Below are 85295 nucleotides of genomic sequence, written 5' to 3'. Positions count from 1 at the left end.
CCGTCGACCAGGAGTCGTGCAGCTGGACGAAGTCGAACTCGCGCGTCGACCAGAGGATGACCTCCTCGGCGAAGCGGCTGACGTCCACGCCGATCATGGCCGTGACGAAGGCGAACTCCGCCACGAAGTCGCGGGCGGCGGTGCCGTCGATCGAGTTCGCACTCGAGCCCGTGAACCCGAGCTCCGCGGCGACGGCCTCGGGATCAAGGCCCAGGCTCTGGCCGGCCAACGCACCCGAGCCGTAGGGCGACTCGGCGGCCACCCGGGTGTCCCAGTCACGGAGCCGGTCGACATCGCGGAGCAGCGGCCACGCATGGGCGAGCAGGTGGTGCGCGAGCAGCACGGGCTGGGCGTGCTGCAGGTGCGTGCGCCCCGGCATGATCACGTCGAGGTGGTCCCGCGCCTGCACGGCGAGCGCCTCGACCAGGTCGAGCACCTGGCCGGCGACCACCCGCGCGTGGTCACGCAGGAAGGCCTTGAACAGCGTCGCGACCTGGTCGTTGCGGCTGCGTCCCGCCCGGAGCCGGCCGCCCACCTCGGCGCCGACCTCCTCGAGCAGCAGCCGCTCGAGGGCGCCATGGACGTCCTCGTCGGAGGGGGCCGGCACGAGCGTGCCGGCGGCGTACCGCTCCCCCAGCGCCGTCAGGCCCCGGTGCAGCTCGGCCACGTCCGCGTCCGTGAGCAGCCCCGCGGCGTGCAGCACGTTGGCGTGGGCGTGGGAGCCCGCCAGGTCGTACGGCGTGAGCCGCCAGTCGAAGTGGGTCGACCGCGACAGCGCGTCCAGCTCCGGTGAGGGGCCGCCCTCGAAGCGGCCGCCCCACAGCTTGCCGGTGTTGGTGGATCCGGGCTGCGTCATGTCAGTCGGTCCCGAACTCCATGGCGGCGTGGTCCAGGGCCTCGGCGTCGTCGGCACCCGGGTTGTCGGTGATGCGGTCGAAGCCACCGGCGGGCAGCTCCCCGAAGAGGGTGCCGTGCTCGACGAGGACCTGGCCCTGGTCGAGCGGCTGGGCGGCGTAGGCCTCGAGCTTGGAGCGCGAGTCGGCGATGTCGAGGTTGCGCATCGTGAGCTGGCCGATGCGGTCGGTGGGACCGAACGCGGCGTTGTCGGTGCGCTCCATCGACAACTTGTCGGGGTGGTAGGAGAACGCCGGGCCGTCGGTGCGCAGGATCGAGTAGTCCTCGCCCCGGCGCAGCCGGAGCGTGACCTCCCCGGTCACCAGCGACGCGATCCAGCGCTGGATGGCCTCCCGCATCATCAGCGCCTGCGGGTCGAGCCAGCGGCCCTCGTACATGAGGCGCCCGAGCTGGCGGCCCTGCGCGTGGTAGTTGGCGATCGTGTCCTCGTTGTGGACGGCGTTGAGGATCCGCTCGTAGCCGATCCAGAGCAGCGCCATGGCCGGCGCCTCGTAGATGCCACGGGACTTGGCCTCGATGATGCGGTTCTCGATCTGGTCGGACATGCCGAGCCCGTGGCGGCCGCCGATGACGTTGGCCTCGTGGACCAGGGCCACCGGGTCGTCGTACCGGACCCCGTTGATGGCGACCGGACGGCCGGCCTCGTAGCGGATGGTGACGTCCTCGGTCGCGATGTCGACCGACGGGTCCCAGAACTTCACGCCCATGATCGGCTCGACGGTCTCCAGCGAGACGTCGAGGTGCTCGAGGGTCTTGGCCTCGTGGGTGGCGCCCCAGATGTTGGCGTCGGTCGAGTAGGCCTTCTCCTTGCTGTCGCGGTAGGGCAGGTTGCGCTCGGTGAGCCACTGGCTCATCTCGGTGCGACCGCCCAGCTCGGCGACGAACTCGGCGTCCAGCCAGGGCTTGTAGATGCGCAGCTCGGGGTTGGCGAGCAGGCCGTAGCGGTAGAACCGCTCGATGTCGTTGCCCTTGAACGTCGAGCCGTCGCCCCAGATGTCGACGCCGTCCTCGTGCATCGCGCGGACCAGCATCGTGCCGGTCACCGCGCGGCCCAGGGGCGTGGTGTTGAAGTAGGTGCGCCCACCGGAGCGGATGTGGAAGGCGCCGCACGCGAGCGCGGCCAGGCCCTCCTCGACCAGCTGGGGGCGGCAGTCGACGGCGCGGGCGATCTCGGCGCCGTACTGGAGGGCACGGTCGGGCACGCCGGAGATGTCGGGCTCGTCGTACTGCCCGATGTCCGCGGTGTAGGTGCAGGGCACCGCACCCTTGGCCCGCATCCAGGCGACGGCGACGGAGGTGTCGAGGCCGCCGGAGAAGGCGATGCCGACGCGCTCGCCGACCGGGAGGGAGGTCAGGACCTTGCTCACTGGAATGGGTTCCTTACGTGGTGGGGGGAAGAAGTCAGGGGGCCGAGGGGGTGTGGGCGTCGGCGAGCGCCAGGAATCGTCGGGCCAGCGCCTCGCCGCCGAGCGGGTCACGGCCGATCACCAGGACGGTGTCGTCGCCGGCGATGGTGCCGAGGAGGTCGGGGAGGTCGGCCTTGTCGAACGCCGAGGCGAGGTACTGCGCGGCACCCGGCGGCGTGCGCAGCACGACGAGGTTGGCGCTGGCCTCCGCGCTGACCAGCAGCTCGCCGCAGAGCTTGGCGAGCCGGTGGGACCCGGCGGCCGTCTCGCGGGGGGCCGTGGGGCGCCGGTCGCCGCCCTCGGCGGGGACGGCGTAGATCAGGCCGCCGGACTGCGCGCGGATCTTGACCGCGTCGAGCTCGACGAGGTCGCGCGACAGGGTGGCCTGGGTGACGTGGACGCCCTGGTGGGCGAGCAGGTCGGCCAGCTCGGTCTGCGAGCGCACCTCGTGCTGGGTGACCAGCTCGATGATCTGCTGGTGGCGCGCGCTCTTGGTGGCCGGGCGGAGGGCTGCGTCGTTCATGCGAGGTCCTCCCGGGCGTGGCCGAGGAGCCAGGCGAGCACCGCCTTCTGGACGTGACGGCGGTTCTCCGCCTCGTCCCACACGACGCTCTGCGGGCCGTCGAGGACCTCGGCGGCGATCTCCTTGCCGCGGTAGGCCGGCAGGCAGTGCATGGCGATCGCGTCGGGTCGGGCCTCGGCGAAGAGGTCCTCGGTGAGCGAGTAGGGGCCGAAGACCTCGGCGCGCGCTGCTGCCTCGTCCTCCTTGCCCATGGAGATCCACGTGTCGGTCACCACGACGTCGGCGCCCTTCACCGCGGCCTGCGGATCGGGCTCGAGGAGCACGGAGCCGCCGGTCGTGGCCGCGATCTCGGCCGCGCGGGCGGTCACCCCGGAGTCTGGCGCGTAGCCGTCGGGCGAGCTGACCCGGACGTGCATGCCGGCCGTGGCGCCGGCCAGGAGCCAGGAGTTGCCCATGTTGGAGGCGCCGTCGCCGAGGAACGCGACCGTGAGCCCGGCGAGCTCAGTCTTGTGCTCGCGGACGGTGAGCAGGTCGGCCAGCAGCTGGCAGGGGTGGAAGTCGTCGGTGAGGGCGTTGACGACGGGGACACCCGCCTGGGCGGCCATCGTCTCGAGGCGCGCCTGCTGGAAGGTCCGCCACACGATCAGGCTGGCCTGGCGGCCGAGCACCCGGGCGACGTCCTCGACCGACTCGCGCACGCCGATCCCGGCCAGCGTGCCGTCGACGAGCATGGGATGGCCGCCGAGCTCGGCGATGCCGGCCGCGAACGAGGCCTGCGTGCGCAGGGTCTGCTTGTCGAAGATCATCGCGACGGTCCGGGGGCCGGCGAGCGGCTTGGCGTCGTAGGGGTGTTGCTTCATCTCGAAGGCGAGGTCGAGCACCGCGGCCTGCTCGGCCGGGGTGAGGTCGTCGTCGCGGAGCAAGTGGCGCATCAGGACTGCTCCCCCATCGCCTCGTCCAGGATCGTGGGCCACGCGGCCAGGAACGCGGCCACGTCGTCGTCCGTGAGGACGAGCGGCGGCGCGAGCCGGATCCGCGACGGGGTCGGGTTGTTGATGATGAAGCCGTGCGCCAGCGCCGAGGCGAAGACGTCGGCCGACTTCTCGGCCACGAGGTCGAGGCCGATGAGCAGGCCCTCGCCGCGGACCTCGGTCACGCGCGGGTCGGCGGCCAGGCCATCGCGCAGCTTCTGGCCGAGCACCGTGACGTGCTCGAGCAGCGAGTCGTTCTCGATGGTCGAGAGCACTGCGAGTGCGGCGGCGCACGCGACCGGGTTGCCGCCGAAGGTGGTGCCGTGGTTGCCGGGCTCGAACAGGTCGCCCGCCTCCCCCACGCCGATCATGGCGCCGATCGGGTAGCCGCCGGCCAGGCCCTTGGCCAGGGTGACGATGTCGGGGGTGACGCCCTGGTGGGCGAACCAGCGGCCGGTGCGGCCGATGCCCGTCTGCACCTCGTCGAACCAGAGCAGGGCGCCGTGCTGCGTCGCGATCTCGCGCGCGGCGGCCAGGTAGCCGTCGGGCGGGAGGACCACGCCGGCCTCACCCTGGATCGGCTCGAGGAGGACGGCGGCCGTCTCGTCGGTGACGGCGGCGGCGAGCGCCTCGGCGTCGCCGTAGGGCACGAACGTGACGTCACCCGGGAGCGGCTCGAAGGGGGTCCGGTAGGCCTCCTTGGAGGTGAGCGCCAGCGCGCCCATGGTCCGGCCGTGGAAGCCACCCTCGGCCGCGACGACGTGGGTCCGGCCGGTGCGGCGGGTGAGCTTGAACGCGGCCTCGTTGGCCTCGGCGCCGGAGTTGGTGAAGAACACCTTGCCGTCGGCCCCGAGCAGGCCGAGCAGCTTCTCGGCGAGCTCGACCTGGGGGCCGCTGGCGAAGAAGTTGGAGATGTGGCCCAGCGTCGAGAGCTGACCGGTGACGGCCTCGACGAGCGCGGGGTGGTTGTGGCCGAGCGCGTTGACGGCGATGCCGCCGAGGAGGTCGACGTACTCCTTGCCGTCGGCGTCCCAGACGTGGGCGCCCTGGCCACGGACCAGGGTGGCCTTCGGCGGGCCGAAGGTGTTCATCAGCGAGCCGGCGTAGCGGTCCTGCCAGTCGCTGCTGGTGGGGTGCGTCATGGCCGGGCCTTCCTGATCTTGGTGGTGACACCCGGGAGGACCTGGGTGCCGACTCCTTCGTCGGTGAACAGCTCGAGCAGGACCGCGTGCTTCTCGCGGCCGTCGACGACCGTGGCGCGCGGGACGCCCTCCTGGACGGCCTGGAGGCAGGCGGCCATCTTGGGCACCATGCCCGAGGCCAGGGAGGGCATCAGCTCGGAGAGGGACTCGGGGCTGATCTCGTAGATCACGTCGTCGCTGTCGGGCCAGTCGCGGTAGAGGCCCTCGACGTCGGTGAGGACGAGCAGCTTCTCGGCGCCGAGCGCGACGGCCAGGGCCGAGGCGGCGGTGTCGGCGTTGACGTTGTGTACGCGGCCGTGGACGTCGGGGGCGACGCTGGAGACGACGGGGATGCGGCCGGCCTCGATCAGGTCGAGCACCGCCTCGGGGCGGACCTCGGCGACCTCGCCCACGAGGCCGAGATCGACCTCCTCGCCGTCGACGATGGTGTTGGTCTGGGTGGCGGTGAACAGGCCGGCGTCCTCGCCGGACAGGCCGACGGCGAGCGGGCCGTGCTGGTTGATCAGGCCGACCAGCTCGCGCTGGACCTTGCCGACCAGGACCATCCGGACCACGTCCATCGCCTCGGGGGTGGTGACCCGGAGGCCGCCCCGGAACTCCGACTCGATGCCGAGCTTGTCGAGCATCTGGGAGATCTGCGGGCCGCCGCCGTGGACCACGACAGGGCGGAAGCCGGCGAACCGCAGGAACGCGATGTCCTCGGCGAAGGCCTTCTTGAGCACGTCGTCGGTCATGGCGTTGCCGCCGTACTTCACCACGACGATCTTGCCGTGGTAGCGCTTCAGCCAGGGCAGGGCGCCGGCCAGTACGGCCGCCTTGCCGTGGTCGGCGGCGGTCGGCTGGTGGGACGTGTCGTCGCTCATCTGGTCGCTCGTCTCGTCACTCATGAGGAGTAGGCGCTGTTCTCGTGCACGTAGGCGTGGGTCAGGTCGTTGGTCCAGACCGTCGCCCGCTCGGACCCGGCCTTGAGGTCGATGGTCACGCTGACCTCGCGCTGCTTGAGGTCGACCGTGGCGGGGTCGGCGTGCGGGGTGGACTGCTTGCACACCCACACGCCGTTCATGGCCACGTCGAGGTCGGCGGGGTCGAAGGCCGCGTCGGTCGTGCCGATGCTGGCCAGCACCCGGCCCCAGTTGGGGTCGTTGCCGAAGACGGCCGCCTTGAACAGGTTGCTGCGGGCCACGCTGCGGCCGACCTCGACCGCGTCGTCCTCGGTCGCGGCGTTGAGGACGGTGATCGCGATCTCGTGGTCGGCGCCCTCGGCGTCGCGCAGCAGCTGCATGGCCAGGTCGGTGCAGGCCTGGGTCAGGGCCTCGATGAAGTCGGGCAGCGAGGGGGTGATCCCGCTGGCACCGCTGGCCATCACGGTCACCGTGTCGTTGGTGGACATGCAGCCGTCGGAGTCCAGGCGGTCGAAGCTGACCCGGGTCGCGGCGCGCAGGGCCGCGTCCAGGTCTGCCGCCGGCACGACCGCGTCGGTGGTCAGCACCACGAGCATGGTGGCGAGCTGGGGCGCGAGCATGCCGGCCCCCTTGGCCATGCCCCCGACCGACCAGCCGGCGCCCTCGACGAGCACCTGCTTGCTGACCGAGTCGGTGGTCATGATCGCCTCGGCCGCCTCGGCACCGTGGTCGCCGAGGCCGGCGTACGCCTCGTCGACGCCGTCGAGGAGGTTCTGGCGCGGGTTGGCCAGGCCGATCAGCCCCGTGGAGCACACGACGACGTCGATCGCGCCGATCCCGAGGTTGCCGGCGACCTGCTCGGCGACGGCGTGGGTGGTCTGGAAGCCCTCGGCGCCGGTGTAGCAGTTGGCACCACCGGAGTTGAGGACCACGGCCCGGACGACACCGTCCTTGACGACTTCCTGGCTCCACAGGATCGGGTTGGCCTTGCAGCGGTTGCTGGTGAAGACGCTGGCGGAGTCGTGGCGCGGACCGTCGTTGACGACCAGCGCGAGGTCCTTGCCGCCGTTGGCCTTGAGGCCGGCGCTGACGCCGGCCGCGCGGAAGCCCTGGGGGGTGGTGATGCTCATCGCTTGTCCTTCTTGGACTGCCCGGACTGCTTCGACTGCCGGGACTGCCTGGTGGGGGTGACGGGGGTGGCGACCTCGACGGTCTCCCCTCGTCGTCGCCAGGCCTCGGCCGCGGCGTCGGCCTGCTCGAGCGGCACCAGGATCCAGTTGGTGGAGAAGGTCGAGATCGTGAAGACGCTGATCCCCTCCTCCGCGAGCGGGGCGAGGAGCTGCACCAGGACGCCCGCCTGCTGGTTGTCCTCGGCGCCCTCGACCGCGAAGCCGGTCAGGCCCTTGCGGGCCACCACCTTGGTCGGGACGTCACGTCCGGCGCAGACCAGCGAGGTCTCCAGGGCGGTCGCCGTGATGGAGAAGAGCGAGGCCGACTCGGCCCAGGCCGGGATCTCGGCGCCGGGCGGGAGCTTGACGACCGCGAGCTTCTCGGGGAACTGCTGGAGGGTGTAGGTCACGGTGCGACTCCGACCGAGGTGAGGCCCAGGCCCTCATCGAGGCCCAGGGCGAGGTTCATGCACTGGATGGCGGCACCGGCGGTGCCCTTGGCGAGGTTGTCGACGGCGCCGACGGCGACCAGCCGGCCGGCGGCCTCGTCGACGGTCACCTGGACGTGGACCGCGTTGGAGCCGGTGACCGACTTGGTCTGGGGCCACTGGCCCTGCGGGAGCACGTGGACGAACTGCTCGTCGGCGTAGAACTTCGCGTAGGCGTCGTACGCCTCCTGCGCGGTGAGCGGCGCCTTCAGCGGCGCCGAGCAGGTGGCCAGGATGCCGCGGGGCATCGGGACCAGCAGCGGCGTGAAGCTCACCGCGACCGTCCCGCCGTCCTCGCCGAGCAGGCCGGAGAGGTTCTGGGTGATCTCGGGGGTGTGGCGGTGGGTGCCGCCGACGCCGTAGGCGCTGGCGTTGCCCATGATCTCCGAGCCCAGGAGGTGCGGCTTGGCGGCCTTGCCGGCACCACTCGTGCCGGAGGCGGCGACCACGACCACGTCGGGCTCGACGAGCCCGTTGGCGATGGCCGGGGCCAGGGTGAGCGTGGAGACGGTCGGGTAGCAGCCGGGCACGGCGATCCGGGTCGCGCCGGCGAGCTGGGCGCGCTGGCCCGGCAGCTCGGGCAGGCCGTAGGGCCAGGTGCCGGCGTGTTCGCCGCCGTAGAACTTCTCCCAGGCCGAGGGGTCCTGGAGCCGGAAGTCCGCACCGCAGTCGATGACGACCACCGAGGGGTCCTCCGCCTGCAGCTGGCGCGCGATCTCGCCGCTCTGCCCGTGGGGAAGCGCCAGGAAGACGACGTCGTGGCCCGAGAGCGTCTCGAGGTCGGTCGGGTCGAGGACCCGGTCGGCGAGCGGCACGAGGTGCGGCTGGAGCGTGCCGAGCAGCTCCCCCGCGTTGGAAGCGCCGGTGAGGGCGCCGATCTCGACCTCCGGGTGCGCGAGCAGGTGACGGAGCACCTCACCCCCGGCGTACCCACTGGCTCCGGCGACCGCGACCCGTTTCCTCGTCATGTGCATGACTATACAAGCCAGCGCATGGTCATGTGCAAGGGGATGGGTGGGCCCGAGATGGCCCGGCCGAGGGAGTGCGCACCGTCGGCGAGCGGGACTAGGTTGCCCAGCATGGCGAACATCGAGTTCCGTGACTACCTCCGTGCCATCCGGGATGAGTCACATCGCTTCCGCGAGGTGCTCACCGACTGCGACCCGGCGGCGCGGGTCCCGGGATGTCCGGCGTGGGACGCCGACGACCTGCTCTGGCACCTCGCCGAGACGCAGTGGTTCTGGGCGCGGACGGTCCGCGAGCGCCCTGACTCCCCCGACGACTCCGACGACGGACCCGAGCGGCCGGAGGGCCACGACGCGCTGCTCGAGGCGTTCGACGACTACTCGGCGCAGCTCGTCACCGAGCTGGGGAAGGCCGATCCCGCGGACACCGCCTGGACGTGGTCGGCGGAGCAGACCGTCGGCTTCATCCATCGTCGCCAGGCGCACGAGGCGCTCGTGCACCGCCTCGACGCCGAGCAGGCCGCCGGCGCGGTGACCCCGCTCGACCCGAGGCTGGCGGCCGACGGGGTGGAGGAGTGCCTCGACGTGATGTTCGGCGCCGCGCCGTCGTGGGGCACCTGGCACCCGCTGCAGCACTTCCTGCGGGTCGACTGCACCGACACCGGAGACAGCGTCTGGGTGCAGGTCGGCCGCTTCACCGGCACCAACCCCGCCGACGGTACCGACGTCGACGAGGACGACATCCGCGTCGTCGACGCCCCGAGGGCCGAGCCCGACGCAGTGATCGAGGGCCCGGCCGGGGCGCTCGACGCCTGGCTATGGCGGCGCAGCGACGACGCGGAGATCAAGGTGCACGGCGACCGCGGGATCTACGGCCACTTCCGCAAGGCCGTGAACCACCCCATCGACTGAACGTGCCTCCAGGCTGAGCCCCTACGCCCGCTGCACCGCCCCGGTGCGCTCGGCGGCGAGCGCGACCGCGGCGTCGCGGGCGGCGCTGGTCTCGTGCTCGGTCAGGGTGCGGTCCGGCGCCCGGAAGCGCAGGTTGAACGCCAGCGACTTGTGGCCGGCGCCGACCTGGTCACCGGTGTAGACGTCGAAGAGGCGGATCGACTCCAGCAGGTCGCCCGCGCCCTCGCGGAGCGCATCCTCGACCGCGGACGCCGTGACGGAGTCGGCCACCACGAGGGCGACGTCCTCCTTGGCGACCGGGAAGGTCGAGAAGCGCGGACCCGGCTGGATGTCACGGGCGTGCTTCATCAGCAGGTCGAGGTCGATCTCGACCGCGGAGGTCCGCGGCGGGAGGCCGAAGGCCTGGCACACGCGCGGGTGCAGCTCGCCGGCGTGGCCGATGACCTGCTCTCCCACCGAGACCTCGGCACAGCGACCGGGGTGCCACGGCGTGCGCGCGACGGCGGCCACCGAGGTCTCGACGCCGAGCTCGGCAGCGAGGCGGCGCACGATGCCGATCGCGTCGGACCAGCCGGCCTCGCGACCAGCACCCCACCAGCCAGAGCGCTCGCGCTCACCGGCCAGGACCACCGCGAGGTGCAGCGGCTGGTCGGGGATCGCCTGGAAGAGCTTCTCCAGCTCGTCGGGGCTCGGGCGCCACTCGACGCCGTAGATCGGGGCCGGGCCGCGGTCGGCCGGGAAGGCGACCGTGCCGGTCTCGAACAGAGCGACGCCCGGGGCGCCGCGGCCGAGGTTGCGCGCGGCCGCCTTGAAGAGGCCGGGCAGCAGTGTGGTGGTGTACGCCGGCTCCTCGCTGGACATCGGGTTGGCCAACCGGACCGTGTGGCGCCGGCTGTCGTCCTCAGCCAGGCCGAGCGCGTCGAAGGTCGCCTCGCCGACGAACGGGAAGCTCAGCACCTCGACGCAGCCCGCGCCGGCCAGGGTGCGGCCGATCCGGCGGCGGAGCCGCTGCTCCCGGGTCAGTCCACGACCCGAGCCGGCGTTGGGCAGGACCGAGGGCACGTTGGCGTAGCCCTCGATGCGCGCGACCTCCTCGACCAGGTCGAAGGGGTCGTTCAGGTCGGGGCGCCACGTCGGGACGAGGGCCTCGACACCGGAGTCGTCGCGGGTGACCTCGCAGCCGACCGCCTCGAGGTTGGTCACCGTCGTCTCGGCGTCGATGGACATGCCGGTGATGCGGGCGGGGAGGTCGTAGGCGATCCGGATCGAGGTGCGGTCGGGCACGGTCCCGACGACGGTCACGCCCGGCTCGGCGGTGCCGCCGCCGTAGGCCACGAGCAGCTCGACCACCCGGTCGGCCGCGGCCTCGGTGATGGCGGGGTCGACGCCGCGCTCGTTGCGCTTGCCGGCCTCCGAGGAGATCTTGTGCCGCTTGCCCGTGCGGAACATCGAGGTCGCGTCCCAGTGGGCCGCCTCGACCAGCACCCGGGTGGTCGTCTCGGACATCTCGGTGGTCTGGCCGCCCATCACGCCGCCGAGGCCGATGATGCCCGAGTCGTCGGTGACGACGAGGTCCTGCTCGGACAGCACGCGCGCGGTCCCGTCGAGGGTCGTGAGGCGCTCACCGGCCGTGGCGCGGCGGACCCGGATCGGGCCGGCCAGCTTGTCGGCGTCGTAGCCGTGGATCGGCCGGCCGAGCTCGAGCATGACGTAGTTGGTCACGTCGACGGCCAGCGAGATCGGACGCATGCCGGCCTGGGTGAGCCGGCGGGCCATCCAGTCGGGGGTCGTGGCGGTGGGGTCGAACCCGCTCACCTGGCGCGCCACGAAGACCGGGCAGCCGGCGGGGTCGTCGATGACGACCGGGTGGCCCTCTCCGTTGGCCGCGGGGACGGGTCGCTGTGCGGGGTCGGTGAACGGCGCCCCGTAGGCCAGGGCGGCCTCGCGGGCCACGCCGCGCAGTGACAGCGCGTAGGCACGGTCGGGGTTGATCTCGAACTCGATGACCTCGTCGCGCAGCCCCAGGACCGCGAAGGCGTCGTCGCCGGGCTCGCCGGCACCCGCGGGCAGCACGATGATGCCGCCCTGGCCGTCGTCGCCCAGGCCGAGCTCGGAGGTGGAGCAGATCATGCCGGCCGAGAGGTGGCCGTAGGTCTTGCGCTCGGAGATCGCGAAGTCCCCGGGCAGGACGGCACCGGGCAGCACCACGACGACCAGGTCCCCGGGCTCGAAGTTGTGCGCACCGCAGACGATGCCCTGCGGCTCGCCGGTGCCGTTGGCGTCGCCGACGTCGACGGTGCACCAGTTGATCGTCTTGCCGTTCTTCTGCGGCTCGGGGTCCTTGGTGAGCACCCGACCGACCACCAGCGGGCCGGTGATCTGGTCGCCGGGCTTCTCGATCGCCTCGAGCTTGAGCCCGAGGGCCGTCAGCTCGGCGGCGAGCGCCTCGGTGGACACCTCGGCGGGGAGGTCGACGTACTCCTTGATCCAGGAGACAGGGGCCTTCATGAGATCTCAGATTTCCGTTCCGAAAGCAGTGGTGAAGCGGACGTCGCCCTCGAAGAACCCGCGGAGGTCCTCGATGCCGTGGCGGAACATCAGCGTGCGGTCGATGCCCATGCCGAACGCGAAGCCGGTGTAGCGCTCGCTGTCGACGCCGCAGGCGGCCAGGACGCGCGGGTTGACGATGCCGCAGCCGCCCCACTCGATCCAGCCCTCGCCGCGGCAGGTGCGGCAGGACTCCACGACGCCCTCGGCGCCGCGGCACACGAAGCAGACCAGGTCGACCTCGGCGCTGGGCTCGGTGAAGGGGAAGTACGACGGGCGGAACCGCGTGCTGATCCCCTCGCCGAACATCGACGCGGCGAAGTGGTCGAGGGTGCCCTTGAGGTTGGCCATGGTGATGCCCTCGTCGATGGCGAGGCCCTCGACCTGGTGGAACATCGGGCTGTGCGTGGCGTCGTACTCGTCGGTGCGGAAGACGCGACCGGGGCACACGACGTAGATGGGGGGCTCGCGCGTCAGCATGGTGCGCGCCTGGACGGGCGAGGTGTGCGTGCGGAGCACGATCCCGTTGTCCTGGGGGTCGGTCCAGAACGTGTCCTGCATGGTGCGTGCGGGGTGGTCCGGGCCGAGGTTGAGGGCGTCGAAGTTGAGCCACTCGGCCTCGATGACCGGCCCCTCCGCGACCTCCCAGCCCATGGCGAGGAAGACATCGGCGATCCGCTCGGCGCCGGTGGTGAGCGGGTGACGGGCGCCGCGGGCGACACGCTCGGTCGGCAGGGTGACGTCGACGGTCTCCTCGACCAGCATCCGCTCCTCGTGCTCGACCTCGAGCACGGCCTGTCGCTCGGCGAGGGCCTTGTTGACCGCGCCGCGGGCCTGGCCGATCCGCTGGCCGGCCTCCTTGCGGGCCTGCGGGGGCAGCGCGCCGATCTCACGGTTGGCCAGGGCGAGCGCCGACCGGTCCCCCGCGTGCTCGATGCGGACCTGCTTGAGCTCCTCGAGGTCGGCGGCCGCGGCGATGGCGGCCAGGGCGGCGTCGCGCGCGCTCTCGACTTCCTCGGGCTTCAAGGGGGTGACCTCCACGGGGTCGTAATCGGTGTTCGGTCCCGACATGACTGCCTCTCCAGCTGTGCGCGCCGGTCCCGGCGTGCGCCGCAAGTCTAGGAAGTACGTCGATCGTCGCGCGAACCGGTTGGCCGCCGGTCCCACCCCTCAGTCGTGCCGGCGGTCCTCGCACGGCCAGCCCAGCACGACCCGGGCGCCCCCACCGGGGGCGTCGTCGATGGTGACGGTGCCGCCGTGGGCGCGCACGAGACCGTGGACGATGTACATCCCCAGGCCCGAGCCGCCGCGCTCGCCACCTCGCCAGAACTTCGTGAATACCCGGCGGCGCAGCTCGACCGGGATGCCGCGACCCTGGTCGTCCACCGTGACCTGCACACCGTCCCCGAAGTCGGGAGTGCCGTGGACCGGCTCGAGCCGCACGGTCACCGTGCCGTCGCCGTGCCGCAGGCCGTTCTCGACCAGGTTGGTGATCACCTGGGTGAACTTGTCGGGGTCGACCTGGATGTCGTCGAGGTCGTCGGCCGTGACCAGCTCGATGGTCCGGCTGGTGGTCGCGCGGGCCGAGTCCACGACGCGACCCACCAGCACCCGGGCGTCACTGGGCCGCGGGTAGAGCTGGAGCCGGCCGGTGTCGATGCGCGCGACGTCGAGCAGCTCGGCGATGAGGCGGCTGAGCCGGTCGGAGTCGACGCTCACCGTGGTGAGCATCAGCTTCTTCTGGTCGTCGCTGAGGCGGTCCCAGCGGTTGAGCAGCGCCTGGACGAAGCCCTTCACGCCGGTCAGCGGCGAGCGCAGCTCGTGGGCCACGGTCGCGACCAGGTCGGAGCGCTCCCGGTCGAGGCGCGCGCGACCACGGCCCGAGCGGATGCTGACCACGACACTGCTGACGGGGTGGTGCAGGGCGGGGCGGTGGATCCGGGCCACGACGAGGACCTCGGTGCCGTCGGGCACCAGCCAGGACTGCTCGGGCACTGCGGTCCGGGTCGGCAGGCCCTCGTAGGGGCGGTTGGTGGAGAACCAGTGGTTGCCCTCCTGGTCCTGCAGGGCGAGCACGTCCTCGAGCGGCTTGCCGACACACTCCTCGGCCTCGATGGAGAGCATCTGGGCCGCGACGCTGGACACGAGGGTCACGCGGCCGTCGGCGTCGGCCGCGACGACACCGTCGGCGAGGGAGTCCGCCAGGGACTGGGCGTCGGTCACGGGAGCCACCCTAGTGACTCCGTCAGCGACGAGCCCGCGATCAGGCGCGCTGGGCCCGGGCGGAGGCGTAGAGGCACAGGGCGGCGGCCGTGGAGAGGTTGAGGCTCTCCGCGCGACCGTGGATGGGGATGCGGACCCGGTGGTCGGCCAGGGCCGCGAGCTCGGCGGGGAGGCCCCAGGCCTCGTTGCCGAAGAGCCAGGCGGTGGGCCGGGCCAGCAGGTCGCCGGCCTCGTCGAGGTCGACCTCGCCCGCACCGTCGGCGGCGAGCACGACGAGCCCGGCCGCCTGCGCAGCGCGTACGGCGCTCGCCGGTTCGGGATCGACGCCCACCGGCAGGTGGAACAGCGAACCGACGCTGGCGCGCACCGTCTTGGGGTTGTAGGCGTCGACCGAGTGCCCGGCGAAGACCACGCCGTCGGCGCCGGCCGCGTCGGCGCAGCGGATGACCGTGCCGGCGTTGCCGGGGTCACGGATGTCGGCGCAGATCGCGACGAGGCGCGGGTCGCCGTCGAGGACGTGCTCGAGGGGACGGTCCAGGAACCGGCACAGGGCGACCACGCCGGCGGGGTTGACGCTGTCGCTGAGCGAGGCGAGGGCCCGGTCGTCGACCAGGGTCCAGCGCTCGGCTGCGGCCGCGAGGTCGGCGTACTGCTCGGTGGCGGCGGGGGTCGCGAAGACCTGGACCACACAGCCGGGGACTCCGAGGGCGCCTTCGACGGCCTTCGGACCGTCGGCAAGGAAGAGCCGCCGCTCGGAGCGTTCCGAGCGGCGGCTGAGCTTGCGTGCTTCCTTGACCTGGGTGTTGCCCACGGTCAGGGGCGCGACGTTCAGGCCGAGACCTTGGGCGCGTTGACGTCCTCGGGCAGCGCGGCCTTGGCGGTCTCGACGAGCGCGTTGAACGCGGCGACGTCGTTGACGGCCAGGTCGGCGAGGATCTTGCGGTCGACCTCGACACCGGCGAGCGCCAGGCCCTGGATGAAGCGGTTGTAGGTCATCCCCTGCGCGCGGGCCGCAGCGTTGATGCGCTGGATCCAGAGCTTGCGGAAGTTGCCCTTGTTCTTGCGCCGGTCGTTGTAGCTGTAGACCAGCGAGTGGGTGACCTGCTCCTTCGCCTTGCGGTAGAGGCGCGAACGCTGACCCCGGTAACCGCTGGCGCGCTCGAGGACTACCCGGCGCTTCTTCTGGGCGTTTACTGCCCGCTTGACGCGTGCCACTGTCTTACTCCTTCAAATCTTCTGGTGCGGTCGAGCGAGGGCCACGACCACCGAACTGGGTGCGAACGGGGTCAGAGACCCAGCATCTTCTTCGCGCGGCTGACGTCGCTCTTGGCGAGCTCGACCGTGCCGGTCATGCGACGGGTCACCTTGGAGGGCTTCTTCTCCAGGTTGTGGCGCTTGCCCGCCTTCTCGCGAAGGATCTTGCCCGAGCCGGTCACGCGGAAGCGCTTGCTGGCGCCCGAGTGCGTCTTGTTCTTCGGCATCTCTCGTTCTCTCTACTCGTCGTACAGGTGACGGCCGCGGCGGTGCGCGGCCAGACATTCGTGGGGGTCAGGCGTCGATCTCGGGGTCGAGGTTCTCCGAGCGGCCACGTTCCTTCTTCTGCGCAACCGGCCCAGCGGCGTGGGCTGCGTCGCGCTCGGCGCGCTCGTCCGCCTCGAGGGCAGCACGCTCGGCGGCCTTCGACTCCTTGGCGGCCTGCATGTCGACCTTGGCGTCGGCCTTCTTCTTGTGCGGGCCGAGCACCATGATCATGTTGCGGCCGTCCTGCTTGGGCGACGACTCGACGAAGCCCAGCTCCGTGACGTCCTCGGCCAGGCGCTGCAGCAGCCGGAACCCGAGCTCGGGACGGTGCTGCTCGCGACCGCGGAACATGATCGTGATCTTGACCTTGTCGCCGGCCTTGAGGAACCGGACCACGTGACCCTTCTTGGTCTCGTAGTCGTGAGCGTCGATCTTCGGACGAAGCTTCATCTCCTTGATGATCACGTTCGTCTGGTTCCGACGCGCCTCACGGGCCTTCTGCGCGTTCTCGTACTTGAACTTGCCGTAGTCCATGAGCTTGCAGACCGGCGGGCGGGCCATGGGGGCGATCTCGACGAGGTCGAGGTCAGCCTCCTGGGCAAGGCGCAGGGCGTCGGCGGTGGGAACGATGCCGACGGTCTCGCCACTGGGGCCAACGAGGCGGACCTCGGAAACCCGGATCCGGTCGTTGATTCGAAGCTCGGTGCTGATGTGTCCTCCTGGTGGATAACGGGCCGGAGGCCGCCATCGACCGGGGACAGGCCCCAGAAATCAACAATGGCTTCCGCTTGCTCAAGCGGAAGCCAGTCGCGACACGTCACCCACGAGGGATTCGTACCTGCGAAGAGCCACGGAGCGGCACGGACGAACCATGCCGAGGCCGAAGCCCTTCGGACCGGACCCGACGACCTGTGGTGCAGGGCGGTCGATGCGGGTGGGAGACGATGCTGCTGGCTCCGCTTGGTGTGATCGGCACGTCATGCATGCATGACGCACTGATCGGTCAACGCAGGATGCTAGCGGATCATTCCGGGGTGGTGCGAATCCACGCCGACCGCTCCCCCACGCGCGCGAGGCGCCACCCCCGGGCGAGCCCCTCGAGGTCCTCGCCCTCGATGACGAACGTGGCGGGCCCGGCGACGTCCACGACCAGGGCAGCGGCACCGTCCTGGAGCGCCGCCTGCGCGGCCGTCTGCGTCGTGACGGGGACCGGGCGGGCCTGCGGGTTCCACGCGAGGAGGGACTCCTGGCCGGTGAACGCGAGCAGCGCGAGCCGTCCGTCGGCACCCTTGAGCAGCACCGCCGCCATGTCGCTGCTCTTGTCGTGCGCAAGCCCGGCCTCGTCGATCTCGACCTCGCCGAGGACGGCCACGACGGGCACCAGCAACCGGGCCTGCTGGAGGGCGGCCAGCGCCTCGGCGTACGTCGTGGGGTCGGCGTCCCACGCGGCCAGCGCGGCCGCGACCTCGGGCGCAGCCTCGCCCGTGTCGCCGGCGAAGGTCGCGTCGGGGATCTGGCGGAGCGGCTCGGTCACGCAGCCATGCTCCCCGATGCCGCACGGGGAGCGTTACACCAGGTCGACGTGACACGGCGCACGTGTCCAAAGTCGAGTGTTTCACTTGATTTAAGTTGATTAAGTCCGTAGACATTGGCCCATGTCCACGACAACCCTGGCGGCTCCGCCCGCCCCACCTCGAGCCAGGAGCCGCGGCGTCCGCCGGCGTTCACCCCTGGCGTTCCTCCGCAGATGGGTCTCGCCGATCGTCCTCGTTGCCCTGTGGCAGGTGCTCAGCAGCGCGGGGGTCATCCCCGAACGGACCATCGCCTCGCCCCAGCAGATCGCGGTCACCGCGGTCGGCCTCGTCCAGGACGGCACCCTCGGCACCGCCACGCTCGTGTCGATCCAGCGGGTGGCCATCGGCTTCGCGATCGGCGCGGCCGTGGGCCTCGTGCTCGCGGTGCTGGCCGGGCTCAGCGGCCTCGGCGAGAACACCATCGACCCACCGATGCAGATGCTGCGCACGCTCCCGCACTTCGGCCTCATCCCGCTCTTCATCATCTGGATGGGGATCGGGGAGGCCCCGAAGCTCGCGCTGATCGCGCTCGGCGTCTCGTTCCCGCTCTACCTCAACACCCTGGCGGGCATCCACAGCATCGACCGCAAGACCTCCGAGGCGGCGCAGGCCATGGGGCTGAGCTGGCCCCAGCGCATCCGCCACGTGGTGGTCCCGGGGGCGCTCCCCCAGACGCTGGTCGGCCTGCGGCAGAGCCTGGGCATCGCCTGGCTCTCGCTGATCGTGGCCGAGACCATCAGCGCCCACTCCGGACTGGGCTACATGATCAACCACGCCCGGGACTTCCTGCAGACCGACGTCATCGTCGTCGGCCTGGCCGTCTACAGCCTGCTCGGTCTCGCGACCGACGCGGTCGTCCGATTCATCGAAGGAAGGGCCCTCGCATGGCGCGCCTGAAGACCACCCGTCCCCCGCTGTCCGCCTCCGGCGAGTACGTCGCCGAGGTGCGCGGGCACAGCCGCTCGTTCGGCAAGACCCAGGTGCTGCGGTCGATCGACCTCGCGGTCCGGCCCGGCGAGTTCGTCGCACTGCTCGGTCGCAGCGGGTGCGGCAAGTCCACGCTGCTGCGCAGCCTGGCCCGGCTCGACCAGGCGCCCGCCGACGAGGTCGCGATCAACGGCCGTACGTCGGTCGCCTTCCAGGAGCCCCGGCTGCTGCCCTGGCGCCGGGTCCACGAGAACGTCGCGCTCGCGCTGCTCAACACGCCCGAGCGGCGCGAGCGCGACCAGCTCGCCGAGCAGACGCTGGCCGAGGTCGGTCTGTCGGAGAAGCTCGGCAGCTGGCCCCGCGAGCTGTCCGGCGGCCAGGCCCAGCGCGTCTCGCTGGCCCGGGCACTGGTCAGCAACCCGTCGCTGCTGCTGCTCGACGAGCCGTTCAGCGCGCTGGACGCGCTGACCCGGATCGAGATGCACCAGCTCGTGATCGAGCTGTGGCGGCGGCACTCCATGGCCGTCCTGCTGGTCACGCACGACGTCGACGAGGCGTTGGCACTGGCCGACCGGCTCGTCGTCATGGACGAGGGGCGCCTCGCACAGAGCTGGCAGATCACCCAGCCCCGCTCGGACCGGCCGCCGTCGCACCCCGAGATCGCGGGCGCCCGGGCCGAGATCCTCCGTGCCCTCGGCGTGAAGCCGACCCCGCCCAACCCGAACCGCAACCCGCTCAACAACGCACTGAACAACCGCAACCAAGGAGCAGCATGAGCACCCCCATCCCCCGCACCCGCCGCACCCTCCTCGCCGCCGCCGGAGCCCTCCTCGGGCTCTCGATGCTGTCGGCCTGCGGCGGCGCCGCGACCGGCAACGAGGGCGCGGTCAAGTCCGACGGCTCGGTCGACCTGTCCAAGGTGACCCTGATCGTCGGTGACCAGAAGGGCGGCTCCAAGGCCCTCCTCCAGGCCGCCGGAGAGCTCGACGACCTCCCCTACGAGGTCCAGTGGCAGGAGTTCACCTCCGGACCGCCGCTCCTCGAGGCGCTCAACGCCGGCTCGATCCACATCGGCGGCGTCGGCAACACGCCCCCGCTCTTCGCGGCGGCCGCCAAGGGCACCTTCCAGGCCGTGCAGGCCGCGACGTACGGCGGCACCGGCGACGCGATCGTGGTGCCGAAGGACTCCCCCATCAAGTCCGTGTCCGACCTCAAGGGCAAGACCGTCGGCGTCGCCGAGGGAAGCTCGGCCAACTACAACCTGCTCGCGCAGCTGGACAAGGCCGGGCTGAAGTACAGCGACGTGTCCGTGCAGAACCTCCAGCCCGCGGACGCCCTCGCGGCGTTCTCGTCCGGTCACCTCGACGCCTGGGCGATCTGGGAGCCCTTCACCTCCCAGGCCGAGAAGGAGGCCGGCGCCCGCGTCATCACCACCGGCAAGGGCCTGGTCAACGGCTACGTCTTCCAGATCGCCTCGCAGGCCGCCCTCGACGACCCGGCCACGACCGCCGCGCTCAAGGACTACGTCGGCCGCATCGCCAAGGCCCAGGTCTGGTCCTCCACGCACAAGGAGGAGTGGGCCAAGGTCTGGTCGGAGGAGACCGGGCTGAGCGAGGACATCACCCTGGCCGCCACGAAGAAGCGCGACGTCTCCCTGGTCCCGATCACCCAGGAGGTCATCGACTCCGAGCAGGGCATGGCCGACGCGTTCTCCGAGAACGGCCTGCTGCCCGGGAAGATCGACGTCTCGCCGTTCTTCTCCGACGCCTTCAACGACGACACGACGGGCAAGTGAGATGGCCCCGACCGACGGCGTGAAGCTGCACTGGTTCCTCCCGACGTCGGGAGACAGCCGGTCGCTGGTCGGCGCGGGCCAGGGCGTGCCCGGCGAGGTGCGCAACCTGCGCGAGACCTTCGCGGGCGCGGACGGTTTCCGCGAGCCGAGCATCGACTACCTCGCGGACGTGGCCCGGACGGCCGAGAAGCTCGGCTTCGAGGGCGTGCTGACCCCGACCGGGACGTTCTGCGAGGACGCCTGGCTCACGACGGCCGCGCTGCTGAGCGAGACGTCGCGGCTGAAGTTCCTCGTGGCCTTCCGGCCGGGGGTGATCAACCCCGTCCTCGCCGCGCAGATGGCCGCGAGCTACCAGCGGATCAGCAACGGCCGCCTGATGCTCAACGTCGTGACCGGCGGCGAGCCCCGGGAGCAGGCCCGCTTCGGCGACACCGACCCCAAGGACGTGCGGTACGCCCGCACCGAGGAGTTCCTGTCGGTCGTCCGGGGCACCTGGGCCGACGCGCCGTTCGACTTCGACGGCGAGTTCTTCCGGGCCGAGGGGGCGATGGTCAGCGGCGGCATCACGGCACCGGACATCTACTTCGGTGGGTCGTCCGGGCCGGCCGGGCCGGTCGCGGCCAGGCACGCCGACGTCTACCTGACGTGGGGCGAGCCGCCGGAGCTGGTCCGCGAGAAGATCGCGTGGATGCGCGACCTCGCCGCCGCCCAGGGGCGCACCCTGCGCTTCGGGCTGCGGATCCACACGCTCTCCCGCGACACCAGCGAGGCGGCCTGGCAGCACGCCCAGTGGCTGCTCGACGGGCTCGACCCGGCGACCATCGCCAAGGCCCAGGCCGCGCTGCGCGCCAGCGAGTCGACCGGCCAGCAGCGGATGCTGGCGCTGCGCAGCGGCGAGGCGTCGTACGCCGATGCGCGGGAGCTCGAGGTCTCGCCCGGGCTCTGGTCGGGCGTCGGCCTGGTCCGCGGCGGCGCGGGCACCGCCCTGGTCGGCAGCCACGAGGAGGTCGCCGACCGGCTCGAGGAGTACCACCGGCTCGGCATCGACGAGTTCATCCTCTCGGGCTACCCGCACGTGGAGGAGGCCTACTGGTTCGCCGAGGGTGTGATGCCGCACCTGCGCCGTCGCGGGCTCTTGGGCACCGCCCCGGCCGAGCAACGGCTCGCCGCACTGGCCTGACACGTGTGTCCGCGCCCCCAGCGTGCAACGCTGGGGGCGTGGACGATGTCACCTGGGGAGCCCTCACGCTGACGCTCACGCTGCTCGGGGGGATCTGGACCTGGATCGCCTTCCGACGGCGGGGCATCGCCTCCGGCCTGCGCGCTGCCGGTTTCACCCTGCTGCCCGCCGCGGCCTGGCTCACCAACACCCTCGAGATGTTCACGAAGATCGGCTCGGCGGTCTCCTTCTGGGCGCTGCACCTGGCCTTCGACCCCTCCGTGTGGATCGGCGTGGTGCTGGCCGGCATCTCCGCCACGCTGATCGTGGTGTCGGGCGCGATCCGCACCCGGCAGCTCGGCGGCAAGCCCGCAGCCGACAAGCACGGCGGCAAGAGGCTCCGCCGGAAGTCCGGTGAGCTCCCGCCGTCCTCGCAGCGCGGGGCCCCGGCGCTCGGTGACGACGGGATGGACGAGATCGAGGCCATCCTGCGCAAGCGCGGGATCTCGTGAGGCAGCACGACTTCGTGGACCGCAACCGTTTGTGGTCCCGGCTGAACGACGCCGTCGCTGCCCACCCCGAGGCGCTGCCCACACCACTGATGGTGGTCGACCTCGACGCGTTCGACGCCAACGCCGCCGACCTGGTCCGCCGCGCGGCAGGCACCCCCGTCCGCGTCGCGTCCAAGTCGCTGCGGGTCCCGGCGCTCATCGAGCGCGCACTGGCCCACGACGGCTTCCGCGGCGTGCTGGCCTACACGCTGCGCGAGGCCCTGTGGCTCCACGAGCACGGCATCACCGACGACGTCGTCGTGGCCTACCCCTCCACCGACCGCGGTGCGCTGGCCCGGCTCGTGGAGTCGCCGTCGGCCGCCTCGCACATCACCCTGATGGTCGACGACGCGGCCCACCTCGAGCTCGTCGACTCGGTGCGCGCCTCCTTGGCGGTGCCCGTCCGGGTGGCGATCGACGTCGACGCCGGGCTCCGCATGGGCGGCCAGCACGTCGGCCCCAAGCGCTCCCCCCTGTACGACGCCTCCGCGGTGCTCGACCTCGCCCGGACGATCTGCTCCCGCGGGGGGTTCCGGCTCGTCGGGGCCATGACCTACGAGGGCCAGGTGGCCGGGCTGCCCGACGACGTACCCGGCCGACGGGCCCGGTCGCTGGTCGTGCGCCGGATGAAGTCCCTGTCGTCCAGCCAGCTCGAGGTCCGCCGCCGGGAGATCGCCGAGGCGCTGGCCGAGATCGTGGCGCTGGAGTTCTGGAACGCCGGCGGCTCCGGCTCGATCGAGGTCTCGGCCGCCGACCCGGTCGTCACCGAGGTCACCGCCGGCTCGGGGCTGCTGGTGCCCACGCTCTTCGACCACTACCAGTCCTTCGAGCCGCGCCCCGCGTCGTACTTCGCGTTGCCGGTCGTGCGCCGCCCATCGGACCAGATCGCCACCGTGCACGGGGGCGGACTCGTCGCGTCCGGACCGGCCGGCGACGACCGGTTGCCGGTGCCGTGGGCTCCGGCCGGTCTGCACCTGACCGGGCTGGAAGGTGCCGGCGAGGTGCAGACCCCCCTGACCGGGCACGCGGCCGGGCTGCTCTCGATCGGCGATCTCGTGTGGTTCCGGCACGCCAAGTCGGGCGAGCCCTTCGAGCACACGACGACGGCGCACCTCCTGGCGGGCGACGCGATCGTGGACTCGGTGCCGACCTATCGGGGACATGGCCTCGCCTTCTGAGGCGGCTGCAGCCGTGCTCGCGCTCGCGCTGGCCCGGGACGCGACGCTGGGCAACGGCCGCCTGGTCTGCCTGGACGGCCCCGCGGGGTCAGGCAAGACCACCCTGGCCGCCGCGGTGGCAGCCGCGCACCCCGGCACCCACGTGGTCCACATGGACGACCTGTACGACGGCTGGGACGGGCTCCCGCGGATCACCGACCAGCTCGAGCGGCTCCTGCGGCCGCTGGCGGCGGGACGGCCGGGGAGCTACCGCCGCTACGACTGGGTGGCCGGCTCCTACGCCGAGACCGTGACCGTCGAGCCCGTGCCGCTGCTCGTGCTGGAGGGGGTCGCGTCCGGGGCGCGGTCGCACACCGACCTGACGACGGTGCTGGCGTGGGTGTCGGCGCCCGCCGACCTCCGGCTCGCCCGCGGCCTCGAGCGCGACGGCGTGGAGCTCACCGACCGGTGGCGGCAGTGGATGCTCGACGAGGCGGCGCTCTTCGCCGTGGAGGAGACCGAGCGCCGGGCCGACCTGCGGGTCGACGGCACGGGGGTCACTCCCCCGCAGGCTCCCTGAGGGCGTACTCGACGAACGTGTGGTGCTGGCGGAACCCGGCCCGCTCATAGACCCCCAGCGCGCCGGCGGGGTTCTCCGCGTCGACGTCGAGGCTGGCCGAGGTGCAGCCCTCGGCCGCGGCCGCGTGCAGGACGCGACCGACCAGGTCCGACGCGAGGCCTCGTCCGCGGTGGACCGCGGCGGTGCCGATGTAGGGCAGGTAGACCTCGCGGTGGCCGTCGCGGCCCGAGACGGGGACGGCGTACTCGTGCGCGAAGGCGTAGGACGCCACCGCGCCGTCGGCGTCGGTCAGCACGAAGGACAGGTGGTGGCGCACGTGGCTCGCGGCGAGCATGAAGCCCTCCCAGTTGTCCCGGTCCGCCGAGGCCCCGTTCGGGTAGTCGCGGAAGACCTCGTTGTGGCATGCGCGGAGCAGCTCGCTGTCCTCCGGGTCGAACTCGGTGAGGGTGAGCCCGTCGGCCACCGGACCGGGCGTCGGCACGTCGTCGAGGTCGGCGACCATGAGGAAGCGGTAGCGCTCGGGTTCGAAGCCGAGGGCGCCCACGAGCTCCTCGTGCTCGGCCCGCCCGGACGCGGCCCGGTTGACGAAGAGCACCGGCAGCCCCGGCTCGGTGTCGGCGTGCCAGGCGCGGGCCGCGTCGAGCACCCTCCCCAGCAGCACGCCGAGGACGGCGAAGGGGTGGGCTGGGTCGACGTCCCCGTCGACGAGGAAGCGCTGCGACTCCGGCTGCACGCTGGCCAGGAAGCCGGCCCACCCGACCAGGGTGCCGTCGTCGAAGGCGCCGAGGAAGCGGGTGCCGGGCAACTCGAGGACCTCGCGGAACTCCGTCGCCGACAGCCGCAGCGGCGTCGGGTGGTCCGCGTCGATCACGGCCGAGAGCCGCCCGAACTCCTCCGCGTCGGCGTCGCCGAGCTCCCGCACCGAGATGGCCATGCGGGAACGGTAACCATGAATAGGGTGGCCCACATGCTTTCTCCCAGTGGTGACCAGTTCGAGATCCGTGGCGGGGGCTACCGCGCCGTCGTGACCGAGAGCGGTGCGGCCCTGCGCGTGCTGGAGCACGCGGGCCGAGCGGTGGTCGACGGGTTCGGCGAGGACGAGATGTCGCCCGGCGGCCGGGGGCAGCTGCTGATGCCGTGGTGCAACCGGATCCGGGACGGCGCCTACACGTTCGGCGGGCGCGACCTGCAGCTGCCGCTGACCGAGCCGAGGCTCCACAACGCCTCCCACGGGCTGGCGCGCTGGGTCGCCTGGACCCTCGAGGAGCACTCCCCCAACTCGGTCTCGCTGGTCTACCGGCTGATGGCGCAGACCGGCTACCCGTGGACGTTGGACCTGCACGTGCTCTACGACCTGTCCGCCGACGGGCTGACCGTCACCCAGACGGCGACCAACATGTCCGCGACGGCAGCGCCCTTCGGCTCCGGTGCGCATCCCTACCTGACCCTCGGCGTCCAGGTCGACGACCTGGAGCTGACGCTCCCGGCCGCGACCCGGTCCGTGGTCGACGACCGGCTGCTGCCCGTCGGGAGCGAGCCGGTCGAGGGATCGACGTACGACTTCCGGGTGGCGCGGCCGATCCGGGACACCGTGCTGAACCACGCCTTCACCGACCTCGACCGGGACGAGCAGGGCATCGCGACGACGGTGCTGCGCGACCCGGCCACCGGCCACGGCGTGGCGCTCTGGGTGGACGCGAAGCACCCGTGGATGCAGGTCTTCAGCGCCGACGACGTGCCCGGCACCGCCCGCCGCTCGCTCGCCGTCGAGCCGATGACCGCCCAGGCCGACGCGTTCCGCAGCGGCGAGGACCTCGTGACGCTCGCAGCCGCGGGCGAGCCGGGCGACGAGCACTCCGCCTCGTGGGGGATCCGGGCCCTGGACTAGCGCCGGACTAGCGCTGGACCAGGACGTCGAGGTCCCGCTCGGCGTACTGGCGGTGGCACCACTCCTCGTTGAGCACGATGAGCAGGCATTCGTGGACCGGGAAGCTGCGCGGCGGCGGCCAGCCCGGCGCGTCGACCGGCTCGGTCATCGCGGCGAGGGACTCCTCGGTGGCGGTGTCCACCAGCCGGCGCACGGTGCCCATCCGGTCGTGTCGCAGCGCGAGCACCTCGTCGAGCGAGGGGCGTACGTCGCGGTCGCGCGGGACGCCCGGCGTGTCGGGCATCTGGTCCCACGGGAGGTCGAGCGGGTCCCACGGACCCGGGTCGCCGAGGACGCCGCGACGGATCCACGCGTCGGTGGCGAAGACCAGGTGGCGCAGCGTCTCGATGAACGACCACTCCCCGTCGACGGACTCGTGCAGGAGGGCGGGGTCGAGGCTGCGAGCGCGCTCGACGGTGCCCGCCCAGAGCCGCTCGACGAGGTCCCACGCCTCCCGGAAGCCCTCCGGGTCGATGGGGCGCATCCGGACCCGCCCGGGATCGCGACGGTCCAGCTCCGCCTCGACCAGCGGCGCCACGTCGACGCCGTTGATCACCACGTTGCGCACGTCCCCGTCGATCCGGACGTCGACCAGGTCGACGTCACGCATGACGACGCCGCTCAGGTCGACGTTGCGGAACGTCGCACGGGAGAGGTCCACGTGGCGGAACTCGGCACCGGTCAGGTCCATGTCCGTGAAGTCGGCCATGCCCGGACCCTAGACCGACGTCAGCGGCGCCGGTAGCCGGTCAGGAAGTGGCCCGTGAGGTTGAGCAGGAACGGCACGTAGAGCAGCACCACCACGACGAGGCCCAGGGCGAGCCGCAACACGTCGGGGACCGGCACGACCAGCAACGCGATGATCGTCGGGAACAGCACCCACCGTCGCCAGCGCCACTGGTGGATCCGGCGGGAGACGTCGAGTGGGGCGTTCGACTCGGGCACGCTCACCCCGAGTGGGCCGCGACGAGCCGCCGCAGGTCGCGGACGGCGGCCTTCGCCCGGCCGCCGTCGCTGCCCTGGATGGCCAGGGCCGAGGCGGTGGTGCCGTCGGAGAGGTCGAGGGTCACCCACGGGGCGCCCGGCGCCAGGTTGACCGCGACGACCTCGGCCCAGTCGTACTCGTAGCGGCGGTAGCCGTTGACCACGACCAGCTTCTCCTCGGTCGCGACCACCCGGGAGCGCACCAGGGCGTACCAGGCCGAGAAGGCGAGCAGACCGAGGAAGACCAGGGTGCCGCGCTGGAACCAGGTGAACTTCGCGCGCGTGGCCTCGTCGAAGCCGAACCACGCGAACGCGCAGACCACCAGCAGCATCCCGCCGAACAGGATGCCGGCAAGCCGGGCGCCGAACGGCCGCCAGGTGCGGGGCAGTGCCGGGAGCGGCACGTCAGAGCCGGCAGGCATGGATGTCGGTGAGCAGGATCGCCCGGGCACCGAGGTCGTAGAGCTCGTCCATCAGCCGCTGCGCGCCGGCGCGCGGCACCATGGCCCGCACCGCGACCCAGCCCTCGCGGCCGAGCGGCGAGATGGTCGGCCCCTCCAGGCCTGGCGTGACGGCGACGGCGCGGTCGAGCTGGTCGCTCGCGATGTCGTAGTCCATCATCACGTAGCTGCGGGCGACCAGGACGCCCTCGAGGCGCCGCTGGAAGATCTCGAAGCCCGACGGGACGTCGCCGGTGCGGGTGATCAACACGGCCTGGGACTCGAGGATCACCTCGCCGAAGGTCGCAAGGCCGGCGTGCCGGAGGGTGCTGCCGGTCTCGACGACGTCCGCGATCACGTCGGCCACGCCGAGCTGGATGCTGGTCTCGACGGCGCCGTCGAGGCGGGTGACGGTGGCCTCGATGCCGCGCTCCTGCAGGAAGGCCTCGACCACACCGACGTACGACGTGGCGATGCGCAGGCCGGCGAGCTGGGCCAGGTCGGTGTAGCGACCGGCCGGGCCGGCGAAGTGGAAGCGGCTGCGGCCGAACCCCAGGTCGAGGACCTCCTCGGCCTTGGCGCCGGAGTCGCGCAGCAGGTCGCGCCCGGTGATGCCGACGTCGAGGGTGCCCTCGCCGACGTACAGGGCGATGTCGCGCGGACGCAGGTAGAAGAACTCGACGCCGTTCTCGGCGTCGATGAGCGTGAGCTCCTTGGAGTCGTTGCGCTGGCGGTAGCCGGACTCGCGCAGGATCTCGGACGCGGACTGCGACAGCGACCCCTTGTTGGGGACCGCGACGCGGAGCAGGCGTTCGGTGGAGGTCATGGCTGGTTCCTCAGAGGTGGAGGTAGACGTCGTCGAGGGAGATGCCGCTGGCGATCATGAGGCACTGGGCGTGGTAGAGCAGCTGGCTGATCTCCTCGGCCGCCCGCTCCTTGCCCTCGTGCTCGGCGGCCATCCAGGACTCGGCGGCCTCCTCGACCAGCTTCTTGCCGATCGCATGGACGCCGGCGTCGAGCTGTCGCACGGTGCCGGATCCCTCGGGTCGGGTCAGGGCCTTCTCGTTGAGCTCGGCCCAGAGTCCCTCGAACGTCTTCACGGGCCACCAGCCTAGGCGGTCCGACACCCGCCGGCGGTCCGGGGACCGCCGGGCGGGACCGCTGGTGTGAGTCAGGCCTCGTAGCCGCGCTTGATCGTCTTGATGGTCTGCGCAGTGGCCAGGGCGGCCGAGGTGGCCTCGTAGCCCTTGTCCTCGCGGGAGCCCTCGAGGCCGGCGCGGTCCAGGGCCTGCTCGTCGTTGTCGCACGTGAGCACGCCGAAGCCGACGGCCGTCGTGTGGTCGAGCGCGACCCGGGTGAGCCCGTCGGTGGCGGCGTTGCACACGTAGTCGAAGTGGGGCGTGCCGCCCCGGATGACGACGCCCAGGGCGACGACGGCGTCGTACCCCTGGCCGGCCAGGGCCGAGGCGACCACGGGCAGCTCGAAGGTGCCGGGCACCCGGACGATCGTCGGCGCGTCGACGCGGTAGTCCTTGCAGGCGCGCAGCGCGCCGTCGATCAGGCCGTCCATGACCTGGGTGTGCCAGCTCGCGGCGACGACCGCGACCCGCAGGTCGTGGCAGTCGAGGGGCTTGGTGTCGGGGGCTCCGGCGCCGCTCATGCGTCCGCTCCGTTCTCGTGGGCGACCAGGTCGGGCAGGTGGTGCCCCATCCGGTCGCGCTTGGTCAGCAGGTAGGCGAGGTTGTGGTCGTTGGGGTGCGGGGTGAGGGGCACCCGCTCGGCCACCTTGATCCCGAAGTCCTCGAGGTTGTGGACCTTGTCGGGGTTGTTGGTCAGCAGCCGCACGCTCTCGATGCCCAGGTCGCGCAGGACCTGGGTGGCGGTGCCGTAGTGGCGGGCGTCGGCGGGCAGGCCGAGGTCGAGGTTGGCGTCCACGGTGTCGCGGCCGCCGTCCTGGAGTGCGTACGCCTGGAGCTTGGCGATGAGCCCGATCCCGCGGCCCTCGTGACCGCGCAGGTAGACGACCACGCCGCGGCCCGCCTCGACGACCCTCTCGAGAGCCTCGTCGAGCTGGGGGCCGCAGTCGCACCGGTGGCTGCCGAAGACGTCACCGGTCAGGCACTCCGAGTGGACCCGGGTCAGGACCGGCTCCGGCCCCGAGACGTCGCCGTAGACCAGCGCGATGTGCTCGGAGGCGTCGACGGTGATCCGGTAGCCGAAGGCGGTGAACTCGCCGTGGCGGGTCGGCAGGCGGGTCTCGGCGACGCGCTCGACCAACACCTCGTGACGACGGCGGTAGCGGACCAGGTCCTCGATCGAGATCATGGCGAGCCCGTGCTCGTCGGCGAACGCACGGAGCTCGGGGCCCCGCTTCATCGTGCCGTCGTCGTTGACGACCTCGACCAGCACGCCTGCCGGGGTCAGGCCCGCCAGCATGGCCAGGTCGACGGCCGCCTCGGTGTGGCCGCGGCGGACGAGCACCCCGCCCTCGCGGTAGCGCAGCGGGAAGACGTGGCCGGGTCGGGTGATCTCCCACGGCTCGGTGGCCGAGTCGGCCAGGACGCGCGCCGTGTGGGCCCGGTCGGCGGCGCTGATGCCGGTGGACACGCCGTCCCGGGCGTCCACCGAGATGGTGTACGCCGTGCGCAGCTTGTCCTTGTTGTGCGGGGTCATCAGCGGGATCTCGAGACGGTCCAGCATGGCCGCGGGCATCGGCACGCAGATCACGCCGCTGGAGTGGCGGATCGTGAACGCCATCAGCTCCGGCGTCGCCTTGCTGGCCGCGAAGATGATGTCGCCCTCGTTCTCGCGGTCCTCGTCGTCGACGACCACGACGGCCTTGCCGGCGGCGATGTCCGCGATCGCCCGCTCGACGCTGTCCAGACGGACCTTGGTGTGCTCGCCGGTGGTGGGGTCGTGCTGCTCGCTCATGCGTGCGCTCCTTCGAGGGTGGCGGCCGTGGGGGCCGTCGTGCGGGTCGCTCGCCACCAGGTGGCGAAGCCGGCGAGGCAGAACACGCCGTAGAAGAGGTACATGCCGGCCGTCGGGTAGTAGCCGGCCCGGACCAGCGTGGTCACGCCGACGACGTCGACGGCGATCCACACCAGCCAGAACTCCACCCAGCCGCGGGCCATGCCGTAGGTCGCCAGCAGCGACCCGGCGAGGATCCACGCCTCGGTGGTGGGGCCCCAGGAGCCGATCCGGACGAGCAGCTCGTAGGCCAGGACGTAGCCGGCTCCGGCGAGCGCCACGAGGGCGAGGCGCTCGCGGGCCGAGGCCCAGCGCGGCGTGACTGCGCCGCCGTCGGCGGACTCGTCGCGGTTGCGGCTCCAGCGCCACCAGCCGTAGAGGCTGGCGACCGCGAACATGATCTGGCGGCCGGCCTGGCCCCAGAGCGGCTCGCCGCCGGTCTGGCCGCTCAGCTCGCCGCCCACGAACACCGTGAACAGCAAGGCGTTGCCGACCAGGCCGACCGGCCAGGCCCAGACGCGCCGTCGCATGCCGAGCAGCGCGCTGGCGAGGCCGAAGAGGTTGCCGACGACCTCGCGCACGTAGAGCGCGCCGTCGCCGACCGGGATGGTGCCGTGCAGCAGCCAGTCGAGCATCAGGCGTCCCCGCCCTTCTGGTGCTGCGTCTCGCGCCAGGCCAGCAGCTTCTCGACGTGCTTGGCGAGGATGTCGGCCTCGAGGTTGACCCGCTCCCCCGGGCCCCGGGTGCCGAGCGTGGTGCGGGCCAGGGTCTCGGGGATCAGGCTGACGGTGAAGCTGTCGTCCCGGGCCTCCACGACGGTCAGGCTGACCCCGTCGACGGTGATGGAGCCCTTGTCCACGAGGTAGCGGCCGAGTCCGTCGGGCAGGGCGATCTCGACGACCTCCCAGTGCTCGCTGGGGGTCCGGCCCACGACGGTGCCGACGCCGTCGACGTGGCCCTGGACGATGTGGCCGCCGAGGCGCTTGTCCGCGGTCACGGCCCGCTCGAGGTTGACCCGGTCGCCCGCGGCCACGCCGTAGAGGCTGGTCTTGTCGAGGGTCTCCTGCATCACGTCGGCGGTCCAGGTGTCGTCGGTGCGCTCGGCCACGGTCAGGCAGCAGCCGTTGACCGCGATCGAGTCGCCGAGCCCGGCGTCCTCCAGGACTGTGGTGGCGCGGATGGTGAGGCGGATCGCGTCGCCCTGGTCCTCGATCGACTCGACGGTGCCGAGCTCCTCGACGATTCCGGTGAACATCAGGCTCCCTTGCTGGTGGTGGGCGTCATGGTGAGACGCACGTTGGGTGGCTCGCCGGGCGCGTCCAGGACGGTCACGTCGGTGACCGTGGGACGCAACGCGTCGGCGATGGTGGTGATTCCGAGGTCGGCGACGGCGGCCTGCCCGGCGCCGAGCAGCATCGGCGAGACGTAGGCGACGACCTCGTCGACCAGGCCGGCTGTCAGGAACGCCGCGGCCAACGTCGGGCCGCCCTCGAGGAAGACGTGCTGGCGGCCGCGGGCGAACAGCTCCGCCAGCGCCGCGCGCGGGTCGCGGGTGCGCAGGTGCACCGACTCGGCACCCAGGGAGAGCGCCGGGTCGAAGATCCGTCGGCCCGGGTCGAGGTCGCGCTCCCCCATGACCGCGCGCAGGGGCTGGTGCGGGAACGGCTCGTCGTCGATGTCGCGGACCGTCAGGGCCGGGTCGTCGACCTCGACGGTGTTGGTGCCGACCAGCATCACGTCGCACTCGGCGCGGAGTCTGTGCGTGTCGCGCCGGGCGGCCGCGCCGGAGACCCAGCGGCTGGTGCCGTCGGCGGCGGCGCTGCGGCCGTCGAGCGTCGTGGCGAACTTCCAGGTGACGAACGGCCGGCCGTGCTCGACGGCGAAGGTCCAGGCCCGGTTGACGGCCCGCGCCTCGTCGTGGAGCAGCCCGCCGACCACCTCGACCCCCGCGGCGCGCAGGGTCTCGGTGCCGCCGGTCGCGAGGGGGTTGGGGTCGGGCTGGGCGAAGACCACGCGGCGTACGCCGGCGTCCACCAGCGCCTGGGCGCACGGGCCCGTGCGGCCGGTGTGGTTGCAGGGCTCGAGGGTGACGACCGCCGTCGTGCCACGGGCCTGGTCGCCGGCCCGGGCGAGCGCGTCGGCCTCGGCGTGGGCGGTGCCTGCGCCGCGGTGGTGGCCCTCGGCCACGATGGCACCGTCGTCGTCGAGCAGGACGCAGCCGACGCGCGGGTTGGGGCCGAGCGGGACGCCGGGCATGGTCGCGAGGGCGAGTGCGGTCGACATCGCACGCCGCTCGGCGTCGGTGAACGTGGTGTCTGCCATGGCCGCCCTTCCTGTCCGCTCGCGGACTCCGGGGCGACGGCGGGGAGGCTGACCGCGTGCTCGTGGACGAACAGGCGGCGGTCCCCACCTGCGTGCGCTTCCCATCCGGACTTTCACCGTCGGTCCAGGATTCCCACCTGGTCAACCGGTCACTGGCTGTGACCGGGTCGCGGACTTCTGCCCGAAATTCCTCGGACAGTCACCGCCGGCTCGGAATTACACCGACCCCAGAGCACGCGAGTATGTGAACTCGTCGGGTCCAGTTTGCCACAGCGGTGGCGGCGGGCCGCCGTGAGCCCGGCCACCGGACGCGACAGGTTTCGCCGACAGGTGGATCAGAGCGCAACCAATCCTCCCGCGGTGGCGTCGCAGGTTCATGAGACACGTCGCGGTGCTGGTCCTGCTCCTCGTGGCCGGCTGCTCCCCCGAGGGCGACGGGCCTGCTCCCGTCGGCCCGTCGTCGACCCGGAACGCCACGGTCGCCCCGCCCGGCCCGTCCGACGTCGTCCACGACCCAGGCGCCCAGCTCCTCGACGTCCGTGTCTCGGGTCGCCCGGGAAGGCGGACCGTCACGTCGGCGTGGCTGCTCGGGCGGCGACGGGCGATCGCGTCGTCGGACGACGGATTCGCGACGACGACGTACGTGCGCTGGTCCACCCGGACGGCGCGTCGCTACCTGGCCCGCCCCCAGGACGCCCGGAGTGCCGTGGGTGGCCGCTTCGGGATGGCCGGCCTGCTGGCCTGGGCGGTGCCGTACGTCGCCAGCCCTGGCCGGCCCCGGGTCGCGGAGCTCGGGGGTGGTGACGGCGCCACGCTGTTCCCCTTCGAGGCGGTGTCCCGGTCGGACGGCTACGGCTGGCGGAGCGTGGAGGTCCCCCTGGTCGACGGGGAGCGCGGCTACGTGTCCGGCGGCGTGGTGCTGCCCGACGGCCGGCTCCTGGTCCTCCTCGACCACTGGAGCGGTGACCGGGGCGGGCACCCGTCGCCGGTGTGGCACGGGCTCTGGGCGAGCCGCGACGAGGACTGGTCGTCCTACGCTCCCCTGCGGCCCCACGTACCCGGCCAGGAGCCGGCCCCCGAGGGCTCCACCTGGACCGGGCTCTCGGGAGCCTCCGGGCGCGACGGCGTCGCCTGGCTGACGTCGTGGGACGACCGCGTCTACGTCAGCCGAGACGGGGTGCGCTGGCGCGAGATGAGGGTGCGGTGACTCAGCGCCTGCGGCCGAACGGGAGCAGCGCGATCCCCTGGCGGTCCAGGCCCGACGGGTTGGCGTCCTCGCCCTCGAGCCGGGCGAAGCCCTCGTCGACGTAGAGCCGGTCCCCCGCCTCGATGGCGACCGCCTCGAGGAAGGCGAGCTGGTCCTCGCCGAAGCGCAGCTCGACGCCGCAGGCCAGGGCGATGTCCCAGGCGTGCAGGGTCAGGTCGAGGGTGTCGAACGTGGCGCCGCGGGCGAGGTCCGGCTCGTCCGGGATCGCGAGGGCGTACGCCGCCATCACGTCGTCCGCGTCCGCCCGCTCGGGGCCGAGCGCCTGCACGTGGTTGTCGTACACGTGGGTGACGACGTCCGAGACGGTCCAGCCCGGGCACGACGGGACCGGGCGCTCGAGGTCGTCGGGGCGCAGCTCCGACAGGACCTGGCGGAACAGGTCTGCGGCGCGCACGTAGGTGGCCTGCATGCCGGGCACGCGATCAGCCCCGGACGGCGGACTCGGCCGCCTGGCGCAGGCTGGCGACCATGGCGTCCGGATCGGCCGCCGAGTAGACGGCGGACCCGGCGACGAACACGTCGGCCCCGGCCTCGGCGCAGCGCTCGATGGTCTCCAGCGAGACGCCGCCGTCGACCTGCAGCCAGGTCTCGACGCCGTGCTTGTCCATGAGCTGGCGCGCGCGGCGGATCTTGGGCAGGCACAGGTCGAGGAACTTCTGGCCGCCGAAGCCGGGCTCGACGGTCATCAGGAGCAGCATGTCGAGCTCGGGGAGGAGGTCCTCGTAGGGCTCGATCGGCGTCGCCGGCTTGAGCGCCATGCTGGCCCGGGCACCGGCCTTGCGGATCTCGCGGGCCAGCCGCACCGGCGCCTTGGCCGCCTCGACGTGGAAGGTCACCGACGAGCAGCCCGCCTCGACGTACGTCACCGCGTTGCGGTCGGGGTCCTCGATCATCAGGTGCGCGTCGAGAGGCGTGTCGGTGCTGCGCGCCAGCGCCTCCACCATGGTCGGGCCGAAGGTGAGGTTGGGCACGAAGTGGTTGTCCATCACGTCCACGTGCACCCAGTCGGCGCTCCCGATCCGGGCAACCTCCGCCCCGAGGTCGGCGAAGTCGGCGTTCAGGATGGACGGCGTGATCTGGATTCCCACGTCAAGGAATCCTAGTGAGCCACCTCGGTGTGCCAGAATTCGCCCGGTCATGAGCCTGCGCCCCGCCCGCGGGACGCCATGGTGGATCGCCCTCACGTGGGCGCCCGCCCTGATCGTCCCCCGCCTCCCGTTCCGCCTCGTCCTGACGGCCGCGGCCGCTGCGACGACCTCGTTCTTCCGCGACCCGGAGCGCCGTCCGGCCGGTCCCGGCCTGGTGGCCGCCGCCGACGGCAAGATCCGCGAGGTGGTGCAGCGCGAGGACGGCCGCTGGTTCGTCTCGACCTACCTCGCCCTCTACAACGTGCACGTCTCGCGGATGCCCTGCGACGCCACCGTGCTCGAGCAGGACCACATCGAGGGCGACCACCGCCTCGCCTTCGCCGACGACGCCCACACCAACGAGCGCATGGAGTGGCTGCTCGACACGGCGTACGGCAAGCTGGAGATGACGCAGTTCTCCGGTGCCGCCGCGCGCCGGATCATCCCGTACGTCGGCCCCGGCGCCGTGCTGCGCCGCGGCGACCGGATCGGCCTGATCCGCTTCGGCTCCCGCGTCGACCTGCTGCTGCCGGTCGGCCTCGTCCCGACGGTCCGCGAGGGCCAGCGCGTGCGCGGCGCCCAGGACGTCGTCGCCGTCGCCGAGACCGCGGAGCCCACCCGATGAGGTTCTGGGGCACCACCCGGCCCGGACCGGCCGACGTGATGACGCTGGGCAACGCCACGTGCGGCGCCTCGGCGATCCTCGTGGTGATGGCCTACGCCAGCCGCCCGGTGCACGAGCTCACCCACACCGGCGTCCGCGTCGTGGTGCTCCTGCTGCTCGTCGGCACCATCTTCGACTCCCTCGACGGGCGCTTCGCCCGCGGCGGACGGGGCACCCGGCTCGGCCCGATGCTCGACTCCCTGGCCGATGCGATCTCCTTCGGCCTCGCCCCGGCTGCCCTGCTCGCCCAGGTGGCCATGCGTGGCGCCTCGCCGGTCGAGCAGCTGGTGACCTTCGCGGGGTTCATCGTCTACGTCAGCGGCGCGCTGCTGCGGCTGGCGGACTTCTCCTCGATCCGCGCCGGCGACCCGCAGTTCACGGGGCTGCCGTCCCCCATGGGCGCGGTGATGCTGCTCTCGCTGGCGCTGCTGACGGCCAACACCCTCGTGATCGCGGTAGGGATGGCCGTGGTCGGCGCGATGATGGTCAGCCGGCTCGTCTACCCGCTCCAGCGGGGCCCGGTCGTCGCCCTGGCCGGCATGGGCTGGGTGCTCGGCATCGCCGGGACGCTCGGGGTCTACGACGTGCGCATCTTCGCAGCCTTCGTGCTGCTGGTCGTCGGCGTCGTGCTGCCCGTGCTGCCCAAGCTGGCGCCGCGCTTCCGCCCCGCCATCTGAAGAGGTTGAATCGGGACTTCTGACCGCTTCAATCGGGACTTCACGCAGGGCAGCGACCATGAGGTGGTCACACCTCCCGATTCATGTGGTGACAAGTCCCGACTCGAGTGGCAGAAAGTCCCGATTCAAGCATCGGGCTCCTCCGGGGTCACCTTGCCGTCGCGCTCGTCGCGGTCCGCCCACGCGAGCAGCGGCGCGATGTCGAAGACGTGGTCGTCGATGTCGGCGTGCAGGTCGCCCAGGCGCTCGAAGCGCTCCGGCACGGTGAAGATCGTGAAGTCGCGCGGGTCGACGTCGTCGACCTCGTCCCAGCGGATCGGGGTGCTCACACGGGCGTCCGGCAGGCCACGGACGGAGTACGCCGCGGCGATGGTGTGGTCCCGGGCGTTCTGGTTGTAGTCGACGAAGAGGTGGTGCGGGTCGCGGTCCTTGCGCCACCAGGTCGTGGTGACGTCCTCGGGGGCCCGGCGCTCGACCTCGCGGGCGAAGGCGAGCGCCGCGCGGCGTACGTCCTTGAAGCCGTGGTCGGGCGCGATCCGGACGTAGACGTGCAGCCCGGATCCCCCGCTGGTCTTGGGGAAGCCGGTGGCGCCGATCTCGTCGAGGACCTCGTGGGCCACGTGGGTGACCCGCTGGACGGTGGCGAAGTCGCACAGGGGTCCGGGGTCGAGGTCGATGCGCCACTCGTCGGGCTTCTCGGTGTCCTCGCGGCGGCTGTTCCACGGGTGGAACTCCACCGTCGACATCTGGACAGCCCAGATCACGCTGCCGAGCTCGGTCACGCAGAGCTCGTCGGCGGTGCGGTTCCACCGCGGGAAGTGCAGCTGCACGGTCTCGACCCAGTCGGGCGCACCGGCCGGAAGTCGCTTCTGGTGGACCTTGTCGCCCGCGAGGCCCTTCGGGAAGCGGTGCAGCATGCAGGGGCGTTCGAAGAGCGCGTTGACGATGCCCGGACCGACGGCGAGGTAGTACTGGACCAGGTCGAGCTTGGTGGCGCCGCTCTCGGGAAAGTAGACCCGGTCGGGGTTGCTCACACGGACCACGCGGTTGTCGACCTCGATCTCGACAGCGGGCGGCTTCGAGGCGGGCATGCGCCCACCGTAGTGGGCCGGTCAGGCCTCCGCGCGGCGCAGCGCAGCCACGAACATCGCGTCGGTGCCGTGCCGGTGCGGCCAGAGCTGGACGGTCCCCGGGATCGGGCCGGCACAGTTGGGCACGCCGGGCAGGAGCAGGCTCGCATCCTCGAGCCGGACCTCGGGGTGGGCACTGAGCACCGACGTCACGACTCCCTCGGTCTCGGCGAGCACCGGCGAGCAGGTCGCGTAGACCACGACGCCGCCGGGCCGGACGAGGTCGAGCGCCGAGGTGAGCAGCTGGCGCTGGAGCAGCACCAGCTGGAGCATGTCGTCGGGCTTGCGTCGCCAGCGGGCCTCGGGACGGCGACGCAGCGCGCCGAGGCCGGTGCACGGCGCGTCCACGAGGACCCGGTCGAAGGTGCCGGGGCGCCACGGCGGCCGGGTGCCGTCGGCGGCCACGATGCCGATCACGCCGTCGGCGCCCTCGAGGTTGCGCTGCACGAGGCGGGCGCGGTGCGGCTGCCGCTCCCCCGCCACCAGCCCGGCGCCGCGACGTCCGGCCAGGGCTGCCAGCAGGGCGGACTTGCCGCCGGGGCCGGCGCAGAGGTCCAGCCAGCGCTCGTCGCGACCGGTCAGGGGGGCGGCCGCCAGGGCCATGGCCACGAGCTGCGAGCCCTCGTCCTGCACGCCCGCCCGCCCCTCGGCGACGGCCGGGATCGAGCCCGGGTCGCCGGCGGCCAGCACGACGCCGTACGGCGAGAGCGTGGTCGGCGTGCCGGGCAGCTCGTCGCGCGTGGCGCGGCCGGGGCGCGCGACGAGGGTGACCTTGGGCGCCTCGTTGTCGGCGGCGAGCAGGTCGTGCAGCTCGTGCCAGCCGACGGCGTTGCGCAGCTCCTCCACGACCCACTGGGGATGGCTGTAGGCGATGCTGGCGAACCGCACGGGCGCGACCCGCGGGTCGGGGGCGACGCGACCGATCCACTCGGCGAGCTCCTGCTCCGAGACCCGGCGCAGGACCGCGTTGGTGAAGCCGCCCGCGCCGGAGCTGACCTTGGCGCGGACCAGGTCGACGGTGGTGCTGATCGCGGCGTGGCTCGGGACCCGCATGGCCAGGAGCTGGTGGGTGCCCAGGCGCAGGGCGTCGAGGACCTTGGCCTCGATCTTGCTCAGCGGCCGGTCCGCGCAGGCGGCGAGGATGGCGTCGTAGGTGCCGCGGCGGCGGATCGTGCCCGAGGCCAGCTCGGTGACGAAGGCCGCGTCGCGTCCGGTCAGGCCGTGGTGGCGGAGGACGGCCGGCAGGACGAGGTTGGTGTAGGCCTGGTCCACGCGCACGGTCTTGAGCACGTCGAAGGCGGCCAGGCGTGCGGGGTCGACCCGGGAGCGGGTCGCCTGGCCCCCGTTGGACCGCTGACCCCGTGCGCGGGGATCAGACATCCCCGAAGAACTTCCTGGCCAGCGGCTTGGGCGCCATGGTGGCCCAGGCCTCGGTGATGACCTCCGCCAGCTCGTCGCGGTCGATCTCGCCGAGACGGGACTGCTGCACGAGCACGGCGTTGAAGCTCCTGAAGTGGTCGATGGTGAAGAAGGGCAGCCGCTCGTCCTCGACGAGGGCGCGCTTGTCGGCCTCCGTGGGCACCCGGATGACGACGAGGTCGTCGTACATCTCACCGGTCTCGGGGTCGACGGCCGTGTGGTGGGGGGCACGGAAGAGCAGGAAGCCCTTGCCGCGGACCTTGTAGGTCGGCCGGTCGCCCCAGGAGGTGCCGAGCTCGACCTCGGGCAGGCCCGTGCAGATCGTGTCGATGTCCTCGGCCCTGGCCCGGCGGGTCATGACCACGACGGTATCGGCCGGGTGATCAGCCGTCACCGAAACGGGCACCCGTCTCAAGACGGGCTCCGCGAGCCCAGTCGGCAGCGGCCATCTGCTTCTTCCCGAAGGCCTTGACGTCACCGAGCTTCACCGCGGTCGTGCCGGTCCCGACGAGGACGTGGTTCTTGCCGACCTCGAGCACCCCGGGCTCCAGGGCCGTCTCGGTGTGGGTCACCGGGCCGAGCTTGATCCGCTCGCCCTCGTGGGTGGACCAGGCTCCAGGTGCCGGGGTGCAGGCGCGGATGCGGCGGTCGACCGCCACGGCGTGCTCGGTCCAGTCGACGCGGGCGTCCTCGACGAGGATCTTGGGGGCGTAGCTGAGCCCCTCGGGCGGTTGCTCGCGTGCCTCGAGGCTGCCGTCGGCGATCCCGTCGATGGTGGCGACCAGGAGACCCGCGCCGCCCTCGGCGAGCCGCTCCAGCAGGTCACCGGCCGTGTCGCCGGGCCGGATCCGTTCGGTCATCACCCCGAACGTCGGGCCGGCGTCGAGCTCCTTGACGATGCGGAACGTCGTCGCGCCGCTGACCTCGTCGCCCGCCCAGATCGCGTGCTGCACCGGGGCGGCACCGCGCCAGCCCGGGAGCACCGAGAAGTGCAGGTTGACCCAGCCGTGGACCGGGATGTCGAGGGCGCTCTGGGGCAGCAGCGCGCCGTAGGCCACGACCGGGCAGACGTCGGGCTGCAGGGCCCGCAGGGCCTCCTGGAACTCCGGGTCGCGCGGGTGCTCGGGCTTCAGGACGGGGATGCCGAGCTCCTCGGCACGCTGGCCGACCGGGCTGGCGACGAGCTTGCGGCCGCGGCCGGCGGGCGCGTCGGGTCGCGTGACCACGCCGACCACCTCGTGGCCGGAGGCGGCGAGGGCGTCGAGGGAGGGGACGGCGACCTCGGGGGTGCCGGCGAAGACGAGTCTCATGTCGGGATCAGAATCCGAATCCGTTGGTGGCGTGCGGGCTGACCTTGACCGTCGGCTTCTCGAGCCCGAACCAGTCGCTCTCGCGGATCGCCTTCATGGCGGCCTTGCGGGCGTCGCCGTCGAGGCGGTCGACGAAGAGGATGCCGTCGAGGTGGTCGGTCTCGTGCTGGATCGCCCGTGCGAGCAGCTCGGAGCCCTCGATGGTCACGGGGTCGCCGTACATGTTGAAGCCGCGGGCGACGACGTGCAGCGCGCGCTTGGTGTCGAAGGCCAGGTCGGGGATGGACAGGCAGCCCTCCGGGCCGTCCTGGCACTCCTCGCTGAGGTCGAGGACGGGGTTGACGAGGTGGCCCAGCTCGCCGTCGACGTACCAGGTGAAGGCGCGCAGGCCCACCCCGATCTGGGGCGCGGCGAGGCCGGCGCCGGGGGCGTCGAGCATGGTGTCGGTGAGGTCCTCGACGAGCTTGCGCAGCTCCTTGTCGAAGTCGACGACCTCGGTCGCGGGCTTGCGCAGGACGGGGTCGCCGAAGAGGCGGATCGGCTGGATGGCCACGGGACTCCTTGCGCTGGGCCACAGGTGGGGATGCGGAAGACAGTCTAGGGAGGGCCTGTCAGGCGACGGTCAGAGGCTGGTCGGGTCCACCTGGATGCGGACCGGATCGAGCTTGCGGGCCGACCGCAGCCGTTGCAGGTCGCCGAGCGCCCGGGACAGGGCGGCGCCCTGGCTGCGCGGCACGCGGACCACCACGCGGCTCTCGGTGCCGCCTCTCGTCTCGCGCTCGACCGGCCCGAGCACCTCGGCGTGCTCGGGGGCGGCGAGGAGGGTGAGGGCGTCGTCCACGGCCCCGGGCTCCCCCGCGATCGTCGCCAGCCGGCTCGCCGGCGGCAGGTGGGCCTCCAGGCGCTGCTGGGTCTCGCGGGCCGCGAACCCGCTCATGTCCCAGCGGACCAGCGCCTGGAGGGCGGGGTGGCTGGCGTCGCCGACCACGATCACCTGGCCGCCCGGCCGGACCAGCCCCGCGGCGTTGGCCCAGCGCCGCAGCGCCTCCTCGTCGGAGCGCAGGTCGGTGCCGCCCAGGGTCAGCCAGGCGTCCATGAGCACGACGGCGGCGTAGCCCTCGTGGGCGGTCGGCTCGGCGCCGGGGGTGGCGACCACGATCGCGCTGCGGTCCGCGACGGTGGCCAGGACCCGGTCGCCGCTGGAGGTGCGCACGAGGGTCTTGGGGAACGTCCGGCCGAGCTCCTCGGCCGTGCGGGCGTCGCCGATGACGGGGGCGCGGAGCCCGCGGTGGCCGCACTCCCCGCACGCCCAGGCGTCGGCCACCGTGCCGCACCAGCGGCAGGAGGATGGGGTGGCGGGGCCGGTGAGCTCCAGCGGGCCCGTGCAGGCGGCACAGCGGGCGGGCGTGCGGCAGCGCTCGCAGGCGAGTGAGGCGACGTAGCCGTGACGGGGGGTCTGGACGAGCACCGGCCCCTGCTCGAGGGCCTGGCGGATCGTCTCGTGGGCGTCCCGCGGGACCCGGCTGGCACGGGCGTGGGCGTCGCGGTCCTGCGCACGGTCGGCCGCGCCGGCGACGTGGACCCGCGCCCGGCGGCGTACGACGTCGCGGGTGGGCGAGAGCTCGGCCGCCCAGCCGGTGCGGAGGAGGTACTCGGCCTCGACGGTGCGGGCGAAGCCGCCGAGGAGCGCTCCGGCGTCCTCGTTGCCGGCGCGCAGCAGGAGCGTCTCGCGGGTGTGGGGGTAGGGCGCGCGGGGCTCGGCGTGGAGGTCGTCGCCGTCGTCCCAGATCACGACGAGGCCGAGGTCGTGGACGGGCGCGAAGGCGGCGGCGCGGGTGCCGACGACGACCTTGCGGGCGCCGCGACTGATCGCGAGGAAGTCGCGGTAACGGGCGGCCGGCCCGGAGTCGGCGGTGAGGGTGACGTGGTGACCGGGCCCGAGGACCCGGGTGAGGGCGTCGTCGACGCGGGCGACGTCCTTGCCGTCGGGGACGCAGATCAGGGTGCCCCGCCCGGAAGCGGCGGTCGCAGCCGCGGCATGGGCGATGAGCAGCGGCCAGTCCTCCCCCGGGGCGGCGGCCCAGACGGCGCGGGGGTCCTTGCCCTCGGTGAGCCTGGCGAGGAAGGCGGCGGCGTGGGCGTGGTCGGCCCACGCGTCGTGGGCGGCCGTGGCGTCGTAGGGCGGGGGGCCGTCGGGTGCCGGCGAGGGCTGCTTCTCGGTCGTCGCGTGGCGCGCGGGCACCGCCAGCCTGAGCACGTCGGAGCGGGTGCCGGCGTAGCGCTCGGCGAGCTCGGCGCTCAGCCGCTCGATGGCCGGGCTGAGCACGGGCTCGGGGCTGACCACGCGCCTGAGGTGGGACAGCCGGCCCTGGTGGTCGGTCGTCGCCGTGCGCTCGACGACGTAGCCGTCGACGTCCTGGCCGGCGAACCGGACCTTGACCCGGGCGCCCGGCACCGCAGCCGCGGCCATCGCCGCCGGCACGGAGTAGTCGAAGGGCCGGTCGAGGTGGGCCAGCGGCACGTCGACCAGCACGCGCGCGACCGGGTCGGTGGTCGCCGTCTCCTGCTCGGCGGCTTTGCGGGCCCGCGTGGCGCGCGCCTTGGCCTGGCTCTGGCGGACCGTCGCCCGCACCATCCCCGGGAGCAGCTCGGGCTGGTGCTCGTCGGGGCTGGTCATGCGCGACTTTCTACCAGCGGGCGCCGACGGCGGGGTGACCGCCGCCGGCGACCCGGTGTGGGACTCAGAGTCCGGCGGCGGCCTTCAGCGCCTCGGCGCGGTCGGTCCGCTCCCAGGTGAACTCGGGGAGCTCACGGCCGAAGTGGCCGTACGCCGCGGTCTTGGCGTAGATCGGGCGCAGCAGGTCGAGGTCGCGGATGATCGCGGCGGGACGCAGGTCGAAGACCGACAGGACGGCCTCCTGGATCTTCTCGTCCGGGACCGCGCCGGTGCCGAAGGTCTCGATGAAGACGCCGACGGGCTGGGCCTTGCCGATGGCGTAGGCGACCTGCGCCTCGCAGCGGCGGGCCAGGCCGGCGGCCACGACGTTCTTGGCGACCCAGCGCATGGCGTAGGCGGCCGACCGGTCGACCTTCGACGGGTCCTTGCCCGAGAAGGCGCCGCCACCGTGGCGGGCCATGCCGCCGTAGGTGTCGACGATGATCTTGCGGCCGGTCAGGCCGGCGTCGCCCATGGGGCCGCCGACGACGAAGCGGCCGGTCGGGTTGACCAGGAGGCGGTAGCCCTCGGAGGGGATCTCGAAGGTGTCGAGGACCGGGTCGATGACGTGCTTCTTGATGTCGGCCTCGAGGGTGTCGAGCTCGGTCTCCTCCGCGTGCTGCGTGGACAGGACGACGGTGTCGACGCGGACCGGACGGTTGTCGGCGTCGTACTCGATGGTGACCTGGGTCTTGCCGTCGGGGCGCAGGTAGTCGAGCGTGCCGTCCTTGCGGACCTCGGAGAGCTTCTCGGCCAGGCGCTGCGCGATCACGATCGGCAGCGGCATCAGCACCGCGGTGTCGTCGCAGGCGTAGCCGAACATCAGGCCCTGGTCGCCGGCGCCCTGCTTGTCCATCGCGTCCACGGAGCCGGTGCGGCTCTCGTGGCCGGTGTCGACGCCCTGCGCGATGTCGCCGGACTGGCCCCCGATGGCGACCATGACGCCGCACGACGCGCCGTCGAAGCCCTTGAGGGAGGAGTCGTAGCCGATCTCGAGGATGCGCTCGCGCACGACCTTCTTGATGTCGACGTATCCGGTGGTGTCGACCTCACCGGCGACCACGACGAGCCCAGTGGTGAGCAGGGTCTCGACGGCGACGCGGCTGTACTCGTCCTGCGCCAGCATGGCGTCGAGGACCGAGTCGCTGATCTGGTCGGCGATCTTGTCCGGGTGACCCTCGGTCACGGACTCCGACGTGAAGAGACGTCCAGGCACTGTGCTTCTCACTCCCGTAGTTGGTGGTGCAGCAACGATATCGGGCGTCCCACAAGGCGGGACGACGTCTCAATCCTGCAGCCTGCGAGCCACTTCGTCCCAAATGACGTGGGCCAGCGCGCCCTTCGACCCGTGGGGTACGTCGACCGTCGCGCCGTCGGCGGCCAGGATGACCGCCTCGTTGTCGGGGCTGCCGAAGACCGCTCCCCCGCTCACGTCGTTGACCACGAGCAGGTCGCAGCCCTTGCGGGCCAGCTTGGCGCGGGCCAGGTCGGCGACCGACCCGGAGGCGTCGCCGGTCTCGGCGGCGAATCCCACGATGACGCTCCCGGGGCGCGAGCGCTGGGTGGAGATCTCGTGGAGGATGTCGGGGTTCTGGGTCAGCTCGATCGCCGGCGAGCTGCCGTCGGCCGCCTTCTTGATCTTGTGGGTGCTGACGTCGACCGGCCGGAAGTCGGCCGGGGCGGCGGCCATCACGACCGCGTCGGCGGCGGCCGCGGCGGCCACGACCACCTCGCGCAGCTGGGCGGTCGTCTCGACCCGGACCACCTTCACACCGGCGGGGTCGGGCAGCGACACGTTGGCGGCGACGAGGGTGACCTCCGCGCCGCGGGCGGCCGCCGCGCGGGCCAGGGCATAGCCCTGCAGGCCCGAGGAGCGGTTGCCGAGGAAGCGGACGGGGTCGAGGTACTCGCGGGTGCCGCCGGCCGACACCACGACCGAGCGGCCGGCCAGGTCGGTCAGACCGGCGGCCGCACCGGACGACGACCGGGTCAGCACCTCGAGGCAGTAGTCGAAGATCTCGGCGGGCTCCGGCAGCCGGCCCTTGCCGGTGTCCTTGCCGGTCAGCCGGCCCTCGGCGGGCTCGATCACCAGCGCCCCCCGGGCGCGCAGCGTGGCGACGTTGGCCTGCGTCGCGGGGTGCTCCCACATCTCGGTGTGCATCGCGGGGGCGAAGACGACCGGGCAGCGTGCGGTCAGGAGGGTGTTGGTGAGCAGGTCGTCGGCCAGCCCGTGGGCGGCCTTGGCCAGCAGGTCGGCGGTGGCCGGGGCGACGACGACCAGGTCGGCCTGCTGGCCGATCCGGACGTGCGGGACCTCGTGGACGGACGACCACACGTCGGTGGAGACGGGCTTGCCCGACAGGGCCGCCCAGGTCGGGGCGCCCACGAACTCCAGGGCGGCCGCGGTGGGCACGACGGTCACGTCGTGGCCGGACTCGGTGAACCGGCGCAGCAGCTCGCAGGACTTGTACGCCGCGATGCCGCCGGAGACCCCCAGCACGAGTCGTGGCCGCTCCCCGACAGGGGGAACGGCCACGGAGTCGGTGATGCTGGTCAACGCTGGACCGGCTCGGTCACTCGCCGGCGCTGAACGACGACTCGAGGGCGGCCTTGGCAGCAGCCTCCTCGGCGGCGAGCTCGGCGGGGTCGACGTCCTCACACGTCAGCAGGTCCTCGTTGATCTCGCGGAGCGCGATCGAGAGGGGCTTCTCCTGCACGTGGGTGTCGACGAGCGGGCCGACGTACTCGAGCAGGCCCTCGCCCAGCTGGGAGTAGTAGGCGTTGATCTGGCGCGCACGCTTGGCGCTGTAGAGGACCAGCTTGTACTTGCTGTCGGTCTTGGTGAGCAGGTCGTCGATCGAGGGGTTGGTGACACCCTCGGCGGCGATGTTGGGCGAAGACACGCGTGAGCCTCACAAGTTGTCGAATGGGGGGTGCACCGATGGGTGCGCATGGTCGTGCACCATCAAGGTTACCAACTCGTCGGCTGCAGCGTGAACTTCGTGGTTGACGATCGTCACGTCGAACTCCTGCTCGGCCGCCAGCTCCTCGCGCGCGGTGTCGAGCCGGCGCTCCCGCTCCTCCTCGGTCTCGGTGCCGCGACCGACGAGCCGGCGCACGAGCTCCTCCCACGAGGGCGGGGCCAGGAAGACGAACAGCGCGTCGGGCATGGTCTCGCGGACCTGGCGCGCGCCCTGGAGGTCGATCTCGAGCATCGAGGGCCGGCCCGCGGCCAGCGCCTCCTCGACCGGGCCGCGCGGCGTGCCGTAGCGGGCGGCCTTGTGCACCACCGCCCACTCCAGCAGCTGGCCGTCGGCGACCATGGCGTCGAACTCCTCGTCGGAGACGAACCAGTAGTGCACGCCGTGGACCTCGCCGGGACGCGGTTTGCGGGTCGTGGCGGAGACCGAGATCCAGACGTCGGGGTGGAGCTCACGCACGGCCGCGGCCACGGTCCCCTTGCCGACGGCGGTGGGTCCGGCCAGGACGAGCAGGCGCGAGCGGGGCTCAGCCACGCCCGGCGAACTCGCGCTCGAGCGCGGCGACCTGCTTGGTCCCGAGCCCGCGGACGCGGCGGCTCTCGGCGATGCCGAGCCGCTCCATCATCTGCCGGGCGCGGACCTTGCCGAGGCCGGGCAGCGACTGGAGCAGGTCGACGACGCGCATCTTGCCGATGACCTCGTTGACCTGGCCCTCGTGGAGCACGTCGAGGATCGAGGCCCCGGAGTTCTTGAGCCGGTTCTTGACCTCGGCCCGCTCCCGACGGGAGGCGGCGGCCTTGTCGAGGGCCGCCTGGCGCTGTTCGGGGGTGAGCGGGGGCAGAGCCACGGGCGCTGGTCCTTAGGTCGAGAGAAGTCGTGCGGGCCGGTGAGGGGTCACACTAGTCAGAACCGCGAGGGTCCAGCAATTGCGGGCCTGAACTGGTCTTTTTGCCGCTCCGGGCTAGAGCGTCAGGGGGGTCTGGCACACGTCACGGGCCTCCTGGTCCAGGGCCTGGAGCGCCGCGAGGGTCTCGCCGCTGCCGAGCTCGCGCGCCGCCGCGTCGATCGCGGCCTTGTCGTCGGCGCTCAGGTCCGCGGGCGGGTGGGCACGGTCGTAGGTCGCGGGGTCGACGCCCGCGTCGTCGAGGGCCTTCTTCAGCGCCTGGACGCGGCTCACGACCTGCTGCCACTCGTCGGTGATGTCGCTGGGCGCCTTGGACTGGAGGTCCTCGAAGATGCCGAGTGCCTGGATGAGGGAGTCCTGCGAGCCGTCGGAGGAGATCTTGGTGAGCTCCTCCTGGTGGTCCTTGACCGCGCCGCAGTAGCTCTCCTGGGTGTCCTGGCAGCCGGCCAGGACCGGCACGAGGGTGAGGGCGGCGAGGAGCGCGGCCGTCCGCGTGAGGCGCCGCATCAGCCGGCCAGCCCGGCGAGCTCGTCGTTGGTGCGCAGGGCCGCGTCGCGGAGCGCGCCGGCATCCGGGCCGTGGCGCAGCAGCTCGCGCGAGGAGCTGGGCAGCACGGCCCCGGCCGAGGCCCCGAAGATCCGCTTCAGGTCCGCCACGGTGCCTCCCTGGGCGCCGTACCCGGGGGCGAGCACGGGCCCGTTGAACGCGAGGTCCTCCCCCGTCTCGCCGATCGTGGCCCCGATGACCGCCCCGAAGGAGCCGAGCGGCGACGCGTCGGCGTTGAGGCGGCGGAGGTGGTCCAGGACGGTGCCGGCGACGGTGGTGCCGGACGCGGTGGTGGCGTGCTGGACCTCGGGGCCCTCCTTGTTGGAGGTGAGGGCGAGCACGAACACCCCGGCGCCGTGCTTGCGTGCGGTGTCGATCATCGGGTCGAGCGAGCCGAAGCCGAGGTAGGGGCTGGCCGTGATCGCGTCGGAGGCGAGCGGGGAGGCGGGGTCGAGGTAGGCGTCGGCGTAGGCCTGCGAGGTGGAGCCGATGTCGCCACGCTTGACGTCGAGGAGGACCAGCGCGCCGGCGTCGCGGCAGGCGGCGATCAGCCGCTCCAGCACGGCGATCCCGCGGGAGCCGAACCGCTCGTAGAACGCCGACTGCGGCTTCACGACCGACACGTGCGGCGCCAGTCCCTCGGCGGCGGTCATCGCGAACCGCTCGAGCCCGGCCACGTCGTCGTCGAGGCCCCACTCGCGGAGCAGGGCCGCGTGCGGGTCGATGCCCGCGCACAGCGGGCCGCGGGCGGCGACCGCCTCGTGGAGTCGGGTTCCGAACGGTGTCATCCGATGACCTCCCGGTCAGTCGTCAGGGCGCGGGCCAGCCGCGCGGCGGTCGTGGGGTCGTGCAGCAGGGCGGTGCCGACCTGCACGGCGGTGGCGCCGGCAGCGAGGAAGGAGCGGGCGTCGGCCTCGTCGGCGATGCCGCCGCAGCCGACGATCGCCGCGTCGGGCAGGGCGTCGCGGACCTCGGTGACGCAGCGCAGCGCGAGCGGCCGGATCGCGGGCCCGCTCAGGCCGGCCGGACGGCCGTCGGGCATCGCTGCGGGGAGGGCGTTGCCGACCACGACGGCGGCGGCGCCGGCTTCGAGGACCGTGCGCGCCGACTCGACCACACGGATCAGGTCGGGGCGGACCTTGGCGAGCAGCGGGAGCCCGCGCGGCAGCTCCCGGTGCACGGCGGCGACGACGTTGGCCGCGTGGAACGGCTCGCGGACGTCGAGCACGCCCGAGGCGACGGCGTCGGGCGAGGACAGGTTGACCTCGACGGCGGCGACGCCGGGCGCGCGACCGAGGCGTCGGGCCAGCTCGGCGTACTCCCCCAGGGTGGTACCCGCGATCGAGACGACGACGCGGGCGCCCTGCTGGACGAGCTGCGGCAGCTCGCTGGCCAGGAACGGCTCGAGGCCGGGGTTCTGGAGCCCGACCGCGTGCACGAGCCCTGACGGCGTCTCCAGGATCCGCGGGACCGGTCCGCCCGCGCGGGGGTTGAGGGTGATCGTGCGGGTGACGAAGGCGCCCAGCTCGTGGAGGTCGACGTACGCCGCGAGCTCGCGGCCGGTGCCTCCGCAGCCGGAGGCAACCATCACGGGGTTGGCCAGGGTCAGCCCGCCGAGGTCGATGCTCACCTCGGCTCGCCCGCCTCACCGAGCAGCTCGGCCCAGCGCACCCGGTCGCCGCGGAGCACCGGACCGTCGGCGCAGGCCCGCACGCGGCGGGCCACGCCGTCCTCGCCGACGACGGGCACCGGGCAGCCCTGGCACAGGCCCGTGGCGCAGGTGAGCGGCTGCTCGACGGCGGTCTGGCTCCACGCGCCGTGTGCCTCGGCGGCCACGGCGACCGCGTGGAGCGTGGCCAGCGGGCCGGCGGCGTAGACGACCGCGGCCTGCGACCGGCCGAGCACGTCGTCGACGACATCGGCCACCTCGCCGCGCAGGCCCACGGAGCCGTCGCGGGTGACGACGGTGACCGCGCGGGCGGAGCGGCGGGCCTCGAGGGCGGACAGCAGGTGCGCCTCGTCGGCCCCGGCCACGAGGAGGTTGACCGCGCACCCGCGCTCGCGGAGCCGCTCGGCGAGCGGGAACAGCGGCGCGGCGGCGTACCCCTCCCCCACGAGCAGGCAGCTGACCGGCTCCTTGGGCAGGGCGAACGGCCGGCCGAGCGGGCCGGTGACCTCCAGCCGGGCGCCCGGTGCCAGCGAGGCGAGCCACTGGCTGCCGGGACCGGTCGGCTCGACGACGAGCTGGAGTGTCGGGCCATAGCCGCCGACGGGCTTGACCTGGTGGATCCAGAACGCGCGTCGGGCCAGCCGGGTCGTGTCCGACCCGGGGGCGCCGATCGAGACGGCCACGAAGTTGCCGGGACGGAACCGCTCGGGCACTCCGGGCGCCACCAGGGTCAGGTGGCGGTAGGCGCCGACCTTCTTGGTCGCGAGCAGCTCACCCGTGACGTGCAGCGGGGTGCGCGTCGCGGTGGTGGGCTCGGCGACCGGGCTCACGGCGTGCGGACCCCGCGGAGGATGCGCGTGGGCCACAGGGGCCCCTCGTAGATGAACGCGGTGTAGCCCTGCAGCAGGGTCGCACCCGCGTCGAGCCGGGCCCGGGCGTCGTCGACGGTGGTGATGCCGCCGACCGAGACGAGGGTGAGGTCCGGGCCGACCTGCTTGCGCAGCAGGGTGAGTACGTCGAGGGCCCGCTCGGTCAGCGGGGCGCCGGACAGGCCGCCGGCACCGATCTCCTCGACCGTGGCCACGTCGGTGCGGAGCCCCTCGCGGGAGATCGTGGTGTTGGTGGCGATGATCCCGTCGAGCCCGATCGCCCCGGCCATGTCGGCGACCGCGACCACGTCGTCGTCGGACAGGTCCGGCGCGATCTTGACCAGCAGCGGCACCCGGGCGGACGTGACCGCGTCGGCGGTGCGGCGTACGTGCTCGAGGAGCGGCTGGAGCCGCTCCACCGCCTGGAGGTTGCGCAGTCCCGGCGTGTTGGGCGAGCTGACGTTGACGACGAGGTAGTCGGCGTGCGGCGCGAGCAGCCGCGCGCTCTTCTCGTAGTCGGCGAGCACCGCCGGGGCGTCGTCCTCGGGCACGACCTTGGTCTTGCCGATGTTGACGCCCAGGACCGGGCCGCCCTGCTCCGTGCCGCGACGGCCGCGGGCGGCCAGCCGGTCGGCCACGACCTCGGCGCCGTCGTTGTTGAAGCCCATCCGGTTGATGACCGCCCGGTCCTCGGGCAGCCGGAACAGCCGCGGCTTGGGGTTGCCGGGCTGGCCCTCGCCCGTGACCGTGCCGATCTCCACGTGACCGAAGCCGAGCGCGGCGAGGCCGTCGATGCCGACGGCGTTCTTGTCGAAGCCCGCGGCCATGCCGAGGACGTTGGGGAAGGTCAGCCCCATCGCCTCGACCGGGGTGCCGTGGCGCGGCAGCCGAGCCAGGACCGGGCCGGCGGCCCGGATGGCCCCGAAGCCCGCGTGGTGCGCCCGCTCGGGGTCGGTGCGGGTCAGCAGGTGGTCGAAGAGCAGGCGGTAGGCCGTCACGAGCCCCCCACGCCGTCCGCGTTGCGCAGCGCCCAGTCCTGCAGGCTGCGGACACCGATGTCGCCCCGCTCCAGCGCCTCGATGCCCTGCACGGCCGCGCCGAGCCCCTGGACGGTGGTGATGCACGGGATGTTGGCCATGATGGCTGCCGTGCGGATCTCGTAGCCGTCCACGCGCGCCGAGCCACCGCTGGTGGAGCCGTGCGGGGTGTTGATGACCAGGTCGATGTCGCCGGCCAGGATCATCCCGACCGTGGTCGGCTCACCGTGGGGCCCCTCGCCCTCGAAGTGCTTGCGCACCACGGTCGCCTGCACGCCGTTGCGGCGCAGCACCTCGGCGGTGCCCTGGGTCGCGACGATCTCGAAGCCGTGGTCGGAGAGCACCTTGATCGGGAAGATCATGTGCCGCTTGTCGCGGTTGGCCATCGAGACGAAGACCTTGCCGCTGGTGGGCAGCGACCCGAAGGCGGCGGTCTGGGCCTTCGCGAAGGCCGTGCCGAAGTCGGCGTCGAGGCCCATCACCTCGCCGGTCGACTTCATCTCCGGGCCGAGGACCGTGTCGACCTGCTTGCCGTCGGGGGTGCGGAACCGGTTGAACGGCATCACCGCCTCCTTGACCGCGATCGGCTGGTGGGGCGGCAGCGACCCGCCGTCGCCGGTCGCCGGCAGCACGCCGGCCGTGCGCAGCGAGGCGATGGACTCGCCGAGCATCACCCGCGCCGCGGCCTTGGCCAGCGGCGTCGCCGTCGCCTTGGACACGAACGGCACGGTGCGACTGGCGCGCGGGTTGGCCTCGAGGACGTAGAGGACGTCCGAGCCGAGGGCGTACTGGATGTTGAGCAGCCCGCGCACCCCCACGCCCCGGGCGATGGCCTCGGTGGCCTCGCGGATCCGGCGGATCTCGGCATCGCCGAGGGTGATCGGCGGCAGCGCGCACGAGGAGTCTCCGGAGTGGATGCCGGCCTCCTCGATGTGCTCCATGACGCCGCCGAGGAAGAGCTCCTCGCCGTCGAAGATCGCGTCGACGTCGATCTCGACCGCGTCGTCGATGAACCGGTCGACCAGCACCGGGTGCTCGGGACTGATCTCGGTGGCCCGCTCGATGTAGCCCTCGAGCGCGACGTCGTCGTACACGATCTCCATGCCGCGGCCGCCCAGGACGTACGACGGGCGCACCAGCACCGGGTAGGCGATCTCGTCGGCGATCCGCTTGGCGTCGGCGAACGACGTCGCCATGCCGTGCTTGGGCGCGGGCAGTCCGGCCTCGGCGAGCACCCGGCCGAAGGCGCCGCGCTCCTCGGCGAGGTGGATCGCGTCGGGCGAGGTGCCGACGATGCGGACGCCGTTGGCCTCCAGCCCCTTCGCGAGGCCCAGCGGAGTCTGGCCGCCGAGCTGGCAGATGACACCGGCGATCGGCCCGGCCTGCGACTCCGCGTGCACGATCTCGAGGACGTCCTCGAGGGTCAGCGGCTCGAAGTAGAGGCGGTCGGAGGTGTCGTAGTCGGTCGAGACGGTCTCGGGGTTGCAGTTGACCATGATGGTCTCGTAGCCGGCCTCGGACAGCGCCAGCGACGCGTGGACGCACGAGTAGTCGAACTCGATGCCCTGGCCGATCCGGTTGGGCCCGGAGCCGAGGATGATCACGGCTTCCTTCTCCCGCGGCGCGACCTCGGTCTCCTCGTCGTAGGAGGAGTAGTGGTACGGCGTGGTCGCGGCGAACTCTGCCGCACAGGTGTCGACGGTCTTGTAGACCGGCCGGATGCCCAACGCCTGGCGGACGCCGCGGACGACGTCCTCGCGCATGCCGCGGATCTGGCCGAGCTGGGCGTCGGAGAAGCCGTGCCGCTTGGCCAGGCGCAGCGTCGCCTCGTCGAGCCGCGTGGCGGAGGCGACCTGCTCGGCGACCTCGTGGATGAGGAAGAGCTGGTCGACGAACCAGGGGTCGATCCTGGTGGCGTCGAAGACCTGCTCGGGGGTGGCACCGACGCGGATCGCGTCCATGACCTCCTTGAGCCGGCCGTCGTGGGGCGTGGCGACCCGGACCAGGAGCTCCTCGAGGCGGGCCGCCCGGTCCAGGTCGGCCGGGAGCGGGGTGAAGTCGAAGACGGCGTTCTTGCTCTCCAGCGAGCGCAGCGACTTCTGGAGCGCCTCGGTGAAGTTGCGGCCGATCGACATCGCCTCGCCGACCGACTTCATGTGCGTGGTCAGGGTCGGGTCGGCGCCCGGGAACTTCTCGAACGCGAACCGCGGCACCTTCACCACGACGTAGTCCAGCGACGGCTCGAAGCTCGCCGGGGTCTCGCGGGTGATGTCGTTGGGGATCTCGTCGAGGGTGTAGCCGATGGCGACCTTGGCCGCGATCTTGGCGATCGGGAAGCCGGTGGCCTTGGAGGCCAGGGCACTGGACCGGGAGACCCGCGGGTTCATCTCGATCACGATCAGCCGGCCGTCGGCCGGGTTGACGGCGTACTGGATGTTGCAGCCGCCGGTGTCGACGCCGACCGAGCGGATGATGCCGATGGCGAGGTCCCGCATCGCCTGGTACTCGCGGTCGGTCAGGGTCATCGCCGGCGCGACCGTGATCGAGTCGCCGGTGTGCACGCCCATCGGGTCGAGGTTCTCGATCGAGCAGATGATCACCACGTTGTCGGCGGTGTCGCGCATGACCTCGAGCTCGTACTCCTTCCAGCCGAGGATCGACTCCTCGAGGAGCACCTCGGTGGTGGGGCTGGCCGCGAGGCCGGCGCCCGCGATGCGGCGCAGGTCCTGCTCGTCGTAGGCCATGCCGGAGCCGGTGCCGCCCATGGTGAACGACGGGCGCACCACCATCGGGTAGCCGAGCTCGTCGGCGGCGGCCAGGCAGTCGTCCATCGTGTGGCAGATGACCGACTTGGAGCACTCGCCACCGAGGTCCTCGACGATCTTCTTGAAGACCTGGCGGTTCTCACCGCGGTCGATCGCCTCGATGGAGGCACCGATCAGCTCGACGTCGTACTTCTCCAGGACGCCGGCCGCGTCGAGCGCCATCGCGGAGTTCAGCGCCGTCTGGCCGCCGAGGGTCGCCAGCAGGGCGTCGGGGCGCTCCTTGGCGATGACCTTCTCGACGTACTCGGGCGTGATCGGCTCGACGTAGGTCGCGTCGGCGAACTCCGGGTCGGTCATGATCGTCGCCGGGTTGGAGTTGACCAGGATCACCCGGATGCCCTCGTCCTTCAGGACGCGGCAGGCCTGGGTGCCGGAGTAGTCGAACTCGCAGGCCTGGCCGATGATGATCGGCCCGGAGCCGATCACCATGACCGACTTGATGTCCTCGCGCTTGGGCATCAGGAAGTCCTCTCCATGAGCTCGACGAACCGGTCGAAGAGGTACGCCGCGTCGTGCGGGCCGGCGGCGGCCTCGGGGTGGTACTGGACCGAGAACGCCTTCAGGTCGCCCTCGGGGGTGCGGAGCTCGAGACCCTCCACGACGTCGTCGTTGAGGCAGACGTGGCTGACCGTCGCGACGCCGTAGGGCGTCTGCGTCGGGCCGTCGAGCGGTGCGTCCACGGCGAAGCCGTGGTTGTGCGCGGTGACCTCGACCTTGTTGGTCGTGCGGTCCATCACCGGCTGGTTGATGCCGCGGTGGCCGTACTTCAGCTTGTAGGTGCCGAAGCCGAGCGCGCGGCCGAAGAGCTGGTTGCCGAAGCAGATCCCGAAGTAGGGCAGCCCGTCGGCGAGCGCACCCTTGAGCAGCTCGACCTGGCCGACGGTGGCCGCCGGGTCACCGGGCCCGTTGGAGAAGAAGAGCCCGTCGGGCTGGACGGCGAGCACGTCCTCCAGGGTGGACGCGGCCGGCAGGACGTGCACCTCGATCCCGCGCTGGGCCATCCGGTAGGGAGTCATCGACTTGATGCCGAGGTCGAGGGCCGCGACGGTGAAGCGCTTCTCCCCCACCGCCGGGACGACGTACGCCGCGTCCGTGGACACCTCGCCGGCGAGCTCGGCGCCGGCCATCTCGGCCGAGGCCAGCACGCGCTCGAGCAGCGCCGCCGGGTCGGACTCCGTGGTGGAGATCCCGACCCGCATCGCACCGCGCTCGCGCAGGTGGCGGGTCAGCGCCCGGGTGTCGACGCCGGAGATCCCGACGACGCCCTGCTCGCGCAGCTCGTCGTCGAGGGTGCGCCGGGAGCGCCAGTTGGAGGGCACACGGGCGGGGTCGCGGACGACGTAGCCCGAGACCCAGATCCGGCGCGACTCGGGGTCCTCGTCGTTGATGCCGGTGTTGCCGATGTGCGGGGCCGTCATCACGACCACCTGGCGGTGGTAGGACGGGTCGGTGAGCGTCTCCTGGTAGCCGGTCATGCCGGTGTTGAAGACCGCCTCGCCGAAGGTCTCTCCCTCGGCGCCGTAGGCCTGTCCCCGGAACGCGCGGCCGTCCTCGAGGACGAGCAGGGCGGCCTTCACCCCGGCGCTCACTGGAGCTTCCCGTCGAGCACCGTGGCGGTGCCGCGCAGGAACGTCGCGACGACCCGGCCGGGCAGCTCCATCCCGGCATACGGCGTGTTGCGGGAGAGGGACGCGGACTCGCTCGCCTCGATGGTGCGGCGGACCGAGGGGTCGTAGAGCACGACGTTGGCCGGCTCCCCCACCTCGATCGGGCGACCGTGGTCGGTCACGCGACCGATCCGGGCCGGGGCGTGCGACATCCGCTCGGCGACGCCGGCCCAGTCGAGCAGGCCCGGGTCGACCATCGTCTGCTGGACGATCGAGAGCGCGGTCTCGAGGCCGAGCATGCCGAAGGCGGCGGCCGCCCACTCGCAGTCCTTGTCCTCGTGGGGGTGCGGGGCGTGGTCGGTGGCGACGATGTCGATCGTGCCGTCGGCCAGGCCGGCGCGCAGCGCCTCCACGTCGGCCTGCGAGCGCAGCGGCGGGTTGACCTTGTAGATCGGGTCGTACGTCGCGGCCAGGTCGTCGGTCAGCAGCAGGTGGTGGGGGCACGCCTCGGCGGTGACGTTCCAGCCCTTGCGCTTGGCGTCACGGACGATCTCGACCGACCCGGCGGTGGAGACGTGGCAGACGTGCAACCGCGAGTCGACGTGGGCGGCGAGCAGGCAGTCGCGGGCGATGATCGCCTCCTCGGCGACGGCCGGCCAGCCGGCGAGCCCGAGGCGGCCGGAGAGCTCGCCCTCGTTCATCTGCGCGCCCTCCGTCAGGCGCGGCTCCTGGGCGTGCTGGGCGATGACGCCGTCGAACGCCTTGACGTACTCCAGCGCGCGGCGCATCAGCACCGCGTCGCTGACGCACTTGCCGTCGTCGGAGAAGACCCGCACGCGCGCGGCCGAGTCGGCCATCGCGCCGAGCTCGGCGAGCTGCTCCCCCTTCAGCCCGACGGTGACGGCACCGATGGGATAGACGTCGCAGTGGCCGGCTTCGCGGCCCAGCCGCCAGACCTGCTCGACGACGCCGGCGGTGTCGGCGACAGGCTCGGTGTTGGCCATCGCGTGGACGGCGGTGAAGCCGCCCATCGCGGCGGCGCGGGTGCCGGTCTCGACGGTCTCGGCGTCCTCACGACCCGGCTCGCGCAGGTGGGTGTGGAGGTCGACGAGGCCGGGCAGCGCGACCAGGCCGGTGGCGTCGATGGTCTCGAGCCCGTCGGCGGGCGCGATCGTCCCGATCTCCTTGACCACGCCGTCGGCGAGGAGCAGGTCGGTCGGCTCGCCGCCGAGGAGGGCGACGTTCTGGATGAGGTAGCTGGTCACTCGGTCTCTCCGATCGAAGGCTCGGAACCACCGAGCAGCAGGTACAGGACGGCCATCCGGACGGCGACACCGTTGGTCACCTGCTCGACGATGACCGAGCGGTCGGAGTCGGCCACGTCGGCGGTGATCTCCATGCCGCGGACCATCGGGCCGGGGTGCATCACGATGGTGTGGTCCTGGAGCATCGCCATCCGCCTGCCGTCGAGGCCGTAGCGGCGGGAGTACTCCCGGGCCGTGGGGAAGAAGCCACCGTGCATCCGCTCGCGCTGGACGCGCAGCATCATCACGGCGTCGGCCTTGGGCAGCACGCTGTCGAGGTCGTACGACGTCTCGACCGGCCAGCCCTCGATCCCCACGGGGAAGAGCGTCGGCGGGGCCACCAGGGTGACCTCAGCGCCGAGCGTGCGGAGCAGCAGCGCGTTGGAGCGGGCGACCCGGCTGTGCAGGACGTCGCCGACGATCGCGACCTTGCGGCCCTCGAGGCCGCCGGGCTTCGACTCCCCGATGTGGCGCCACATGGTGAAGGCGTCGAGCAGGGCCTGGGTGGGGTGCTCGTGGGTGCCGTCGCCGGCGTTGACCACGCTGGAGCGCACCCAGCCCGAGTGGGCCAGCCGGTGCGGGGCACCGCTCGCGCCGTGGCGGACGACAACGGCGTCCGCGCCCATCGCCTCGAGCGTGAGCGCCGTGTCCTTGAGGCTCTCGCCCTTGGACAGGCTGGAGCCCTTGGCCGAGAAGTTGATGACGTCCGCCGAGAGCCGCTTGGCCGCGGCCTCGAACGAGATGCGGGTGCGGGTGGAGTCCTCGAAGAAGAGGTTGACCACCGTGCGGCCGCGCAGCGCCGGCAGCTTCTTGATCGGCCGGTCGGCCAGCGAGCGGAGCTCCTCGGCGGTGCGCAGCACCAGCTCGGCGTCGTCGCGGGTCAGGTCGGCCGCGCTGAGCAGGTGTCGCTTCATGCGTCGGCTCCGTCCGTCGTCACGCTGCCGTGGATGGTCACCGCGTCGACGTCGTCGATGCCCTCGAGCCGGACCCTGACCCGCTCGACCAGCGAGGTCGGGAGGTTCTTGCCGACGAAGTCGGCGCGGATCGGGAGCTCGCGGTGCCCGCGGTCGACCAGCACGGCCAGGCGGACCGCCTTGGGACGGCCCAGGTCGTTGAGCGCGTCGAGGGCGGCGCGGATGGTGCGGCCCGAGAACAGCACGTCGTCGACGAGGACGACGGTCTTGCCGTCGATGCCGCCGGCGGGGATCTGCGTCGGCAGCAGCGCGCGGGCCGGCTTCATGCGGAGGTCGTCGCGGTACATCGTCACGTCCAGCGAGCCGACCGGCACGGCGTACCCCTCGACGGAGGCGATCCGCTCCGCGATCCGCTGGGCCAGCGGGACGCCCCGGCTCGGGATGCCGAGGAGGACGAGATCGCCGGCGCCCTTGTTGCGCTCGAGGATCTCGTGCGAGATGCGGGTGAGGGCCCGGGTGATGTCACGGGCGTCGAGGACGGTGCGGCCATCGGTCGCGGCGTCGGGTGAAGACTCAGTTGTTGCGTGGGGTGTTGCCTGGGGCGCAGTCACAGAACTGCAGACCTCCTTCTCCGCCTCACGGGACGGCTCGTTAAAGGATGTCGAACGGCCCCGACCCTACCAGTCGGCGACGTCGACGAGGACCTTGCCGACCACGCCGGACTGGACGGCGTCGTGGGCGGCGGCCAGCTGGTCCAGCGCGTAGTGGTGGAGCGGTACGCCGGCGTCCGCGCCCACACGGACGGCACCGGCCGCGACGGCGGCGGAGACGTCCTCGACCGCGGCGCGTCGGAGCGCCTCGTCGAGTGTGTAGAGGATCACGAACTGGTAGCGCAGGTTCTTGGAGAAGGTGGACCGCAACGGCACGGTGAGCTCGTCGCCGCCGTTGTTGGCGTAGATCGCGATCGTCGCGTGGACGCGGGTGACGGCCAGGTCGATCTCGTTGTTCTGCGCGGGGGCGACCTCCACGACGAGGTCGACGCCGCCCGGGGCGACCGCCAGGATCTGCTCCTCGGGGTGTCCCTCGCGGTAGTTCACGACGTGGTGCGCGCCGGCGGCGGTGGCGAGCGCGGCCTTCTCGGGGCTGCTGACCGTCGTGACGACGGTGGCCCCGGACCAGCGGGCGAGCTGGATCGCGGCATTGCCGACGGCGCCGGCACCGCCCTGGACAAGGACCGTGCGACCGGTGAGCGCGCCCGGGCCGAGCCGGGTGGGTCCGCCCTCCCCCGACGTCAGGGCGCGGTGGGCCGTGACGGCCGGGACGCCGAGGCTGGCGCCGAGGTCGAAGTCGGCACCGTCGGGCAGCGGCACGACCCGGTCGGCCGGCTGGACGGTGAACTCGGCGGCCGACCCATGGGCGCGGCCGTGCTGGGCCAGCACCAGCCACACGCGCTGCCCGACCGCCAGGCCGGTGACGCCCTCCCCCACCGCGTCGACCACGCCGGCGCCGTCCTGGCCGGGGGTGACCTCGTCGTAGGCCAGCTGGGGCGCGGTGCGGAACTTCCAGTCGGTCGGGTTGACCCCCGCCCGGGCGACCCTGACCCGGACCTCGCCGGGCCCGGGCTCGGGCAGGTCACGCTCGACCACGCGCAGGACGGACGACGGACCGGTCTCGGTGTGGACGACAGCACGCATGGCCCCGACGCTAGCTCAGGACAGGAGCCCCGCTTCGAGGTTGGTGCGCAGCCAGTCGACGTACTTGCCCTGCGACCACCCCCACCCCTCGACCAGGAGGTGGTGGACCTCGGGGCTGGTGAGCGTCCACACCAGGGCCGACGCCTCGTCCACCCCCTGGCGCAGCGGACCGCGGTCGTGCATCCACCGGGTGATCGCCGTCGTCGCCTCGCGCCGCCGGCGCAGGTGGAGGTCCTCGCGCACGGCCGCCAGCTCGGGGTCGACGGCGGCGGCGGCGCGGAGCATGTCGTCCAGCGGTCGCACCCGGGCCAGGTCGGCTCCCACACGCTCGGCCAGGAGCGCAACCTGGCGCCGCTGGTCCTCCTCGTCGCGCACGACGGCCGCGCCACCGCTCGCCGCCAGGGTCTCCAGGCCGGGATCGGGCTCGCGCGCCATCACGGCGCCGAGCAGCCCGCGCTTGGAGCCGAAGAGGTGGAAGACCAGGTCCTCGCTCACCCCTGCATCGCTCGCGATCACCCGCACCGAAGCCCGCCCGAAGCCCAGCTCGAGGAAGCGCGTCGTCGCCGCGTCGAGGATGCGGTCGCGGCTCTGTCGGGCCCGCTCGGCGCGCACGGCGGACCGATAGGGGCGTCGGGGTTTGACAGGCTCGGACATCGGGATCACTCTAGGAGGAGATTCATTCAAGTTCTACCCGAATCAATTTGAGGAGCCTCCCATGAGGAGCGCCTACAGCCTCGCCTACCGTCTCGGCATCACCCCCTGGCAGCGCGCCGGCGCGGTCGAGCGGCTGGGGCTCACCGCGATCCTCGACCGCGAGCAGGCCGAGCGCGACGGACGGCTGGGGCGGGCCCTCGACATCGGGTGCGGATCGGGGCTGCACACGATGGAGCTCTCGCGGCGCGGCTGGGACGCCGTGGGGATCGACGAGGCCCGACCGGCCGTCGACCGCGCCATGCGCCGCGAGGGACCCGAGACCCGCTTCGTCATCGGCGACGTCGCGTACCTGCCGGGGACGGGCATCGGGCAGGACTTCGACCTCTACCTCGACATCGGCTGCTTCGAGGGCCTCACTGGCGCGCGTCGCCGGGCCCTGGGCCGCGGCGTCACCCAGCTGGCCAACCCCGGCGCGGCCATCCTGATCTGCACCAGGCCGCGCGGCGCCGGTCTCCTGCGCCGGAGGGGTGCGGACCTCGCCGCCGTCGAGGACGCCTTCCCCGGCTGGCAGATCCGCCAGATCGACCCCCAGGAGGCCGGCGCACACGCTGCCCGGTCGCCGGGGGCTCCCCAGTGGTTCCGACTGGAGTGGCCGGCGCAAGCCGCCGCCTGACGGACCACGAGGGTCGGTCGGGGGACGCATCACCGGCCGGCCCGGGTCCTCTCTCTCAGAGCGCGGAGGCCATCCCCGCGCACGCCTTGAGCCACTGCATCCGGGTGTGGTGGGAGAGCTGGGCGTAGGGCACGACCGATCCGGCGACGAGCGCCGGGTCGTAGGGCACCCGGTAGACCGCACGGGTGCGCTGCTCGTAGACCTCGACCAGGTCGTTGGCGAGCTTGGCGTCCACCTGCGCCGACGGGTCGGAGAGGACCGTGACCGTCTTGTGCTTGAGGTTGGCGTAACCGGCGTCCTGGAGGGCGTCGAGCATCCACAGCCCGCTGTAGCCGGTGTCCTCGCGGACGGTGCTGGTCACCACGAGCAGGTCGGCGGAGTCCGCCGCTGCCAGCCAGTTCTCGGCCCGCATGTTGTTGCCGGTGTCGATGAGGATGACGCGGTAGAAGCGCTCCAGCAGCTTGTGGACCGCCTCGAAGTCGTCGGCCTTGATCGTGCCGGTCACGTCGGGTCGCTCGTCGGAGGCGAGGACGTCGAAGTGGGCGTCGCCCTGGCTGCGCACGAACGCGCCGAGGTCGCCGATCCGCGACTGGTAGACGTCGCTGAAGCGTGAGAGGTCCTCGAGCAGCTCGCGCGTGGTGTTGCGGTGGGTGCTGCGAGTGCCCCGGATGCCGAGCGTGCCGCGCGTCTCGTTGTTGTCCCACGCGACCACGCCGCCGCCGCGGACGGTCCCGAACGTGTAGCCCGCGGCGAGGACACCGGTCGTCTTCGCGGCACCACCCTTGGGGTTGATGAAGGCGATCGTGCGGGGGCCGTCGAAGTCCTTCTGGATGGTCTGCCGGTCCAGCTCGTAGGCCACCTCGGCCGGGCCCATCTTCGGGCTGATCAGGCCGCCGCTCCACCGCCGCACTCCCCCGCGCCAGCCCCACGTCGCCGGGCCGAGCTCCTTGTCGCCGTCACGGCGGTCGAGGAAGTCGGTGGCGGTCATGAACCGGCGCACCTCGCCCTCGGGCTCCCCCACCTCCGGGAGCACGTCGGTCGCTGCCGGCACGCTGGGCCGGACCGGCTCGACCGGCACGACCGGCCGGGCCGGCTCGACGGGTGGCTGGGTGAAGATCGGCTGGGCCACAGGCTGGGCCGGCGCCTGGGCCGGCGGGAGGTTGACCGGGGGGCCGCTCGGCGGCCGCTGGGCGTGGTTGCCCGTGGGGCCCCCGAGCGGGTCGGTCAGGGGGTCGCCGTACACGGTGCGCTGGGGCGGGCCGGCCGGAGGCGGCGTCAGCCCGCCGGGCCGGGTGTCGTGGCGTCGCGCGGCGTAGGCGCCGAGCTCCTCGGTGGTGTACAGCCGATCGCTCGTGTCGGACATCTCGTGCTCGGCGCGCTGGCCGGCGGCGCCGTGGGACGGGTCCTGCGTCATGGGGTCTCCTCCGTTGGTGGTCGTCGCCGAGGGGGCATCACCGGCTGGCCGAGCTACGAGCTGGGGCACCCATCGACAGGATCAGGCGCGCGCAGAGGACGCGAAGGCCCCTCACCGAGAACATGAGCGGACTGTGCCCCGGTCGGAGAGCGGCCAAACCCCGCGCCAGACCGCCGGTCAGCGGACGATCAGCGGCCGATCACAGGTCCAGGTCCGCCAGCGCGGCCTCGATCGCGCGGTGGAAGGTCGGGTAGGCGAAGTGCATCCCGCGGAGGGTCGCGACCGGGATCTCGGCGTGCACCGCGGCCGCGACGAGACCCAGGACCTCGCCGCCGAAGGGGCCGACGGTGGTGCCGCCGACGAGGATGCCGCGGTCGCTGTCGGCCACGAGCTTCACGATCCCCTCGTTGCCGGCCTGGTGGATCCAGCCGCGACTCGACTCGGGCATCTCGGCGTGCCCGGTGACGACGGCGATCCCGGCGTCGCGGGCCTGCCGCTCGGTGAGCCCGACCGACCCCACCTCGGGGTCGGTGAACGTCACCCGGCTGACCGCGCGGTAGTCGGCGAGGGGCCCGTCCTGGTCGAGGAGGTCGCGCACGGCGACCGCCGCCTGGTACATCGACACGTGGGTGAAGGCGCCCTTGCCGGTGATGTCGCCGACGGCCCAGAGCCGCTCCCCCGCCCGCATCCGCTCGTCGGTGTCGACCACGCGGGCGGCCGGGTCCAGGCCGACGGTCTCGAGACCCACGTCGGCGAGGTTGGTACGACGACCGGCCGCGACCAGCAGCTGCTCGGACTCGAGGGTCTCGCCGTCGACGAGCACCCGGAAGGTCCCGTCGTGGTCGACCCGGTCGATGGTGACCCCGGTGCGGACGTCCACCCCGTCCTCGGCGAGGACCCGGTGGATCACCGCGCTGGCCTCGGGCTCCTCGGGCCCGAGGATGCGCTCGGCGACCTCGAGCAGGCTGACCCGGACCCCGAAGCGGGCGAAGACCTGGGTCAGCTCGGCGCCGATCGGCCCGCCGCCGATCACGACCAGCGACGCGGGCAGCTCGGCGAGCCGGACCACCTCGCGGTTGGTCCAGTGCGGGGTCGCGGCCAGGCCGTCGATCGGGAGGGTGGCCGGCTCGGTGCCGGCGTTGAGGACCACCCCGCGGGCAGCGACGTACGTCGTCCCGTCGACGCGGACCCGACCCGGCCCGTCGAGCCGCCCGTGGCCGCGCACGATCCGGACGCCCGCCTCGGTGAGCCGGGTCGCATGGGACTCGTCGTCCCAGTGGTTGGTGGCCTGCTTGTCGATCCGCGTGGCGACCCTGCCCCAGTCGGGGCGGATCTCGACGTCGCCGGCGAGGTGCTGGGCACGCCGCGCCTCGGCGAGCGCGTCGGCGGCCCGGATCATCATCTTGGACGGGATGCAGCCGTAGAACGGACACTCGCCCCCGACCAGCCCGCGCTCCACCCCGACCACGGAGAGCCCGGCCTCGGCGAGCTTCTGCGCGGCGTGCTCGCCGCCGGGCCCCAGGCCCACCACGACGACGTCGACGTGCTCGGTCTGGTCAGTCCCGTGGTCGCTCATGCGACCAGCCTCGCAGGCGACCGGTGACTACCGCGACAGGTGCCGGGCGCGGGCGAAGCAGAAGAGGCCGTAGCAGGCGATGCCCGCGGCGATCACCATGAGCAGCACCGGCCCGTAGGGCTGCTGCAGCACCTTGTGCAGGGCATCGTCGAGGCCGCCCGCCTTCTTGGGCTTGTGGCTGGTCGCGGCGTAGACGAACAGGCCGCCGATGACGATGAAGGCCGCGCCCTTGGCCATGTAGCCGATCTTGCCGAACCAGATGTAGGCCTTGCCCGCGTCACCGCCCTGGCCCTCGGCGCTGAGGTGCTCGCGGAACTTCTCGGTCCAGGCACGGCGGATGTTGTTGAGGCCGTAGGCGACGATCGCGGCGCCGACCAGGCCGATGATCCAGGTGCCGCCCGGCCAGTCCATGATCTTGGAGGTCGTCGACTGCCCGCCCTTGCCGGAGGACCCGCTGCCGGTGGCGACCTTGAAGGCCGAGACCCCCACGGCGCCGTAGATCGCGGCCTTGCCGGCCGAGACGGCCCGCTTGCGCCAGCGCTTGCCACCCTCCTCGTCCCGGTGGCCCAGGGCCGCCTCGAGGAGGCGCCAGATGACCAGCAGGACCATGCCGATCGCGACGAGCCAGACCAGCGCGCCCCCGAAGGGCTGCTGGGCGAGCTTGTGCAGCGCGCCCTGGCTCGAGGCCTTGCCGGAGGAGTCGCCCAGCGCCAGCTCTGCGGCGATCCACGCGATCATCAGGTTGACGATGCCGTAGGCCACCATGCCGATGCGGACCGCGTAGTCCAGCCAGTCGCTGTTCTCCGCCTGGCGGCCAGCGCGCTCCGCCTGGTCCGCAATCCCACCCATATCTCCCATAACTCCTACGTCCCCCTCACAGGGGGTCTTGAAACCGTGAGGAAGGACGCAGGCAGGGCTAGAGCGTCGCCTTGTCGCGCGCGATGTTGCCCAGGACGCCGTTGACGAACGCCGGCGACTCGTCGGTGGACAGCTCGGACACGAGGGCCATCGCCTCGGTCACTGCGACCGCGTCGGGCACGTCGTCGGCGTACAGGACCTCGAAGACGCCCAGGCGCAGCACGTTGCGGTCGACCGCGGGCATACGGGTGAGCGTCCAGCCCTGGGAGTACGTCGACAGCAGCTCGTCGATCCGCTCCTGGTGCTGGACCACGCCGCGCACCAGGGTCGCGGTGTAGGCGTTGGTCGGGCCTTCGCCGTCGGCGATGGCACGCTCGAGCGCCTCGACCGGGCTCTCGTTGCGGAGCTCGGAGGCGAAGAGGACGTCCAGTGCGCGCTTGCGAGCCTTGGTGCGGGCAGACATCAGGACTTGACGCGACCCATGTAGGAGGAGTCGCGGGTGTCGACCTTGACCTTCTCGCCCTGGTTGATGAACAGCGGGACCTGGATCTCGTGTCCGGTCTCGAGGGTGGCCGGCTTGGTGCGGCCCGTGGCGCTGTCGCCGGCCAGGCCGGGCTCGGTGAAGGTGATGACCAGCTCGACCGAGGCAGGCATCTCGATGAACAGGACGCGGCCCTCGTTGGTGGCGACCACGACGTCCTGGTTCTCCAGGAGGAAGTTGGCGGCGCCGCCGACGATCTCGGGGCTGATCTCGAGCTGCTCGTAGCTCTGGACGTCCATGAAGACGTAGGACGTGCCGTCGTTGTAGAGGTACTGCATCGAGCGGCGGTCGACCGTCGCGGTCTCGACCTTGGTGCCGGCGTTGAAGGTCTTGTCGACGGTCTTGTTCGACTCGACGTTCTTCAGCTTGGTCCGCACGAACGCGGGGCCCTTGCCCGGCTTGACGTGCTGGAACTCCACGACGGCCCAGAGCTGACCGTCGATGTTGAGAACCATGCCGTTCTTGAGGTCGTTGGTCGATGCCATGCGCGCGTCTCAGCCTTACTGATCGAGAGAGTGGGGGTGCCGCCCACAGCGTGCGGGCAACAGCCCCCGAGTCTATCGGCACCGCGCGGCATTGACCGAATGCACTAGCGGAAGTCCCACACCACCTGGACCGTCACCGACAGGTCGTCGTGGCCAGTCCGGATCGGCAGGGCCTTGGCCGCGTCCATGGTCCCCGCGGCCCGCGCATAGACAAGCGGCCGCGGGGGCTCGGGGTTGGAGGCACGCACCTCGTGCAGCGTCACGACCGAGCCGAGCTCCTCGCCGGCCGCATCGGCGTACTCCTGCGCCTTGGCGGTCGCCTCGACCACCGCGGCCTTGCGGGCCTTCGCCATCGCGGCCTCGGGGTCCCCGACCAGCAGCCGGATGTTGTCGACCCGGACGTCGTTGCCGCCGGTCGCGACGGCCGCACTCACGGCGGCACCACCGAGCCTGAGCTCCTTGACGAGCACCGACGCACGCTGGCTGACGTGGTAGCCGCGGATCGTCGGCGGCGAGTACGGGTGGTAGTCGTAGACCGGCTCCATGGACAGCCCCGTGGTCTGCACGTCTCCCCGCTTCACGCCGTACTTGGCCAGCGACGCCAGCACCCGCTCCATCACCGCGCTGGAGTCGGTCAGCGCGGTGTCGAGGTCGAGCCGCGTGACCCCCACCGACAGCCCGAAGGACAGCTGGTCCGGGATCGCCGTCGCCTTCCCGGTCCCGGTCATCGTGAGGGTCCGGTGCTGGGTCGACGCCTGCGCGGCGGGTGCGGCCTGGGCGGGGCTGCTGCCTCCGTCGCCGCCGAGGAGGTACGCCGTCACCAGCGCCATCAGCACCAGCCCCGACACCAGCAACCCCTTCACGCTGACACTCACCCTGCTGTTCATCGTCCTGCTCCTCGCTTCGACTCGGTCCGCGGGTGGGACGGGTCGCTGCGCGACGTGGTTCCTTGGCGTCTGTCCTTTCGCCCGCTTCGCGGGCGGTTTGCCGCTGGGCGGGGCTGCCTTCCCGGGAGGTCGGGCTTCGGGGTGGGGCCGACGGGGCGCTCCCACGGTCCCCTCGCGAGTCCCTGGGGTCGCCGTGTCGCCGCTACAGGCGGTTTCCTTCCGTGTTCGCCGTCGGCGGCGCCACGCCGACCTTTTACGGGACCTCGCGAGGGGCCCGCGTGCTCGCCCCACCGTCCCCGGGCCGTCCCCGGGCTCTCGGGCGGGCGGGGAACAAGGGTCGGTCGACCACCGTGCCTGCGCTGCCGCAAGACACGTGACATACCGCGTCAGCGCGGAACGGGTCACTGGGCGACTCTTCACCCCCGCCCGCCCGGGAGCCGGGCGGCGAGCCGTGGGGACGGGCGGGCGCGCACGCGGCGACGATGCGAGGTCCCGTCAAAGGGAGGCGCGGCGCCGCCCAGCGGCGGCCCGGCAGGAAACCCACGCCGTGGCGAGCGACGCGGCGAGCATAGGGACTCGCATCGTCGACGTGGGAGCGACCGTCCGGCCCCACCACCCCGCGCCGAGACTGTCCCGGGGAGGCTGCCCCGCGCAGCGGCAACCCGCCCGCGAAGCGGGCGACAAGCCAGAAGTAAAGACGTGTAACGCAGCCCACAGCTCCCGACATGTACGCAGTGAAGGCGACCGACCGGACGCCGGGACTGGAGATACACGATGCACTTCACCAAGGCCACCAAGGTGCTCGGTGCCACGGCCGCCCTGGCCGTGATCGGGGCGAGCGGCGCGTACGCCGCCAGCAACGGGCACGATGCACCCGTCACCGAGCACTCCCACCCCGCGCACCCGGCCCACCCGGTGCACCCCACGCACCCGGCGCACCCGGCGCACCCGGCGCACCCGACCAAGGGCGCACACCCCACGCACCCGGCCCACCCGGCTCACCCGGTGCACCCCTCGACGCCGGCCACCACCGAGGACCCGACCGACCCGCCGGAGACCGACGACCCCGCTGACGACCAGGACGAGACCGAGGCTCCCGACCCGGCCGAGCCCACCGAGACCGACTCCCCGGACGACCAGGGTGACGACGACCAGGGCGAGGACGCCGACGACCAGGGTGACGACGACCAGGGCGACGGCGACCACGCCGACCACCAGGGCTCGGGCGACCACACCGACCACGGTGACGACCAGGGCGACGACGACCAGGGCGACCAGGGCGACCAGGGCGACGACGACCAGGACTGACCTGGTTCACCACTGGACGCTCCGACAGGTGTCGACCCCCTGCGATACCGTCGGAGCGTCCTGGACCGAAGGAACAGCACCATGAAGCCAGCCACCACGCGACCGCTCGCTCTCGAGCCTCCGCGGGTCGAGGTGGACGACGTCTTCATCGCCCGGCTCGCGGCGTTGGCGGTCGCGTCCCGGGCAGCCGTCGTGCCGGTCCGGCCGGCGACGCTCAAGATCGCCGCGGCGGCTGCGAGCGTGGCCGTCATCGCCGCGGGTGGCGCCTACGCCGCCGACCGGATCAACGGGCCCGCGCCGCAGCACCACGTGCCGCCCGCCAGCAACCCCAGCGACGACAGTGCGCCCACCGATGACGGCACGAAGGACCGCTCCGAGGCGCCCGGCCGAACGACCGAGCCGTCCCCCGACGACTCGCAGGACGACCACGCCGGCGACGACCAAGGTCCGGCCGGCGCCCCGGCTGCTCCCCCGTCCACGCCGGAGGTTCCGTCCGCATCGAGTGGCCCCGACGACCACGGCGGCGACGACGGTGCCGACGACGGTGCCGACGACGGTGCAGACGACGGTGCAGACGACCAGGGGCAGGACGACGGCCAGGACGACAGCAACGGCGACGACCAGGGGGACACTCAGGGCAGCGACCAGAGCGGGCCGCCCGATCAGCAACAACCCAGCAGCGGCCCGACCCATGCCACGGACGGCGGGGACGGCGGGGAAGACCACGGCGGGGAAGGCCACGGCGGGGGCGACCAGGATGACACCGGGCACGGAAGCGGCGAGGACTGAGGACGTGGGTGTCCACCGAGCCTGATCTGGTCGAGCGTGCGCGGCGGGGGGATCCCGCCGCGTGGCGTGAGCTGTACGAGTCCCTGAGCGGTCGGCTGCTGCTCTGGCTGCGCGCCCGGCCCAGCGGCGACTCGGCCGCCGACCCCGAGGACCTGGTCATGGAGACCTGGCTGGTCGCGGCCGACCGGATCGCGGACTTCGCCGGCGACGCCGATGCGTTCGCCGGCTGGCTCTTCGGCATCGCCCGCAACCAGGCGGCCAACGCCCGGCGTCGCAGCCAGCGTCGCGCGACCGACCCGGTCGACGTGACCGAGCACGACATCTGGGGCGCCCAGGAGGACACCGACGTCGCCGGTGAGGACTGGGTCCGTCGTACCCTCGCGACCCTGCCCCCGCGTCAGGGCGAGGTGCTCTCGCTCATGGAGGTCGTCGGTCTCGACGTCGCCGGCACCGCCGAGGCCCTCGGCATGAGCGCGACCGCGGTGCGGGTCAACCGGCACCGCGGCCTGGCCCGGCTCCGCAAGCAGGGAGCGATGGATCGCAACGACACTCAGTCGGTGACGAGCAGCCCCAGCGCGATCCGGTAGCCGTCGATGCCGCGACCGGCGACCACCTCCACGGCGTGCGGGGTGACGACCGAGGTGTGCCGGAACTCCTCCGGCCGCTGGGTCGGGTCGGAGATGTGCACCTCGACCAGGGGCGCGGTGAGCTGCGCGCACGCGTCGTAGAGCGCATAGGAGTAGTGCGTCCAGGCGGCGGCGTTGAGGACGACCGGCGTGACGTCGTCGGCCGCGGCGTTCAGCCAGTCGAGCAGCTCGCCCTCGTGGTTGGTCTGACGCACCTCCACGTCGAGTCCGAGCTCGCGGCCCCACTCGACGCACTGGTGGGCGAGCTCGGCGTACGTCGTGTGGCCGTAGATCTCCGGCTGGCGCCGTCCGAGCCGCCCGAGGTTGGGGCCGTTGAGGACGAGCACCTTCGTCGGGGCCCTCATCGCGACACCGCCCGTCCGGTCGCGAGCACCTCGTAGGCGCTGCGCAGGTCGACCTCGGACGGCCCCGAGAGCACGGCGGGGACGGCGAGGTCGGTGAGCACGACGAACCGCAGCTGGGAGCCGCGGGCCTTCTTGTCGACCTTCATCGCCGCGTGCAGCTCCTCGAAGGACGCTCCGGAGTAGGTCGTGGGGAGCCCGACGTGGGCGAAGGCCGTGTGGTGCCGTGCCACGACCTCGGGGGCGAGGGTGCCGGCGCGGGCGGCCAGCTCGGCGACGTAGACGCACCCCATGGCGACGGCCTCGCCGTGGCGGACGGTGTAGCCCTCGGCGCGCTCGATCGCGTGGGCCATCGTGTGGCCGTAGTTGAGCACCTCGCGGCCGGGGTGGCCGCCGGAGCCGCCGGTCTCCTTGAGGTCGGAGACCACGACGTCGATCTTGACCCGGATGGCACGCTCGACGAGCTCGCGCAGCACGGCGGAGTCGGCGGTCAGCCCGGCCGGGTCGGCCGCCTCGACGAGGTCGAGGATCCGCGGGTCGGCGATGAAGCCGCACTTGACGACCTCACCGAGGCCGGCCACGAGCTCGGCACGGGGCAGCGACCGGAGGTGGGCGAGGTCGCAGAGGACGCCGGCGGGTTCGTGGAAGGAGCCGACGAGGTTCTTGCCGCTGCGGGTGTTGATGCCGGTCTTGCCGCCCACCGCGGCGTCGACCATGCCGAGCAGCGTGGTCGGCACGTGCACGACCCGGACGCCACGCAGCCAGGTGGCGGCCACGAAGCCGCCCACGTCGGTGGTGGCGCCGCCGCCGAACGTCACGATCGCGTCGGAGCGGGTGAAGCCGGCCTCGCCCAGCGCCTCCCAGCAGGACGCCACGACGGTCGCGGCCTTCGCGCGCTCGCCGTCGGGGATCGGCAGCACCGTGACGTCGTACGCCGTGGCGAGCGACTCGAGCACGGGCCGCACGAGCTCACCCAGGTCGTCGGAGAAGATCACCGCGACCCGCTGCACCCCACCGCCGAGCACCTGCGGCAACCGCCCGGGCAGGTCGGTGCCGACGACGACGTCGTACGGCGCGGCGCCGGTCACCGGCAGGACGGTGTCAGACACGTTCACTCACGCTCGCTCACCCAGGGCCTTCCCGATCTCCCCCGCGACGTCGCCGGGGGTGCGTCCATCAGTGTCCACGACGAGGGTGGCCACGGACTCGTAGATGGCCGAGCGCTCGTCGAGCAGGGTCTTGATCCGGCTGCGGACGTTGCCCAGCAGGAGCGGGCGCGACGAGCCCAGGCCCACGCGCTTGACCGCGTCGGAGAGGCCGACGCGCAGGAACACGACGTGGTGGTCGGCCAGCAGCGCCCGCGTCGACTCGTCGAGCACGGCGCCACCACCGAGGGCGAGCACGCCCTCGTGGTCGGCCAGCGCGGCGGCGACCGCCTGCCGCTCGAGCTCGCGGAAGTGCGCCTCCCCGGAGTCGACGAAGATGTCGGCGACGGAGCGCCCCTCGAGGGACTCCACGTCGTGGTCGGTGTCCCGCGCAGGGACGCCCCACTCGTCGGCGAGCAGGCGGGCCACGGTGGTCTTGCCGGCACCCATGGGGCCGACCAGGACCACCGGCCAGCGGCGGGTCACGCGAACCTCAGCGAGTCCAGGTAGCCCTGGACGTTGCGCCGGGTCTCCCCCACCGAGTCGCCACCGAACTTCTCGAGCACCGCCTCGGCCAGCACCAGCGCGACCATCGCCTCGGCCACGATGCCGGCGGCGGGGACGGCGCACACGTCGGAGCGCTGGTGGTGGGCCACCGCCTCCTCACCCGTGCTGACGTCCACGGTGCGCAGCGCACGGGGGACGGTGGCGATCGGCTTCATCGCGGCGCGCACACGGAGCACCTCGCCGGTGCTCATGCCGCCCTCGGTGCCGCCAGAGCGGCCGCTGACCCGGCGGATGCCGTCGTCGGTGGGGACGATCTCGTCGTGGGCGAGCGATCCCGGCGTGCCGGCGAGCTCGAAGCCGTCGCCGACCTCGACGCCCTTGATGGCCTGGATGCCCATGAGCGCGCCGGCGAGACGCGCGTCGAGGCGACGGTCCCAGTGGACGTGGGAGCCCAGGCCCGGTGGGAGGCCGTGCACCACGACCTCCACGACGCCGCCGAGGGTGTCGCCGTCCTTGTGGGCCTGGTCGATCGCGGCCACCATCCGGCCGCTCGTGTCGGTGTCGAGGCACCGCACGGGGTCCTCGTCGAGCCGGGCGACGTCGTCGGGGGCGGGCCACACGCCAGCAGGGGCACGGACGGCGCCGAGCTGGATGACGTGGGAGACGATCCGGGCCCCGGTCGCCTGCTCCAGGAAGTTGGAGGCGACCCGGCCCAGCGCCACCCGCGCGGCGGTCTCGCGGGCGGAGGCGCGCTCGAGGATCGGACGGGCCTCGTCGAAGTCGTACTTCTGCATGCCGACGAGGTCGGCGTGGCCGGGTCGCGGCCGGGTGAGCGCGGCGTTGCGGGCCAGCGCGTCGAGCTCGGCACGGTCGACCGGGTCGGCCGACATGACCTTCTCCCACTTGGGCCACTCGGTGTTGCCGACCTGGATGGCGACCGGGCCGCCCATCGTCTCGCCGTGGCGGACCCCGCCGGTGATGGTGACCTCGTCCTGCTCGAACTTCATCCGCGCGCCGCGGCCGTAGCCGAGGCGCCGTCGGGCCAGCGAGTCCGCGATGTCACTCGAGGTGACCTGCACATGGGCGGGCAGCCCCTCGAGGATGGCGACCAGGGAGGGGCCGTGGGACTCGCCTGCAGTGAGCCAACGAAGCATGCCGGCAGTCTTTCACGACCGAACCGCTCCGAATTCAGGCTCCCCCGGCCACGAGATGGCTCCAGATCCATGCCCCGGCAGCCACGCCGAGCAGGGCACCGGCGAGCATCGCCGGGCCGAAGGGGTACGGCGTCCTCAGCAGCGCCCGGTCGCGCCGGGCGACGGCCAGCACCAGCCCCGGCACGCCGAAGAGCAGGAACGAGCTGTAGGTGCCGACGAGCAGCTGGCCCCAGCCGAGATGCCCGAGCACGAGGCCGAGCAGCGCGGAGAGCCGCACGTCGCCGAAGCCCATGCCGGCCGAGCGGACCCACCACAGCACCCAGAAGAACGACCGGACGGCCACCAGCCCGACCAGGGCGCGGACCAGCGCGTCCCCGTCACCCTCGACGGCCGAGACGGCCACCACCAGGACGAGCGCCACGACCGTGGTCGGCACGACCACGATCGACGGCAGCAGCCGGGTGCGGAGGTCGACGTACGCGAGCAGGACGCCGACGGGGACGAGTGGCACGAGGTAGACCAGCGGCCAGTCCCAGCCGACCGCCCAGCCGACGATGGCCCCGGACAGCGCCGCGATCGCGACGGCCCCAGCACCGAGGTGGGGCCGGGCGGCCAGGTCGACGTAGAGGGGCTTGGGCCCCTCCTTCTCGACGAGCGCGGGATCCGGCTCGGGCTCCGGGAGCCGGGCGACCCAGCGGGGCACGAGGGCCCCGCCCAGGCCGGCGAGGAGGGCGCTGAACGCGACGGCCAGGACGGTGCTCATGCGTGGCGCTCCACGAGGGCGGCCTCGCCGGCAGCACGCAGGGCGTCGACCGGGCAGGCCACACCGGTGAAGAGCTCGAACTGGAGCACCGCCTGGTGGACGAGCAGGTCCAGCCCGCCGACCAGCACACGGTCGGTGGCCGACGCCGCGAGCGGCGTCGGCCACGGGTCGTAGAGCGCCTCGAACACCACCGGCACGTCAGCGCACCGGGCCACGAGCTCGGGGTCCTGGGCGGAAGCCGGGATGGTGGAGACCACGACCTCGCCCGTGACCGGGTCGCCGGCCAGCGACCCGACCAGCACCTGCGGACCCGCGGGGTGCCGGGAGATGGCGGCCACCGCCTCGGCGGCCCGCTCCGGGGAGCGCACCATCAGGGTCACCGTCCGGGCGCCGAGCTCCACGAGCGCGAGGCCGGTCGAGGCGGCCGTCGCTCCCCCGCCCAGGACGGTGCCGGCCGTGACCGGACCGTCCCAGCGCTCGCGCACCGCCGCGACGGCGCCCGGCAGGTCGGTGTTGTCGACCTGCACGATCGCGCCGTCCTCCAGCAGCACCGTGTTGGCGGCACCCGCGAGCCGGGCCCGGTCGGTGACCGACGGCGCCAGGTCCAGCACCATGCGCTTCAGCGGCATCGTCAGCGACAGCCCGCGCCAGGTCGCGTCCAGGCCAGCCAGGAACCCCGGCAGGCCGTCGGCGGCGACCAGGTGCGCGTCGTACTGCCAGTCGAGGCCGACGGCGGCGTACCCGGCGCGGTGCAGGACGGGCGACAGCGAGTGCGCGATGGGGTCCCCGAGGACCCCGCACCTCATGGCCGTCCGCGGGGCCGGTGGCAGGTCAGCAGGCACCCGCGGACTCGGTCTCGCAGTACTGCCTCAGCTCGTCCTTGTAGCGCAGGAACTCGTCGTAGGTCTCGGCGAACTTGGTCTCCCCGGTCGCCAGGTTGACGGTGACGTAGTAGTACCAGTTGCCGTCGGCCGGGTGCGTGGCCGCAGCGATCGCGGCGTCTCCGGGCGCCTCGATCGGGGTCGGCGGCAGACCGGGGTGCACGTAGGTGTTGTACGGCGAGTCGATCTGCAGGTCGTCGGTCGTCGGGACCGCGCCGAGCTGGTTGTCGGTGGCGTAGTTGACCGTCGAGTCGATCTGGAGCAGGCCGTTGGTCTCGGTGCCGGTGATCCGGTTGTAGATCACCCGCGCGATCTTGGGCATGTCGGAGCCGCGGCCCTCGGACTGCACGAGGCTGGCCACCGTCATCAGCTCGGCGGGGGTGTAGCCCAGGCGCTGGGCGGCGCCCTCGAGGTCGGCGTCGTCGGCCGCCTGCTTCCAGCGGTCGACCATGTCGGTGAGCATCTGCGCCGGCTTCTCGGTCGGGCCGAAGTCGTAGGTCGAGGGGAAGAGGTAGCCCTCCGGGTTGCCCTGGGCGTAGTCGGGCAGTCCCAGCTGGTCGGGGTTGTCCAGCACCTTCTGGAACTGGCCGGCCGAGAAGTCGGTCTTCTTCGCCAGGAGCGCCACGATGTCGGCGACCCGCAGGCCCTCGGGGATCGTGACGGTGTCCTTGACGATGTTGGCGGGGTCGATCAGGACCGCCAGGGCGTCGGCCGCCGGCATCTCCTTCTGGAGCTGGTAGAAGCCGACCTGGATGCCGGTCGACCTGGGCTCGGCGGCCGCGGCGTCGGTGAACGCCTGGACCGAGGCGACCACGCCGGCGGCCTTCAGGTTGCGGCCCATCGCGGCGATGCTGTCGCCGTCGTGGACCTCGAAGGAGACCTTGCCGTGGGCGGGACCGTTGAAGTCCTCGGCGGAGCTGAAGTGGCTGCTGATGAAGTCGACGCCCCTGGTCACGGCGAAGTAGAAGCCGCCGACGACGACGGCCAGCGCGACGAGCACGGCCAGGCAGCCCTTGAGCCCGCGGCCCTTGCGTCGGCGTCCGCCGACCGGCGGGAGGAGGTCGTCCTCCTGCTCGTAGGCGCCGTCGTGGGGGCCCTCGGGCTCGATGGGGCGCTCACTCATGCGTCATCACTCTCAGTCACAGGCGTCTCCTCGACGATCTCGCCCGGCGCGGCCCCCGTCGCGCGTTCGGTGTCCAGTGCGTGTTGCAGGATCAGTACGGCGGCGGCCTGGTCGACCACCGCACGTCGTTTGCCGCCCTTGCGGCCCCGGTCGCGCAGCATAGCCTCCGCCGACACGGTGGTCAGGCGCTCGTCGACCAGCCGCACCGGCACCGGGGCGATGCGCGCGGCCAGCCGCTCGGCGAACTCACGGGTCTTCGCGGCCGCCGGCCCCTCCCCGCCGGAGAGCGACCGTGGCAAGCCCATGACGACCTCGACGGCCTCCTCCTCGGCGAGGATCTGCGCGAGCCGCTTGAGGTCGCCCTTCCCCCGGCGCACGGTCTCCACGGGGGTCGCGAGGAACCCGGACGGGTCGCTGCGCGCGACACCGATCCGGGCGTCCCCGGGGTCGATCCCGAGCCGGACGCCGAAGCGCATCAGGCGTTGCTCACCGTGGCGACGGCGGCCGCCAGCGCCTCGTCGATCCGGGAGGTGTCGGTGCCGCCGCCCTGGGCGACGTCGTCCTTGCCGCCGCCCTTGCCGCCGACCAGCGGGCCGACCGCGCGGACCAGGTCGTTGGCGCTGACCCCGCGCTCGCGGGCGAGGTCGTTGACCGCCGCGACGACCGACACCTTGCCGTCGGCCGCACCGATGATGACGACCGCGCCGGGCGCGCCCTGCGGGAGCCGGCCCCGGACGTCCAGCGCCAGGGTGCGTACGTCGCCCCCGCCGGCGCCGTCGGCCCGGTGGGCCACGACCTGCACGCCGTTGACGTCGACGGCGGACGCGGCGAGCTGGCCGGCCGCGGCCAGCAGCTGGCCGACGCGGGCCTTCTCGATCTCCTTCTCCGCCTGGCGGAGCCGCTCGACCAGGTCGCCCACGCGGCCGACGAGGTCGTCGGGCTGGGTCTTGAGCAGGCCGGTGAGCTGCGCGACGACGTCGCGCTCCCTGGCGAGGTAGCCGAAGCCCTCGACGCCGGTGAGGGCCTCGATGCGCCGGTTGCCCGAGCCGACCGAGGACTCACCGGTGATCACGATGGTCCCGATCTGGGAGGAGTGCTCGACGTGCGTGCCACCGCAGAGCTCGCGCGACCACGGGCCGCCGATCTCGACGACGCGCACCTTGGTGTCGTCGTAGGTCTCGCCGAACAGCGCGATCGCGCCCCACTCCTTGGCCTCGGGCAGGGTCATGTACTGCCAGCCCACGGGCAGGTCGGCGCGCAGCGCGTTGTTGGAGACCGTCTCGAGGTCGCGGACCTGCTGCTCGGAGAGGCCGGTGGTCCAGCCGAAGTCGAGGCGGAGGTAGCCGGGCCGGTTGTAGGAGCCGGACTGGAGCGCGCTGGGGCCGAGCACCTCGCGCAGCGCCGCGTGCACCACGTGGGTGCCTGAGTGCGCCTGGCGGGCGCCGGTGCGCCACTCGGGGTCGACCTGGGCGAGCAGCCTCGAGCCGGGGTGGAACTCGCCGTCGACGACCCGCACCTGGTGGACCACGAGTCCGCGGACCGGGCGCTGGACGTCGAGGACCTCGAGGCGTCCCCCGTCGAACTCGATGGTGCCGGCGTCGGCGACCTGGCCGCCGGACTCCGCGTAGAACGGCGTGCGGTCCAGGACCAGTTCGCCGATGTCGCCCTGCGCGAGGACGGTCGCGGGCGCGCCACCGCTGAGCAGGGCGAGCGCCTTCGACTCGGTCTGCAGGGTCTCGTAGGCCAGCCACTCGGTCGGCCCGTGCTCGTCGAGGATGCCGCGGTAGACGCCGGTGTCGGCGTGCTGGCCCTTCTTGGAGCGCGCGTCGTCCTTGGCGCGCTGGCGCTGCTCGGCCATCAGCCCGCGGAAGCCGTCCTCGTCCACGCTCAGGCCCGCCTCGGACGCCATCTCGAGCGTGAGGTCGATCGGGAAGCCGTAGGTGTCGTGCAGCGCGAAGGCCTTGGCCCCCGAGAGCCGGGTCTCGCCGCTCGACCTGACCTCCTGCGCGGCGAGGTCGAAGATCTGCGTGCCGGCCTGGAGGGTCTTGCGGAACGCGTCCTCCTCGGCGTACGCGACGCGCGCGATGCGGTCCCAGTCGCGGGAGAGGTCGCCGTAGGTCTCGGCCATCTTGTCGCGGCTGACCGGCATCAGCTCGGGCAGCGCCCGGTCGTCGTACCCCAGGAGCCGCATGGAGCGGACCGCGCGGCGCAGCAGGCGGCGCAGGACGTAGCCGCGGCCCTCGTTGCCGGGCGTCACGCCGTCACCGATGAGCATCATCGAGGAGCGGACGTGGTCGGCCACGACGCGGAAGCGGACGTCGTCCTCGTGGTTGGCGCCGTACTTCTTGCCGCTGAGCTCCATCGCCCGCTCGATGACGGGGAACATCACGTCGATCTCGTACATGTTCTGCTTGCCCTGGAGCAGGAACGCGACCCGGTCCAGGCCCATGCCGGTGTCGATGTTCTTCTTCGGCAGCGAGCCGGCGATGTCGAAGTCCTCCTTGGACCGCACCGCGCTGAGCTCGTCCTGCATGAAGACGAGGTTCCAGAACTCCAGCAGCCGGTCCTCGAGCGCGACCGGCATGTCCGGGCCGAGGGTCGCGGGATCGAAGTCGGGACCCCACTCGGGCCCGCGGTCGTAGAGGATCTCCGAGCACGGGCCACCGGGGCCGGGGACGCCCATCGACCAGTAGTTCTCCTTGCGCCCGAGGCGGACGATGCGCTCGTCGGGCAGCCCCGTGACCTTGCGCCAGAAGCCCACCGCCTCGTCGTCGCCGATCAGCACCGACGGGTAGAGACGGGACTCGTCGAGGCCGAAACCTCCGTCCGCGACCGGCTTGGTGATCAGGTCCCAGGCCAGCTCGATGGCGCCTTCCTTGAAGTAGTCGCCGAAGGAGAAGTTGCCGCACATCTCGAAGAAGGTGCCGTGGCGCGTGGTCTTGCCGACGTCCTCGATGTCCGGGGTGCGCACGCACTTCTGGACGCTGGTCGCGCGGGTGTAGGGCGGCGTCTCCTGGCCGAGGAAGTAGGGCTTGAACGGCACCATCCCGGCGGGCACGAAGAGCAGGTTGGGGTCGTCGGCCAGCAGGCTCGCGGACGGCACGGCCGTGTGGCCGGCCGCCTCGAAGTGCGAGACGAACCGGCGTCGGATCTCCGCGGTGTCCATCAGGTGGTGCCTTCCTGCTTCTCGGTGGCCGAATTCTGGAGTGTGGGGGCGGTGACGGCACGGTGCCGGCCACCCGTCAGCTCGGGTGTCCCATGAGGCACGAGCCCGTAGCGCTCGCGCAACTCTGTTTCCTTCTCGACGCGGCCCTGGGCGACCTCGTCGCGGAGCAGCCGCGCGCCGACCTCGAGGCCGGCGAGCCGGTCCTTGAGGCCGTCGACGGTGAAGACCTCGGCGGCGCGACGGCCGCGCACCATCGCGTAGACGCCGGCGCTCGCGCCGGCTGCGAACCAGAAGCCGCGCCTCACGCTGCGCTCCCCTCGTCGAGGTCTGCGCGCTGGCGGGCCTCCCAGTCGCGGCGGGCCTCGCGGACATCGGCACGGCGCTGCTTGCGGGCGCGCTTGACCTCGCGGCGCATCTCGAAGCGGATCCGGTTGCGCACCTCGGGGGCCAGCGCACGGCGTACGCCGTGGGCGAGCGAGGCGGCCTTCACGACAGTCTCGCGCAGCACCAAGTCGGCGAACAGCGCGGTGTCGACCCGCTCGACCGGCCGCGACGCGACGGACTCCTCCTCGCCGAGGTGGGTGATGACGTAGCCCGTCTCCAGGACGGGCCGGGTCCTCTCGGGAGCCGCCAGGCGACGCTCGATCTCCTCGACCTGGGTCCGCAACGAGGCGGCTTCGGCACGCGCCGACGCCAGCTCCCGTGCGGTGCCGGCCCGGACGCGCAGCAGCGCGACGAGCAGCACGACGGCGAGCAGCGCGAGCACGCCCACGACGACGGGCACCATCCACTGCTGCATGGTGACCGACCCTATCGCGGGTCCCGGCGGCCTCCGCCCTTCGGCCCGGTCCCGCGGATCAGGCCGCGGACGCGCTCCCAGCGGTCCTTGATGCCGGCCTCGGCGCCGAGGGCGGTGGGCCGGTAGTACTCGGCGTCCTTGACGACGTCGGGGGCGTACTGCTGCTCCGCGATGCCGTACGGCGCGTCGTGGCTGTACTGGTAGGTCGAGCCGTGCCCCAGCTTCTTCGCCCCCGCGTAGTGCGCGTCGCGCAGGTGGGACGGGACCGGGCCGATCTTGCCGGCCCGCACGTCGGCGCTCGCGGCCGCAATGGCCGTCGTGACGGCGTTGGACTTGGGGGCGACGGCCAGCGCGATGGTCGCGTGAGCCAGGTTGAGCCCGGCCTCGGGCATCCCGATCAGCTGGACCGCCTGCGCGGCGGCGACCGCGGTCGTCAGCGCGGTCGGGTCGGCGAGCCCGATGTCCTCGCTGGCCAGGATCACCAGCCGCCGGGCGATGAAGCGGGGGTCCTCCCCCGCCTCCATCATCCGGGCCAGGTAGTGCAGGGCGGCGTCGGCGTCGGAGCCGCGCACCGACTTGATGAACGCGCTCGTCACGTCGTAGTGCTGGTCTCCCTGGCGGTCGTAGCGCACCGCGGCCTGGTCGACGGCGGTCTCCGCGGTCGCGAGGTCCACGACCGCGAGACCCTGCGACGTGGCCGCGCCCGCGGCCGCCTCCAGGTAGGTCAGCGACCGCCGAGCGTCGCCGCCGGCCAGCCGGACCAGGTGGTCGAGGGCGTCGTCCTCCACGGTGACCGTGCCGCCCAGACCCCGCTCGTCGGCGAGCGCGTGGGCCAGCACCCCCCGGATGTCGTCGTCGGTGAGCGACTCCAGCCGCAGCAGGAGGCTGCGCGAGAGCAGCGGGGAGATGACGGAGAAGAACGGGTTCTCGGTGGTGGCGCCGACCAGCGTCACCCAGCGGTTCTCCACGCCGGGCAGCAGGGCGTCCTGCTGGGCCTTGTTGAAGCGGTGCACCTCGTCGACGAACAGGACAGTCTCGCGGCCGCCGTTGACGAGCTCCGCCCGCGCCTGGTCGATGGCGGCGCGGACCTCCTTGACGCCCGCCGAGACGGCCGAGACCTCCACGAACCGGCGGTCGGTCTGCTGGCTGACGATCGAGGCGATCGTGGTCTTCCCGGTGCCGGGCGGCCCCCAGAGCAGCAGCGACATCGACTGGTCGCCCTCGATCAGGCGTCGAAGAGGCGCGCCGGGCGCCCGCAGCTGCTCCTGGCCCACGAGCTCGTCGAGGGTGCGCGGTCGCATCCGCACCGCCAGGGGTGCCGACGCGTGCGTGTTGGTGTTGAGGGAGCCGCCCCCGGTCGAGCCGGGAACGGCGAACAGGCCGTCCACAGCGCACACCGTACGGTGTGCGTGGGACGGCCTGTTCGAGGGACGTGCTCGGTCAGTGCCCGATCAGGCGGAGACCATCGACTGCGACTTCACGTCGAACCACTCGTCGGCGTAGCCGGGGCCCTCGTGGAGCGGGATCGGCGTGGAGCCGGGCACGGGGCTGCCGGTGCGGTCGACGCCGAGCAGGTTGCCGGTGACCGGGTTGTCCGGGTGGTTGCCGAGCTCGCCCGCGAAGTGGCACGCGACCTTGTGGCGGGGACCGATCTGCAGCAGCGGCGGCTCGACCTTGGCGCAGATCTCCTGCGCCAGCGAGCACCGGGTGCGGAAGCGGCAGCCGGACGGCGGGTTGATCGGGCTGGGCACGTCGCCCTCGAGCCGGATGCGCTCGCGACGACCACCGACGGCGGCCTGCTTCACGTCGGGCACGGCGGAGAGCAGCGCCTGGGTGTAGGGGTGGTGCGCCCGGTTGTAGATCGTCTCGCGGTCCGCGATCTCCACGATCTTGCCGAGGTACATGACCGCGACCTCGGGGCAGAAGTGCCGGACGACGGCCAGGTCGTGGGCGATGAACAGGAACGCGATGTTGAACTCGCGCTGCAGGTCCTGGAGCAGGTTGATGACCTGCGCCTGGATCGACACGTCCAGCGCCGACACGGGCTCGTCGGCCACGAGCAGCTTGGGGTTCAGCGTGAGCGCGCGGGCGATGCCGATGCGCTGGCGCTGGCCGCCGGAGAACTCGTTGGGGTAGCGGTTGTAGTGCTCGGGGTTCAGGCCCACGACCTCGAGCAGCTCCTGGACGCGGCCCAGGATCTGCTTCTTCGGGACGATCTTGTGCACCTCGAGCGGCGCACCGACGATCGATCCGACCGTGTGGCGCGGGTTCAGCGAGGTGTAGGGGTCCTGGAAGATCATCTGCACGTTGCGGCGCAGCGGCTTGAGCTGCCGCGGCGACATGTGCGCGATGTCCTCCTGGATGTCACCGAACTTCATCGACCCCGCGGTCGGGGTGTAGAGCCGCGTGATGAGGCGACCGGTCGTGGACTTGCCACAACCCGACTCCCCCACCAGGCCAAGCGAGCCGCCGGACGGCACCTGGAAGGAGATGCCGTCGACCGCCTGGACGTGGCCGATGGTGCGCCGGATGACGCCCGAGGACTTCACCGGGAAGTACATCTTGAGGTTCTCGACCTCGAGCACCGGCTTGGCGTGCGGGTCCAGCTGCGTCGCGGTGTGCCCCTTCGCAGCGATCTCCTCGAAGGTCAGTCGCCCGGAACCCTCCGGCTTCATCGGCGTGTCGACGACCTCGCCCTCGGGGTCGGCCTGGCCGCGGTCGGGCCTCACGTCGGACATCAGTTCTTCTCCTCGACGAGATCGGGAGCGATCTCCGGCAGCACCTCGGCCTGGTAGACGGCGTCGGCGTTGGCCAGGTGGCATCGCTTGACATGTCCTTGACCGCGCGAGCCGGGCAGCAGCTCGGGCAGCTCGGTCGAGCACAGGCTCGCCGGCACCTTGTCGGTGTGGACACAACGGGGGTGGAAGGCACAGCCGGTCGGCGGGTTGAGCAGGCTCGGCGGGTTGCCCGGGATCGGGATCAGGCGCGCGTTGGTGTCGGCCTGGACGTCCGGGACGCTGGAGAGGAGGCCCCACGTGTAGGGCATCTCCGGGTGGGTCAGGATGTCCTTGCCCTTGCCGTACTCCACGCAGCGACCGGCGTACATCACGAGGACGTCGTCGGCCATCTCGGCGATGACGCCGAGGTCGTGGGTGATGATGATGACGGCGGAGTTGAACTCGCGCTGCAGGTCCTGGAGCAGGTCGAGGATCTGCGCCTGCACGGTCACGTCCAGCGCGGTGGTCGGCTCGTCGGCGATGAGCAGCGACGGGTCGTTGATCAGGCCCATCGCGATCATGGCGCGCTGGCGCATGCCGCCGGAGAACTGGTGCGGGAAGTCGTCCACGCGACGGTCGGGCTGCGGGATACCGACGCGGTCGAGCATCTCGATGGCCTTGCGCCGGGCGTCCCGCTTGGAGGCGCTCGGGTGGTGGACCATGTAGGCCTCGGCCAGCTGGCCCCCGATCTTGTAGAACGGGTGCAGCGCGGCCAGGGCGTCCTGGAAGATCATCGCGACCTGGTTGCCGCGCAGCTTGCGCATGCGCGCCTCGGAGAGGCCGACGACCTCGGTGCCACCGACGCGGATCGAGCCGGAGATCCGGCTCGACTTGGCGTCGTGGAGGCCCAGGACGGCCATGCTCGACACGGACTTCCCCGAGCCGGACTCGCCCACGATGCCGAGGGTCTCGCCCATCTTCACGGAGTAGCTGAGGTTCGACACCGCGGTGAGCAGGCCGTCCTCGGTCGGGAACTTGACCGTCAGGTCCTCGACGACCAGGAAGGGCTCGCCGGAATCGGCACCGCGGCCGGGAGTGGCGACGGTGCTGGTCTGCTCGGTCACGAAAGCCTCACCCTCGGATCAAGAATGCTGTAGATGACGTCGACCAGGATGTTGCTCATGATCAGCACCGCGGCGCTGAACAGGGCGGTGGCCGACACAACGGGAAGGTCACGAGCGCCGACAGCCTGGAGGCTCCAGAAGCCGATGCCCTGGATGTCGAAGATGCGCTCGGTGAAGATCGTACCGGCGAGCAGGGTGCCGAAGTCGATGCCGAAGATCGTCACGATCGGCACCAGGGCAGCCCGCAGGCCGTGCTTGTAGACCACGGTCCGCGGCGGCAGGCCCTTGGCCTTCGCGGTGCGGATGTAGTCCTCGCTGAGCGCCTCGACCATGGCGCCGCGACTGTATCGGGTGTATTGCGTGCAGCCGTAGATCCCCAGGGCGATCCAGGCGAGCAACATCCCGGAGAACCACTTGGCTGGGTTCTCGGTGATCGGGTGGTAGCCCGGGTTGCTCAGCCCCGGCACCTCGAAGATGACGGTGCAGTAGAGCCACGCGAGCAGGGCGAACAGGTAGTAGGGAATCGAGCTCAGGAACAGGAAGCTCGAGACCAGGGCCTTGTCCGACACGCTGCCGCGTCTTCGCGCGGCGGCGACCCCGATGGGCACGCCGAAGGCGAGGTAGAGGAACGCTCCGCCGATGGCCACGGAGAACGTGGCGGGGAGCCGGCCCTTCATCTCGGTCCACACGGGGACCTTGGTGCGGTAGGAGTAGCCCAGGCAAGGCGCCGGGCAGTCGTAGGCCGTCGGGCCGATCTTGATGGTGCGGCCGACGAAGACGCCCTTGGCGAACTTGCCGTACTCCTCGTAGACCGGGTTGTCGTACCCGAGCGAGTGCTCGAAGGTCGCGAGCCGGGCCGGGCTGCACCGGTTGTTGGTCTCGCGGTCACAGATGGGTTGGGCCGGGCTCGAGGGGCCGTACCAGAACAGCAGGAAGATCGCCATGGAGACCAGGGCGACCACCACCACTCCGGCAAGCAGGCGCTTGACGACGTAGGCGAACATCGGGGGACTCTCTCCGCGTAGACAAACTCTGGGCTGACCGGTGGGGGCCCCTGGGATCCAGGAGCCCCCACCGTCAGTACTACTTCAAACCGACTGGGAAGTCGATCACTGCATCACGAACAGGTCCTTGTAGTCGGGGGCGGCAATTTCGCCGTCGCCGACCGGGTTACCGATCTTGGACCCGTACACGAAGAGCTCGTTGCGGAACGCGGTCGGGATGATCGGGAAGTACTTGGTCCCGATCTCCTCGTCCAGAGCACCCCAGGCGTCAGCCTGCTGGTCGAGCGGCTTCGTGGTGATGGCGGCCATCTCGTCGTCGACGGACTTCTCGGAGAACTGCTCGGTGTTGTAAGCAGCACCCGTGCGGACCAGCGGCGGGAGCATGGTGAGACCCGACGGCCAGTCGGAGCACCAGTTGACGCCACGGAGGTTCAGCGTCTTGTTGATCTTGTCGTCCGGGTTCAGCCAGATGTTGTACGGCGAGTCCTGGACCGGGATGCCCTTGACGGTGAAGCCCGCCTCGGCCATGCCCTTGACGAGGACCTTCTGGCCGGCGACGGCCAGCGGGTCGGGCTCGTAGTAGACCATCGTGAGCTTGAACTCGCCCGGCTCGTAGCCGGCCTGCTTCAGCAGCTCCTTGGACTTCTCCGGGTCGTACTTGAACTGCTCACCGTCGGCGAAGTACTCGTGCTTGCCGGCCATGCCCGGAGGCATGATGGAGTTCGCGGGGACACGGGTGACACCCGGGACCTCACCAGTCGCCAGCCACATGTCCTCGTAGGGGTACGCGTACGCGATCGCCTTGCGGACGTTGATGTCGGTGATCTTGGTGTAGTCGGGCGACAGGAAGCTGGTGCACTGGGCCGACTGCTGGACCAGGCGGTCACCGAGCTCGGTGTTCGCGCGGTCGTAGTTGTTCGAGCCGAGAGCCGTCGACAGCGAGGTCTGCGACTCCGTGTTGTCGCTCAGCATGATCTGGTCGACCTTGGCCTGGTCCTGGTTGAACTTGAAGACCCACTTGTCGGCGTACTGGTGGCGCGCCGGGTCAGAGTTGGGGTCCCACTGGTCGTTCTTGACCAGGACGAGCTCCTCGTTGGGGCGGAAGGACTCCACCTTGTAGGGGCCGTTCGACATGATGTGCTGACCGTAGTCCGGCGGCTGGCTGGCCTTGCCCAGCGGCGACGGGCCCATGGCCATGAAGGCGCCCCAGTAGTCCATGTCCGGGAACGGCTTGGCCATCTTAATGGTGATGTCCTGGCCGTCGACCGAGACGCCGTCCCACTTCTTGCCCTTGTCGGTGTAGGGGCCCTTGTACTTGCCAGCGTCCAGGAAGTACGTCTGGGAGTACTCGGTGCCCGGACCGGCCGGGAAGGTGTCGGAGTCCATCGAGCGCTGGATGCCCCAGGCGACCTCCTCGGGGGTGATCGGCGAGCCGTCCTCCCACTTGGCGTCGTCACGGAGCGTGAAGGTCCACTCGGTGTAGTCGTCGTTGTGGCTGCCCAGGTCGGTCGCGAGGTCCGGGACGAGGGTCATCTCGCCGGTCTTCGGGTCACGGGCGTACTGCGTGAGCGAACGGCTCGTGAGCGCCTGCTGGATGGAGTTGCCCGTGACGGACCAGCCGTCGGTGGGGTCCATCGAGTCCGGGCCCGGGTCGCCGGGGAGGTACACCGTGATGGTGCCACCAGCGGTGGCGCCCTCGACGTCGGCGGCCGGGGCCTGGCGGCCCGCGTCCTTGCCGACCTCGGGAGCCTGGGTGTAGCTCTTGCTCGAAGAGGGGTTGTCGCTACCGCCCGAACCGCCACACGCGGCAAGGGCGAACAGCGCAGCACCGGCGACTACCGCCAGCGGCTTGCTCCGTCTCATTGTCCAGCCTTTCTTTCTGAGTTCGCGCCCCCGAGGAGAATCGGGGACGACGTCGAGGAGTCGCCGCTAGCGGCGCGTCTTGGGGT

The 85295-nt window shown here is 72.2% G+C and carries 92 protein-coding genes and 1 riboswitch (2 of these 93 running past the window's edge); of the genes, 16 read left to right on the top strand and 76 right to left on the bottom strand.

Annotation, left to right across the window (positions count from 1 at the left end):
• The 9 genes in view from argH to argC are tightly spaced (at most 34 nt apart) and all read right to left on the bottom strand, a layout consistent with a single transcriptional unit that may run on beyond the window.
• Nucleotides 1-856, bottom strand: the 5' portion of a protein-coding gene (argH, locus tag FB382_RS07220) for an argininosuccinate lyase (RefSeq protein ID WP_182537966.1). 569 nt of this gene lie to the left of the window's left edge; the window shows 856 of its 1425 coding nt (coding positions 1-856); it begins with the start codon at nucleotides 854-856; the stop codon falls past the left edge of the window.
• A 1-nt stretch (nucleotide 857) separates the two neighbouring features.
• A complete protein-coding gene (argG, locus tag FB382_RS07215; RefSeq protein ID WP_125035855.1) occupies nucleotides 858-2282 on the bottom strand; it encodes an argininosuccinate synthase in 1425 nt (474 codons plus the stop codon).
• Nucleotides 2283-2316: 34 nt separating this feature from the next.
• The gene (locus tag FB382_RS07210) at nucleotides 2317-2844 is read right to left on the bottom strand and encodes an arginine repressor (RefSeq protein WP_182537965.1); all 528 of its coding nucleotides are present in this window, start codon (nucleotides 2842-2844) and stop codon (nucleotides 2317-2319) included.
• Nucleotides 2841-3779, bottom strand: a complete 939-nt coding sequence (gene argF, locus FB382_RS07205) for an ornithine carbamoyltransferase (protein WP_182541396.1) — start codon at nucleotides 3777-3779, stop codon at nucleotides 2841-2843. The genes FB382_RS07210 and argF overlap by 4 nt, the downstream gene beginning before the upstream one ends.
• Nucleotides 3776-4957, bottom strand: coding sequence for an acetylornithine transaminase (locus tag FB382_RS07200; protein WP_182537964.1), 1182 nt, complete (start codon nucleotides 4955-4957; stop codon nucleotides 3776-3778). The genes argF and FB382_RS07200 overlap by 4 nt, the downstream gene beginning before the upstream one ends.
• Entirely contained in the window at nucleotides 4954-5880 is a 927-nt protein-coding gene (gene argB / locus FB382_RS07195; protein WP_182537963.1) for an acetylglutamate kinase, read from the bottom strand. The genes FB382_RS07200 and argB overlap by 4 nt, the downstream gene beginning before the upstream one ends.
• Nucleotides 5881-5900: 20 nt before the next feature.
• The gene (gene argJ / locus FB382_RS07190; protein ID WP_182537962.1) at nucleotides 5901-7049 is read right to left on the bottom strand and encodes a bifunctional glutamate N-acetyltransferase/amino-acid acetyltransferase ArgJ; all 1149 of its coding nucleotides are present in this window, start codon (nucleotides 7047-7049) and stop codon (nucleotides 5901-5903) included.
• Nucleotides 7046-7498, bottom strand: a complete 453-nt coding sequence (locus FB382_RS22825) for an ACT domain-containing protein (protein ID WP_125035850.1) — start codon at nucleotides 7496-7498, stop codon at nucleotides 7046-7048. The genes argJ and FB382_RS22825 overlap by 4 nt, the downstream gene beginning before the upstream one ends.
• A complete protein-coding gene (argC, locus tag FB382_RS07180) occupies nucleotides 7495-8550 on the bottom strand; it encodes an N-acetyl-gamma-glutamyl-phosphate reductase (RefSeq protein ID WP_220481287.1) in 1056 nt (351 codons plus the stop codon). The genes FB382_RS22825 and argC overlap by 4 nt, the downstream gene beginning before the upstream one ends.
• Nucleotides 8551-8655: 105 nt before the next feature.
• Between argC and FB382_RS07175 the strand changes: the two genes are divergently transcribed.
• Complete coding sequence (locus FB382_RS07175; RefSeq protein ID WP_182537959.1) at nucleotides 8656-9453, top strand: maleylpyruvate isomerase family mycothiol-dependent enzyme; 798 nt, start codon at nucleotides 8656-8658, stop codon at nucleotides 9451-9453.
• 21 nt (nucleotides 9454-9474) lie between these two features.
• On the opposite strand, the gene pheT is transcribed toward FB382_RS07175, so the two are convergent.
• From pheT to FB382_RS07135, 8 genes are all read right to left on the bottom strand, one after another.
• A complete protein-coding gene (gene pheT / locus FB382_RS07170; protein WP_182537957.1) occupies nucleotides 9475-11961 on the bottom strand; it encodes a phenylalanine--tRNA ligase subunit beta in 2487 nt (828 codons plus the stop codon).
• Between the two features lie 6 nt (nucleotides 11962-11967).
• Nucleotides 11968-13071, bottom strand: coding sequence for a phenylalanine--tRNA ligase subunit alpha (gene pheS / locus FB382_RS07165; protein WP_182537955.1), 1104 nt, complete (start codon nucleotides 13069-13071; stop codon nucleotides 11968-11970).
• 99 nt (nucleotides 13072-13170) lie between these two features.
• Nucleotides 13171-14223 carry an ATP-binding protein gene (locus FB382_RS07160; protein WP_182537953.1) on the bottom strand — a complete coding sequence of 351 codons (1053 nt, stop codon included), beginning with the start codon at nucleotides 14221-14223 and terminating at the stop codon, nucleotides 13171-13173.
• 40 nt (nucleotides 14224-14263) lie between these two features.
• Nucleotides 14264-15040: a TrmH family RNA methyltransferase gene (locus FB382_RS07155; protein ID WP_246377709.1), complete on the bottom strand. Its 777-nt coding sequence runs from the start codon at nucleotides 15038-15040 to the stop codon at nucleotides 14264-14266.
• 11 nt (nucleotides 15041-15051) lie between these two features.
• Nucleotides 15052-15438, bottom strand: coding sequence for a 50S ribosomal protein L20 (gene rplT, locus FB382_RS07150; RefSeq protein ID WP_125035843.1), 387 nt, complete (start codon nucleotides 15436-15438; stop codon nucleotides 15052-15054).
• 71 nt (nucleotides 15439-15509) lie between these two features.
• The gene (gene rpmI, locus FB382_RS07145; RefSeq protein ID WP_125035842.1) at nucleotides 15510-15704 is read right to left on the bottom strand and encodes a 50S ribosomal protein L35; all 195 of its coding nucleotides are present in this window, start codon (nucleotides 15702-15704) and stop codon (nucleotides 15510-15512) included.
• A 67-nt stretch (nucleotides 15705-15771) separates the two neighbouring features.
• Nucleotides 15772-16425 carry a translation initiation factor IF-3 gene (infC, locus tag FB382_RS07140; RefSeq protein ID WP_373994688.1) on the bottom strand — a complete coding sequence of 218 codons (654 nt, stop codon included), beginning with the start codon at nucleotides 16423-16425 and terminating at the stop codon, nucleotides 15772-15774.
• Between the two features lie 343 nt (nucleotides 16426-16768).
• On the bottom strand, nucleotides 16769-17278 hold the full coding sequence (locus FB382_RS07135; RefSeq protein ID WP_343055514.1) for an SseB family protein: 510 nt from the start codon (nucleotides 17276-17278) through the stop codon (nucleotides 16769-16771).
• 121 nt (nucleotides 17279-17399) lie between these two features.
• Here FB382_RS07135 and FB382_RS07130 point away from each other — a divergent pair, with 121 nt between their 5' ends.
• From FB382_RS07130 to FB382_RS07100, 7 genes are read left to right on the top strand one after another with little or no spacing between them, the layout of a single operon-like run.
• Nucleotides 17400-18215, top strand: a complete 816-nt coding sequence (locus tag FB382_RS07130) for an ABC transporter permease (RefSeq protein ID WP_125035839.1) — start codon at nucleotides 17400-17402, stop codon at nucleotides 18213-18215.
• Complete coding sequence (locus FB382_RS07125; protein ID WP_182537951.1) at nucleotides 18203-19021, top strand: ABC transporter ATP-binding protein; 819 nt, start codon at nucleotides 18203-18205, stop codon at nucleotides 19019-19021. The genes FB382_RS07130 and FB382_RS07125 overlap by 13 nt, the downstream gene beginning before the upstream one ends.
• Nucleotides 19018-20040 (top strand): ABC transporter substrate-binding protein, encoded by a 1023-nt coding sequence (locus FB382_RS07120; protein WP_182537949.1) that lies wholly within the window; start codon nucleotides 19018-19020, stop codon nucleotides 20038-20040. Before FB382_RS07125 ends, FB382_RS07120 begins: the two co-directional genes overlap by 4 nt.
• Nucleotide 20041: 1 nt before the next feature.
• Entirely contained in the window at nucleotides 20042-21220 is a 1179-nt protein-coding gene (locus tag FB382_RS07115) for an LLM class flavin-dependent oxidoreductase (protein ID WP_182537947.1), read from the top strand.
• A gap of 38 nt (nucleotides 21221-21258) precedes the next feature.
• Nucleotides 21259-21711 carry a cellulose synthase gene (locus tag FB382_RS07110; RefSeq protein WP_182537945.1) on the top strand — a complete coding sequence of 151 codons (453 nt, stop codon included), beginning with the start codon at nucleotides 21259-21261 and terminating at the stop codon, nucleotides 21709-21711.
• On the top strand, nucleotides 21708-22928 hold the full coding sequence (locus FB382_RS07105; RefSeq protein WP_343055513.1) for an amino acid deaminase/aldolase: 1221 nt from the start codon (nucleotides 21708-21710) through the stop codon (nucleotides 22926-22928). The genes FB382_RS07110 and FB382_RS07105 overlap by 4 nt, the downstream gene beginning before the upstream one ends.
• Nucleotides 22912-23487 (top strand): uridine kinase family protein, encoded by a 576-nt coding sequence (locus FB382_RS07100; RefSeq protein WP_182537944.1) that lies wholly within the window; start codon nucleotides 22912-22914, stop codon nucleotides 23485-23487. Before FB382_RS07105 ends, FB382_RS07100 begins: the two co-directional genes overlap by 17 nt.
• Here the strand turns inward: FB382_RS07100 and FB382_RS07095 are convergent.
• A complete protein-coding gene (locus tag FB382_RS07095; protein WP_182537943.1) occupies nucleotides 23465-24421 on the bottom strand; it encodes a GNAT family N-acetyltransferase in 957 nt (318 codons plus the stop codon). The two genes, FB382_RS07100 and FB382_RS07095, sit on opposite strands and share 23 nt — an antisense overlap.
• Nucleotides 24422-24454: 33 nt before the next feature.
• Here FB382_RS07095 and FB382_RS07090 point away from each other — a divergent pair, with 33 nt between their 5' ends.
• Entirely contained in the window at nucleotides 24455-25375 is a 921-nt protein-coding gene (locus FB382_RS07090; RefSeq protein WP_182537942.1) for an aldose 1-epimerase family protein, read from the top strand.
• A gap of 7 nt (nucleotides 25376-25382) precedes the next feature.
• Here the strand turns inward: FB382_RS07090 and FB382_RS07085 are convergent, their stop codons facing one another.
• The 10 genes from FB382_RS07085 to ribD all read right to left on the bottom strand — a co-directional run bounded on the left by FB382_RS07085 (nucleotide 25383) and on the right by ribD (nucleotide 32130).
• On the bottom strand, nucleotides 25383-26123 hold the full coding sequence (locus FB382_RS07085; protein WP_182537941.1) for a DinB family protein: 741 nt from the start codon (nucleotides 26121-26123) through the stop codon (nucleotides 25383-25385).
• A 20-nt stretch (nucleotides 26124-26143) separates the two neighbouring features.
• Nucleotides 26144-26359 (bottom strand): hypothetical protein, encoded by a 216-nt coding sequence (locus tag FB382_RS07080; RefSeq protein ID WP_182537940.1) that lies wholly within the window; start codon nucleotides 26357-26359, stop codon nucleotides 26144-26146.
• Between the two features lie 2 nt (nucleotides 26360-26361).
• A complete protein-coding gene (locus tag FB382_RS07075; RefSeq protein WP_182537939.1) occupies nucleotides 26362-26820 on the bottom strand; it encodes a PH domain-containing protein in 459 nt (152 codons plus the stop codon).
• The gene (hisG, locus tag FB382_RS07070) at nucleotides 26804-27664 is read right to left on the bottom strand and encodes an ATP phosphoribosyltransferase (protein ID WP_125035828.1); all 861 of its coding nucleotides are present in this window, start codon (nucleotides 27662-27664) and stop codon (nucleotides 26804-26806) included. Before hisG ends, FB382_RS07075 begins: the two co-directional genes overlap by 17 nt.
• Nucleotides 27665-27674: 10 nt before the next feature.
• Entirely contained in the window at nucleotides 27675-27938 is a 264-nt protein-coding gene (locus FB382_RS22100; protein WP_125035827.1) for a phosphoribosyl-ATP diphosphatase, read from the bottom strand.
• A 71-nt stretch (nucleotides 27939-28009) separates the two neighbouring features.
• Complete coding sequence (ribH, locus tag FB382_RS07060; protein ID WP_182537938.1) at nucleotides 28010-28498, bottom strand: 6,7-dimethyl-8-ribityllumazine synthase; 489 nt, start codon at nucleotides 28496-28498, stop codon at nucleotides 28010-28012.
• Nucleotides 28495-29769, bottom strand: a complete 1275-nt coding sequence (locus FB382_RS07055; protein WP_182537936.1) for a bifunctional 3,4-dihydroxy-2-butanone-4-phosphate synthase/GTP cyclohydrolase II — start codon at nucleotides 29767-29769, stop codon at nucleotides 28495-28497. The genes ribH and FB382_RS07055 overlap by 4 nt, the downstream gene beginning before the upstream one ends.
• On the bottom strand, nucleotides 29766-30443 hold the full coding sequence (gene pnuC / locus FB382_RS07050) for a nicotinamide riboside transporter PnuC (RefSeq protein WP_125035824.1): 678 nt from the start codon (nucleotides 30441-30443) through the stop codon (nucleotides 29766-29768). The genes FB382_RS07055 and pnuC overlap by 4 nt, the downstream gene beginning before the upstream one ends.
• Complete coding sequence (locus FB382_RS07045) at nucleotides 30443-31063, bottom strand: riboflavin synthase (RefSeq protein WP_182537933.1); 621 nt, start codon at nucleotides 31061-31063, stop codon at nucleotides 30443-30445. The genes pnuC and FB382_RS07045 overlap by 1 nt, the downstream gene beginning before the upstream one ends.
• On the bottom strand, nucleotides 31063-32130 hold the full coding sequence (gene ribD / locus FB382_RS07040) for a bifunctional diaminohydroxyphosphoribosylaminopyrimidine deaminase/5-amino-6-(5-phosphoribosylamino)uracil reductase RibD (RefSeq protein WP_246377113.1): 1068 nt from the start codon (nucleotides 32128-32130) through the stop codon (nucleotides 31063-31065). Before ribD ends, FB382_RS07045 begins: the two co-directional genes overlap by 1 nt.
• 88 nt (nucleotides 32131-32218) lie before the next feature.
• Nucleotides 32219-32370, bottom strand: a riboswitch (FMN riboswitch).
• Nucleotides 32371-32506: 136 nt separating this feature from the next.
• On the opposite strand from ribD, the gene FB382_RS07035 reads away from it, so the two are divergent.
• The gene (locus FB382_RS07035) at nucleotides 32507-33337 is read left to right on the top strand and encodes a hypothetical protein (protein ID WP_182537932.1); all 831 of its coding nucleotides are present in this window, start codon (nucleotides 32507-32509) and stop codon (nucleotides 33335-33337) included.
• A gap of 1 nt (nucleotide 33338) precedes the next feature.
• On the opposite strand, the gene FB382_RS07030 is transcribed toward FB382_RS07035, so the two are convergent.
• Nucleotides 33339-33806 (bottom strand): maleylpyruvate isomerase N-terminal domain-containing protein, encoded by a 468-nt coding sequence (locus FB382_RS07030; RefSeq protein ID WP_182537930.1) that lies wholly within the window; start codon nucleotides 33804-33806, stop codon nucleotides 33339-33341.
• Nucleotides 33807-33819: 13 nt separating this feature from the next.
• Nucleotides 33820-34485 (bottom strand): ribulose-phosphate 3-epimerase, encoded by a 666-nt coding sequence (rpe, locus tag FB382_RS07025; protein WP_125035820.1) that lies wholly within the window; start codon nucleotides 34483-34485, stop codon nucleotides 33820-33822.
• Nucleotides 34486-34534: 49 nt separating this feature from the next.
• Here rpe and FB382_RS07020 point away from each other — a divergent pair, with 49 nt between their 5' ends.
• Together FB382_RS07020 and FB382_RS07015 are read left to right on the top strand one after the other, a co-directional pair.
• The gene (locus FB382_RS07020) at nucleotides 34535-35149 is read left to right on the top strand and encodes a phosphatidylserine decarboxylase (protein WP_182537928.1); all 615 of its coding nucleotides are present in this window, start codon (nucleotides 34535-34537) and stop codon (nucleotides 35147-35149) included.
• A complete protein-coding gene (locus FB382_RS07015) occupies nucleotides 35146-35865 on the top strand; it encodes a CDP-alcohol phosphatidyltransferase family protein (RefSeq protein WP_182537926.1) in 720 nt (239 codons plus the stop codon). Before FB382_RS07020 ends, FB382_RS07015 begins: the two co-directional genes overlap by 4 nt.
• A gap of 125 nt (nucleotides 35866-35990) precedes the next feature.
• On the opposite strand, the gene ligD is transcribed toward FB382_RS07015, so the two are convergent.
• The 23 genes from ligD to FB382_RS06900 form a co-directional block, all read right to left on the bottom strand.
• A complete protein-coding gene (gene ligD, locus FB382_RS07010; RefSeq protein WP_182537925.1) occupies nucleotides 35991-36956 on the bottom strand; it encodes a non-homologous end-joining DNA ligase in 966 nt (321 codons plus the stop codon).
• Nucleotides 36957-36977: 21 nt separating this feature from the next.
• Nucleotides 36978-38375 (bottom strand): RsmB/NOP family class I SAM-dependent RNA methyltransferase, encoded by a 1398-nt coding sequence (locus tag FB382_RS07005; protein WP_182537923.1) that lies wholly within the window; start codon nucleotides 38373-38375, stop codon nucleotides 36978-36980.
• Complete coding sequence (locus FB382_RS07000; RefSeq protein ID WP_182537921.1) at nucleotides 38368-38772, bottom strand: MmcQ/YjbR family DNA-binding protein; 405 nt, start codon at nucleotides 38770-38772, stop codon at nucleotides 38368-38370. The genes FB382_RS07005 and FB382_RS07000 overlap by 8 nt, the downstream gene beginning before the upstream one ends.
• Nucleotides 38773-38797: 25 nt before the next feature.
• Nucleotides 38798-39724 (bottom strand): methionyl-tRNA formyltransferase, encoded by a 927-nt coding sequence (gene fmt, locus FB382_RS06995; protein ID WP_182537919.1) that lies wholly within the window; start codon nucleotides 39722-39724, stop codon nucleotides 38798-38800.
• A gap of 7 nt (nucleotides 39725-39731) precedes the next feature.
• Nucleotides 39732-40277: a peptide deformylase gene (gene def / locus FB382_RS06990; RefSeq protein WP_182537917.1), complete on the bottom strand. Its 546-nt coding sequence runs from the start codon at nucleotides 40275-40277 to the stop codon at nucleotides 39732-39734.
• A 69-nt stretch (nucleotides 40278-40346) separates the two neighbouring features.
• On the bottom strand, nucleotides 40347-42401 hold the full coding sequence (locus tag FB382_RS06985) for a primosomal protein N' (protein ID WP_182537915.1): 2055 nt from the start codon (nucleotides 42399-42401) through the stop codon (nucleotides 40347-40349).
• Between the two features lie 64 nt (nucleotides 42402-42465).
• Complete coding sequence (gene metK, locus FB382_RS06980) at nucleotides 42466-43656, bottom strand: methionine adenosyltransferase (protein WP_182537913.1); 1191 nt, start codon at nucleotides 43654-43656, stop codon at nucleotides 42466-42468.
• Between the two features lie 69 nt (nucleotides 43657-43725).
• Nucleotides 43726-44976 carry a bifunctional phosphopantothenoylcysteine decarboxylase/phosphopantothenate--cysteine ligase CoaBC gene (coaBC, locus tag FB382_RS06975; RefSeq protein WP_182537911.1) on the bottom strand — a complete coding sequence of 417 codons (1251 nt, stop codon included), beginning with the start codon at nucleotides 44974-44976 and terminating at the stop codon, nucleotides 43726-43728.
• Nucleotides 44977-45013: 37 nt separating this feature from the next.
• Nucleotides 45014-45343 carry a DNA-directed RNA polymerase subunit omega gene (gene rpoZ, locus FB382_RS06970; RefSeq protein WP_182537909.1) on the bottom strand — a complete coding sequence of 110 codons (330 nt, stop codon included), beginning with the start codon at nucleotides 45341-45343 and terminating at the stop codon, nucleotides 45014-45016.
• A gap of 9 nt (nucleotides 45344-45352) precedes the next feature.
• A complete protein-coding gene (gene gmk / locus FB382_RS06965) occupies nucleotides 45353-45955 on the bottom strand; it encodes a guanylate kinase (protein WP_182537907.1) in 603 nt (200 codons plus the stop codon).
• Nucleotides 45948-46268 carry an integration host factor, actinobacterial type gene (mihF, locus tag FB382_RS06960; RefSeq protein ID WP_125035807.1) on the bottom strand — a complete coding sequence of 107 codons (321 nt, stop codon included), beginning with the start codon at nucleotides 46266-46268 and terminating at the stop codon, nucleotides 45948-45950. The genes gmk and mihF overlap by 8 nt, the downstream gene beginning before the upstream one ends.
• Before the next feature lie 114 nt (nucleotides 46269-46382).
• Nucleotides 46383-46832, bottom strand: coding sequence for a hypothetical protein (locus FB382_RS06955; RefSeq protein ID WP_182537905.1), 450 nt, complete (start codon nucleotides 46830-46832; stop codon nucleotides 46383-46385).
• The gene (gene pyrF, locus FB382_RS06950; RefSeq protein ID WP_182537903.1) at nucleotides 46832-47659 is read right to left on the bottom strand and encodes an orotidine-5'-phosphate decarboxylase; all 828 of its coding nucleotides are present in this window, start codon (nucleotides 47657-47659) and stop codon (nucleotides 46832-46834) included. The genes FB382_RS06955 and pyrF overlap by 1 nt, the downstream gene beginning before the upstream one ends.
• Nucleotides 47656-48501, bottom strand: a complete 846-nt coding sequence (locus FB382_RS06945; protein ID WP_182537901.1) for a tRNA-dihydrouridine synthase — start codon at nucleotides 48499-48501, stop codon at nucleotides 47656-47658. The genes pyrF and FB382_RS06945 overlap by 4 nt, the downstream gene beginning before the upstream one ends.
• Nucleotides 48498-49370: an iron-sulfur cluster-binding protein gene (locus FB382_RS22820; RefSeq protein ID WP_182537899.1), complete on the bottom strand. Its 873-nt coding sequence runs from the start codon at nucleotides 49368-49370 to the stop codon at nucleotides 48498-48500. Before FB382_RS22820 ends, FB382_RS06945 begins: the two co-directional genes overlap by 4 nt.
• Nucleotides 49367-50407: a quinone-dependent dihydroorotate dehydrogenase gene (locus FB382_RS06935; RefSeq protein WP_343055512.1), complete on the bottom strand. Its 1041-nt coding sequence runs from the start codon at nucleotides 50405-50407 to the stop codon at nucleotides 49367-49369. Before FB382_RS06935 ends, FB382_RS22820 begins: the two co-directional genes overlap by 4 nt.
• Nucleotides 50404-53730: a carbamoyl-phosphate synthase large subunit gene (gene carB / locus FB382_RS06930; protein ID WP_182537897.1), complete on the bottom strand. Its 3327-nt coding sequence runs from the start codon at nucleotides 53728-53730 to the stop codon at nucleotides 50404-50406. Before carB ends, FB382_RS06935 begins: the two co-directional genes overlap by 4 nt.
• Entirely contained in the window at nucleotides 53730-54860 is a 1131-nt protein-coding gene (gene carA, locus FB382_RS06925; protein WP_182537895.1) for a glutamine-hydrolyzing carbamoyl-phosphate synthase small subunit, read from the bottom strand. Before carA ends, carB begins: the two co-directional genes overlap by 1 nt.
• Entirely contained in the window at nucleotides 54857-56143 is a 1287-nt protein-coding gene (locus tag FB382_RS06920; protein ID WP_182537893.1) for a dihydroorotase, read from the bottom strand. Before FB382_RS06920 ends, carA begins: the two co-directional genes overlap by 4 nt.
• Nucleotides 56140-57096, bottom strand: coding sequence for an aspartate carbamoyltransferase catalytic subunit (locus FB382_RS06915; RefSeq protein ID WP_125035798.1), 957 nt, complete (start codon nucleotides 57094-57096; stop codon nucleotides 56140-56142). The genes FB382_RS06920 and FB382_RS06915 overlap by 4 nt, the downstream gene beginning before the upstream one ends.
• Nucleotides 57093-57707, bottom strand: a complete 615-nt coding sequence (gene pyrR, locus FB382_RS06910) for a bifunctional pyr operon transcriptional regulator/uracil phosphoribosyltransferase PyrR (RefSeq protein ID WP_182537891.1) — start codon at nucleotides 57705-57707, stop codon at nucleotides 57093-57095. The genes FB382_RS06915 and pyrR overlap by 4 nt, the downstream gene beginning before the upstream one ends.
• 66 nt (nucleotides 57708-57773) lie before the next feature.
• Nucleotides 57774-58790 carry an NADPH:quinone reductase gene (locus FB382_RS06905; RefSeq protein WP_182537890.1) on the bottom strand — a complete coding sequence of 339 codons (1017 nt, stop codon included), beginning with the start codon at nucleotides 58788-58790 and terminating at the stop codon, nucleotides 57774-57776.
• 15 nt (nucleotides 58791-58805) lie between these two features.
• Nucleotides 58806-59444, bottom strand: a complete 639-nt coding sequence (locus tag FB382_RS06900) for a TetR/AcrR family transcriptional regulator (protein ID WP_182537888.1) — start codon at nucleotides 59442-59444, stop codon at nucleotides 58806-58808.
• 61 nt (nucleotides 59445-59505) lie between these two features.
• Here FB382_RS06900 and FB382_RS06895 point away from each other — a divergent pair, with 61 nt between their 5' ends.
• Nucleotides 59506-60117 (top strand): class I SAM-dependent methyltransferase, encoded by a 612-nt coding sequence (locus FB382_RS06895; RefSeq protein WP_182537886.1) that lies wholly within the window; start codon nucleotides 59506-59508, stop codon nucleotides 60115-60117.
• A gap of 55 nt (nucleotides 60118-60172) precedes the next feature.
• Here FB382_RS06895 and FB382_RS06890 read toward each other — a convergent pair whose 3' ends face one another.
• From FB382_RS06890 to FB382_RS06865, 6 genes are all read right to left on the bottom strand, one after another.
• A complete protein-coding gene (locus FB382_RS06890) occupies nucleotides 60173-61531 on the bottom strand; it encodes a MinD/ParA family ATP-binding protein (RefSeq protein ID WP_182537885.1) in 1359 nt (452 codons plus the stop codon).
• A gap of 199 nt (nucleotides 61532-61730) precedes the next feature.
• The gene (locus FB382_RS06885) at nucleotides 61731-63107 is read right to left on the bottom strand and encodes a dihydrolipoyl dehydrogenase family protein (protein ID WP_182537884.1); all 1377 of its coding nucleotides are present in this window, start codon (nucleotides 63105-63107) and stop codon (nucleotides 61731-61733) included.
• Between the two features lie 27 nt (nucleotides 63108-63134).
• Complete coding sequence (locus tag FB382_RS06880; RefSeq protein WP_182537883.1) at nucleotides 63135-63956, bottom strand: DUF1206 domain-containing protein; 822 nt, start codon at nucleotides 63954-63956, stop codon at nucleotides 63135-63137.
• A 67-nt stretch (nucleotides 63957-64023) separates the two neighbouring features.
• A complete protein-coding gene (gene nusB / locus FB382_RS06875) occupies nucleotides 64024-64428 on the bottom strand; it encodes a transcription antitermination factor NusB (protein WP_182537882.1) in 405 nt (134 codons plus the stop codon).
• Entirely contained in the window at nucleotides 64428-64991 is a 564-nt protein-coding gene (gene efp / locus FB382_RS06870; protein ID WP_182537881.1) for an elongation factor P, read from the bottom strand. Before efp ends, nusB begins: the two co-directional genes overlap by 1 nt.
• A 104-nt stretch (nucleotides 64992-65095) precedes the next feature.
• Complete coding sequence (locus FB382_RS06865) at nucleotides 65096-65878, bottom strand: SIMPL domain-containing protein (RefSeq protein ID WP_182537880.1); 783 nt, start codon at nucleotides 65876-65878, stop codon at nucleotides 65096-65098.
• 774 nt (nucleotides 65879-66652) lie between these two features.
• Between FB382_RS06865 and FB382_RS06860 the strand changes: the two genes are divergently transcribed.
• The 3 genes from FB382_RS06860 (at nucleotide 66653) to FB382_RS06850 (ending at nucleotide 68562) form a co-directional block, all read left to right on the top strand.
• On the top strand, nucleotides 66653-67186 hold the full coding sequence (locus tag FB382_RS06860) for a hypothetical protein (protein ID WP_182537878.1): 534 nt from the start codon (nucleotides 66653-66655) through the stop codon (nucleotides 67184-67186).
• 81 nt (nucleotides 67187-67267) lie between these two features.
• Nucleotides 67268-67975 carry a hypothetical protein gene (locus FB382_RS06855; protein ID WP_182537876.1) on the top strand — a complete coding sequence of 236 codons (708 nt, stop codon included), beginning with the start codon at nucleotides 67268-67270 and terminating at the stop codon, nucleotides 67973-67975.
• A gap of 8 nt (nucleotides 67976-67983) precedes the next feature.
• Nucleotides 67984-68562, top strand: a complete 579-nt coding sequence (locus tag FB382_RS06850) for a sigma-70 family RNA polymerase sigma factor (RefSeq protein ID WP_182537874.1) — start codon at nucleotides 67984-67986, stop codon at nucleotides 68560-68562.
• Here the strand turns inward: FB382_RS06850 and FB382_RS06845 are convergent.
• From FB382_RS06845 to FB382_RS06765, 17 genes are all read right to left on the bottom strand, one after another.
• A complete protein-coding gene (locus FB382_RS06845) occupies nucleotides 68526-68966 on the bottom strand; it encodes a type II 3-dehydroquinate dehydratase (protein ID WP_182537872.1) in 441 nt (146 codons plus the stop codon). The genes FB382_RS06850 and FB382_RS06845 overlap by 37 nt on opposite strands.
• The gene (gene aroB, locus FB382_RS06840) at nucleotides 68963-70072 is read right to left on the bottom strand and encodes a 3-dehydroquinate synthase (protein WP_182537870.1); all 1110 of its coding nucleotides are present in this window, start codon (nucleotides 70070-70072) and stop codon (nucleotides 68963-68965) included. Before aroB ends, FB382_RS06845 begins: the two co-directional genes overlap by 4 nt.
• A 6-nt stretch (nucleotides 70073-70078) precedes the next feature.
• Entirely contained in the window at nucleotides 70079-70594 is a 516-nt protein-coding gene (locus FB382_RS06835; RefSeq protein ID WP_343055511.1) for a shikimate kinase, read from the bottom strand.
• Entirely contained in the window at nucleotides 70591-71769 is a 1179-nt protein-coding gene (aroC, locus tag FB382_RS06830) for a chorismate synthase (protein WP_182537868.1), read from the bottom strand. Before aroC ends, FB382_RS06835 begins: the two co-directional genes overlap by 4 nt.
• Before the next feature lie 34 nt (nucleotides 71770-71803).
• Entirely contained in the window at nucleotides 71804-72532 is a 729-nt protein-coding gene (locus FB382_RS06825) for a prepilin peptidase (protein WP_182537866.1), read from the bottom strand.
• Entirely contained in the window at nucleotides 72529-73338 is an 810-nt protein-coding gene (locus FB382_RS06820; RefSeq protein WP_182537864.1) for a shikimate dehydrogenase, read from the bottom strand. Before FB382_RS06820 ends, FB382_RS06825 begins: the two co-directional genes overlap by 4 nt.
• Nucleotides 73339-73363: 25 nt before the next feature.
• Nucleotides 73364-74536: an endolytic transglycosylase MltG gene (mltG, locus tag FB382_RS06815; RefSeq protein ID WP_182537863.1), complete on the bottom strand. Its 1173-nt coding sequence runs from the start codon at nucleotides 74534-74536 to the stop codon at nucleotides 73364-73366.
• Nucleotides 74533-75012 carry a Holliday junction resolvase RuvX gene (ruvX, locus tag FB382_RS06810; protein ID WP_125035779.1) on the bottom strand — a complete coding sequence of 160 codons (480 nt, stop codon included), beginning with the start codon at nucleotides 75010-75012 and terminating at the stop codon, nucleotides 74533-74535. Before ruvX ends, mltG begins: the two co-directional genes overlap by 4 nt.
• On the bottom strand, nucleotides 75012-77702 hold the full coding sequence (gene alaS / locus FB382_RS06805; protein WP_182537861.1) for an alanine--tRNA ligase: 2691 nt from the start codon (nucleotides 77700-77702) through the stop codon (nucleotides 75012-75014). The genes ruvX and alaS overlap by 1 nt, the downstream gene beginning before the upstream one ends.
• The gene (locus tag FB382_RS06800) at nucleotides 77702-78007 is read right to left on the bottom strand and encodes a DUF6167 family protein (protein ID WP_182537859.1); all 306 of its coding nucleotides are present in this window, start codon (nucleotides 78005-78007) and stop codon (nucleotides 77702-77704) included. The genes alaS and FB382_RS06800 overlap by 1 nt, the downstream gene beginning before the upstream one ends.
• Nucleotides 78004-78501, bottom strand: coding sequence for a hypothetical protein (locus tag FB382_RS06795; protein ID WP_182537856.1), 498 nt, complete (start codon nucleotides 78499-78501; stop codon nucleotides 78004-78006). Before FB382_RS06795 ends, FB382_RS06800 begins: the two co-directional genes overlap by 4 nt.
• 11 nt (nucleotides 78502-78512) lie before the next feature.
• The gene (locus tag FB382_RS06790) at nucleotides 78513-79889 is read right to left on the bottom strand and encodes a replication-associated recombination protein A (protein WP_221767452.1); all 1377 of its coding nucleotides are present in this window, start codon (nucleotides 79887-79889) and stop codon (nucleotides 78513-78515) included.
• A 63-nt stretch (nucleotides 79890-79952) separates the two neighbouring features.
• Nucleotides 79953-81062: an ABC transporter ATP-binding protein gene (locus tag FB382_RS06785; RefSeq protein ID WP_425490132.1), complete on the bottom strand. Its 1110-nt coding sequence runs from the start codon at nucleotides 81060-81062 to the stop codon at nucleotides 79953-79955.
• 176 nt (nucleotides 81063-81238) lie between these two features.
• On the bottom strand, nucleotides 81239-82342 hold the full coding sequence (locus FB382_RS06780; RefSeq protein ID WP_182537854.1) for an oligopeptide/dipeptide ABC transporter ATP-binding protein: 1104 nt from the start codon (nucleotides 82340-82342) through the stop codon (nucleotides 81239-81241).
• Entirely contained in the window at nucleotides 82339-83346 is a 1008-nt protein-coding gene (locus FB382_RS06775) for an ABC transporter permease (RefSeq protein WP_182537852.1), read from the bottom strand. The genes FB382_RS06780 and FB382_RS06775 overlap by 4 nt, the downstream gene beginning before the upstream one ends.
• A gap of 105 nt (nucleotides 83347-83451) precedes the next feature.
• Nucleotides 83452-85209 carry an ABC transporter substrate-binding protein gene (locus FB382_RS06770; RefSeq protein ID WP_182537850.1) on the bottom strand — a complete coding sequence of 586 codons (1758 nt, stop codon included), beginning with the start codon at nucleotides 85207-85209 and terminating at the stop codon, nucleotides 83452-83454.
• A 66-nt stretch (nucleotides 85210-85275) separates the two neighbouring features.
• Nucleotides 85276-85295, bottom strand: the 3' end of a protein-coding gene (locus FB382_RS06765; RefSeq protein ID WP_182537848.1) for an ABC transporter permease. 1000 nt of this gene lie beyond the right edge of the window; the window shows 20 of its 1020 coding nt (coding positions 1001-1020); its start codon lies beyond the right edge, outside the window — the gene reads right to left on this strand; the stop codon is at nucleotides 85276-85278.

Origin of the sequence: Nocardioides ginsengisegetis (assembly GCF_014138045.1) — a bacterium.
GTDB lineage: Bacteria > Actinomycetota > Actinomycetes > Propionibacteriales > Nocardioidaceae > Nocardioides > Nocardioides ginsengisegetis.
Note: the sequence above shows the minus strand (reverse complement) of the source record. Positions and strands in the feature narration are given on the sequence as shown.

What these genes read in the sequence shown, in the direction of transcription:
- FB382_RS07210 (WP_182537965.1), bottom strand. Translation starts at nt 2,844, where the DNA reads ATGAACGACGCAGCCCTCCGCCCGGCCACCAAGAGCGCGCGCCACCAG.
- FB382_RS07200 (WP_182537964.1), bottom strand. Translation starts at nt 4,957, where the DNA reads ATGACGCACCCCACCAGCAGCGACTGGCAGGACCGCTACGCCGGCTCG.
- argB (WP_182537963.1), bottom strand. Translation starts at nt 5,880, where the DNA reads ATGAGCGACGACACGTCCCACCAGCCGACCGCCGCCGACCACGGCAAG.
- argJ (WP_182537962.1), bottom strand. Translation starts at nt 7,049, where the DNA reads ATGAGCATCACCACCCCCCAGGGCTTCCGCGCGGCCGGCGTCAGCGCC.
- argC (WP_220481287.1), bottom strand. Translation starts at nt 8,550, where the DNA reads ATGCACATGACGAGGAAACGGGTCGCGGTCGCCGGAGCCAGTGGGTAC.
- FB382_RS07175 (WP_182537959.1), top strand. Translation starts at nt 8,656, where the DNA reads ATGGCGAACATCGAGTTCCGTGACTACCTCCGTGCCATCCGGGATGAG.
- pheT (WP_182537957.1), bottom strand. Translation starts at nt 11,961, where the DNA reads ATGAAGGCCCCTGTCTCCTGGATCAAGGAGTACGTCGACCTCCCCGCC.
- pheS (WP_182537955.1), bottom strand. Translation starts at nt 13,071, where the DNA reads ATGTCGGGACCGAACACCGATTACGACCCCGTGGAGGTCACCCCCTTG.
- rpmI (WP_125035842.1), bottom strand. Translation starts at nt 15,704, where the DNA reads ATGCCGAAGAACAAGACGCACTCGGGCGCCAGCAAGCGCTTCCGCGTG.
- FB382_RS07130 (WP_125035839.1), top strand. Translation starts at nt 17,400, where the DNA reads ATGTCCACGACAACCCTGGCGGCTCCGCCCGCCCCACCTCGAGCCAGG.
- FB382_RS07125 (WP_182537951.1), top strand. Translation starts at nt 18,203, where the DNA reads ATGGCGCGCCTGAAGACCACCCGTCCCCCGCTGTCCGCCTCCGGCGAG.
- FB382_RS07120 (WP_182537949.1), top strand. Translation starts at nt 19,018, where the DNA reads ATGAGCACCCCCATCCCCCGCACCCGCCGCACCCTCCTCGCCGCCGCC.
- FB382_RS07115 (WP_182537947.1), top strand. Translation starts at nt 20,042, where the DNA reads ATGGCCCCGACCGACGGCGTGAAGCTGCACTGGTTCCTCCCGACGTCG.
- FB382_RS07100 (WP_182537944.1), top strand. Translation starts at nt 22,912, where the DNA reads ATGGCCTCGCCTTCTGAGGCGGCTGCAGCCGTGCTCGCGCTCGCGCTG.
- FB382_RS07095 (WP_182537943.1), bottom strand. Translation starts at nt 24,421, where the DNA reads ATGGCCATCTCGGTGCGGGAGCTCGGCGACGCCGACGCGGAGGAGTTC.
- FB382_RS07090 (WP_182537942.1), top strand. Translation starts at nt 24,455, where the DNA reads ATGCTTTCTCCCAGTGGTGACCAGTTCGAGATCCGTGGCGGGGGCTAC.
- FB382_RS07085 (WP_182537941.1), bottom strand. Translation starts at nt 26,123, where the DNA reads ATGGCCGACTTCACGGACATGGACCTGACCGGTGCCGAGTTCCGCCAC.
- FB382_RS07075 (WP_182537939.1), bottom strand. Translation starts at nt 26,820, where the DNA reads ATGCCTGCCGGCTCTGACGTGCCGCTCCCGGCACTGCCCCGCACCTGG.
- hisG (WP_125035828.1), bottom strand. Translation starts at nt 27,664, where the DNA reads ATGACCTCCACCGAACGCCTGCTCCGCGTCGCGGTCCCCAACAAGGGG.
- ribH (WP_182537938.1), bottom strand. Translation starts at nt 28,498, where the DNA reads ATGAGCGGCGCCGGAGCCCCCGACACCAAGCCCCTCGACTGCCACGAC.
- FB382_RS07055 (WP_182537936.1), bottom strand. Translation starts at nt 29,769, where the DNA reads ATGAGCGAGCAGCACGACCCCACCACCGGCGAGCACACCAAGGTCCGT.
- pnuC (WP_125035824.1), bottom strand. Translation starts at nt 30,443, where the DNA reads ATGCTCGACTGGCTGCTGCACGGCACCATCCCGGTCGGCGACGGCGCG.
- FB382_RS07045 (WP_182537933.1), bottom strand. Translation starts at nt 31,063, where the DNA reads ATGTTCACCGGAATCGTCGAGGAGCTCGGCACCGTCGAGTCGATCGAG.
- ribD (WP_246377113.1), bottom strand. Translation starts at nt 32,130, where the DNA reads ATGGCAGACACCACGTTCACCGACGCCGAGCGGCGTGCGATGTCGACC.
- FB382_RS07035 (WP_182537932.1), top strand. Translation starts at nt 32,507, where the DNA reads ATGAGACACGTCGCGGTGCTGGTCCTGCTCCTCGTGGCCGGCTGCTCC.
- FB382_RS07030 (WP_182537930.1), bottom strand. Translation starts at nt 33,806, where the DNA reads ATGCAGGCCACCTACGTGCGCGCCGCAGACCTGTTCCGCCAGGTCCTG.
- FB382_RS07020 (WP_182537928.1), top strand. Translation starts at nt 34,535, where the DNA reads ATGAGCCTGCGCCCCGCCCGCGGGACGCCATGGTGGATCGCCCTCACG.
- FB382_RS07015 (WP_182537926.1), top strand. Translation starts at nt 35,146, where the DNA reads ATGAGGTTCTGGGGCACCACCCGGCCCGGACCGGCCGACGTGATGACG.
- ligD (WP_182537925.1), bottom strand. Translation starts at nt 36,956, where the DNA reads ATGCCCGCCTCGAAGCCGCCCGCTGTCGAGATCGAGGTCGACAACCGC.
- FB382_RS07005 (WP_182537923.1), bottom strand. Translation starts at nt 38,375, where the DNA reads ATGTCTGATCCCCGCGCACGGGGTCAGCGGTCCAACGGGGGCCAGGCG.
- FB382_RS07000 (WP_182537921.1), bottom strand. Translation starts at nt 38,772, where the DNA reads ATGACCCGCCGGGCCAGGGCCGAGGACATCGACACGATCTGCACGGGC.
- fmt (WP_182537919.1), bottom strand. Translation starts at nt 39,724, where the DNA reads ATGAGACTCGTCTTCGCCGGCACCCCCGAGGTCGCCGTCCCCTCCCTC.
- FB382_RS06985 (WP_182537915.1), bottom strand. Translation starts at nt 42,401, where the DNA reads ATGACCAGCCCCGACGAGCACCAGCCCGAGCTGCTCCCGGGGATGGTG.
- FB382_RS06955 (WP_182537905.1), bottom strand. Translation starts at nt 46,832, where the DNA reads ATGCGGCGCCTCACGCGGACGGCCGCGCTCCTCGCCGCCCTCACCCTC.
- pyrF (WP_182537903.1), bottom strand. Translation starts at nt 47,659, where the DNA reads ATGACACCGTTCGGAACCCGACTCCACGAGGCGGTCGCCGCCCGCGGC.
- carB (WP_182537897.1), bottom strand. Translation starts at nt 53,730, where the DNA reads ATGCCCAAGCGCGAGGACATCAAGTCGGTCATGGTGATCGGCTCCGGG.
- FB382_RS06915 (WP_125035798.1), bottom strand. Translation starts at nt 57,096, where the DNA reads ATGAAGCGACACCTGCTCAGCGCGGCCGACCTGACCCGCGACGACGCC.
- FB382_RS06905 (WP_182537890.1), bottom strand. Translation starts at nt 58,790, where the DNA reads ATGCGTGCTGTCGTCCACACCGAGACCGGTCCGTCGTCCGTCCTGCGC.
- FB382_RS06900 (WP_182537888.1), bottom strand. Translation starts at nt 59,444, where the DNA reads ATGTCCGAGCCTGTCAAACCCCGACGCCCCTATCGGTCCGCCGTGCGC.
- FB382_RS06895 (WP_182537886.1), top strand. Translation starts at nt 59,506, where the DNA reads ATGAGGAGCGCCTACAGCCTCGCCTACCGTCTCGGCATCACCCCCTGG.
- FB382_RS06890 (WP_182537885.1), bottom strand. Translation starts at nt 61,531, where the DNA reads ATGACGCAGGACCCGTCCCACGGCGCCGCCGGCCAGCGCGCCGAGCAC.
- FB382_RS06885 (WP_182537884.1), bottom strand. Translation starts at nt 63,107, where the DNA reads ATGAGCGACCACGGGACTGACCAGACCGAGCACGTCGACGTCGTCGTG.
- FB382_RS06880 (WP_182537883.1), bottom strand. Translation starts at nt 63,956, where the DNA reads ATGGGTGGGATTGCGGACCAGGCGGAGCGCGCTGGCCGCCAGGCGGAG.
- nusB (WP_182537882.1), bottom strand. Translation starts at nt 64,428, where the DNA reads ATGTCTGCCCGCACCAAGGCTCGCAAGCGCGCACTGGACGTCCTCTTC.
- efp (WP_182537881.1), bottom strand. Translation starts at nt 64,991, where the DNA reads ATGGCATCGACCAACGACCTCAAGAACGGCATGGTTCTCAACATCGAC.
- FB382_RS06865 (WP_182537880.1), bottom strand. Translation starts at nt 65,878, where the DNA reads ATGAACAGCAGGGTGAGTGTCAGCGTGAAGGGGTTGCTGGTGTCGGGG.
- FB382_RS06860 (WP_182537878.1), top strand. Translation starts at nt 66,653, where the DNA reads ATGCACTTCACCAAGGCCACCAAGGTGCTCGGTGCCACGGCCGCCCTG.
- FB382_RS06855 (WP_182537876.1), top strand. Translation starts at nt 67,268, where the DNA reads ATGAAGCCAGCCACCACGCGACCGCTCGCTCTCGAGCCTCCGCGGGTC.
- FB382_RS06845 (WP_182537872.1), bottom strand. Translation starts at nt 68,966, where the DNA reads ATGAGGGCCCCGACGAAGGTGCTCGTCCTCAACGGCCCCAACCTCGGG.
- aroC (WP_182537868.1), bottom strand. Translation starts at nt 71,769, where the DNA reads ATGCTTCGTTGGCTCACTGCAGGCGAGTCCCACGGCCCCTCCCTGGTC.
- FB382_RS06825 (WP_182537866.1), bottom strand. Translation starts at nt 72,532, where the DNA reads ATGAGCACCGTCCTGGCCGTCGCGTTCAGCGCCCTCCTCGCCGGCCTG.
- FB382_RS06820 (WP_182537864.1), bottom strand. Translation starts at nt 73,338, where the DNA reads ATGAGGTGCGGGGTCCTCGGGGACCCCATCGCGCACTCGCTGTCGCCC.
- mltG (WP_182537863.1), bottom strand. Translation starts at nt 74,536, where the DNA reads ATGAGTGAGCGCCCCATCGAGCCCGAGGGCCCCCACGACGGCGCCTAC.
- ruvX (WP_125035779.1), bottom strand. Translation starts at nt 75,012, where the DNA reads ATGCGCTTCGGCGTCCGGCTCGGGATCGACCCCGGGGACGCCCGGATC.
- alaS (WP_182537861.1), bottom strand. Translation starts at nt 77,702, where the DNA reads ATGGACACCGCGGAGATCCGACGCCGGTTCGTCTCGCACTTCGAGGCG.
- FB382_RS06795 (WP_182537856.1), bottom strand. Translation starts at nt 78,501, where the DNA reads ATGCAGCAGTGGATGGTGCCCGTCGTCGTGGGCGTGCTCGCGCTGCTC.
- FB382_RS06785 (WP_425490132.1), bottom strand. Translation starts at nt 81,062, where the DNA reads ATGTACTTCCCGGTGAAGTCCTCGGGCGTCATCCGGCGCACCATCGGC.
- FB382_RS06775 (WP_182537852.1), bottom strand. Translation starts at nt 83,346, where the DNA reads ATGTTCGCCTACGTCGTCAAGCGCCTGCTTGCCGGAGTGGTGGTGGTC.
- FB382_RS06770 (WP_182537850.1), bottom strand. Translation starts at nt 85,209, where the DNA reads ATGAGACGGAGCAAGCCGCTGGCGGTAGTCGCCGGTGCTGCGCTGTTC.